This window comes from Paraburkholderia unamae (assembly GCF_003268775.1).
GTDB lineage: Bacteria > Pseudomonadota > Gammaproteobacteria > Burkholderiales > Burkholderiaceae > Paraburkholderia > Paraburkholderia unamae.
In genome coordinates this window covers 284426-397228 of record NZ_QLSU01000005.1, presented here as the reverse complement: position 1 = coordinate 397228, position 112803 = coordinate 284426, and the positions used below count along the sequence as shown (strand labels likewise).

General features: G+C 66.1%; 99 protein-coding genes and 5 tRNA genes (2 of these 104 only partly in view). 52 read left to right on the top strand and 52 right to left on the bottom strand.

Annotated elements, in window-relative coordinates:
• Positions 1-321, bottom strand: partial view of a UbiD family decarboxylase gene (locus C7401_RS11300; RefSeq protein WP_112171440.1) — the start only. The gene continues 1272 nt to the left of window position 1, outside the view; the window shows 321 of its 1593 coding nt (coding positions 1-321); its start codon is at positions 319-321; the stop codon falls past the left edge of the window.
• A gap of 632 nt (positions 322-953) precedes the next feature.
• Between C7401_RS11300 and C7401_RS11295 the strand changes: the two genes are divergently transcribed.
• Entirely contained in the window at positions 954-2156 is a 1203-nt protein-coding gene (locus C7401_RS11295) for a transglycosylase SLT domain-containing protein (protein WP_112171439.1), read from the top strand.
• Between the two features lie 119 nt (positions 2157-2275).
• On the opposite strand, the gene C7401_RS11290 is transcribed toward C7401_RS11295, so the two are convergent.
• The 4 genes from C7401_RS11290 to ribBA all read right to left on the bottom strand — a co-directional run bounded on the left by C7401_RS11290 (position 2276) and on the right by ribBA (position 5732).
• Positions 2276-3472, bottom strand: a complete 1197-nt coding sequence (locus tag C7401_RS11290; protein WP_112171438.1) for a pyridoxal phosphate-dependent aminotransferase — start codon at positions 3470-3472, stop codon at positions 2276-2278.
• Positions 3473-3561: 89 nt separating this feature from the next.
• Positions 3562-3996: a transcription antitermination factor NusB gene (gene nusB / locus C7401_RS11285; protein WP_028205233.1), complete on the bottom strand. Its 435-nt coding sequence runs from the start codon at positions 3994-3996 to the stop codon at positions 3562-3564.
• Positions 3993-4508 carry a 6,7-dimethyl-8-ribityllumazine synthase gene (ribH, locus tag C7401_RS11280; protein WP_112171437.1) on the bottom strand — a complete coding sequence of 172 codons (516 nt, stop codon included), beginning with the start codon at positions 4506-4508 and terminating at the stop codon, positions 3993-3995. The genes nusB and ribH overlap by 4 nt, the downstream gene beginning before the upstream one ends.
• A gap of 57 nt (positions 4509-4565) precedes the next feature.
• Positions 4566-5732 (bottom strand): bifunctional 3,4-dihydroxy-2-butanone-4-phosphate synthase/GTP cyclohydrolase II, encoded by a 1167-nt coding sequence (gene ribBA, locus C7401_RS11275; RefSeq protein ID WP_112171436.1) that lies wholly within the window; start codon positions 5730-5732, stop codon positions 4566-4568.
• A 223-nt stretch (positions 5733-5955) separates the two neighbouring features.
• Here ribBA and C7401_RS11270 point away from each other — a divergent pair, with 223 nt between their 5' ends.
• Together C7401_RS11270 and C7401_RS11265 are read left to right on the top strand one after the other, a co-directional pair.
• Complete coding sequence (locus tag C7401_RS11270) at positions 5956-6237, top strand: type II toxin-antitoxin system RelE/ParE family toxin (protein ID WP_112171435.1); 282 nt, start codon at positions 5956-5958, stop codon at positions 6235-6237.
• Positions 6238-6248: 11 nt separating this feature from the next.
• On the top strand, positions 6249-6554 hold the full coding sequence (locus C7401_RS11265; protein ID WP_112171434.1) for a HigA family addiction module antitoxin: 306 nt from the start codon (positions 6249-6251) through the stop codon (positions 6552-6554).
• A 29-nt stretch (positions 6555-6583) separates the two neighbouring features.
• Here C7401_RS11265 and C7401_RS11260 read toward each other — a convergent pair whose 3' ends face one another.
• The 5 genes from C7401_RS11260 to C7401_RS11240 form a co-directional block, all read right to left on the bottom strand.
• Entirely contained in the window at positions 6584-8413 is a 1830-nt protein-coding gene (locus C7401_RS11260) for an ABC transporter ATP-binding protein (protein ID WP_112171433.1), read from the bottom strand.
• 430 nt (positions 8414-8843) lie between these two features.
• Complete coding sequence (locus tag C7401_RS11255) at positions 8844-9482, bottom strand: riboflavin synthase (protein ID WP_112171432.1); 639 nt, start codon at positions 9480-9482, stop codon at positions 8844-8846.
• Between the two features lie 36 nt (positions 9483-9518).
• The gene (gene ribD, locus C7401_RS11250; RefSeq protein ID WP_112171431.1) at positions 9519-10637 is read right to left on the bottom strand and encodes a bifunctional diaminohydroxyphosphoribosylaminopyrimidine deaminase/5-amino-6-(5-phosphoribosylamino)uracil reductase RibD; all 1119 of its coding nucleotides are present in this window, start codon (positions 10635-10637) and stop codon (positions 9519-9521) included.
• A 72-nt stretch (positions 10638-10709) separates the two neighbouring features.
• On the bottom strand, positions 10710-12014 hold the full coding sequence (gene hemL / locus C7401_RS11245; RefSeq protein WP_112171430.1) for a glutamate-1-semialdehyde 2,1-aminomutase: 1305 nt from the start codon (positions 12012-12014) through the stop codon (positions 10710-10712).
• Between the two features lie 219 nt (positions 12015-12233).
• Positions 12234-12830, bottom strand: coding sequence for a hypothetical protein (locus tag C7401_RS11240; protein ID WP_258396984.1), 597 nt, complete (start codon positions 12828-12830; stop codon positions 12234-12236).
• 293 nt (positions 12831-13123) lie between these two features.
• Here C7401_RS11240 and C7401_RS11235 point away from each other — a divergent pair, with 293 nt between their 5' ends.
• The gene (locus C7401_RS11235) at positions 13124-14356 is read left to right on the top strand and encodes a Bcr/CflA family multidrug efflux MFS transporter (protein ID WP_112171429.1); all 1233 of its coding nucleotides are present in this window, start codon (positions 13124-13126) and stop codon (positions 14354-14356) included.
• Positions 14357-14457: 101 nt separating this feature from the next.
• Here C7401_RS11235 and C7401_RS11230 read toward each other — a convergent pair whose 3' ends face one another.
• From C7401_RS11230 to zwf, 3 genes are all read right to left on the bottom strand, one after another.
• Positions 14458-16374, bottom strand: a complete 1917-nt coding sequence (locus C7401_RS11230; RefSeq protein WP_112171428.1) for a bifunctional transcriptional regulator/glucokinase — start codon at positions 16372-16374, stop codon at positions 14458-14460.
• Positions 16355-17056, bottom strand: a complete 702-nt coding sequence (gene pgl / locus C7401_RS11225) for a 6-phosphogluconolactonase (protein ID WP_112171427.1) — start codon at positions 17054-17056, stop codon at positions 16355-16357. Before pgl ends, C7401_RS11230 begins: the two co-directional genes overlap by 20 nt.
• Positions 17057-17149: 93 nt before the next feature.
• Positions 17150-18619, bottom strand: coding sequence for a glucose-6-phosphate dehydrogenase (gene zwf, locus C7401_RS11220; RefSeq protein ID WP_112171426.1), 1470 nt, complete (start codon positions 18617-18619; stop codon positions 17150-17152).
• A gap of 576 nt (positions 18620-19195) precedes the next feature.
• Between zwf and C7401_RS11215 the strand changes: the two genes are divergently transcribed.
• The 4 genes from C7401_RS11215 (at position 19196) to C7401_RS11200 (ending at position 23506) form a co-directional block, all read left to right on the top strand.
• On the top strand, positions 19196-20443 hold the full coding sequence (locus C7401_RS11215) for an ABC transporter substrate-binding protein (RefSeq protein WP_112171425.1): 1248 nt from the start codon (positions 19196-19198) through the stop codon (positions 20441-20443).
• Between the two features lie 124 nt (positions 20444-20567).
• On the top strand, positions 20568-21509 hold the full coding sequence (locus C7401_RS11210) for a carbohydrate ABC transporter permease (RefSeq protein WP_112171424.1): 942 nt from the start codon (positions 20568-20570) through the stop codon (positions 21507-21509).
• A complete protein-coding gene (locus tag C7401_RS11205; RefSeq protein WP_181565545.1) occupies positions 21499-22356 on the top strand; it encodes a carbohydrate ABC transporter permease in 858 nt (285 codons plus the stop codon). The genes C7401_RS11210 and C7401_RS11205 overlap by 11 nt, the downstream gene beginning before the upstream one ends.
• A gap of 31 nt (positions 22357-22387) precedes the next feature.
• A complete protein-coding gene (locus C7401_RS11200) occupies positions 22388-23506 on the top strand; it encodes an ABC transporter ATP-binding protein (RefSeq protein ID WP_112171422.1) in 1119 nt (372 codons plus the stop codon).
• Between the two features lie 98 nt (positions 23507-23604).
• Here C7401_RS11200 and C7401_RS11195 read toward each other — a convergent pair whose 3' ends face one another.
• A complete protein-coding gene (locus tag C7401_RS11195) occupies positions 23605-24372 on the bottom strand; it encodes a Smr/MutS family protein (RefSeq protein WP_112171421.1) in 768 nt (255 codons plus the stop codon).
• 187 nt (positions 24373-24559) lie between these two features.
• Positions 24560-25555 carry a thioredoxin-disulfide reductase gene (gene trxB / locus C7401_RS11190; RefSeq protein ID WP_112171420.1) on the bottom strand — a complete coding sequence of 332 codons (996 nt, stop codon included), beginning with the start codon at positions 25553-25555 and terminating at the stop codon, positions 24560-24562.
• 450 nt (positions 25556-26005) lie between these two features.
• On the opposite strand from trxB, the gene C7401_RS11185 reads away from it, so the two are divergent.
• Positions 26006-28324 carry a DNA translocase FtsK gene (locus C7401_RS11185; protein WP_112171419.1) on the top strand — a complete coding sequence of 773 codons (2319 nt, stop codon included), beginning with the start codon at positions 26006-26008 and terminating at the stop codon, positions 28322-28324.
• A 78-nt stretch (positions 28325-28402) separates the two neighbouring features.
• Positions 28403-29110 (top strand): outer membrane lipoprotein chaperone LolA, encoded by a 708-nt coding sequence (gene lolA, locus C7401_RS11180; protein WP_112171418.1) that lies wholly within the window; start codon positions 28403-28405, stop codon positions 29108-29110.
• Positions 29111-29198: 88 nt separating this feature from the next.
• Here lolA and C7401_RS11175 read toward each other — a convergent pair whose 3' ends face one another.
• Complete coding sequence (locus tag C7401_RS11175; RefSeq protein WP_112171417.1) at positions 29199-30269, bottom strand: MBL fold metallo-hydrolase; 1071 nt, start codon at positions 30267-30269, stop codon at positions 29199-29201.
• Positions 30270-30566: 297 nt separating this feature from the next.
• On the opposite strand from C7401_RS11175, the gene C7401_RS11170 reads away from it, so the two are divergent.
• From C7401_RS11170 to bioB, 10 genes are all read left to right on the top strand, one after another.
• Positions 30567-30995 (top strand): MerR family transcriptional regulator, encoded by a 429-nt coding sequence (locus tag C7401_RS11170; RefSeq protein ID WP_112171416.1) that lies wholly within the window; start codon positions 30567-30569, stop codon positions 30993-30995.
• A gap of 29 nt (positions 30996-31024) precedes the next feature.
• Positions 31025-32827 carry a bifunctional isocitrate dehydrogenase kinase/phosphatase gene (gene aceK, locus C7401_RS11165; protein ID WP_112171490.1) on the top strand — a complete coding sequence of 601 codons (1803 nt, stop codon included), beginning with the start codon at positions 31025-31027 and terminating at the stop codon, positions 32825-32827.
• Positions 32828-32871: 44 nt separating this feature from the next.
• Positions 32872-34068 (top strand): acetyl-CoA C-acetyltransferase, encoded by a 1197-nt coding sequence (locus C7401_RS11160; protein ID WP_112171415.1) that lies wholly within the window; start codon positions 32872-32874, stop codon positions 34066-34068.
• 90 nt (positions 34069-34158) lie between these two features.
• Complete coding sequence (locus C7401_RS11155; RefSeq protein ID WP_112171414.1) at positions 34159-34836, top strand: SDR family oxidoreductase; 678 nt, start codon at positions 34159-34161, stop codon at positions 34834-34836.
• Between the two features lie 133 nt (positions 34837-34969).
• Entirely contained in the window at positions 34970-35422 is a 453-nt protein-coding gene (locus C7401_RS11150) for a YchJ family protein (protein ID WP_112171413.1), read from the top strand.
• 532 nt (positions 35423-35954) lie between these two features.
• Positions 35955-37352: a dienelactone hydrolase family protein gene (locus tag C7401_RS11145; protein ID WP_112171412.1), complete on the top strand. Its 1398-nt coding sequence runs from the start codon at positions 35955-35957 to the stop codon at positions 37350-37352.
• 440 nt (positions 37353-37792) lie between these two features.
• Positions 37793-39172 (top strand): adenosylmethionine--8-amino-7-oxononanoate transaminase, encoded by a 1380-nt coding sequence (bioA, locus tag C7401_RS11140; RefSeq protein WP_112171411.1) that lies wholly within the window; start codon positions 37793-37795, stop codon positions 39170-39172.
• Between the two features lies 1 nt (position 39173).
• Positions 39174-40391 carry an 8-amino-7-oxononanoate synthase gene (gene bioF, locus C7401_RS11135; RefSeq protein WP_112171410.1) on the top strand — a complete coding sequence of 406 codons (1218 nt, stop codon included), beginning with the start codon at positions 39174-39176 and terminating at the stop codon, positions 40389-40391.
• Complete coding sequence (gene bioD, locus C7401_RS11130) at positions 40388-41101, top strand: dethiobiotin synthase (protein WP_112171409.1); 714 nt, start codon at positions 40388-40390, stop codon at positions 41099-41101. Before bioF ends, bioD begins: the two co-directional genes overlap by 4 nt.
• 61 nt (positions 41102-41162) lie before the next feature.
• A complete protein-coding gene (gene bioB / locus C7401_RS11125; protein WP_112171408.1) occupies positions 41163-42263 on the top strand; it encodes a biotin synthase BioB in 1101 nt (366 codons plus the stop codon).
• A 76-nt stretch (positions 42264-42339) separates the two neighbouring features.
• Here the strand turns inward: bioB and cytX are convergent, their stop codons facing one another.
• The gene (cytX, locus tag C7401_RS11120; protein ID WP_112171407.1) at positions 42340-43656 is read right to left on the bottom strand and encodes a putative hydroxymethylpyrimidine transporter CytX; all 1317 of its coding nucleotides are present in this window, start codon (positions 43654-43656) and stop codon (positions 42340-42342) included.
• Between the two features lie 204 nt (positions 43657-43860).
• On the opposite strand from cytX, the gene C7401_RS11115 reads away from it, so the two are divergent.
• The 3 genes from C7401_RS11115 to C7401_RS11105 all read left to right on the top strand — a co-directional run bounded on the left by C7401_RS11115 (position 43861) and on the right by C7401_RS11105 (position 46819).
• On the top strand, positions 43861-45192 hold the full coding sequence (locus C7401_RS11115; RefSeq protein WP_112171489.1) for a replication-associated recombination protein A: 1332 nt from the start codon (positions 43861-43863) through the stop codon (positions 45190-45192).
• 97 nt (positions 45193-45289) lie between these two features.
• Positions 45290-46582 (top strand): serine--tRNA ligase, encoded by a 1293-nt coding sequence (serS, locus tag C7401_RS11110; protein WP_112171406.1) that lies wholly within the window; start codon positions 45290-45292, stop codon positions 46580-46582.
• Between the two features lie 146 nt (positions 46583-46728).
• Positions 46729-46819, top strand: a tRNA-Ser gene (locus tag C7401_RS11105).
• Positions 46820-46915: 96 nt separating this feature from the next.
• On the opposite strand, the gene C7401_RS11100 is transcribed toward C7401_RS11105, so the two are convergent.
• Complete coding sequence (locus tag C7401_RS11100) at positions 46916-47707, bottom strand: glycosyltransferase family 2 protein (protein ID WP_112171405.1); 792 nt, start codon at positions 47705-47707, stop codon at positions 46916-46918.
• A 217-nt stretch (positions 47708-47924) separates the two neighbouring features.
• On the opposite strand from C7401_RS11100, the gene map reads away from it, so the two are divergent.
• From map to C7401_RS11070, 6 genes are all read left to right on the top strand, one after another.
• The gene (gene map / locus C7401_RS11095; protein ID WP_112171404.1) at positions 47925-48710 is read left to right on the top strand and encodes a type I methionyl aminopeptidase; all 786 of its coding nucleotides are present in this window, start codon (positions 47925-47927) and stop codon (positions 48708-48710) included.
• A gap of 142 nt (positions 48711-48852) precedes the next feature.
• Positions 48853-49389, top strand: a complete 537-nt coding sequence (locus tag C7401_RS11090; protein WP_112171403.1) for a GNAT family N-acetyltransferase — start codon at positions 48853-48855, stop codon at positions 49387-49389.
• A 259-nt stretch (positions 49390-49648) separates the two neighbouring features.
• On the top strand, positions 49649-50503 hold the full coding sequence (minC, locus tag C7401_RS11085) for a septum site-determining protein MinC (RefSeq protein ID WP_112171402.1): 855 nt from the start codon (positions 49649-49651) through the stop codon (positions 50501-50503).
• A gap of 101 nt (positions 50504-50604) precedes the next feature.
• Entirely contained in the window at positions 50605-51420 is an 816-nt protein-coding gene (gene minD, locus C7401_RS11080) for a septum site-determining protein MinD (protein ID WP_112171401.1), read from the top strand.
• Positions 51421-51434: 14 nt separating this feature from the next.
• Positions 51435-51689, top strand: a complete 255-nt coding sequence (minE, locus tag C7401_RS11075) for a cell division topological specificity factor MinE (protein WP_027795398.1) — start codon at positions 51435-51437, stop codon at positions 51687-51689.
• A gap of 257 nt (positions 51690-51946) precedes the next feature.
• A complete protein-coding gene (locus tag C7401_RS11070) occupies positions 51947-52264 on the top strand; it encodes a YXWGXW repeat-containing protein (RefSeq protein WP_112171488.1) in 318 nt (105 codons plus the stop codon).
• Between the two features lie 184 nt (positions 52265-52448).
• Here C7401_RS11070 and C7401_RS11065 read toward each other — a convergent pair whose 3' ends face one another.
• On the bottom strand, positions 52449-53846 hold the full coding sequence (locus C7401_RS11065) for a chloride channel protein (RefSeq protein ID WP_372460461.1): 1398 nt from the start codon (positions 53844-53846) through the stop codon (positions 52449-52451).
• A gap of 296 nt (positions 53847-54142) precedes the next feature.
• Between C7401_RS11065 and C7401_RS45530 the strand changes: the two genes are divergently transcribed.
• On the top strand, positions 54143-54268 hold the full coding sequence (locus tag C7401_RS45530; RefSeq protein WP_256094537.1) for a hypothetical protein: 126 nt from the start codon (positions 54143-54145) through the stop codon (positions 54266-54268).
• A 99-nt stretch (positions 54269-54367) separates the two neighbouring features.
• Here the strand turns inward: C7401_RS45530 and C7401_RS11060 are convergent, their stop codons facing one another.
• The 6 genes from C7401_RS11060 to C7401_RS11035 form a co-directional block, all read right to left on the bottom strand.
• Positions 54368-54547 (bottom strand): hypothetical protein, encoded by a 180-nt coding sequence (locus C7401_RS11060; RefSeq protein ID WP_112171487.1) that lies wholly within the window; start codon positions 54545-54547, stop codon positions 54368-54370.
• A 157-nt stretch (positions 54548-54704) separates the two neighbouring features.
• A complete protein-coding gene (locus C7401_RS11055) occupies positions 54705-56021 on the bottom strand; it encodes an MFS transporter (RefSeq protein WP_112171399.1) in 1317 nt (438 codons plus the stop codon).
• 431 nt (positions 56022-56452) lie between these two features.
• Entirely contained in the window at positions 56453-56974 is a 522-nt protein-coding gene (locus C7401_RS11050) for an energy transducer TonB family protein (protein ID WP_112171486.1), read from the bottom strand.
• Positions 56975-57085: 111 nt separating this feature from the next.
• Positions 57086-57298, bottom strand: coding sequence for a hypothetical protein (locus tag C7401_RS11045; RefSeq protein WP_112171398.1), 213 nt, complete (start codon positions 57296-57298; stop codon positions 57086-57088).
• 130 nt (positions 57299-57428) lie between these two features.
• Entirely contained in the window at positions 57429-57824 is a 396-nt protein-coding gene (locus tag C7401_RS11040; RefSeq protein WP_112171397.1) for a GtrA family protein, read from the bottom strand.
• A gap of 1 nt (position 57825) precedes the next feature.
• Positions 57826-58818: a glycosyltransferase gene (locus C7401_RS11035; protein ID WP_112171396.1), complete on the bottom strand. Its 993-nt coding sequence runs from the start codon at positions 58816-58818 to the stop codon at positions 57826-57828.
• A 431-nt stretch (positions 58819-59249) separates the two neighbouring features.
• Between C7401_RS11035 and C7401_RS11030 the strand changes: the two genes are divergently transcribed.
• From C7401_RS11030 to C7401_RS11015, 4 genes are read left to right on the top strand one after another with little or no spacing between them, the layout of a single operon-like run.
• Positions 59250-59651, top strand: coding sequence for a hypothetical protein (locus C7401_RS11030; protein ID WP_146757902.1), 402 nt, complete (start codon positions 59250-59252; stop codon positions 59649-59651).
• A gap of 46 nt (positions 59652-59697) precedes the next feature.
• A complete protein-coding gene (locus C7401_RS11025; RefSeq protein WP_146757901.1) occupies positions 59698-59925 on the top strand; it encodes a hypothetical protein in 228 nt (75 codons plus the stop codon).
• Between the two features lie 41 nt (positions 59926-59966).
• Positions 59967-60953, top strand: coding sequence for a PoNi-like cognate immunity protein (locus tag C7401_RS11020; protein WP_112171393.1), 987 nt, complete (start codon positions 59967-59969; stop codon positions 60951-60953).
• Between the two features lie 4 nt (positions 60954-60957).
• Positions 60958-61590 carry a hypothetical protein gene (locus tag C7401_RS11015; protein WP_146757900.1) on the top strand — a complete coding sequence of 211 codons (633 nt, stop codon included), beginning with the start codon at positions 60958-60960 and terminating at the stop codon, positions 61588-61590.
• A gap of 97 nt (positions 61591-61687) precedes the next feature.
• Here C7401_RS11015 and C7401_RS11010 read toward each other — a convergent pair.
• The 4 genes from C7401_RS11010 to rph all read right to left on the bottom strand — a co-directional run bounded on the left by C7401_RS11010 (position 61688) and on the right by rph (position 64461).
• Positions 61688-61777, bottom strand: a tRNA-Ser gene (locus tag C7401_RS11010).
• A 65-nt stretch (positions 61778-61842) separates the two neighbouring features.
• A complete protein-coding gene (hemW, locus tag C7401_RS11005) occupies positions 61843-63012 on the bottom strand; it encodes a radical SAM family heme chaperone HemW (RefSeq protein WP_220092813.1) in 1170 nt (389 codons plus the stop codon).
• Positions 63013-63056: 44 nt separating this feature from the next.
• A complete protein-coding gene (gene rdgB / locus C7401_RS11000) occupies positions 63057-63728 on the bottom strand; it encodes an RdgB/HAM1 family non-canonical purine NTP pyrophosphatase (RefSeq protein WP_112171390.1) in 672 nt (223 codons plus the stop codon).
• Positions 63721-64461, bottom strand: a complete 741-nt coding sequence (rph, locus tag C7401_RS10995; RefSeq protein WP_112171389.1) for a ribonuclease PH — start codon at positions 64459-64461, stop codon at positions 63721-63723. Before rph ends, rdgB begins: the two co-directional genes overlap by 8 nt.
• A 312-nt stretch (positions 64462-64773) precedes the next feature.
• Between rph and C7401_RS10990 the strand changes: the two genes are divergently transcribed.
• From C7401_RS10990 to C7401_RS10970, 5 genes are all read left to right on the top strand, one after another.
• On the top strand, positions 64774-65712 hold the full coding sequence (locus tag C7401_RS10990) for a YicC family protein (protein WP_112171388.1): 939 nt from the start codon (positions 64774-64776) through the stop codon (positions 65710-65712).
• Positions 65713-65726: 14 nt separating this feature from the next.
• A complete protein-coding gene (gmk, locus tag C7401_RS10985) occupies positions 65727-66440 on the top strand; it encodes a guanylate kinase (RefSeq protein WP_112171485.1) in 714 nt (237 codons plus the stop codon).
• Positions 66441-66480: 40 nt separating this feature from the next.
• On the top strand, positions 66481-66684 hold the full coding sequence (gene rpoZ / locus C7401_RS10980) for a DNA-directed RNA polymerase subunit omega (RefSeq protein ID WP_027817423.1): 204 nt from the start codon (positions 66481-66483) through the stop codon (positions 66682-66684).
• 114 nt (positions 66685-66798) lie between these two features.
• A complete protein-coding gene (locus C7401_RS10975) occupies positions 66799-69165 on the top strand; it encodes a RelA/SpoT family protein (protein ID WP_112171387.1) in 2367 nt (788 codons plus the stop codon).
• 197 nt (positions 69166-69362) lie between these two features.
• Entirely contained in the window at positions 69363-69842 is a 480-nt protein-coding gene (locus C7401_RS10970) for a phage protein NinX family protein (RefSeq protein WP_112171386.1), read from the top strand.
• Positions 69843-69935: 93 nt separating this feature from the next.
• Here the strand turns inward: C7401_RS10970 and C7401_RS10965 are convergent.
• Both C7401_RS10965 and C7401_RS10960 read right to left on the bottom strand, forming a co-directional pair.
• A tRNA-Arg gene (locus C7401_RS10965) sits at positions 69936-70012 on the bottom strand.
• 82 nt (positions 70013-70094) lie between these two features.
• Positions 70095-70171, bottom strand: a tRNA-Arg gene (locus C7401_RS10960).
• A gap of 161 nt (positions 70172-70332) precedes the next feature.
• Between C7401_RS10960 and greB the strand changes: the two genes are divergently transcribed.
• Positions 70333-70896: a transcription elongation factor GreB gene (gene greB, locus C7401_RS10955; protein ID WP_112171385.1), complete on the top strand. Its 564-nt coding sequence runs from the start codon at positions 70333-70335 to the stop codon at positions 70894-70896.
• An 82-nt stretch (positions 70897-70978) separates the two neighbouring features.
• Here greB and C7401_RS10950 read toward each other — a convergent pair whose 3' ends face one another.
• On the bottom strand, positions 70979-72148 hold the full coding sequence (locus C7401_RS10950; RefSeq protein ID WP_112171384.1) for a porin: 1170 nt from the start codon (positions 72146-72148) through the stop codon (positions 70979-70981).
• Between the two features lie 567 nt (positions 72149-72715).
• Positions 72716-72916 (bottom strand): hypothetical protein, encoded by a 201-nt coding sequence (locus tag C7401_RS46085; RefSeq protein ID WP_112171484.1) that lies wholly within the window; start codon positions 72914-72916, stop codon positions 72716-72718.
• A 414-nt stretch (positions 72917-73330) separates the two neighbouring features.
• Between C7401_RS46085 and C7401_RS10940 the strand changes: the two genes are divergently transcribed.
• A complete protein-coding gene (locus C7401_RS10940) occupies positions 73331-73534 on the top strand; it encodes a cold-shock protein (protein ID WP_028205165.1) in 204 nt (67 codons plus the stop codon).
• A gap of 150 nt (positions 73535-73684) precedes the next feature.
• Here the strand turns inward: C7401_RS10940 and C7401_RS45525 are convergent, their stop codons facing one another.
• Positions 73685-73813 (bottom strand): hypothetical protein, encoded by a 129-nt coding sequence (locus C7401_RS45525; protein ID WP_258396979.1) that lies wholly within the window; start codon positions 73811-73813, stop codon positions 73685-73687.
• Between C7401_RS45525 and C7401_RS10935 the strand changes: the two genes are divergently transcribed.
• Positions 73812-74978 (top strand): exonuclease domain-containing protein, encoded by a 1167-nt coding sequence (locus C7401_RS10935; RefSeq protein WP_112171483.1) that lies wholly within the window; start codon positions 73812-73814, stop codon positions 74976-74978. The genes C7401_RS45525 and C7401_RS10935 overlap by 2 nt on opposite strands.
• 23 nt (positions 74979-75001) lie before the next feature.
• Here C7401_RS10935 and C7401_RS10930 read toward each other — a convergent pair whose 3' ends face one another.
• The 3 genes from C7401_RS10930 to C7401_RS10925 form a co-directional block, all read right to left on the bottom strand.
• Positions 75002-75592 carry a chorismate mutase gene (locus C7401_RS10930; protein ID WP_112171383.1) on the bottom strand — a complete coding sequence of 197 codons (591 nt, stop codon included), beginning with the start codon at positions 75590-75592 and terminating at the stop codon, positions 75002-75004.
• Between the two features lie 260 nt (positions 75593-75852).
• Entirely contained in the window at positions 75853-76002 is a 150-nt protein-coding gene (locus tag C7401_RS44925) for a hypothetical protein (protein WP_027795377.1), read from the bottom strand.
• 539 nt (positions 76003-76541) lie between these two features.
• Positions 76542-77690 (bottom strand): aldo/keto reductase, encoded by a 1149-nt coding sequence (locus tag C7401_RS10925; protein WP_112171382.1) that lies wholly within the window; start codon positions 77688-77690, stop codon positions 76542-76544.
• A 117-nt stretch (positions 77691-77807) separates the two neighbouring features.
• Between C7401_RS10925 and C7401_RS10920 the strand changes: the two genes are divergently transcribed.
• Positions 77808-78752, top strand: a complete 945-nt coding sequence (locus tag C7401_RS10920; protein ID WP_112171381.1) for a LysR family transcriptional regulator — start codon at positions 77808-77810, stop codon at positions 78750-78752.
• 150 nt (positions 78753-78902) lie between these two features.
• Positions 78903-80744, top strand: coding sequence for a tetratricopeptide repeat-containing glycosyltransferase family protein (locus C7401_RS10915; RefSeq protein WP_112171482.1), 1842 nt, complete (start codon positions 78903-78905; stop codon positions 80742-80744).
• Between the two features lie 68 nt (positions 80745-80812).
• Here the strand turns inward: C7401_RS10915 and C7401_RS10910 are convergent.
• The 3 genes from C7401_RS10910 to pepN form a co-directional block, all read right to left on the bottom strand.
• Positions 80813-80888 (bottom strand) — tRNA-Thr (locus C7401_RS10910).
• A gap of 67 nt (positions 80889-80955) precedes the next feature.
• Positions 80956-81972: a class 1 fructose-bisphosphatase gene (locus C7401_RS10905; protein ID WP_112171380.1), complete on the bottom strand. Its 1017-nt coding sequence runs from the start codon at positions 81970-81972 to the stop codon at positions 80956-80958.
• Positions 81973-82236: 264 nt separating this feature from the next.
• Positions 82237-84936, bottom strand: coding sequence for an aminopeptidase N (pepN, locus tag C7401_RS10900; protein WP_112171379.1), 2700 nt, complete (start codon positions 84934-84936; stop codon positions 82237-82239).
• 354 nt (positions 84937-85290) lie between these two features.
• Here pepN and C7401_RS10895 point away from each other — a divergent pair, with 354 nt between their 5' ends.
• On the top strand, positions 85291-86001 hold the full coding sequence (locus tag C7401_RS10895) for a DUF4136 domain-containing protein (RefSeq protein ID WP_112171378.1): 711 nt from the start codon (positions 85291-85293) through the stop codon (positions 85999-86001).
• Between the two features lie 55 nt (positions 86002-86056).
• On the opposite strand, the gene guaD is transcribed toward C7401_RS10895, so the two are convergent.
• The 7 genes from guaD to C7401_RS10855 all read right to left on the bottom strand — a co-directional run bounded on the left by guaD (position 86057) and on the right by C7401_RS10855 (position 96225).
• The gene (gene guaD, locus C7401_RS10890) at positions 86057-87364 is read right to left on the bottom strand and encodes a guanine deaminase (protein WP_112171377.1); all 1308 of its coding nucleotides are present in this window, start codon (positions 87362-87364) and stop codon (positions 86057-86059) included.
• A gap of 205 nt (positions 87365-87569) precedes the next feature.
• Positions 87570-88640, bottom strand: a complete 1071-nt coding sequence (locus tag C7401_RS10885; protein WP_112171376.1) for an adenosine deaminase — start codon at positions 88638-88640, stop codon at positions 87570-87572.
• 40 nt (positions 88641-88680) lie between these two features.
• The gene (gene xdhC / locus C7401_RS10880) at positions 88681-89766 is read right to left on the bottom strand and encodes a xanthine dehydrogenase accessory protein XdhC (RefSeq protein WP_112171375.1); all 1086 of its coding nucleotides are present in this window, start codon (positions 89764-89766) and stop codon (positions 88681-88683) included.
• An 80-nt stretch (positions 89767-89846) separates the two neighbouring features.
• Positions 89847-92240, bottom strand: a complete 2394-nt coding sequence (xdhB, locus tag C7401_RS10875) for a xanthine dehydrogenase molybdopterin binding subunit (protein ID WP_112171481.1) — start codon at positions 92238-92240, stop codon at positions 89847-89849.
• Between the two features lie 23 nt (positions 92241-92263).
• Positions 92264-93817, bottom strand: coding sequence for a xanthine dehydrogenase small subunit (gene xdhA, locus C7401_RS10870; protein WP_112171374.1), 1554 nt, complete (start codon positions 93815-93817; stop codon positions 92264-92266).
• Positions 93818-94168: 351 nt separating this feature from the next.
• Positions 94169-94699, bottom strand: coding sequence for a disulfide bond formation protein B (locus tag C7401_RS10860; RefSeq protein WP_112171372.1), 531 nt, complete (start codon positions 94697-94699; stop codon positions 94169-94171).
• 140 nt (positions 94700-94839) lie between these two features.
• Positions 94840-96225 (bottom strand): amidase, encoded by a 1386-nt coding sequence (locus tag C7401_RS10855; protein ID WP_112171371.1) that lies wholly within the window; start codon positions 96223-96225, stop codon positions 94840-94842.
• 214 nt (positions 96226-96439) lie between these two features.
• On the opposite strand from C7401_RS10855, the gene C7401_RS10850 reads away from it, so the two are divergent.
• From C7401_RS10850 to C7401_RS10835, 3 genes are all read left to right on the top strand, one after another.
• The gene (locus C7401_RS10850; RefSeq protein ID WP_112171370.1) at positions 96440-98197 is read left to right on the top strand and encodes a cation:proton antiporter; all 1758 of its coding nucleotides are present in this window, start codon (positions 96440-96442) and stop codon (positions 98195-98197) included.
• A 150-nt stretch (positions 98198-98347) separates the two neighbouring features.
• On the top strand, positions 98348-99742 hold the full coding sequence (locus tag C7401_RS10840; RefSeq protein WP_112171368.1) for a gamma-glutamyl-gamma-aminobutyrate hydrolase family protein: 1395 nt from the start codon (positions 98348-98350) through the stop codon (positions 99740-99742).
• A gap of 237 nt (positions 99743-99979) precedes the next feature.
• Positions 99980-100738, top strand: coding sequence for a DUF2968 domain-containing protein (locus tag C7401_RS10835; protein WP_112171367.1), 759 nt, complete (start codon positions 99980-99982; stop codon positions 100736-100738).
• Positions 100739-100859: 121 nt separating this feature from the next.
• Here C7401_RS10835 and C7401_RS10830 read toward each other — a convergent pair whose 3' ends face one another.
• Both C7401_RS10830 and C7401_RS10825 read right to left on the bottom strand, forming a co-directional pair.
• Entirely contained in the window at positions 100860-102002 is a 1143-nt protein-coding gene (locus C7401_RS10830; RefSeq protein WP_112171366.1) for a hypothetical protein, read from the bottom strand.
• A 215-nt stretch (positions 102003-102217) separates the two neighbouring features.
• Positions 102218-102748, bottom strand: a complete 531-nt coding sequence (locus tag C7401_RS10825) for a GNAT family N-acetyltransferase (RefSeq protein ID WP_112171365.1) — start codon at positions 102746-102748, stop codon at positions 102218-102220.
• Positions 102749-103104: 356 nt separating this feature from the next.
• Between C7401_RS10825 and C7401_RS10820 the strand changes: the two genes are divergently transcribed.
• Positions 103105-104400, top strand: a complete 1296-nt coding sequence (locus tag C7401_RS10820; protein ID WP_112171364.1) for an MFS transporter — start codon at positions 103105-103107, stop codon at positions 104398-104400.
• A 178-nt stretch (positions 104401-104578) separates the two neighbouring features.
• Here the strand turns inward: C7401_RS10820 and C7401_RS10815 are convergent, their stop codons facing one another.
• On the bottom strand, positions 104579-106540 hold the full coding sequence (locus C7401_RS10815; protein ID WP_112171363.1) for a tetratricopeptide repeat protein: 1962 nt from the start codon (positions 106538-106540) through the stop codon (positions 104579-104581).
• Between the two features lie 164 nt (positions 106541-106704).
• Between C7401_RS10815 and C7401_RS10810 the strand changes: the two genes are divergently transcribed.
• The 3 genes from C7401_RS10810 to C7401_RS10800 all read left to right on the top strand — a co-directional run bounded on the left by C7401_RS10810 (position 106705) and on the right by C7401_RS10800 (position 110071).
• On the top strand, positions 106705-107025 hold the full coding sequence (locus C7401_RS10810) for an ArsR/SmtB family transcription factor (RefSeq protein ID WP_224045438.1): 321 nt from the start codon (positions 106705-106707) through the stop codon (positions 107023-107025).
• The gene (locus C7401_RS10805; RefSeq protein WP_112171362.1) at positions 107022-108266 is read left to right on the top strand and encodes a cation diffusion facilitator family transporter; all 1245 of its coding nucleotides are present in this window, start codon (positions 107022-107024) and stop codon (positions 108264-108266) included. The genes C7401_RS10810 and C7401_RS10805 overlap by 4 nt, the downstream gene beginning before the upstream one ends.
• A 119-nt stretch (positions 108267-108385) precedes the next feature.
• Complete coding sequence (locus tag C7401_RS10800; protein WP_112171361.1) at positions 108386-110071, top strand: FAD-dependent monooxygenase; 1686 nt, start codon at positions 108386-108388, stop codon at positions 110069-110071.
• Positions 110072-110120: 49 nt separating this feature from the next.
• On the opposite strand, the gene C7401_RS10795 is transcribed toward C7401_RS10800, so the two are convergent.
• Together C7401_RS10795 and fdhF are read right to left on the bottom strand one after the other, a co-directional pair.
• A complete protein-coding gene (locus C7401_RS10795) occupies positions 110121-110360 on the bottom strand; it encodes a formate dehydrogenase subunit delta (protein WP_112171360.1) in 240 nt (79 codons plus the stop codon).
• A gap of 4 nt (positions 110361-110364) precedes the next feature.
• A protein-coding gene (gene fdhF, locus C7401_RS10790; RefSeq protein WP_112171359.1) for a formate dehydrogenase subunit alpha crosses the window boundary here: on the bottom strand, positions 110365-112803 show its 3' portion. Its footprint extends 498 nt past the window's final position; only the last 2439 of its 2937 coding nucleotides appear in the window; its start codon lies beyond the right edge, outside the window — the gene reads right to left on this strand; its stop codon occupies positions 110365-110367.

The window sequence follows — 112803 nt, the reverse complement described above, 5'->3', positions numbered from 1 at the left end:
CTTCAGCGCCGAGAGCAGGCGCCCCACGTCGCGCAGCGACTCCAGCGCGGCGCTATCGTCACCCTTGCCGCCGTCGTCGCTGCCGGGCGCGTCGATGCCCATGCCGAGCGCGACGCGCCGCGGCGTGCCGAACAGATTGCCGAGCACCGGGAACGCATGCGTCGAGCGGTTCTCAAAGAGTAGGGCCGGACCGCCCGCGCGCAGGACGCGGTCGCACAGTTCGGTCATTTCCAGCACGGGGGAGACGGCTTGCGGGACGCGGCGCAATTCGCCGAGCGTCTCCAGGCGACCAACGAAGTCGCGCAGGTCTTTGTATTTCATCGGGAGCCAGTCGTGGGCAACTCGGTGGACAACTCGGTAGCCTGCCCGCGTGGCCAACTTGAGGGCCGCATCGGGCGGCTGCGGGATCCGCGGCCGGCGCGAAAAGCCGGACGAAACGCGGTGTAACGATTGTCGATTTTACCTGTGTTGGCTGGCACACGCTGGCGGCTAATCCGCATAACCGCCGCAGACGTACTTGGCGCGCGGTTTCCAACGGAATGAACACCGTTCATCATTACAATTAGTTATAGTTTTGACATTCTATAGTATTGACGATCTATAAAACGCTGATAGAATCCGTCCACACTGGTTGCAGGGCTTGCAATTTTTAGCCACTTCCCGGTCCTTCAGACGCAACGCGTCGCCGTATAGCCGAATCCCTGCACGGCTTGTTCACGGTCTAGATTGGCTGTTCTCGCCAGCGCCTCTTTGCGCTGGCTGTTCGCGTGAGAACTCCGTGTGCGCACATCGCGTGCCTGGTCATACCAAAGGAGTTCCACACACGGCGTACTTGCCGTTTTCCCGACACCGCTGCCGCACCAGCCAGGGCGCGCGGTGTCTTGATCCTGCGATTGGCCGTCAGCCTCGCGCCGACCCCACCGCCGGATCATGCAACATGGGGAGATCTGTAGATGAATACCTGGTTATCGTGGTGGCGCGCCGACGAGCGTGTAGCTCTTGGCCTACGTGCGCTGCTGCGCCGTGGCACCCGCCTGAGTCATCACCTGTTTAGTATTGTTGGTGGTTGTGCCGTTCTGCTCGCGCTGGCCCTTTGGCTGTTGCCCACGTGGCGCGGCACGCTGGCCGCGCGCCTGATGCCGTTCGTCTCGGCGGCCGTTCAGGCCGGTCCGGCGCGTCTGCTGCAAGGCAACCCGCTGCCTTCGTTCACGCCTCCGGGCGTGACGACCAACGACGACAACGCCGACGGCGCGACGCTGCCTACAGCGCTCGTGCCCGAAGCGGGCAACGCCGGCGTTTCGCCGGCCGGCTCCAACGGCACCGTCGCCAAGGTCGCGACCTCGGTTTCGAACGGCGGCATCGCCACGCTCGACGCGGTCACGCTCAATGGCCTCGACCCGCGCACGCTACCGAGCGTCGGCTCGCTCGCCCGCATGATCCCGCCGCAACGCATCACCCCCGACGCCCGCGACGACCGCGTGCTCGTCTCGGCGCGCGAACAAGCGCTCGTCGCCACCTATCTGGCGCGCCGCTACCGCGTGGCGCAGGAACCCGTTGGCGAACTCGTGAAGGCGGCGTTCGACACTGGCCGCGAAGTGGGTCTCGATCCGCTGCTGCTGCTTGCCGTGATGGCGATCGAATCGGGCTTCAACCCGTATGCCGAGAGCGGTGTGGGGGCGCAGGGCCTGATGCAGGTCATGTCGAAGGTCCATTCCGACAAGTTCCGGTACTTCGGCGGCCAGAGCGCGGCGCTCGATCCGCTCGCCAATATCAAGGTCGGCGCACTGGTGCTGAAGGATTGCATCGCGCGTGGCGGTTCGCTGCCCGGCGGCCTGCGCCTCTATGTCGGTTCGACCTCGCCGGACGACGGCGGCTACGGCGCCAAGGTGATGGCCGAGCGCGGACGTCTGCGCGACGTGGCCCGCGGCCGCAACGTGCCGATCAACGCGCCGCAGGCGCCCGTCACCTCGACGGCCAGCACGTCCGCGCCGCAGAAGGTTGCAAGCATCAACGGCGACAAGCGCGTGCATGTGACGCTTGACGGCGCGCATGCGCTGGAAGACAAGGCGTCCGCTGCGAAGGGTGCGTCCGACCAGGACGACGCCAGCACGAGCACGACGGCCCAGAAGCACGGCTCGTCCGAGCTCGGCGCGTGATTGATGTGACGCGGTGATGTGATGCGTTGACGTGATGCACGCGTAGCGGCAAGCCCGCACGCAACAAAAAAGGCACCCTCGGGTGCCTTTTTCTTTGTCTGTTGCTCGGCCCGCGGCGATCAGCAGCGGCCGAAGAACGTATGCAGCCGGGTGACCGCTTCCTCCAGACGCTCGTACGCCGTCGCATACGACAGCCGCACGTATTGGCGCGGCGCGGCCACGCCGAAGTCCATGCCCGGCACCATCACCGTGCCCGCGTCGTGCAGCATCGCGCGGGTGAGCGCGTCGCTGTCGCCGGCGGCGGGGTGCGCGACGTTCGAGCAGTCGGCGTAGACATAGAACGCGCCGTCGGGCATCACGGGCACCGTGAAGCCGAGCGATTCGAGCGCGGGCGCAATGAAGTCGCGGCGGCGCTTGAATTCGAGGCGGCGCGCTTCGTAGATCTTCAGCGTGTCCGGCTCGAAGCACGCGAGCGCGGCGTGCTGGGCGAGCGCCGAAGCGCAGATGAACAGGTTCTGCGCGAGCTTCTCGAACGCGCCGACGAGCGAAGGCGGCACCACGAGCCAACCCAGACGCCAGCCGGTCATGTTGAAGTACTTCGAGAAACTGTTGACGGTCACCACGTCGTCACCGAACGAGAGCGCGGAGACGGGCGGCGCGTCGTACGACAGCCCCTGGTAGATTTCGTCCACGATCGTGAAGCCGCCGCGCGAGCGCACGCTCTGCACGATGCGCTTGAGTTCGTCGGGTTCGATCGAGGTGCCGGTGGGGTTCGACGGCGAGGCGAGCAGCACGCCGCGCGTGCGCGCCGTCCACAGGCGCTCGACATCGGCGGCGGTGAGCTGGAAGCGCGCCTCCGGGCCGCTCGGCACGAGCACCGGCTTGCCCTCCGCGGCGGCCACGAAGTGCCGGTTGCACGGGTAGCAGGGGTCGGGCATCAGCACTTCGTCGTCACGGTCGACAAGCGCCGTGCACGCGAGCAGGAGCGCCGCCGAGGCGCCCGCCGTCACGACGATGCGCGCCGGATCGACCGTGAGGCCGTACGCGTGCTGGTAGTGCGCGGCGATCGCTTCACGCAGCGCGTGAATGCCCAGCGCGCTCGTGTATTGCGTGACGCCGCTGCGCAGCGCGGCGGCCGCGGCCTCGACCACGGGCTCGGGCGCCGTGAAGTCCGGCTCGCCGATGCCCATGTGGATGATGTCGCGTCCGGCGCGCTCGAGCCTGGCGGCTTCCTTCGCCAGTTCCATGACGTAGAACGGCTGAATCTCGTCGACGCGCGCGGCAAGCCGCAGCAGCGGTTCGGCAACGGTGTTCATGCGGGTGTTTCCAGTACAGGCAGATCACGCGGCGCGCGGGGCGGGGCGCTGTGCTTCAGGGCGCCCGGTTGCCCCGGCGGCTCGCGCTATTACGACTTGCGGGCGTTTTGAGCTTCGGTGGCGCGCAGTTGCGCCGCGAGCTTGTCGAGCACGCCGTTCACATACTTGTAGCCATCCGAGCCGCCGAAGGTCTTCGTGAGCTCGACCGCTTCGTTGATCACGACGCGATACGGAATGTCGACGTGATGCTTGAACTCGTAGGTCGCGACGAGCAGCACCGCGCGTTCGACGGGCGAAAGCTGCTCGATCGGACGGTCGAGGCACGGCGTGATGGAGGCGGACAGTTCGTCCGACTCGCGAATGACGCCGTGCAGGATCGCGTCCAGATGCTCGTGATCGGCCTTGTCGTAGCCCTGCGAACCGCGCAGTTGCGCGTCGATCTCGCCGGCGGGCACACCCGACAGCAGCCACTGATACAACCCCTGCGTGGCCAGTTCGCGGGAGCGGCGGCGCGCGCTCTTCATTGCTGTTCCTCTTCGTCTTCCTCGTCTTCTTCATCGTCGTCGCCGCCGTCGAGCTGCTCCAACGCCACCGTCAGGTTCGCCATTTCCACGGCGACGCGCGCGGCGTCACGACCCTTTTCGGTCATGCGCGCCACGGCCTGTTCGTCGTTCTCGGTGGTGAGCACGGCGTTCGCGATAGGCACGTTGAAGTCGAGCGAGACACGCGAGATGCCCGAGCCGCTTTCGTTCGAGACGAGTTCGAAGTGATACGTCTCGCCGCGCACGACCGCGCCGAGCGCGATCAGGGCGTCGAACTGGCCGCTTTCGGCGAGCTTTTGCAGCGCGAGCGGGATTTCGAGCGCGCCCGGCACGGTGACGAGCAGCACGTCTTCGCCCGTCACGCCGAGGCGTTCGAGTTCTTCGATGCAGGCGTCGGCAAGGCCGTTGCAGACGGGTTCGTTAAAGCGCGACTGGACGATGCCGATGCGCAGTCCGTCGCCGTCGAGGTTCGGTTGGTATTGTCCGATTTCCATGTGGTGTCCGTAAGTTCGGTTGAGCGTGGTGACGCGTAAAAGGGGCGCGATGCGACTTCAGCCGCGCGACGACGTATGGTCAGCGGTTTCGGGCGCGCAGGGCGCTTGCGTGTCGCCGCCTGGCATCGGCACGAAGCCCGTGACTTCCAGGCCGTAGCCCGACATGCTGCCAAGACGGCGCGGCTTCGAGAGCACCTGCATGCGGCCCACGCCGAGTTCGCGCAGGATCTGCGCGCCGATGCCGTAGGTCTTGAAGTCCACGGGCCGGCGGGCGAGCGCCTCCGCGCGCTCTTTCTGGTCGAACGCCTTGAAGACGTCGATCAGGTGTTCCTTGGGTTCGCCGCAGTTGAGCATGACGATCACGCCCACGTCGCGCGAAGCGATCTCGCGCATGGCGGCGTCGAGCGTCCACGAGTGCGTGGACGAGCCCGTTTCGAGCAGGTCGAGCACCGAGAGCGGCTCGTGCACGCGCACGGGCGTGTCCTCGCCGGGCTTGGGCGTGCCGCGCACGAGCGCGATGTGCGGCGTGCGCGTGGGGTGGTCGACGTACATGACCGCGCGGAACGGGCCGTGCGCGGTATGCATGGTGCGCTCGGCCACGCGCTCGACGATCGACTCGGTGCGGCTGCGGTAGTGGATCAGGTCGGCGATGGTGCCGATCTTCAGGCCGTGCTCCTTGCCGAACTCGATGAGGTCGGGCAGGCGCGCCATCGTGCCGTCGTCCTTGATGACTTCGCAGATCACCGCGGCCGGCGTGAGGCCCGCGAGCGCCGTGAAGTCGCAGCCCGCTTCGGTATGGCCCGCGCGCACGAGCACGCCGCCTGGCTGCGCCATGATCGGGAACACGTGGCCCGGCTGCACGATGTGCTCGGCGCGCGCGTCGTGCGCGACGGCGGCCTGGATCGTGCGGGCGCGGTCGGCGGCGGAAATGCCGGTCGTCACGCCTTCCGCGGCTTCGATGCTGACCGTGAACGCGGTGCCGTACTGCGTGCCGTTGCGGTAAGTCATGAGCGGCAGGTTGAGCAGCTTGCAGCGCTCCTGGGTGAGCGTGAGGCAGATCAGGCCGCGGCCGTACTTCGCCATGAAGTTGATGGCTTCGGGCGTGACGAATTCCGCTGCAATGACGAGGTCGCCCTCGTTTTCCCGGTCTTCTTCGTCGACGAGGATGACCATCTTGCCGGCTTTGAGTTCGGCGATGATCTCAGGGGTGGAGGCGAGCGTCATGTTGGGATTCTGGCTGGAAAGCGCACATTTTACGCCACGCGGGCGGGCGCGTCGCCCAGAACGCGGGAGCGCGCAATGCCTTTTGATCGGTGGGCCTGTCTACCGGTGCGCCGGCGCGGCGGCGCGCGGTTGCCCGTGTTGGCCGAACGGCTGACTGGTGCGTGAATCGCACATATTCCACACTGGTAACGCTTGACGTTAATAACGTGAGACGTTACTATCCATGACGATTACTTCCTTTGCCTGCCGCGAGACTGCGGCGCTCTTTGCGGGGCGGCGCATTGCCCGCTTCATCGCCATTGAAACGGTCGCAATGCGCAAGCTTCAGCAGATCCATGCCGCCGCTACGCTCGCGTTCCTGAGGGCGCCGCCGGGCAACCGGCTGGAGAGCCTCAGCGGGGAGCTGGACGGCTGGTACAGCATCCGCATCAATGCGCAGTGGCGCATCTGCTTTCATTTCGCGGGCGACGAGGCATCGGACGTACGCATCGTGGACTATCACTGAGGAGCAAAATCATGGCACGTGAAGTACCGCTTGCCACACCGGGCGAGATCCTGAACGAAGAGTGGCTCAAGCCGATGGGCGTCAGCCAGTACGCGCTTGCCAAGGCCATTGGCGTGCCGCCTCGCCGTATCAACGAGATCGTGCTCGGCAAGCGCGCCATCACGGCGGATACGGCCGTGCGCCTCGCGGTTTATTTCGGCACCGACGCACGCAGCTGGATGGCGCTCCAGACGCATTACGACACCGAGATCGCGAACGAGGCGCTTGCCGAAGTGCTCGCGCGCATCAAGCCTCACCCGCGCGCCGTTCCCGCCTGAGCCTGCCTCGGGCGGGAGGGCGCGGCGGTTCAGCGCAGAATCACGTCGTCGGCGAGCCCCTTCGTCAACTCCAGCGCCTGGCGCTCGAACAGGCGCCGGTAGAGTCCGGCCTCGCGCCGCACGAGCGCGTCGTGCGTGCCTTCCTCCACCACGCGCCCGCGCTCCAGCACGAGCAACCGGTCGAGCGCGCGCACGGTGGAGAGCCGGTGCGCGATCACGACGGTCGTGCGGCCTTCCATCAGCCGCTCCATGGCCTGCTGGATCAGCACTTCGCTTTCGCTGTCGAGGCTCGAGGTCGCTTCGTCGAAGATCAGGATCGGCGCGTTCGCGAGGAACGCGCGCGCAATCGCCACGCGCTGGCGCTCGCCACCCGAGAGCTTCACGCCGCGCTCGCCAACCAGTGTGTCGTAGCCGTGCGGCAGCGCCGCGATGAAGTCGTGCGCGCTCGCGAGCTTCGCCGCGCGCTCGATTTCGGCATGCGTGGCGCCGGGCCGCGCGTAGGCGATGTTCTCCGCGAGCGAGCGGTGAAACAGCACGGGCTCCTGCTGCACGATGGCGATCTGCGAGCGCAGCGACGCCTGCTGCACGCGCGCGATGTCCTGGCCGTCAATCGTGATGCGGCCGTCCGAAATGTCGTACAGGCGCTGGATCAGCTTGACCAGCGTGGTCTTGCCGGACCCCGAGTGCCCGACGAGGCCCACGCGCTCGCCAGGCGCGATGCGCAGCGAGAGGTTTTCGTACAGTGCTCGATCTTGCGCGCCATAGCGGAACGTCATGTTCTCGAAACGGATGTCGCCCTGATCGATCACGATGGGCGGCGCGCCGGGCCGGTCGTCGATGCCGAGCGGCTCGGCGTCGAGCGTCACGAGTTCTTCCATGTCGTTGACGGAGCGTTGCAGGTTGCGCACGTGCATACCCACGTCGCGCAAATAGCCCTTGAGCAGGAAGAACAGCGTCAGCGCGAACGTGATGTCGCCCACGCTCGCAAGACCGCGTGCCCACAGCAGCAGCGCCGCGCCGAGGATGGCGGCCTGCATGCCCACGAGCAGCGCGCCCTGCACGCCGCCGTTGAGCGTGCCGCGCTGCCACGTGCGCCGTGTGCGGCTGTTCCACTTCGAGACGACGCGCGCAAGCCGCGCTTCCTCGCGCGCTTCCGCGCCGAAGGCCTTGACCACGGCGTTGCACGAGATGGCGTCGGCCAGCGCGCCGCCCATCTTCGTATCCCACTGGTTCGCGAGCCGCGCCGAGGGGGCGACGTAGAACAGCGAGAGCGAGACCGTGATGGCGAGATACAGCGCCGAGCCGACTCCGACCACGAGACCCATGACGTGCCACTGGAGCGCGAGCAGCAGCGTCGAGCCGACCAGCATCACGAGCGAGGGAAAGAGGGCGACGAGCAGCGTGTCGTTGAGCAGGTCGAGTGCCCACATGCCGCGCGTGACCTTGCGCACCGTCGAGCCCGCGAAGCTGTTGGCGTGCCAGTCGGTCGAGAAGCGCTGCACGCGGTGAAACGCCTGCGTGGCGATGTCGCTCATCATGCGCAGCGTGAGCACGATGATGTTGCGATACGCCGCCTGGCGCATGATCGTGCCCCCAAGCCCGAGCGCCGTGAGCGCCCAGAACGCGACGACGGCCGCGTGCCATGCGCTGCCGCTGGCGGCTGCGCCGTCGCGGGTGAGGGCGTCGACGAGCTGGCCCGCGTAATGCGGCGTGAGCACGTCGGCGAGCGCGCCGAGCAACGAGGCGAGCGCCACGGCCGTGACGCGTACCGGCTGGCGCGACCAGTGCCGGAAAGTGAAGCCGAGGACCTTGCGGAACGTTTGTCCGCCCGAGTCGGGTTTTTTGTTTGGCTCTGTCATGGACAGCGTGCTCCGGGCGCGACGCCCGAAGACTCTCCTGAATGAAGCGTTAAATGTTGAGGCCGAAAACGGAATTCGCGCGCCCGGGCAACCATTGCCGGACGGCTCGACCTCGAAAAACGCGGGAACAAACGCGGGAACTACAGAACGGCGACGGCGCGGCGCTGGAAAACAAGCCGCGCGGGACGCGCTATGGCTGTGCCGGAAGCGGGAGGGTTGCGTAGTGACACGCAACATGCAACATCACCCGGACCATCGGCATGGCGGCGCTCATGTCAATTGTTGCCAACTGTGCCTCCTTGTGCGATGCGGGTGAGGGGAACGCGGCGCGCCGTGTGGCGTTCGCGTGGGGAAAGGCTAGATTCTAGCAGCGCCCCGGCGCGCGTGCTTGCGCACGCACGGGGCTTGCCTTGCGCTGGCTCAGCGGCTTTTAGTCTTGCGCGGCCTGATTGGCTGCTTTCTCGGCGGAGAGCATGCGCTCCACGTAGCGCGCGATCAGATCGATCTCCAGATTCACCTTCGTGCCCGCCTGAAGATGCTTGAGCGTGGTGACTTCCACCGTGTGCGGAATCAGGTTGATCGAGAATTCGCAGCCGTCGGTGCGGTCATCCACCGAATTGACGGTCAGGCTCACGCCGTTCACCGTCACCGAGCCCTTGTAGGCAAGATAGCGGCCGATCTCGACGGGCGCGAGAATGCGCAGCTCGTGCGACTCGCCCACGGGCGCGAAGCGCGTGACCGTGCCGAGGCCGTCCACGTGGCCCGAAACGATGTGGCCGCCGAGGCGGTCGTGCGCGCGCAGCGCCTTTTCGAGGTTCACCTCGCCCGTTGCCGCAAGGCCCACGGTGCGGTTCAGGCTTTCGCGCGAAACGTCGACGTCGAAGCTCGTCGCCGACTTCTCGATGACGGTCATGCACGCGCCCTGGATCGCGATGCTGTCGCCGAGCTGCACGTCGTCGAGGCCGAGACCGCCCGCGTTGACGGTGAGGCGCACGCCGGCGTCGGCTTGCGTGCCGAGCGGCTTGATCGATTCGATGCGGCCCACTGCCGCGACGATTCCGGTAAACATCGTGCTGTTCCTTGTGTTCAGGTGCATCCGTGAGTGTCAGGCGTCTTGCGTCGTGACAACGCGCGCGAGGATGCGCAGGTCGTTGCCGAGACGATCGACGGAATGAAAAGCGAGGCGCGTGCGCCCTTCGAGCGTCGTGGGCGCGGCGATGTCGATCATGCCGAGCGCGTTCGTGCCGAGCAGCGAAGGCGCCACGTACACGAGCAGCTCATCGACGCAGCCTTCGCGCAGCAGCGACCCGTTGAGCTTGTAGCCGGCTTCCACGTGCAGCTCGTTCACGCCGCGCGCGGCCAGTTCGCCGAGCATGGCGGGCAGGTCGACCTTGCCGTGCTCGTTGCCGAGCGCGACGATCTCCGCGCCGCGCGCGCGCAGCGCTTCGGCGCGTTCTTCGTTGGCGGCGTCGAGCGCCGCGCAGAATACCAGCGTGGGCGCGCCCACGAAGATCTGCGCGAGCGGCGAGGCGTCGAGGCGGCTGTCGATCAGCACGCGCCTCGGCTGGCGCGGCGTGTCCACCGCGCGCACGGTCATGCGCGGGTCGTCCTCCTTCACCGTGCCGATGCCCGTGAGGATGGCCGAGGCGCGCGCGCGCCAGGCATGGCCGTCAGCGCGCGCGGCTTCCCCCGTGATCCACTGGCTTTCGCCCGAGGGCAGGCCCGTGCGGCCGTCGAGCGACGCCGCCACTTTCATGCGCACCCACGGGCGCTTGCGGGTCATGCGCGAAACGAAGCCGATATTGAGCTCGCGCGCCTCATGGGCGAGCAGCCCGCAGCGCACGTCGATGCCCGCGTCGCGCAGGATCGACAGCCCGCGCCCCGAGACGAGCGGATTCGGATCTTCCATGGCCGCGATCACGCGCGCGACTTTCGCGTCGATCAGTGCGTTCGCGCAAGGCGGCGTGCGGCCGAAGTGGCTGCACGGCTCGAGCGTCACATAGGCGGTCGCGCCGCGCAGATCGTGGCCGCGCGCGCGGGCGTCCTTCATCGCCTGGATTTCGGCGTGATCCTGGCCGGCCGGCTGCGTGAAGCCTTCGCCGATCACCACGCCGTCCTTCACCAGCACGCAGCCCACGCGCGGGTTCGGGTCCGTGGTGTAAAGGCCGCGCTGCGCGAGGGCGAGCGCACGCTCCATGTGAACGAAATCGGATTGCGAAAACATCGTTGAGCTTTCTCTTCGGCGGCGTTCGGGGTGGTGCGGGCGAGGCGGGGCGCGCCTCGCGTGCGCGGGTGTTTATTGACCGGCGGCGAAGGCGCGGCGTGCCGCGGCGATCGTCTCGTCGATGATCGCGTCGTCGTGCGTGCTCGACACGAAGCCGGCCTCGTAAGCCGAGGGCGCGAAATACACGCCCGCGTCCAGCATCTGATGGAAGAAGCGGTTGAAGTGCGCGATGTCGCTCTTCGTGACTTCGGCGAAGCTGCCCGGCACCTTGTCGGCGAAATAGAGGCCGAACATGCCGCCCACCGAATCGGCGACGAACGGCACCTTGGCTTCGCGCGCGGCTTCCGAGAGACCCTGGGCGAGACGCGCGGTTTTGGCCGTGAGCTGCTCGTAGAAGCCGGGCGCCTGGATCAGTTGCAGCGTCTTGAGGCCCGCCGCCACCGCGATCGGGTTGCCCGAGAGCGTGCCCGCCTGGTAGACGGTGCCGTTGGGCGCGAGGTGATCCATGATGTCGCGACGGCCGCCGAACGCCGCCGCCGGCATGCCGCCGCCGATCACTTTGCCCAGACACACGAGGTCGGCCTCGACGCCGTAGAGCGCCTGCGCGCCGCGCAGGCCCACGCGGAAGCCGCACATCACTTCGTCGAAAATCAGCACGCTGCCGTGCTTCGCGGTGAGGCTGCGCAATGCGCCGATGAACTCGGGCGTGGCCTTCACGAGATTCATGTTGCCCGCGACCGGCTCGACGATCACGGCGGCGATCTCGTCGCCGAACGCCTTGAACGCTTCTTCGAGCGCCGCGACGTTGTTGTATTCGAGCACCGTGGTGTGCTTGGCGATGTCCACCGGCACGCCCGCCGAAGTCGGGTTGCCGAACGTGAGCAGGCCCGAGCCGGCCTTCACGAGCAGGCTGTCGGCGTGGCCGTGGTAGCAGCCTTCGAACTTCACGATGCGGTCGCGCTTCGTGTAGCCGCGCGCGAGACGCAGCGCGCTCATGGTCGCTTCGGTGCCGCTCGACACCATGCGCACCTGCTCCATCGACGGCACGATCTTGCAGATTTCCTCGGCGATCTCGATCTCGGCCTCGGTCGGCGCGCCAAACGAGAAGCCATTGGCGAGCACGCGCTGCACGGCTTCGAGCACGTCCGGATGCACGTGGCCGACGATCATCGGGCCCCACGAGCCGATGTAGTCGATGTAGCGCTTGCCTTCGGCGTCCCAGAAGTACGGCCCTTGCGCGCGCTCGATGAAACGCGGCGTGCCGCCGACCGAGCGGAACGCGCGCACGGGCGAATTCACGCCGCCCGGAATGGTGCGCTGGGCGCGCTCGAAGAGGGCTTCGTTGCGGTTCTGCGTGCTGGACTGGGTGTTGGACATGAGTGCTGGACCTGCGAAAGTGGTGTGGCGGGTGCCGGGCGCGGCGCTTGACGGACGTGGCCGGCGGGCGGACCCATGCGGCGCCGCAAGGGCGCGGGCGATGGGGCTATTCTCTCGAAATTGTACCGGAGTCGCGCGGATCGGGCCGGGGGGCCAGGACCGGCCCAGCCGGGCTGAAACGCGCCGAGGCGCGTCGAGCCCGCGTCACGCGGCAGGGCGTCAACGCGCCGGTGAGCGACGCCTCGTGGTTCCCGGCGCGGGATGCGGCTTCGTGTCGCGCGCGGCCCCCGTAGCCGGATCGTCCGCCGCCGGTGGTGGCGCCGCCAGTTGCGCTTCGTGCAGCGCCTGCATGGCCGCGAGCGCCGGCGCGGGCATCGGCCGCCGGCCGGTCAATTCCGCCCAGCGCTTTTCGAGCGCGCCTTCCGCAATGGGCTTGATGACGGTGCCCGAACTCTGCGCGTCCCAGGTTTGCACCGAAAACGGATGAACCCGCAAGTCGTCGCGCGCGATCACGACTTGCTCGCCCGCGTCGGCAAGCCAGTCATAGACGAAGTCGATGCACAGCCGGTAGCCGCGCTTGTACGCGGCGTCGGGCACCTCATAGGGCGCGCGCGTGACATAGCCCGAGCCGAACAGGCCGCGCGGCTCGGCGGCCACCCGGTGCAGGAACACGCGATCGCCCGGCAGGATGCCGCGCGCGAAGCCGCAGCCCCACGTATCCGCGACGGCTTCCCCCGCGCGCACGCGCCGTGCGAACTCAGGCAACTCGGGCCAGGGCCACTTCTTGGGGCTCCAGATCAGCAGGAAGGCGGTCATGTCGGCGGGGTGCGGGTGGACGAAAGCGGGCAGCTTAGCGCAAAGCGCAGGAAAAGCCGCATGCGGGGCGGCGCAAGGCGGCCGATGGGCCTCAGGTACAATGCGGCGGCAGCGTTAGCGCTTTTTTCGCCGCTTTCTTGCCGCCTTCTTGCCTCTTTTCGCCTGCCCGATGCTGCCAGTTCGTCGCCAGTTCGCGGCCAGGGCGCAGAGGTGGCCCAGAGCACCGGCGCAGGAAAGCGGTCCATGACATTGAGATCGCGCCAACCGCGCGCGTTCCGCCGCCATCCACATCCATGTCCCATTCTCCGCGCCGCCGGCCCGATGGCCGGCTGATCCTGTTGCTCGGCGCACTGGCCGCCTGCGGCCCGCTCGCCACCGACATGTACCTGCCGAGCCTGCCGGCCATCGCGCAGTCGTTCGGCGTGAGCGCCGCCGCGGCCGCCTCGACGCTCACGAGCTTCATGGCCGGCTTCTCGATCGGCATGCTGCTCTACGGGCCCGTTTCCGACGCTTACGGGCGTCGCCCCGTGCTGCTCGGCGGCATCGCGCTCTTCACGGTGGCGAGCATCGCCTGCTGGTTCTCGTTCTCGGTGGGCGAACTCGTGATCGTGCGGTTTCTCCAGGCGCTCGGCGCGGGCGCGGCCTCGGTGCTCGCGCGGGCCATCGCGCGCGACGCGCACGAGCCGTCCGACGCCGCCAAAGTGTTGTCGATGGTCGCCATCGTCACGTCGATCGGGCCACTGCTCGCGCCGCTCATCGGCGGCCAGTTGCTGCTGATCGGCGGCTGGCGCGTGGTGTTCGTCGCGCTCACGTTGTTCGGCCTCGCGTGCGCCGTGGCCGCTTATCTGCGCGTGCCCGAGACCTGGCCGGCCGAAAAGCGCGAAAGCGCGGCCGTGCTGCGCTCGTTCGCGGCGTATGGCCGCCTGCTGCGCGACCCGCTCGTCTGGGGGCACATGCTCTGCGGCGGCATGGCGTTTGCCGCGATGTTCACCTATATCTCGGCCACGCCCTTCGTCTATATCGAGTATTTCCACGTTTCGCCGCAGCACTACGGGCTTTTCTTCGGCGTGAACGTGTTCGGCATCATGCTCGGCAATTTCCTCAACACGCGTTTCATCGGGCGCCAGGGCACCTTGCGCATGATTTCGTTTGCGTCGGCCGTCAGCGTCGTCGCGTCGTTCTTCGTCGCGCTCATGTGCGTGACGGGGTGGGGCGGTCTGTGGTCGATCGTGACGGGTCTTTTCTTCGTGGTGAGCGTGGTGGGGCTGCTCGGCGCGAACTGCGCGACCGATCTTATGTACCGCTATCCGAAGAACGCGGGTGCGGCGGCGGCCGTGTTCGGCGCGACGCAGCTTGGCCTCGGCGCGTTTGCGAGCGCTGTGGTGGGATGGTTCCCCGGCGTCTCGCCGTTCGGCATGGGCGTGACGATTGGCGTGTGCGGCGCGCTCACGTGGGTTGGGCGTGCGCTCGTGGTGAAGTGGCACGGCACGCCTGCGCCGGGCGCCACGCAAGCCGCAACGCCGTGAGCCGAACCAGTCGCTAAAGAAAAATGGGATGCCGAGGCATCCCATTTTTTTTGTCGCTCATTGTTCGTCGCTCACCACGCCGAATGAGCCGGCTTTCGCCTTCAGTCGCGCGCCGTGGATGACGCCCCGTGGCTCAGCCAGTCGAGCACGGCCGATGCGTCGTCGTCGGCATGCTCGCGCGCCTTGGCGACGGCGTTGCCCAGATCGGCGTCGGGCGAAGCGCGGCGAATCGCGACGCCCACCGCGAGGATGTCGATCATCAGCAGGTGCAGGATGCGCGAGATCATCGAAAGCTGCGACTCGCGCATCTCGATGTGATCGGTTTCGAGCGCCACGGTCGCGCGCTTGGCGAGCGGCGTGTTGCTCGACGTAATCGCGATCACCTTCGCGCCCGCCTGCATGGCGACGTCGAGCACGCGCAGCAGTTCCGGCGCGCGGCCCGATTTCGACACGGCCACGATCACGTCGCCCTTGCCGAGCAGCGCGGCGGAGGCGGCCTGCATGTACAGGTCGCCGTAGGCGATCGTCGGGATGCCGAAGCGAAAGAACTTGTAGTGCGCGTCCTGCGCGACGATGTGCGAGTTGCCGAGGCCATAGAACTCGATGCGGCGCGCGCCGTTGAGCAGCGTGATCGCATTCTCCACATGCTCGAAGTTCAGGTGCTCGCGCAGTTGCAGGATGGCCGACACGGTGTTGTCGAGCACCTTCGCGCCGAAGTCGGTGGCCGTGTCGCCCAGATGCACCTGGCTGTGGCTCACCGGAATCGTGCCCGTCAAGCCCGTGGCGAGCTTGAGCTTGAAGTCCGAGAGACCCTGGCAGCCGAGCGAGCGGCAGAAGCGGATGACCGTGGGCTGGCTCACGTCGGCCTTGCGCGCGATGTCGACGATCGGGTCGTTGATGATCGAGCGTGGATGGTTGAGCGCGAGGTCGGCCACGCGGCGCTCGGCGGGCGTGAGCGCGTCGCGCATCTGGCGGATGCGCTCGAACACGGCCGACGATCCACCGCCCGCGCGATTCGACAACTGCTCCTGGAGAATCGCGGAGACGCCGAGGAACGCCGGATACTCGGCCGTGATGACATAGGTCGGCACGTTGGCGAGATAGGTGTCGAAGCGGCCCTTCGCCTCGAAGCGCTGGCGAAACGACGAGCGCGTGAACAGTTCGCCCAGACGCGGCACGACGCCGCCACCGATATAGATGCCGCCGAGCGAGCCGAGCGTCATCGCGATGTTGCCCGCGAAGCTGCCGAGAATGCCGCAGAAGCATTCGACGGTTTCGATCGCGAGCGGCTCGCCCTCATGCGCGCGCTTGACGACTTCCGCCGTGTCGAGCGTCGCGGGCAGCTTCTTCTTGTCGCGCGCCGCGAGCGCGCGATAGATGACTTCGAGGCCGGGCCCGGCGCACACGCGCTCGAACGACACATGCGGCCACTTCTTGCGCGCGAACTGCAAGACGAGGTCTTCGCGTTCGTCCTGCGGCGAGAAGCTGGCGTGGCCGCCTTCGCTGCCGAGCGCGATCCAGCGGTCGTCGGCGGGAATGAGGCCCGAGACGCCGAGACCCGTGCCCGGCCCGAGCAGGCCGATCACGCTGTTCTGGCGGCGCTGGCCGCCGCCCACCTGCACGCGCTGCGCATCGGTCAGGCCGGGCAGCGCCATGGCGAGCGCGGTGAAGTCGTTCACGACCAGCAGCGTGTCGAAGCCGAGCGCGCGGCGCGTGGCCTCGATCGAGAAGGTCCAGTCGTGATTGGTCATGCGCACCTGGTCGCCGTCGACCGGATTCGCAATGGCGATCGCCGCATGATTCACGCGGCCGATCTTCGTGTCCTTCAGGTATTGCTGGATCACCTCTGCCACGCCCGGATACTGCGCGCACGGATACACGCGCACCTGGCCGATGTCGCCAGGCGAGGTTTCCAGCGCGAAGCGCGCGTTGGTTCCGCCGATGTCGGCGAGCAGCCTCGGTCCGTCGGCGTGCTGGCCCGCCCCAGGGGCGTTTTTATTAGGCGCACCAGTAGACATCGAGTCTCACTCCCTTGTCGTTCGCCAGCTTCGAGATGGCGTTGTTTTGTTCGGCCGCGGCGGCCTGTTGCAGCACTTCGAGCTTGCTTTGCCCGGCGATCAGCAGGAACAGGCGATCGACCTGGCGCAGCGCCTGCATCGACCACGAAACGCGCGCGTGGGGCGCCGCCTGCGGATGCACGGCCACGAACGGGCGCGCTGTCGTGATGGCCTCGTGCCATTCGGGCGCGTCGGCGAAGATCGAGGCCGTGTGGCCGTCCTCGCCCATGCCGAGCACGGCGACGTTCGGCAGCCTGCGCGCCGGGTCGGCGTTGAGCGCGGCCACGTGCGCGTCGAGATCCTGCGCGACATCCACGAGCGGCAGGAAGCGCGCGTTGGCCGCTTCGTGCGTGAGCAGCGTTTCGCGTGCGAGGCGCGCGTTGCTCGCGGCATCGGTGCCCGGCACCCAGCGGTCGTCGACCAGCGTGACGTCGATGTGCGCCCAGTCGAAGCGGTGCGTCGACAGGTTTTCGAGGAAGGGGCGCGGGCTCGTGCCGCCGGAGACGGCGAGCGTTGCACGGCGCGCCGCAGCACCGGGCGCGGCTTGCTGAGCGGCGAGCGACGCATGTAACGCGTCGCCCACGGCTCGCGCCAGCGCGTCGGATTGGACGCGCGGGTCGTCGAATACGTGAAGCTCGATCACTTCTCCTCCATGCTGCTTTCTTGTAGGTCTGCGGTGTAGTTCATCGGTCCGTTCCGGCGTCGCGCAAGCGCTGCGCGCCGCCTTGCAATCACATCAATTCTCTTCTTCGAGCCAGCAGGTGCCGTGCTGCGCGAGCATCGCGCTCGACGCCGCCGGTCCCCACGTGCCCGCCGCGTACGGCTTGGGCGCGCGCGGCGAGGCGGCCCATTCGTTCAGGATCGGCTCGACCCATTTCCATGCCGCTTCCTGCTCGTCGCGGCGCACGAACAGCGCGAGGCGCCCGTTGATCACGTCGAGCAAGAGACGCTGATACGCCTCCATCTGCCCTTCGCGGAAGAACTGGTCGAACGCGAGGTCCAGATGCACGCTCGCGAGATTCATGCCTTCGCCAGGCTGCTTCGCGAGGCAGTAAAGGCGGATGTTCTCGTTCGGCTGCAAGCGGATCACCAGGCGGTTCGCGCCCGGTCGCAGCGCCGGCGCGCCAAGCGCCGAATGCGGCACCGGGCGGAAGTTCACGACGATCTCCGCCACGCGGTCGGCAAGGCGCTTGCCGGTGCGCAGGAAGAACGGCACGCCCGCCCAGCGCCAGTTCTCGATCTCCACCTTGAGCGCCACGAAGGTCTCGGTGTGGCTGTCGGGCTTCACGCCGTGCTCGGTCGCGTAGGCCGGCACCGACTGCCCGCGGATCACGCCCGCATGGTACTGCCCGCGCACCGCGACCTTGCTGATGTCGAGCGGGTTGATCGGCTTGAGCGCGCGCAGCACACGAAGCTTTTCATCGCGCACCGAATCCGAGTCCATCGAATGCGGCGGTTCCATGGCGACGATCGAGAGGAGCTGCAACAGGTGATTCTGCACCATGTCGCGCAGCGCGCCAGTGTTGTCATAAAAATCTCCGCGCGCTTCCACGCCCAGTTCTTCGGCAATCGTGATCTGGATGCTTTCCACCCACTCGCGGCGCCACAGCGGCTCGAAGAGCGCGTTGCCAAAGCGCAGCGCGAGCAGGTTCTGCACCGGCTCCTTGCCGAGGTAGTGGTCGATCCGGTAGATCTGGCCTTCGGTGAAGATTTCGCCCACGGCGTCGTTGATCGCGTTGGACGACTTGAGGTCGTAGCCGAGCGGCTTTTCCAGCACGATGCGCGAGTTCTCATTCAGACCCACGGCCGCGAGCGCGCGGCAGATCGGCACGAACAGCGACGGGCCCGTGGCCAGATAGAACACACGGATGCCGGGCAGCGACGCGATGCCGTCGCGCAGGTGCGTGAAGTCCTCGGCGCGCGAGAGGTCGAGCTTCACATAAGCGATGCGTTCGAGAAAGCTTGCCCATGCGCTCGCGTCGAGACCGCCGTTCTTCGCGACGTGCGGCTTGACGTGTTCGTCGACCCACTGGATATAGGCCGCGCGATCTTCCTCGTGGCGCGCGACGCCCACGATCTTGCCCGACTCCGCGAGCATGCCTGAACGGTGTGCTTCATACAGCGCGGGGAGAATCTTGCGCATCGACAGGTCGCCGGTGGCGCCGAAGAGCACGAACGTGAAACCTGAATCGGTCGGGTTTTGCATGAGTCTCCGTCACTGTCCTGGGTGGCCGCAGCAGGGTACATCGGGTGCCCGCAGATGTGGGCATTCAGGCGGCCGTAGTCCGATAAAATTTTTTTTGACACTGAATTGTAGTTTAACTACAATCCAAATCAAGAGGTAACGTTCATTCGATGAAAAAAGCGTGCGGCGCAGCCACCAAGGCGGTCTTGCGCGGTTTCCCGAGCGGACGGAATGCCCCCATGTTAACGGAGAACAATGCGGGACCCTGTCCGGCTCGACACTGTGCCGGGCGACCGGTTCTCCGCGTGCTGCGGGGCGTCAAGGCCGTATGACGCAAGCGGCGCCTCGGCCGGCCTGACGGCTGGTGAAAATCAAAAGAGGAGACAGTCAGTTGCATCCCGAACCACTCATCTCTTGAGCGTCCTGCGGCCGGTAACCGGCACGCGGCCCTCGCGCATCCAACGAAAAGTACGCGCGTGTGGCACTCCGGCGCCCGTCCGTCCAGTGTTTTGCCTGTTTTGCCTGTGTAACCAACCACCGCACCCTGGCGATCAGGGGCCAATCGTTTTTTGTTCAGGTGTCTGGAGGAGATAAGCAATGAAATTCCGAGCGATCATGGGCGCCCTGTGCGCCGCAGGTCTGATGGGCGGCGTCGCCACGGCGCAAGCGGCCGAGTCTCTCGAGGTGCTGCACTGGTGGACGTCGGGCGGCGAGTCGAAGGCCGTCGGCGTGCTCAAGGACGACATGCAGAAGCAGGGCTACGTGTGGAAGGACTTTGCGGTCGCCGGTGGCGCGGGCGCGGCGGCCATGACCGCACTGAAGACCCAGGTGATCTCGGGCAACGCGCCGACGGCCGCCCAGATCAAGGGTCCGCTGATCCAGGAGTGGGCGGAGCAGGGCGTGCTGGTGCCGATCGACCCCGCCGCAACCGACTGGAAGGCCAACCTCCCGCCGCAGATCGACAAGATCATGCAGGCCGACGGCCACTACGTCGGCGCGCCGTTCTCGGTGCACCGCGTGAACTGGGTGTGGATCAACAAGGCAGCGCTCGACAAGGTGGGCGGCAAGCCGCCGACCACGTGGCCGGAATTCTTTGCGCTGGCTGACAAGCTCAAGGCTGCCGGCATCCAGCCGGTCGCCGCAGGCGGCCAGCCGTGGCAAGACCTGACGCTGTGGGAAGACGTGGTCCTCTCGCAAGGCGCGGACTTCTACAAGAAGGCGCTCGTCGACCTCGACCAGAAGACCCTCACGTCGCAGCAGATGGTCGGCGTGTTCGACACGGTCCGCAAGATCGAGTCGTACATGGATAACGGCCGCACGGGCCGCGACTGGAACCTCGCCACGGCCATGGTCATCAACGGCAAGGCCGGCATGCAGTTCATGGGCGACTGGGCCAAGGGCGAATTCGCGAACGCGAACAAGCAGCCGAACACGGATTACATCTGCGCGCCGGTGCCCGGCACGGCGAAGGCCTACACTTTTAACGTCGACTCGTTCGTGTTCTTCCAGCAGAAGGGCCAAAAGACGGCAACGCCTGGCCAGATCGCGCTGGCGAAGACGATCATGAGCCCGGCGTTCCAGGAGCAGTTCAGCCTGTACAAGGGTTCGATCCCGGTGCGTCTGGGCGTGGACATGAGCAAGTTCGACGAGTGCGGCAAGAAGTCGTACGCGGATGAGCAGGCCGCGATCAAGGCCGGCGGCTATGTGCCGTCGCTCGCGCACGGCATGGCTCAGGCCGATGCCACGGCGGGCGCCATCACCGACGTCGTGACGAAGTTCATGAACTCGAACCAGGATTCGAAGAGCGCGGTGGAAGCGCTCGCGAAGGCTGCGAAGACGAAGTAAGTCGGGCAGGTTGGTGAGGTAAGACGGGGTGCGCCACACGTGGCGCACCCCGGGCATGACGGTTCACCCTCTGAACCCCATCATCGTGCGAAAGCTGTTTTCGCACCGTTCCAGGAGTTGCGCAGTGACTGCTTCTCTTAGCGGCAACGGCAAGGCGGCCACGCCTGCTACCCGCCGCGCGTCGCCGATGGCGGCGCTCGCAGACCGCTGGATCCCGAAGCTGGTGCTTTCGCCCAGCATTCTGATCAGCCTTATATTCGTCTACGGTTTCATACTGATTACCGGGTATTTGTCGCTTTCGACTTCGCGACTGATGCCTCGTTATGATTTCGCGGGCCTCGAACGTTATCGCGAGCTGTTCGCGAACGACGTCTGGTGGACCTCGGCGCAGAACCTCGGCTGGTTCGGCATCCCGTTCATCGCGATCTGCGTCGCGCTCGGCCTGTTCCTCGCGATCCTGCTCGACCAGCAGATTCGTCAGGAAGGCGCGCTGCGCGCGGTGTTCCTCTATCCGATGGCGCTTTCATACATCGTCACGGGCACGGCCTGGCAGTGGATTTTCAATCCTGACCTCGGCATTCAGCAGGTGATGCACAGCCTCGGCTGGACGAGCTTCCAGCTCGACTGGCTGAACAATCCGGACCGCGCCATTTTCTGTATCGTGGTCGCGGCCGTCTGGCAGTCCACGGGCTTTTGCATGGCGCTGTTCCTCGCAGGCTTGCGCGGCGTGGATAGCGAGATCTTCAAGGCCGCCCAGGTGGACGGCGCGACGCTGCCCACGATCTATCGCAAGATCGTGATTCCCAGCATGCGTCCGGTGTTCTTCTCCGTGCTGCTGATCCTGTGCCACATCACGATCAAGACGTTCGACCTGGTTGTCGCGCTCACGGCGGGCGGCCCGGGTACGTCGTCGTCGCTGCCGGCCATCTTCATGTACACGTTTTCGTTCAACCGCGGGCAGCTCGGTGTCGGCGCAGCGTCGTCGATGATGATGCTCGCCACTGTCGTGGCCGTGCTCGTGCCGCTCATGTATCTGGAATCGAGGAGCACGCGCAATGCAGCCTAAGATGACTGTGAGCCGCGTGGTCATTTACGCGGCGCTGATCCTGTTCGCGTTGTACTTCCTGTTCCCGCTCTACGTGATGCTGTCGACGTCGTTCAAGTCGCTCGACCAGATTCACTCGGGCACCATGCTCTCGCTGCCCACGAGCCCGACCTTCGCGCCGTGGATCAAGGCGTGGAGCGAAGCGTGTACCGGCGTGCGCTGTGACGGCATGCAGCCGTTCTTCATGAACTCGGTGAAGATGGTGATTCCGGCCGTGCTGATCTCGTCGATCATCGGCGCGTTCAACGGCTACGTGCTCACGCACTGGCGCTTTCGCGGCGCGGATGCGCTCTTCACGATGCTGCTGGTGGGCTGCTTCATTCCGTTCCAGGCCATCCTGCTGCCGATGGCGCGTCTCGAAGGCTTCTTTGGCCTGTCGAACACGATCGGCGGTCTGGTGCTGGTGCACGTCGTGTATGGCATCGCGTTCACCACGATGTTCTTCCGCAACTTCTACGTGAGCGTGCCCGCCGAACTCGTGAAGGCCGCGCGCATCGACGGCGCCGGTTTCTTCATGATCTTCACGCGCATCATGATGCCGATCTCGCTGCCCATCTTCATGGTGTGCCTGATCTGGCAATTCACGCAGATCTGGAATGACTTCCTGTTCGGTATCGTGTTCTCGGGCGTCGATTCGATGCCGATCACGGTGGCGCTGAACAATCTCGTGAACACGTCCACGGGCGTGAAGGAATACAACGTCGACATGGCCGGCGCGATCATCGCCGCGCTGCCCACGCTGCTCGTCTACGTGATCGCCGGCCGCTACTTCGTGCGCGGTCTCACGGCGGGCGCGGTGAAGGGCTAAGAAGCTCTATTCGATTAAAAGGATTCATAGCATGGCAAGCCTTTCCATTCGCGACGTCTACAAGACCTACCCGAACGGGGTGCCGGTCCTCAAGGGCGTGAACATCGACATCGAAGACGGCCAGTTCCTGATTCTGGTCGGCGGCTCGGGCTGCGGCAAGTCGACGCTGCTCAACATGATCGCGGGTCTCGAAACCGTGACCAAGGGCGAGATCATGATGGACGGCAAGGTGGTGAACAACCTCTCGCCGAAGGATCGCGATATCGCGATGGTGTTCCAGTCGTACGCGCTCTATCCGTCGATGACGGTGCGCGAGAACATCTCGTTCGGTCTGAACATCCGCAAGGTGCCGAAGGCCGAGCAGGCGCAGATCGTCGACCGCGTGTCGAGCATGTTGCAGATCCAGCATCTGCTCGACCGCAAGCCCGGCCAGCTCTCGGGCGGCCAGCGCCAGCGCGTGGCGATGGGCCGCGCGCTCGCCCGCGACCCGATCATGTTCCTGTTCGACGAGCCGCTCTCGAATCTCGACGCCAAGCTGCGTATCGAGATGCGCTCGGAAATCAAGCTGCTGCATCAGCGCGTGGGCAAGACGATCGTCTACGTGACGCACGACCAGATCGAGGCGATGACGCTCGGCGACCGCATCGCGGTGATGAAGGACGGCATCGTGCAGCAGTTCGGCGCGCCGCAGGACATCTACGATTCGCCGTCGAACCTGTTCGTCGCGGGCTTCATCGGCGCGCCGCCGATGAACTTCATCGAAGGCAAGCTGGTGGAGCAGGGCTCGGGCATCGGCATCGAGCTCGACACGGGCGTGGCGCGCAACGTGCTGAACCTGCCGTTCGAGGCGAACAAGGTGCGCGGCCACATTGGCCAGAACGTGGTGCTGGGCCTGCGCCCCGAGCGCATCACCGACGCGCGCAGCTCGCACGACGGCCACGGCCACGAACTGCAACGTCACTCGGTGAAGGTCGACGTGATCGAGCCTACCGGCCCGGACACGCTCGTGTTCGCGCAGGTCAACGGCAAGCGCATCGTGAGCCGCGTGCACCCGGGCGCGAATCCGCAGCCGCTCAACAACATGGAGCTGCTGTTCGACGTGTCGAAGGCCGTGCTGTTCGACCCGAAGTCGGAAGCGCGCATCGCCTGAGTTTCGCGCAAGCGAGTCGCGAAAAAAACCCGTTGACTGCGAGAGCAGCAACGGGTTTTTTCATATCGATACGGCGAATAGGGCGAATACGGCGGCGCTCAGGGCGCGTGATGCTGCCCGTGTCCCACCGTGTGCGGCTGCAACAGCACGAGCACCGCGCCCGCGCCGCCGTCGTGCGGGCGCGCCTGGCAGAACGCGATGACTTCTTCCTTCTGCACGAGCCACGCGCGCACCTTGCCCTTGAGCACGGGCTCCTTGCCCGCCGAGCCGAGCCCCTTGCCGTGGATCACGCGCACGCAGCGCAGCCCGCGCTTGCCGGCCTCGCGGATGAACGTCTGCAACGCCTCGCGCGCTTCTTCGCGGCGCATGCCGTGCAGGTCGAGCTGCGCCTGCACGATCCACGTGCCGCGCCGCAGCTTCTTCACGACCTCCTCGCTGATGCCGGGGCGGTGGTAGTAGAGCGAGTCGTCGGTGTCGAGGTACGCCTCGGGGTCGAATTCGTCCGAGATCGCTTCGTGCAAGACGGCCTGCTCGTCGAGACGCGTTTGCAGCGGCAGCGGCACGGGCGCTTCGCGGCGCGGTTGCGCGCGCGGCGGCTGCTTGAGCGGCGCGATCTGGCCGATCTCGCGGCGAAAGAGGTCGCTGTCGGCGGCGGCTTCCACGCGCGCCGCCTGGGCGACCGCGCGTTCGCGCTCGCGCTGGCGGGTCTGCACCTTCAGCGCGTCGCGCAGGCTGCCGAGACCGGCGAAGCCCGTCGTCTTGCCGGTGTGGGTCTCGTCCGCCGCCGCAGCGGGGGCGGGCGCCGGAGCAGGGCGCGCGGGAGTGGGGCGCTTGGGCTCGCCCGGGTGGGGCACGTTCTTGGGCATGGCGAAGGACGCTGGTAAATCGGTCGTTTGCGTGGGCGGCTACAGGCTTGGCACGCTCGGCACGCGCGGTGGAGCGCGCCGCGGCAAAAGAAAAGGGCCGCCGGCTGGCTCGCCGCGGCCCTCGCTGCCGGTGCGCCGCCGGGTTTCAATCCGCTATTTTAGCGGCGTGACGCCCGGCTCGCTGCGCTTAGCGATCGGCTTCGGCGCTCATCACGTGCGCCTGGCCGAGTTCGTTGACGGTCTCGAGATAGCGCTGCGCGTCGAGCGCGGCCATGCAGCCCGTGCCCGCGCTGGTGATGGCCTGGCGATACACGTGGTCCTGCACGTCGCCGGCCGCGAACACGCCCGGCACGCTCGTGCCGGTGGCGTTGCCGCTCAGGCCGCCGTTCGTGATGATGTAGCCATTTTTCATCTCGAGCTGGCCTTCGAAGATGTCCGTGTTCGGCTTGTGGCCGATCGCGACGAACAGGCCCTGCAAATCGAGGTCGGTGGTTTCGCCGGTCTTCGCGTTCTTGATGCGCAGGCCGTTGACGCCGCCTTCGTTGCCCTTCACTTCGTCGAGCACGTGATCCCACTTGATCTCGACCACGCCTTCCTTTTCCTTCTCCAGCAGGCGGTCGATCAGGATCGGCTCGGCGCGGAACTTGTCGCGGCGGTGAATGACCGTGACCTTCTTCGCGATGCCGGAGAGGTACAGCGCCTCTTCAACGGCCGTGTTGCCGCCGCCGACCACGGCGACATGCTGGTTGCGGTAGAAGAAGCCGTCGCAGGTCGCGCAGGCCGAAACGCCGCGTCCCATGTACAGCTCTTCGCTCGGCAGGCCGAGATATTGCGCCGACGCGCCCGTTGCGATGATGAGCGAGTCGCAGGTGTACTCGCCCGAGTCGCCGATCAGGCGGATCGGCTTTTCGTCCAGCTTGGCCGTGTGGATGTGATCGAACACGATTTCCGTGTTGAAGCGCTCGGCGTGCTCCAGGAAACGCTGCATCAGTTCGGGGCCTTGCACGCCGTTCGGGTCTGCGGGCCAGTTCTCGACGTCGGTCGTGGTCATGAGCTGGCCGCCCTGGGCGAGACCCGTGACGAGCAGCGGCGACAGGTTCGCGCGCGCCGCGTAGACGGCAGCCGTGTAGCCGGCGGGGCCGGAACCGAGAATCAGGACTTTGGCGTGTTTGGTTGCAGACATGATCGAATTCCGTAGAAAGGCGCTGCGTGGCGCGATATATCGGCCGCCCAGCATTGCGGCGGGGCTCACGCAGGTAGTTGGGCATCAGCGCGCAATTATAAAGGCGGGGGGAGTTCGCCGCTTGTCGATCCGAAGTTAGCGCTTCAGCGCTTACTTCGGTCCCATGCTGCGCGGCAGCCGATGAAGCTTCCTCATCGCGGCGATAGCCGCGCTCTTGCGGCGGCCCGGCGCCCGGCGCACCGGCGCATACGGCACAGCCGGACGCGGCGTGGCGTCGCGCCCCCGGCGTTGTCAGTTACCGTCATTTACAGCGAGGGGCCGCCGGGGCCGAAACAACCTGTTTACAATAGCCCGGATCGGACGACGGCGGCCGCGCCCGTCTGCCCGGGGTTTTCGGGCATACGCAAGGACTGGCGGACCGCAAACGCATCAAGAATCAGCCCAGGATCAATGGCAAAAGCTCCCTTTTCCGCGCAGGCGCAGGCATTGCCTCACCGCATGTCGCGCCTTTTCACCGAAATCCGCTGGATTTTGCAGGTCGCGCTCGGCGTGTTCCTGCTCATGGCGCTCATCAGCTACAGCCGCCATGACCCGAGCTGGACCCACGCCGCTCAGGTCGACCATATCTCGAACTGGGCGGGGCGCGTCGGCGCGCGCGTCTCGGACATCCTGCTGCTGCTGTTCGGCCTCTCCGCGTACTGGTGGATCGTGCTGCTCGGGCGCCTCATTTCGGCGAACTACCAACGCATCACGCGCCACGAGGCGATTGCCGACGATGACGACGACAAGCCGCGCGACATCAGCTGGCTTGCCGAAGGCCTGTCGTTCGTGCTTGTCATGCTTTCGAGCTGCGGCATCGAAGCGCTGCGCATGTGGTCGCTCAAGGTGCAACTGCCCCAGGCGCCCGGCGGCGTGGTGGGCGGCGCCGTCGCGCGCGGCGTCTCGCATGCGCTCGGCTTCACGGGCGGCACGCTCGCGCTGTTGATCGCGCTGGCGATCGGCCTCTCGCTGTACTTCCGTTTTTCGTGGCTCTCGGTGTCCGAGCGGGTGGGCGAATCCATCATCAACGCCGTGACGATGGCCCGGCTGCGCCGCGAGGCGGGCCGCGACCGCAAGCTCGGCGAAGCGGCGGCCGTGAAGCGCGAAGGCAAGGTCGAGCGCGGCCGCGTGAAGATCGAGGAGCACGAGCCGGTTACGATCGTGCCGCCCGTGGTCACGCCGCAGCGCTCCGAGCGCGTGGAAAAGGAACGCCAGGTGCCGCTTTTCAAGGACCTGCCGGGGGACTCCACGCTGCCCGCGATCTCGCTGCTCGATGCGCCGCCGGTCGCGCAGGAAACCATCTCCGACGACACGCTCGAATTCACCTCGCGCCTGATCGAGAAGAAGCTCAAGGACTTCGGCGTGGACGTGGCCGTGGTGGCCGCGTACCCGGGCCCGGTCGTCACGCGCTACGAAATCGAGCCCGCGACCGGCGTGAAGGGCAGCCAGATCGTGAATCTCGCCAAGGATCTCGCGCGCTCGCTCTCGCTCGTCTCGATTCGCGTGGTGGAAACGATTCCGGGCAAGAATTTCATGGCGCTGGAACTGCCGAACCAGCGCCGCCAGACCGTGCGCCTTTCGGAAATCCTCGGCTCGGCGGTTTATGCCGACGCGCCTTCGGCGCTCACCATGGGCCTTGGCAAGGACATCGGCGGCAAGCCGGTGTGCGCCGATCTCGCGAAGATGCCCCACCTGCTCGTGGCCGGCACGACCGGCTCGGGCAAGTCGGTGGGCATCAACGCGATGATCCTCTCGCTGCTGTACAAGGCGAGCGCCGAGCAGGTCCGCATGATCCTGATCGACCCGAAGATGCTCGAAATGAGCGTCTACGAAGGCATTCCGCATTTGCTCTGTCCGGTCGTGACCGACATGCGCCAGGCCGGCAACGCGCTGAACTGGACCGTGGCCGAGATGGAGCGGCGCTACAAGCTCATGAGCAAGCTGGGCGTGCGCAATCTCGCGGGCTACAACAACAAGATCGAAGAGGCGAACAAGCGCGAGGAGAAGATTCCGAACCCGTTCAGCCTCACGCCGGACGATCCGGAACCGTGCCAGAAGCTGCCGCATATCGTGGTGGTGATCGACGAACTCGCCGACCTCATGATGGTGGTCGGCAAGAAGGTCGAAGAGCTGATCGCGCGTATCGCGCAGAAGGCGCGCGCGGCGGGTATCCACCTGATTCTCGCTACGCAGCGCCCCTCGGTGGACGTGATTACCGGCCTCATCAAGGCTAACGTGCCGACGCGTATCGCGTTCCAGGTGTCCTCGAAGATCGACTCGCGCACGATTCTCGACCAGATGGGCGCCGAGTCGCTGCTCGGCATGGGCGACATGCTCTATCTGCCGCCCGGCACGGGCATGCCCGTGCGCGTGCACGGCGCGTACGTCGCCGACGACGAAGTCCACCGCGTGGTCGACAAGCTCAAGGAGCAGGGCGAGCCGAACTATATCGAGGGCATTCTCGAAGGCGGCGTAGGGGGCGAAGGCGACGAGGGCTCGGCTGCGGGAACCAGTGGCACCGGCGACGAGTCCGACCCGTTATACGATCAGGCCGTCGAAGTGGTGATCAAGAATCGCCGCGCGTCGATTTCGCTCGTGCAGCGGCACCTGCGCATCGGCTACAACCGCGCGGCGCGGCTGCTGGAACAAATGGAGCAGTCGGGGCTCGTCTCGGCGATGTCGTCGAGCGGCAACCGCGAGATCCTCACGCCCAACCGCGACGCCGAATAAGCCACGCCGGGCACGCCGCTTTGCGTGCCTGCGCGGCTTCCCCGCCTGCCAAAGATATTTCCTCCTGGAGAACGATAGATGCAGTATCCCGCTGGACAACCGACCCGCTTTGCGCGCACGGCGCGCCGCGCGCTTTTCGCCGTGCTCGGCGCGTCGGTCCTGATGGTCTCGCAGGCGTATGCGAGCGGCACCGATCAACTCAAGCAGTTCGTTTCCCAGGTGCACGCCGCGCGCGGCAATTTCGTGCAGCGCGAGCTGAAGGCGCCCTCGAACGCAAAGAACGCGAGCGACGCCATCGCCACCGCAACGCTGAACGCCAAGACGTCGAGCGGCACGTTCGTGTTTTCACGGCCCGGCAAGTTCATCTGGTCGTACGAGAAGCCGTATCAGCAACTGCTGCAATCGGACGGCGACAATCTCTACGTCTACGACAAGGACCTGAACCAGGTCACCGAGCGCAAGCTCGGCGGCGCGCTCGGCGCGAGCCCGGCGGCGATCCTGTTCGGCAGCAACGATCTGGAGAAGAACTTCACGCTGTCCGACGCGGGCGTGAAGAACGGCATCGACTGGCTGGAGCTGATTCCGAAGTCGAACGACACGCAGTTCAAGAGCGTGGGCATCGGCTTTCGCGACGGCAACCTCGAGGCGATGGAACTGCACGACGTGTTCGGCAACGTGACGCTGCTCACGTTCTCCAACATCGAGAAGAATCCGTCGCTGCCGGCTTCCGCCTTCAAGTTCGTGCGGCCGAAGGGCGCCGATCTGATCACGGGCGGCTCGAACTAAACCGGCTGCGCGCCTCGCTGGAAACAAAAAACGGGCGGTCCCACACGGGCCGCCCGTTTTTCGTTGCGCGTGCCTTCCGAGTGCGGCCTCAGGCCGAGAACCGCACCACGCCGTCCGCGCCGGTCGCGCGCTTGACCTTGCCCGCGAGCCAGAGCAGATGCAGGTGCGCGAGCGCCTCGCCCATCGCGAAGGTCATCTGGTGGATGTCGAGCTCGCGCTTGAACATGATCGGGACGATGTCGGCGGCGCTTTGCGGCGTGCGCTCGCAAGCCTCGACGACTTCGGCGAGACGCGCGTCGTGGTGCGCGCGCAGTTGCGCGATGCGCGTGCGCACGCCGCGGAACGGCTTGCCGTGCGAGGGCAGCACGAGCGTGTTCTCGGGCAGCGTCTCGTAGCGGCCGAGCGATTCGAGGTACAGGCCGAGCGGATTGCCTTCCGGCTCCATGTCGAACACCGAGACGTTGGTCGAGATGCGCGGCAGCACCATGTCGCCGGAGATCAGCACGCCGGTTTCTTCGCAGAACAGCGCGCAATGCTCGGGCGAATGCCCGTAGCCCGTGATGACGCGCCAGTCGCGCCCGCCAATGGCCACCGTGTCCGCTTCGCGCAGGCGGCGGTACTGGCCGGGCAGCGCCGGCACGAGGTTGCCGTAGTAGCCGCGGCGGTTGCGCAACTGGTCGAGCGAGGCCTCGTCAGCCAGGCCGTGGCGGGCGAAGTGGCGCGCTGCGCCTTCGCCGCCCGCGTTCGAGCCGTCGCCGGCGGCCATCACGCGCGCCTGCATGTATTCGCCGAGCGTGGCCCACAGCCGGACGTCCCAGCGCTTTTTGTCGCCGCCCGCGCAAATCCAGTGCGCGAGGCCGATATGGTCCGGGTGGCAGTGCGTGACGATCACGCGCAGCACCGGCAGGCCTTCGAGCTGGTGGTCGAACACCGCTTCCCAGCGGGCCTTGATGGTGTCGTTGGTGATGCCGCAGTCCACCACGGTCCAGCCTTGCTGGCCGTCGATTTCGTCGCGCAGCAGCCAGAGGTTGATGTGGTCGAGCGCGAACGGCAGCGGCATGCGCAGCCATTTCACGCCGGGCGCGACGTCGAAGGCGAGGCCGGGCTCCGGCAGGGTGTCGGCGTAGGGATAGTCGAGCTGGTGTTCGAGGGCGTTCATTGGGGGTGTCTTCTCCTGACTCTGATCCCGTGCAGGGATGTTGTTATCGGGCGCGATCGGGGGGCACATCGGCGCTGTCGGGCGCCATCGGCCGCAACCGCCGGCCGCAACCGCCGCCGCGCCGTTCCATTGTCGCTGCATTGCGGCATTTTTGCAGGGAACGCTTACCAATGTGATGTCTCCGGGTTTTCCCGCGCCGGTTGCGCAACCGCGTAGTTGACGATAACGTAAACGTCGATTCTATCGCCCTACGCGCCGCTTTGCTGAGCGCGCCGGGCCAGCCGCACTTCGCCCACCATGACGACCCAGTACACGATTACCGAACTCGCCCGGGAATTTGACGTGACGCCGCGCGCGATCCGCTTCTACGAGGACCAGGGCCTGCTTGCGCCGAGCCGTGAAGGCGCGGGCGGTCTCAAGCGCGTATTTTCGGGGCGCGATCGCACGCGGCTGAAGCTGACGCTGCGCGGCAAACGCCTCGGCTTCACGCTCTCCGAAATCCGCACGCTGCTCGATCTCTACGAATCGCCCACCGACACGCTGCCGCAGCTTCAGGCCTTCCTCGACACGGTCGTGCATCACCGCGACATACTCGAGCGCCAGCGCGCCGACCTCGACGCGACGCTCGAAGACCTCGCGCAGTACGAGGCGCAGGCGCGCGCGCTGCTCGACAAGAACGCGGCGCGCGAGCGCGAAGCGCACGCGCACGCCGGCGCGAAAACCTGAGGCTCGCGCGCCGCACGGTCATGGCCGCCATGAAACATTTCCCGAAACTGCTTTCCTCGCAGATCGGCTTCGATGTCGCGCAGACCATGCTCGACGGTTTCAACCGCCACTACCGCAACTTTTGCGAGGCGGCGGTGCGGGCGAGGGCGTTCTTCGAGGCGGCCGACTGGCACGCCTTGCAGCGGCTCGCGCGCGAGCGCATTGCCTCCTATGACGATCGCGTGAAGGAGTGTGTGTGCGCGCTCGAAGACGAGTACGACGCCGAGAGCATCGACGACGAAGTGTGGCAGCAGATCAAGCTGCACTACATCGGCCTGCTCACGGCCCACCGGCAGCCCGAATGCGCGGAGACGTTCTTCAACTCCGTGTGCTGCAAGATCCTGCATCGCTCGTACTTCAACAACGATTTCATCTTCGTGCGGCCCGCGATCTCGACGGAATACATCGAGAACGACGAGCCTGCCGCGAAGCCGACGTACCGCGCTTACTATCCGGGTAAGGACGGGCTCGCGGCGACGCTTGCGCGCATCGTCACGAATTTCCAGCTGGAAACGCCGTTCGAGGACCTCGGGCGCGACGTGGACTGCATCATGCAAACGATGCTCGAGACCTTCGGCGTGATCGAGCCGAAGCCGAACTTCCAGATTCACGTGCTTTCGTCGCTGTTCTTTCGCCATCAGGGCGCGTATATCGTCGGGCGCATCATCAACGGCGATCTGCTCGCGCCGCTCGTCGTGCCGATCCGTCATGTGGAGGGCGGCAAGCTCGCGCTCGATACGGTGCTGCTGCGCACGGAGCCACTGCTCGTTCTGTTCAGCTTCTCGCACTCCTATTTCCTCGTGGACATGGAGGTGCCGTCGGCCTACGTGGCGTTTCTGCGCACCGTCATGCCGCGCAAGGCGAAGGGCGAGATCTATACGTCGCTTGGCTTGCAGAAGCAGGGCAAGAACCTGTTTTATCGCGACCTGCTGCACCACCTCTCGCATTCGAGCGACCTGTTCATCGCCGCGCCGGGCATCCGCGGCATGGTGATGATCGTGTTCACGCTGCCTTCGTTCCCCTACGTGTTCAAGGTCATCAAGGACAGCTTCCCCGCGCCGAAGGAGACCACGCGCGAGCAGGTCGAGGCGAAGTACCGGCTCGTCAAGCGTCACGACCGCCTGGGCAGGCTTGCCGACACGCTCGAATATTCGAGTGTGGCGCTGCCTGTCGCGCGGCTCGACGACGCGCTCGTGCGCGAACTGGAAACGCTCGCGCCTTCGATGATCGAATACGAGGGCGAGAACCTCGTGATCCGCCATGTGTACATCGAGCGGCGCATGGTGCCGCTCAACCTCTATTTGCAGAATGGCAGCGACGCGGAGGTCGAACACGGCATCCGCGAATACGGCAATGCGGTGAAAGACCTGCTGCGCGCGAACATTTTTCCGGGCGACATGCTCTACAAGAATTTCGGCGTGACGCGCAACGGCCGCGTGGTGTTCTACGACTACGACGAGATCGAATACCTCACCGACTGCAACGTGCGCGCCGTGCCGCCCGCGCGTAATGAGGAAGACGAACTATCGGGCGAGCCGTGGTACGCGGTCGGCCCGCACGACATCTTCCCGGAAACCTACGGCACCTTTTTGCTTGGCGACCCGCGTGTGCAGCGCGCGTTTCTCGCGCATCACGCGGACTTCTTCGAGCCCGCGCTCTGGCAGGAAAGCCGCGCGCGGCTCATGGCGGGCGAGGTGCCGGACTGCTTTCCCTATGACACATCGATACGCTTTAGCGTGCGCTACCCGGAACGCTTCGCGCGCGACGACGCGCCTGCGGTGCGCGTGGCGTGAGCGAAGCCAACACGTTTGACCCGGATTCATCAAGGAGCAGAAACATGAGTGAGACGCAAAAGCAGGACGCCATCGTGATCGTTTCGGCGGCGCGCACGCCGATGGCCGGTTTTCAGGGCGACTTCGCGTCGCTCACCGCGCCGCAGCTCGGCGCGGCGGCGATCGCGGCGGCCGTGGAGCGCGCGGGCCTGAAGCCAGAGCAGGTCGACGAGGTGGTGATGGGCTGCGTGCTGCCCGCGGGGCAGGGCCAGGCGCCCGCGCGCCAGGCGGCGCTCGGCGCGGGCCTGCCGCTCGCCGCGGGCGCGACGACGGTGAACAAGATGTGCGGCTCGGGCATGCGCGCGGCGATGTTCGCGCACGACATGCTGCTGGCGGGCTCGGCCGATGTGATCGTGGCGGGCGGCATGGAGAGCATGTCGAACGCGCCGTACCTGCTGCCGAAGGCGCGCGCGGGCATGCGCATGGGCCACGGCCAGGTGCTCGACCACATGTTCCTCGACGGCCTCGAAGACGCCTACGACAAGGGCCGCCTCATGGGCACGTTCGCGGAAGAATGCGCGGGCGAGTTCGACTTTTCGCGTGAGCGCCAGGATGCGTTCGCCATCGAGTCGCTCAAGCGCGCGAAGCGCGCCAACGAAGACGGCTCGTTCGCCTGGGAAATCGCGCCGGTGAAGGTGGCCTCGCGCGCGGGCGAGACGACCATCGAGCGCGACGAGCAACCTTTCAAGGCGAACCTCGACAAGATCCCGACGCTCAAGCCCGCGTTCAGCAAGACCGGCACGGTGACGGCCGCGAACTCGTCGTCGATTTCGGACGGCGCGGCGGCGCTCGTGATGATGCGCGAATCGACCGCGAAGCAGCTCGGCCTCACGCCGCTCGCGCGCGTGACGGGGCACGCCACCTTCGCGCAACAACCGTCGAAGTTCACGACGGCGCCCGTGGGCGCGATCAACAAGCTGTTCGGGAAGACCGGCTGGAAGGCGAGCGACGTCGATCTCTACGAGATCAACGAAGCGTTTGCCGTGGTCACGATGGCCGCGATGAAGGCGCATGACCTGCCGCACGAAAAGGTCAACGTGAACGGCGGCGCGTGCGCGCTCGGCCACCCGATCGGCGCCTCGGGCGCGCGCATTCTCGTGACGCTGATCGGCGCGCTGCGCACGCGCGGTCTGAAGCGCGGCGTGGCGACGCTGTGCATCGGCGGCGGCGAAGCCACGGCGATGGGCGTCGAACTGCTGTAGGCTAGTGCCGGATCCGGCGCGCCGCGTTTTCAACGGCAAAGAAGTGGTGCGCCGCAACGGCTTCACGGCAGATACGGGAAAGGTGGCGAGATGAAAACAGCGTTGATCGTAGGGGCGTCGCGGGGCCTGGGTCTCGAGTTCGCTCGGCAGTATGCGAAGGCCGGCTGGCGCGTGCTGGCCACGGCGCGCGGGCCCGAAGCCCTCGAGGCCTTGCGCGAAATCGGCGCGCAGACCTTCCAGCTCGACATCGCGCGGCCCGAGGACATTGCGGCGTTCGGCTTGAAGCTCGACAGCGAGCGGCTCGACGTGGCGCTCATCGTCTCCGGCGTCTATGGCCCGCGTACCGAAGGTGTCGAGACCATCACGGCCGAGGACTTCGAATACGTGATGAACACCAACGTGCGCGGTCCGATGCAACTGATCCCGGTCCTGCTGCCGCTCGTGGACGACACTCACGGCGTGCTTGCCGTGCTGTCGAGCCGCATGGGCAGCATTGCCGAGACCACGGGCACGACGGGCTGGCTCTATCGCGCGAGCAAGGCCGCGCTCAACGACGTACTCAAGATCACCTCGCTGCAAACGCGCCGCGCCACCTGCGTCGCGCTGCATCCGGGCTGGGTGCGCACCGACATGGGCGGCGCGCATGCGGCGATCGACCCGGCGGCGAGCGTCGCGGGCATGCGCGAGGTGGTGGCCGAGGCGGCCGCGGCGCGCGATGTCTTCAACGGCCGCTTCTTCCAGTACGACGGCACCGAGCTCGACTGGTAAAGCGCCGTGCGCCTGCGCTACGCTTGCGGCCTCGCGTAGCGGGGCGATGGCGTCCCGCACGCCATGCGTTGCCGCCACGCGCTTGCAGGAGCCGCGCAAGCCCCGCGCGGCCCGCGAACGGAGCCCTGAACCGATGATCGCTGAAATCCCGCGCGCCGCCCGGCCCGCCGACTGTCCTTGCGGCGGTGCCGCGCCCAATCAGAAACCGGGCGCCAAGGCGCCGCGCTACGCACAATGCTGTGGCCGCTTCATCGACGAAGCGGCCGTGCCCGCCACCGCGCTGGAACTGATGCGCTCGCGCTACACGGCGTACGTTCTGGGCGTCGATCCCTATTTACGCGCGACGTGGGCACCCGAAACCTGCCCGGCCGATCTGGATGTCGATCCCGCCGCCGAAGGCGCGCCGCGCTGGCTCGGTCTCGCCATCAAGCGCCACGAGCAGCGCGACGACACGCACGCCATCGTCGAATTCGTCGCGCGCTACAAAACCGGCGGCCGTGCCTACCGGCTGCACGAAACGAGCCGCTTCACGCGCGGCGACGACGGCTGCTGGCGCTATGTCGATGGCGATGTTTCATCTGACTGATGGAGCGCCTGCCGCTGCCATAGCGTCAGTAGTAACGCCTTTGCAAACAAGCACTTACTGAACGAATCCGGCGAGTGTTGCCCGTGCGCGACGCTCGCAATCCACGTCTTTTTTATTTTTCGCGCCCCCCGCGCTCAAGCCCAAAGCCGCGCACACGCCGCTCCAGCGGGCTTGCGTGCCGTTGGCACGCCTTATGCCGGGTTACCCCTCAATTGCACAACAATTATTTGTCGTGCGAGTATGTAATCACGGTGTCCGATTCGATACGTAAGCGCATAGTGAAAACGTGATTTTGCGTGTGCTTCTATCGATTGCAAACGGGTGCTGGCGGCGGGTCTGATCGAAGATAGCACTGCGCCGCGCAGGTATTCCGGTCGGTTTACTCCCCCGTAACGGGTCACACAAGCGCACCTGGCTTCCCGGCCAGGCGCCACGGTGTTTCGTTGTGCCCGGAAAGGGCGCTGCGGTCGGGTTGGGCCGGGTCGGACGGAAGTCGGGTTCACAGCAGGTTTTTTGCAGGTGGGTGTCGCGTATGGCGTTCAGAAAGCTCCTTACCGGGTGGGTTGTAGCCGGCACAGCGTGTCTGCTTTCGGTCGCGCACGCTGCGTCGCTTTCCGAACCGGCAAGTGCGCCTGTGAACTCGCAGCACGCGGCCAGCGCCGCGTCGACGCACGCCGCCGACGCTTCCCGCTCGAACCTCTCGGGCGGTCCCCTCGGTAACGCCAACGTGCCGCGTCTCGCGCTCGACGACGCCTATCTGCCCGCCGTGCACTCGGACATGAACGAGCAGGTGATCCGCGTGCCCGTGGACGCCGCCGGCGACGTCACGCTCGAAACCACGATTTATCGCCCGGACGGCCCCGGCCCCTTCCCGATGGTGATCTTCAACCACGGCAAGATTCCCGGCGACCCGCGCCTTCAGGCGCGCAGCGACCCGCTTTCTTTCGCGCGCGAATTCGTGAGCCGCGGCTACGTGGTCGTCGCGCCGAACCGTCAGGGTTTCGCGGATTCGGGCGGCTCGTACCAGCAGGACGGTTGCAACGTCGCGGGCAACGGGCTCGGCCAGGCGGCCGATGTCGCCGCGACCATCGCCTACATGTCGAAGCAGCCGTATGTCGACGCCAACCAGATTGTGGTGGCGGGCACGTCGCACGGCGGCCTCGCCACCATGGCCTACGGCACCGAGGCCGCGAAGGGCGTGCGCGCCCTCATCAACTTCTCGGGCGGACTGCGCCAGGACGCCTGCACGGGCTGGCAGAACAACCTGACCCAGGCGTTCGGCGACTACGGCGGCAAGGCGCGCGTGGCCTCGCTCTGGCTCTACGGCGACAACGACTCGGTCTGGTCGCCCGATCTCGTCACGAAGATGTTCGCCGCGTACCGCGATGCGCAAACGGGTGAGAATCACCCTGCCGCGCTCGCGAAGCTCGTGGACTTCGGCTCGTACAAGAACGACGCGCATCGCCTCGTGGGCGACCGCGACGGCGTGAAGATCTGGTGGCCCACGGTCGAGGCGTTCCTCGCCAGCCAGGGCCTGCCCACGGCGGTTCAGTACCGCGTGGCGGCGCCGGTCGCGCCGCATGGCACCGGTTACGCGCAGATCGACTCGGTGGGCGCGGTGCCCTTCGTCGATCAGGCGGGCCGCGACGGCTATCGCAACTTCCTCAAGCAGTATCCGAGCCGCGCGTTCGCGGTGTCGGACTCCGGCGCGTGGTCGTGGGCCGAGGGCGGCGACAACCCGATGGCCGTGGCCATCGCGAACTGCGAGAAGCACAGCGCCGATCCGTGCCGCCTCTACGCCGTGAACAACGCGGTGGTCTGGAACAATGGCGGCACGCAGACCGCCCAGAACGGCGACGACGACAACGCGCACGCCACGGCGGACAACGGCAACGCCGACGTTGGCGGCCACTCGCTCGCGAGCCGATAAGACCCGTTTCCCGTTTCCTCACCTGTTTCAGCAAAACGGCCCGATATCGGGCCGTTTTGCTTTTCATTGCCGCCCGCCGTTCTGCGCCGGTTTGAGCGTCTGCCGACGTGCCTGCCCGAGCGCCTGCCTGAGCGTCCGCGTGGCGCCTGGTCGTCGTGCTTCTCACTTGTCTCCTGTATGCCGAGCGTCGCCAAAAATGGCGTGCGCGCGGCCACTCGTTCTGCATTTTCACACCGCGCCGCAGATTTTTTTGCATAAGGCGGGTTCACTTTGCCGTCGTCATCTCCGCGCATTTCGGGTCTTTGTTTTCGATTGGCTCCGAGCTGCCATGAAATGCGCCAAACGTCGCTCCGGCGTGGCTTTGCGGGCGATTTTCGGGGTAGTGCATTGCGGCAGCGAACAGGCTAATCTCGGTCCCGCTGTCGTATCGGGAGTCGTACTTGAATTCGCAATCGAACCTTGCCCGCGAGGAGCGCGCCGCGCACGCCGCGACCGATTGGGTCGCGCGCAGCCTGCGCGCCGTGTGGCATCCCTGCACCCAGATGAAGCACCACGAGCGTTTGTCGCTCGTGGCGGTCGCGCGCGGCGACGGGCCGTGGCTTCATGACCGCGAGGATCGCCGTTATCTGGACGCGATCAGTTCGTGGTGGGTGAACCTCTTCGGCCACGCCAATCCTTCGATCAATGCCGCGCTCAAGGCGCAGCTCGACACGCTGGAGCACGTGATGCTCGCGGGCTGCACGCACGAGCCCGCGGTGGAGCTTGCCGAGCGTCTTTCGGCGCTGACGGGTGGCGTGCTCGGCCATGCGTTTTTCGCGTCCGATGGCGCATCGGCCGTTGAAATCGCGCTGAAGATGAGCTTTCATTCGTGGCGCAATCGTGGCGAGAACGACAAGCGCGAATTCGTCTGTCTTGCCAACAGCTATCACGGCGAGACCATCGGCGCGCTCGGCGTGACCGACGTGAAGCTGTTCCGCGACGCCTACGATCCGCTGCTGCACCACGCGCATGTGGTCGCGTCGCCCGACGCACGCGCGGCGCAGTCCGGCGAAACGGCGGCGGATGTCGCGGGCCGTGCGCTCGCCGATGTCGAGCGCCTTTTCCTCGAGCGCGAAGGCCGCATCGCCGCGCTGATCGTCGAGCCGCTCGTGCAGTGCGCGGCCGGCATGGCCATGCACGATCCCGCGTATCTCAAGGGCCTGCGCGCGCTGTGCGACCGCCACCGCGTGCACTTGATCGCCGATGAAATCGCCGTGGGCTGCGGGCGCACCGGCACGTTCTTCGCCTGCGAGCAGGCGGGCGTGTGGCCCGATCTGCTCACGCTTTCGAAGGGGATTAGCGGCGGCTATCTGCCGCTTTCGATCGTGCTCTCGCGCGACGCCATCTACGAATCGTTCTACGACGACGATACGACGCGCGGCTTTTTGCATTCGCATTCGTACACGGGCAATCCGCTCGCGTGCCGAGCGGCGCTCGCCACGCTCGATCTGTTCGAGCGCGACGACGTGCTCGCTGCGAACACGCGCAAGTCGGCGCAACTGCGTGCGCTGTTCGAGCCGTTCGCGGCGCACCCGCTCGTGCACAACCTGCGCCAGTGCGGCACGATTCTCGCGTTCGATGTCGCGCTCGCGGACCCGCAGCGCGCGGCCACGTTTTCACGCCGCTTCTTCGAAAACGCGTTGCAGCGCGAACTGCTGCTGCGCCCGATTGGCACGACGGTCTACGTCATGCCGCCTTATATTCTGGACAACGAAACACAGGCGTTCCTCGCAACCCGCACGCGCGAGACGTTCGACGCCACCGTCGCGGAGGACCTCTGATATGACATTGCTCCACACCCTCGAACAAGGCCTGCGCGAGATCGACGCGCGCGGCCTGCGCCGCCGCCGCCGCACCGCCGACACGCCTTGCAGCGCCCATATGCAGGTGGACGGCCGCGCGACCATCGGCTTCGCGAGTAACGACTATCTCGGTCTCGCCGCGCATCCGCAACTGGCCGCGGCCATTGCCGAAGGCGCCCAGCGCTACGGTGCGGGCAGCGGCGGCTCGCATCTGCTGGGCGGCCACTCGCGCGCGCACGCGCAGCTCGAAGACGATCTCGCGGCGTTCGCGGGCACCTTTATCGACGCGCCGCGCGCGCTGTACTTCAGCACCGGCTACATGGCGAATCTCGCCGTGCTCACGGCGCTCGCGGGCCGCGGCACGACGATCTTCTCCGACGCGCTCAACCACGCTTCGCTGATCGACGGCGCGAGGCTCTCGCGCGCCGAGATCGCGATCTATCCGCACGCCGACATGGCGGCGCTCGCCGCGATGCTCGAAGCCTCGGATGCCAGCGCGAAAGTGATCGTGAGCGACACCGTGTTCAGCATGGACGGCGATGTCGCGCCGCTCGCGCGCCTCGTCGAGCTGGCGGAACAGCATGGCGCATGGCTCGTGGTGGACGACGCGCACGGCTTCGGCGTGCTCGGCCCGCAAGGTCGCGGCGCGCTGGCGCAAGCCGCGCTGCGCTCGGAGCATCTCGTGATGGTCGGCACGCTCGGCAAGGCGGCGGGCGTGTCGGGCGCGTTCGTCTGCGCGCACGGCACCGTGATCGAATGGCTCGTGCAGCGCGCGCGGCCGTATATCTTCACGACGGCTTCGTCGCCGGCGGTGGCGCACGCGGTGTCCGCGAGCCTGCGTCTGATCGAAGGCGAGGAGGGCGATGCACGGCGCGCGCATCTGAAGCATCTCATCGCTCGCACGCGCTCGCTGCTCAACGATACTTGCTGGCAGCCGGTGGATTCACATACGGCCGTGCAGCCGCTCGTGATCGGCGCCAACGAGGCGACACTCGCTCTCCAGGCCACGCTCGAACGCGACGGCCTCTGGGTTCCCGCGATCCGGCCGCCGACCGTGCCCGAGGGCACCTCGCGCCTGCGCATTTCGCTCTCGGCCGCGCATTCGGATGCGGATCTCGACCGCCTGAACGCTTCGCTGCAACGCGCGAGCCTTGATGCGCTCAAGGCACGCACAAACGCGCGGGAGCTTGCGGTATGACGGTTTCGCTGTTCGTCACCGGCACCGATACCGAGATCGGCAAGACCTTTGTGAGCGCGGCCTTGTTGCGCGGCCTCACGCATGCGGGGCTGCGCGCCACGGCGCTCAAGCCCATCGCCGCGGGCGCGTACGAGCGTGACGGCGTCTGGCACAACGAGGACGCCGATCAACTCGACGCCGCCGCGAGCGTGCTGTTGCCGCCGGAGATGCGCACGCCCTTTCTGCTAAAGGAGCCCGCCGCGCCGCATATCGCCGCGGCACTGGAAGGCGTGACGCTCGACATGGCGCGCATCGTCAGCGCTCACGCGCAGGCGTGCGAGCGCGCGGACGCGGTTGTCGTGGAAGGCGTGGGCGGGTTTCGCGTGCCGCTCACGGCGACCGAAGACACCGCCGATCTCGCCGTCGCGCTCGGCTTGCCCGTGGTGCTCGTGGTGGGCATGCGGCTTGGCTGCATCAGCCACGCGCTGCTCACCGCCGAGGCGATCGCCGCGCGCGGCTTGACGCTCGCGGGCTGGGTCGCGAACCGCATCGATCCGGCCATGACGTTCCCCGAGGAAAACATCGACGCGTTGCGCGAGCGCCTCGCCGCCCAGTACGGCGCGCCGCTCATCGGCGTCGTGCCGCACATGCGCGGCGCGAGCGCCGACGATGCGGCAGGACACCTGAACATCGACACGTTGCTCGCACGCCTGCGCGTGCGCGCCGCTTAATGTACGCGCTTAGTGTACGAATGGCACTGAGCGCCCAGTCATAAAGAAGGACCACGACACCATGACGCAAACCCACATCGACCTCACCGCGCTCAAGCAAACCGCGCCGAGCGCGCAAGCCGCAGCAGAAGCGAACGCACGCTGGCGCGTCGCCGACGTCGCCGCGCTCTACGAGCTGCCGTTCAACGATCTGATGTTCCGCGCGCAACAGGTGCATCGCGAGCATTTCGACGCGAACGCGGTGCAGCTTTCCACGCTGCTCTCGATCAAGACCGGCGGCTGCGAGGAAGACTGCGCGTACTGCCCGCAGTCGTCGCATCACGACACGGAACTGGAGGCTGGCAAGCTGATGGAAGTCGGCGCCGTGCTGGACGCGGCGCGCGCGGCCAAGGCCAACGGCGCGACGCGCTTTTGCATGGGCGCGGCATGGCGCAATCCGAAGGATCGCCACCTCGAGCCGATCAAGGACATGATTCGCGGCGTGAAAGCGATGGGTCTGGAGACCTGCGTGACGCTTGGCATGCTCGAAGACCACCAGGCGAAGGCGCTCGCTGAAGCCGGCCTCGACTACTACAACCACAACCTCGACACGTCGCCCGAGTTCTACGGCAAGATCATTTCGACGCGCACCTACGACGACCGCCTCGAGACGCTCGAGCGCGTGCGCGACGCGGGCATCAACGTGTGCTGCGGCGGCATCGTCGGCATGGGCGAATCGCGCCGCGAGCGCGCGGGCCTGATCGCGCAGTTGGCGAACATGGAGCCGTACCCGGAGTCGGTGCCCATCAACAATCTCGTGCAGGTGAGCGGCACGCCGCTCGAAGGCACCGAGCCGATCGACCCGTTCGAGTTCGTGCGCACGATCGCGGTGGCCCGCATCACGATGCCCAAGGCGATGGTGCGCCTCTCGGCCGGCCGCGAGCAGATGGACGACGCGCTTCAGGCGTTGTGCTTCATGGCGGGCGCGAACTCGATTTTCTACGGCGACCAGTTGCTCACCACGAGCAATCCGCAGGCGGAAGCCGACCGCAAGCTGTTGCAGCGTCTGGGCATCAGCGCGCAGGCCGCGCAGCATCTGCCTGCCGATGACCACGCGCATCACGCGCATCACGAGCATCACGAGCATCACGCGCATCATGGCGGCTGCGGCCATTGCGAGTGACGCCTGACACGTCGCCAGAAAGAAAAAACGCCACGATTCGTGGCGTTTTTTTATGGCGCAATCGAAGTCCAGCGCCTCAGGCGTAAGCCGCGCGCCGACGACCCGTGAGCACGAGATAGCACAGCGCGCCGACCACGAGCGCGGGCAGCGTCGCGCCGAGATTCGGCAGCCACTGGTTGAGCGCATGATACGCGCCGATGCCGAGCGCCCATGCGATGAACGCGCTCACGTGCCAGCCGCCCGAATAGCCATACGCGCCGTTCAGATCGGCCAGCGCCTGCGCGTCGATGCGGCGGCGGCGCACGATGAAGTGATCGGCGAGCACGACGCCGAAGAGCGGCGCGAACACCGAGCCGATGAAAAGCAGGAAGTTCTCGTACTTCGCCATCGGCACGATCAGACCGATCAGCGTGCACAGCGCGCCGAACGCGGCCGAGAGCCAGGGGACGCTCGCACGCGTCCAGAACGTGCCGGTCGAAACGGCGGCCGAGTGGATATCGGCGAAGGCGTTGTCGATTTCGTCGATCAGCACGAGCAGCAGCGCGAGGCCACCGCCGGCCTGGGCGAGCGCCGTGGTGAGCAGCGCGTCGCCGCCGCCTGCCGCGAGGACGTAAATCGCGCCGAGCGCATAGAACCACAGGTTCGCGATACCGTAGCCGAACAGCGTGCCACGGAAGGTTTCGCCCGCTTTGCGGCCGAAGCGCGTGTAGTCGGCGATGAGCGGCAGCCACGAGAGCGGCATGGCCACCACGAGGTCGATGGCGCTGCCAAACGGCATTTCGCCCGTGCCGGGGCGGCGCATCAGCGCGCCAAGATCGTGCTTCACGAGCAGGCTCCACGTGAGCCAGGCCGCGCCTGCGAGCAGCAGCCAGATGCCCCACGTGCGCAGGAAGCGCCGCACGAACGAGAGCGGGCCGCTGATGGCAAGCAGTGTCGCCAGAAGGCCGAAGATCACGGTCCAGACGAGCGGCATCGACAGATTGAAGGCTTGTTTGGCGAGCGCGTCGGCGGAGTCGCGCATCACGATGATCTCGAACGAGCCCCAGCCCACGAGCTGCACCATGTTGATGACGGCCGGAACCGACGCGCCGCGAATGCCGAGCGTGGGGCGCAGCGACGACATGGCCGCGAGTCCCGTGTCCGTGCCGATCACGCCCGCGAGCGCGAGCAGCACGACGCCGATCACGCTGCCGAGCGCGATGGCCGTGAGCGCGTGCGGCAGCGAGAGGCCGGGCACGAGCAGCGCGCCCGCCTGCGCGACCAGCAGGCCGATGCCGAGCGAGAACCACAGCGCGAAGGCGTCGCCGGTGCGGAACTGGCGGCGCGCGTCGGGCACGGGCACGTTCGGCGCGTAGGTGGAGCCGGCATCGCCGGCGTGCGAATCTTGAGTCATGTGGAACGCTTCCCTGGGTTTTGTCTGTTTTATCCGGTTCCGTCAGCCTGAGCGATGGAGCCCGCGTCTCGCGCCGCGGCGCACGCTGTCATAATGCACGACTGCATCCGGTGCGGCAGGCTGCTTTGCGGCGACGGGACTGTGTCCCCGAATTCGCCGCAAGCGCTTGGCCTGCCGGAAAGCCGTCATTATCGCGAAAACGTCATGTTTGAAGAAACCCGTGCCAACGTCCCCCTCGCCGAACGGCTGCGCCCGCGCTCCATCGACGAGGTCATCGGCCAGAAGCATCTGCTCGGGCCCAACAAGCCGCTGCGCGTCGCGTTCGAGTCGGGCGAAGCGCATTCGATGATTCTCTGGGGCCCGCCGGGCGTGGGCAAGACCACGCTCGCGCGCCTCATGGCCGACGCGTTCCACGCCGAATTCATCGCGCTCTCGGCGGTGCTCTCGGGCGTGAAGGATATCCGCGAGGCCGTGGAGCAGGCGCAACTGCATCGCGCGCGCGGGCACCAGACGCTCGTGTTCGTCGACGAAGTCCATCGCTTCAACAAGAGCCAGCAGGACGCCTTCCTGCCGCACGTGGAGTCGGGCCTCTTCGTGTTCATCGGCGCGACCACGGAGAATCCGTCGTTCGAGGTGAACAGCGCATTGCTCTCTCGCGCGGCGGTGTACGTGCTCAAGAGCCTCGACGAGGAGGAGCAGGGCGAACTGCTGGCCCGCGCGAGCGCGGAACTGGGCGGCCTCACGTTCACGGACGAAGCGAAGAAGGCGCTGATCGGTTCCGCCGACGGCGACGGCCGCAAGCTCCTGAACAACCTCGAAATCGTCGCGCGCGCGGCCGCACAGCAGAAGAAGACCGAGATCGACGGCGAACTGCTCGGCAGCGCGCTCGCCGAAAACCTGCGGCGCTTCGACAAGGGCGGCGACGCGTTCTACGACCAGATCAGCGCGCTGCACAAGTCGGTGCGCGGCAGCAACCCGGACGGCGCGCTCTACTGGTTCTGCCGCATGCTCGACGGCGGCGCCGACCCGCGTTATCTCGCGCGGCGCATCGTGCGCATGGCGTGGGAGGACATCGGTCTGGCCGACCCGCGCGCCGGGCGCATCACGCTCGACGCCGCCGAGACCTACGAGCGCCTGGGGTCGCCCGAAGGCGAACTCGCGCTCGCGCAGGCCGTGATCTATCTCGCCGTGGCCCCCAAATCGAACGCGGGCTACAACGCCTATAACGAGGCGCGGCGCTTCGTGAGCAAGGACCAGTCGCGCGCGGTGCCCATCCATCTGCGCAACGCGCCCACCAAGCTCATGAAGGAACTGGGCTACGGCCACGAATACCGCTACGCGCACGACGAACCCGACGCGTATGCGGCCGGCGAAACGTATTTGCCCGACGGCATGCGCGAGCCGCGCTGGTATCAGCCCACGCCGCGCGGACTCGAAGGCAAGATCGGCGAAAAGCTCGCGCGTCTGGCCGACCTCGACGCGCGGTGGCGCGAAGACCACCGGGAAGAAATCCGCGAGAGAAAGCGCAAGGGCTGAATCGACGTAAATCACGGTGACGCCCGTCACGCCGGGATGCCCCGGCCGGTGCGCTAAAATCGTCCCTTCACACAACGAAACTGCGTCTCACAATCCCATGCTCGACATCCAGCTGCTGCGCAAAGACCTCGACGGCGTCGCGAAGCGCCTCGCCGACCGCGGCTATACCCTCGACGTCGCGGCTTTTTCCGCGCTCGAAGCGGAACGCCGCGCCATCCAGACCCGCACCGAAGAGCTCCAGGCGCGCCGCAACAGCCTGTCGAAGCAGATCGGCGCGATGAAAGGCCGCGGTGAGGACACCTCGGCGGTCATGGCCGAAGTGGGCGGTATCGGCGACGAGATGAAGACGTCGGCCGCCAAGCTCGACGAAATCCAGTCGAAGCTCTCCGACCTGCTGCTCGGCGTGCCGAACCTGCCGCACGAAAGCGTGCCGGCCGGCAAGGACGAAAGCGACAACGTCGAAGTGCGCCGCTGGGGCACGCCGCGCGCGTTCGACTTCGAGGTGAAGGACCACGTGGACGTCGGCACGCCGCTCGGTCTGGACTTCGAGACGGGCGCGAAGCTGTCGGGCGCGCGCTTCACGATGCTGCGCGGCCAGATCGCGCGCCTGCACCGTGCGCTCGCGCAGTTCATGATCAACACGCATACGCTCGAGCACGGCTACACGGAAACCTACACGCCCTACATCGTCAACCCGGAAATCCTCTACGGCACGGGCCAGTTGCCCAAGTTCGCCGACGACATGTTCCGCGTGGAGAAGGGCGGCGGCGAGAACACGGTTACGCAGTACCTGATTTCGACCTCGGAAATCTCGCTCACGAACACGGTGCGCGAGAGCATCGTGGAAGGCAGCGCGCTGCCGATCAAGCTCACGGCGCATTCCCCGTGCTTCCGCTCGGAGGCCGGCTCGTACGGCCGCGACACGCGCGGCATGATCCGTCAGCACCAGTTCGACAAGGTCGAAATGGTGCAGATCGTTGCCCCGGAAACGTCGTATGACGCGCTGGAGCAGATGGTCGTCCACGCGGAAACCATCCTCCAGAAGCTCGGCCTGCCGTACCGCGTCATCACGCTGTGCACGGGCGACATGGGCTTCTCGGCCACCAAGACGTACGACCTCGAAGTGTGGCTGCCCGCGCAGAACACCTACCGGGAAATTTCGAGCTGCTCGAATACGGAAGCGTTCCAGGCGCGCCGCATGCAGGCACGCTATCGCAACGCGCAAGGCAAGCCGGAGCTCGTGCATACGCTCAATGGTTCGGGTCTCGCGGTGGGCCGTACGCTCGTGGCCGTGCTCGAGAACTACCAGGAAGCGGACGGCTCGGTCACGGTGCCGGAAGTGCTGCGGCCGTACATGGGCGGCGTGGCGCGTCTCGAAGCGGGCGCCTGAAACAGCGCTGCACGGCGCGGAACATGTGATGCGCTTGCCCTCGAAATTTTTTAAAAAAGGGCTTGCGTAACGCAAAATATGTTCTATAATCTCCGCTTCTCTGGTCGCCGACCAAGACCGGAGAAGCAGTAAAAATGCAGTAGCCCGGAGAGGTGGCAGAGTGGTCGAATGTACCTGACTCGAAATCAGGCGTACGGTTTCCCCGTACCGTGGGTTCGAATCCCACCCTCTCCGCCAAATTCAGAAAACCCCCGCATGCTTAACCGCTGCGGGGGTTTTTGCTTTTCGGCGCTCCGGCACGGCTCGCATGCCGCAGCGCACGTTCACTTGCCCTCACTTGCGCATGTGTCCGCGCATTTCCAGCGCGCGCAGGTACGTGCCCGAGATCGACGATCCGCCGTGATGCACGATCTTCTCGTCGACGAGCGCCCACACCGACTTGCCCGCCGCGCGCACGCGCCGGCAGAACGACAGATCCTCCGACAGATACACGCCCTTTTCACCGACCGTGTCGAAGAACGCGTAGAACTTGCCGTCCGGCAGATAGCCTGCGTACTGGGCCGGCGGGCGGTAGAGCTCGGTGTGCGGCAGGATGGCCTCCAGCGCGTCGCGGCGCACGAGGAAAATGCCCGTGCCGATGTGGCTCACTTCCGCCCAGCCGCCGGATACGACGCTGCCGCCCGCTTCATTGGCCAGAATCGCCGTGTTGTAGTCCACCGTTTTCTCCTGCCATTCGCGCAGCGTGAGCCCCACGTCGGCGCTCGTGATCTGCTTTTCCCGGTCGAAATAACGGTACGGGCAGGCGACGCCCGCCACGGGCTTGTCGCCGGCGATGAGGCGCTCGATCGCTTCGCGCGAGAAGTCCATGTCCGTGTCGAGAAAGAGGAGATGCGTGAACTCAGGATGGCTCAAGAAATAATTCGCGAAAAAATTGCGCGCGCGGATGATGTGCGACGAGGCCGTATGAATGTACTCGTAGCGGATGCCGCGCTCCTTGAGCGTTTCCATCAGCCGCGCGAGCGCCATGGCGAAGTCGAAGTGCACCGAGTTGTCGTACGTGGGTAGCGCAATCAGGAGGTTGAGCGCCGCATTCGTTGCGGCGGCGGAGGGATTACTTGAGGTCATGATCGGATTGGCAGCTTGCGATGTAAGATATTTCCCATTCTTGACGGCGGCTTGTGCTCGAACAATCGGAGATATCTGAAAATTCCGCGCGCAGCGGCGGAGGACTGCCGCGCCGCCAAAGCCACGGCGCTGGTACAAGGCGGCACAGCCGGTACAATCGCACCTTTGAATTTGCGGCGAAGCGCTCGCGCGCCGCCGCGCCCACCTCGGTCCACCGATGCCTATCACCTACAAGTCTGCCGACGATCTCGCCCGCCTGCGCATTTCGGGCCGGCTCGCCGCCGACGTGCTCGCGATGATCGGCGAGCACGTGAAGCCTGGCGTCTCCACCGACGACCTCGACGCCATCTGCAACGATTTCATCGTCAACACGCTCAAGGCCGTGCCGGCCAATGTCGGCTACCTCGGCTTTCCGAAGACGATCTGCACCTCGGTCAACTCGGTGGTCTGCCACGGCATTCCGAACCGCAACGAGGTGCTCAAGGACGGCGACATCATCAATATCGACGTGGCCGTCATCAAGGACGGCTATTTCGGCGACACCAGCCGCATGTACTGCGTCGGCACGCCGAGCACGGTGGGCCGTCAGCTGATCGACACGACCTACGAGGCGATGCTGGCCGGCATTCGCGAGGTGAAGCCGGGCGCGACGCTCGGCGACGTGGGGCACGCCATCCAGAAGCGTGCCCAGGCCGATGGTTTCTCGATCGTGCGCGAGTATTGCGGCCACGGCATCGGCAAGGTGTATCACGAGGAGCCGCAGGTGCTGCACTACGGCCAGCCGGGGCAGGGCGTGCGCCTGAAGCCGGGCATGGTGTTTACGATCGAGCCGATGGTCAACGCGGGCCGCGCGGGCACCACGGTGCAGCGCGACGGCTGGACGGTGGTCACCAAGGACCGTTCGCTTTCCGCGCAGTGGGAACACATGGTTGCCGTGACCGACGAGGGCTACGAACTGCTGACCCCCTGGCCGGACGGCACGGGCGCCTACGAGGCCCCGTGAGCGCGGTTGTGCGGGTTCCCGGGCCGTCTGTCAAGGCTGTTGCGCGCGGCGTCGCGCGCGCGTTTTTGTCAAATAAGGATTTGACTCTCAAGCCAGTTCGGTTAAAGCTACGCGTTAGCGCTTTATTGGGGTTTACGACTGCATGAGTCCGTCACTGACCGTTCGCCGTATCGCCGCCGATCAGGGTGCCGTGCTCCGCGAGCTTCGAACAGCTTCGCTGCGCGACGCGCCTTATGCATTCGGCGACACGCTCGAAGACGCGCTATCCGCCGATGCCGCTGTCTTCGACGCAGCGGCGGCCCGGCATGCGGTCTCGCACACCGGTACGTCGTTCATTCTTTATACCGAGGGCCATCCTGCCGGCCTGATCGGCGCGAGCTTCGAAAACGCGCCGGCGCGGCGCGCGTTCGTCTCGGCGCTGTGGGTCGCGCCCGCCGTGCGTCATCTGAGCGGCGGCGAGCTGCTGCTCAACAGCGCGATCGACTGGCTCGTGAGCGAGGGCGCCACGCAGGCCTACGCGTGGATCACCGACACGAACACCACGGCCATGCGCTTCTATGAGCGCCTCGGTTTCGTGGCCACCGGCGATCACGCGCGCAGCCAGCAGCAGCCCGAGCAGTGGGAAACGCTGCTCATGCGCAGCCTCGGCGAGCCTACGAAATCCGCGACCTCCGCGTGAAAGAGGGCCGCGCGCCTGCGCGTGCGGCGTCGTCCTTCATCGCTCGCCACGAGCGGTGTCCCATGCAGTGCCCAATCGAAAAGATTTGCGCTTGCGCACGGCGTCGTTGTGCGCGGTTTTGCGTCATTTGAAGGCGCCGCGCGTTGCGCGCCTTTTTTCATGCATTTTTGTTTGCGCAATTCTGGCGGAATGCACCGTTAAAAATGATGGCCGTGCGCGTCGACGCCTGTAAAATACGCAAAATTTTTAGCCGAACGCCATGTCGCCCAGGAAATCGCCATACTTTGAACTGAAGAGCGGTTCAGTCGATACGCTTCTGTTCGTGGTCAAGACAACCGAGCTCGATGCCATGCGCGCCGAGCTCACGCGGCGCTTCGAGGCGACGCCCGAATTCTTCGCTAACGACACCGTCGCGATCGACCTGCGGCGTCTCGCCGACGGCGAGCAGGTGGCCTTGGGCGAGATCGCGCGCCTGCTGGAAAGCGTGCGCATGCGCCCCGTGGGCGTGGTCGCGCAGCCCGCGCAGCATGGCTGGGCCGCAGCGGCGGGCCTGCCGTTTCTCGAAGCGCGCGATCGCCGCGGCGCAAACGCGAAGTCGTCTGCGGACGAAGCGGCGGCAGTGAGCGAGGCACACAGTGCCGCGAACGCGCCGGCAGCCGAGCCGGCTGCACCGCAGGCCGCCGCGCAGCCCGAACTCTTTTCCACCGATACCGACGCCGCTGCCGCCGCCGAAATCACGGCGACGCTGGAAGCGGCCGAGTCGCGCGGCGCGCGCACGGAACCCACGCTCGTGGTCGACCGTCCGCTGCGCTCGGGCCAGCGCATCTACGCGAAGGGCGACGTGGTCGTGCTCGGCCTCGTTTCCAACGGCGCGGAAGTGATCGCCGAGGGCAACATCCACATTTACGCGCCGTTGCGCGGCCGTGCGCTCGCGGGCGTGCACGGCAACCACGACGCACGCATTTTCTGCACGAGCCTCGAGGCGGAACTGATTTCGATTGCGGGCATCTACCGTACGACTGAAGTGCCACTCGCCGAGGACGTGCGGGGCAAGCCGGCGCAAATCCGGCTCGAGGAAGAAAAGCTGTTGATCGAACCGTTGAGGCTCACCTGAGTCGCTGCCCGGGCGTCGGAGCGGCGCCCATGCAATCCGTGAGTGCCAGAGCAGCGCGCGATGAGACCAAACTGAGAAACTGACGAACGCAAGGTAAGGGAATGGCAAAAATCATTGTGGTGACTTCGGGCAAGGGTGGTGTCGGCAAGACGACCACGAGCGCGAGTTTCGCATCGGGCCTCGCGTTGCGCGGCCACAAGACCGCGGTCATCGACTTCGACGTGGGCCTGCGCAATCTCGACCTCATCATGGGTTGCGAGCGCCGCGTCGTGTATGACCTGATCAACGTGATCCAGGGCGAGGCGAACCTCAATCAGGCGCTCATCAAGGACAAGAAGTGCGAGAACCTCTTCATCCTGCCCGCTTCGCAAACGCGCGATAAAGACGCGCTCACGAAGGAAGGCGTGGAGAAGGTGATCGAGGATCTGCGCAAGATGGACTTCGAGTACATCGTGTGCGACTCGCCCGCGGGCATCGAGTCGGGCGCGCTGCTCGCGATGCACTTCGCCGACGAAGCGCTCATCGTGACGAACCCGGAAGTGTCTTCGGTGCGCGACTCGGACCGCATTCTCGGCATGCTGTCGTCCAAGACCAAGCGTGCGATCGAAGGCAAGGATCCGATCAAGGAGCACCTGCTCATTACGCGCTACAACCCCAAGCGCGTGAGCGAAGGCGAAATGCTCTCGCTGTCGGATATCTCGGAAATCTTGCGCATCGAGCTGATCGGCGTGATTCCGGAATCGGAAGCGGTGCTGCACGCATCGAACCAGGGCCTGCCCGCGGTCCATCTCGACGGCACCGATGTTGCCGAGTCGTACAAGGACGTGGTCTCGCGCTTTCTCGGCGAAGACAAGACGCTTCGATTCACCGATTACCAGAAGCCGGGCCTGCTCCAGCGCCTCTTCGGTAGCAAGTAAGGGAGGCGTACGTCATGTCGTTTCTTTCGTTCTTTCTCGGCGAGAAGAAGAAGTCCGCCTCGGTAGCGAAGGAACGCCTGCAGCTCATCATTGCTCACGAGCGAGCAGGCGGCCATCCGCCCGCAGACTATCTGCCGGCCCTGCAACGCGAACTCGTCGCGGTTATCTCGAAATACGTGAAGATTTCCGACGAAGATATTCGCGTGAGCCTCGAACGTCAGGATGATCTCGAAGTGCTCGAGGTCAAGATCGAGATTCCGCAGGCCTGAGTGTCAACGCGCGCGGCCAGGGTGTCGCGCGCGCCGTCTCGCGGCTCGCGCGAGACGCTGCTTCCCTGTGCGTTTTTTTCCTCGCTTCCCTGCGTTTTCTTGCCATAAGCGCTGCGCCTTGCCGTGGCCGTCGCCTTACCGAAATATTCCGTTTCACTTCACCCTTCGCCGTTACACCGCCGCTGTCAGCGCAACGGCGGGCTTGCGCATTGATCCGGTAACGCCAATCCAGGCGTCCAACATCAAGGGTGATCAACATGAACAACTCCATTCGCCTTCTCATCGCCAGGGCCGCCATCGTTGCCGCCGGTACGTGCGCGGTCGCGGCGCCCGCGTTCGCTGAGATCATCGTCGTCGAGCCGAGCGCGGCGCCCCCGGTCGAGCGCGTGGAAGTCGTGCCCGCGCCGCGCGTGGGCTACGTGTGGGACAAGGGCCACTGGCGCTGGGATCACGGCCAGTACGTGTGGGCCGCGGGCCACTGGCAGGCCGAGCGCGTGGGCTACCACTGGGTGGCCGGCCACTGGATCGCTCACGGCCCGAACTGGCACTGGGTCGAAGGCCACTGGGCCGCTTGATGCGCGCGCCGACGAACGTGTTCGAAGCGCCATCGAGGAGAACATCATGAGCAGGAAACTGCTGGCGGTCGCGGCGCTCGCGATCATCCTGGGCGGTTGCATCGTCGTGCCCGCGCGGCCCATGTATTACCGGCCCGCGCCCGTCGTCATCTACTGACGCGAGCGTGCCTACGCCCGGCGCGCGTCAGCGGCGCGATTCGTCCGCTGCCGCGCCGTCGGGCGCGTTGTGTTCGAGCGCCGCGGGCACGTCGTCGGCGCCGGTTTCTGGCGTCGCGGGCGCAACGCTCGCGGGCGCCGGCGCGAGATAGCGCAGCGACAACGTTTCATACAGCGGCGGTGCGAAGAGGCGCGAAATGCGGCTCGAAAGGAGCGCCGTCGCCATCAGCGAGATCACGAGCGCGTGGCCGTTGATCATCTCCATCACGATCACGAACGACGTGATGGGCGATTGCGTGACCGCCGCGAGATAGCCGACCATCGCGAGCGCAATGAGCATCGGCAACTGCATGCTGCCGAACACCTCGTGCAGCAGATTGCCGAAGCCCGCGCCGATCGACAGCGAAGGCGCGAAGATGCCGCCCGGAATGCCGGGCAGGTAAGACCCGACCATCGACGCCATCTTCAGGAACGGATACGCAAGCGAGAGGTGCTCGCGCCCGTCGAGCAGCCCGCGCGCCTCGGCATAGCCGCTGCCGAAGGTCGTGCCGCCCGATACGAGGCCGATGAGCGCGATGGCGAAGCCGCAGAGCGCGGCGAACGCGACAGGCCGCTCGGCGTGCAGCTTGCGCAGCGGCGCGGGGATCCAGCGCGCGGTGTTGATGAGCAGCCAGCCGAACACGCCGCCCGCGATGCCGGTGACGATCGCTGTGAGCACCACGGCCGCCGCGAGCAGGTCGGGGAAGTGCGCGCCCACCTCGATCGTGCCGAAATACGTGTAGTTGCCGTTGATCCCGAGCGCGATCACGCCCGCGATGATGATTGCCGTGATCACCACGCCGCTTGCGCGCGCCTCGAAGGTGCGCGTGAGTTCTTCGATGGCGAACACGATGCCGGCAAGCGGCGTGTTGAACGCGGCGGACAAACCGGCAGCGGCGCCCGCGAGCACGAGCTTGTGCTCGATGAGCGCGTTCGAGCGCGGATAGAGGCGGCGCATGTTGAACATCAGCGCGGCGCCCACCTGCACGGTCGGACCTTCACGGCCGATGGTGAAGCCGCCGAGTATGGCGAGGAACGACACGGCGATCTTGCCCACGAGCAGACGCAGCGTGAGCAGGCGCTCGCCCGATTCGCCGGGTTTGGCGTGTAGCGTGGCAATGACCTGTGGAATGCCGCTGCCTTCCGCGCCGCGAAAGAACGTGCGCGTGAGCCATACCGCAACGGCGGCTACGGCGGGCGTGATGATGAGCGGCAGCCAGACGTGCTGCTTTTGCACGTGCAGGAACGCTTCGTAGCCCCAGTCGATCAGCTTCGCGTAGAACACGGCCACGACGCCGACGGCGATCGCGCCGAGCCAGAACACGCCGTATTGCCGCCAGAGGCGTCGAGCACGCCGCACGACGAGCGAAGAGAGGTTCGGGTTCATCAAGCGCATGGCCTCTTTTGAGCCGTAAAACCCCGATTATAGCGATGCACCTCGCGCACCTCTTTGCCACTGCGGCCGGCGCTCGCGCATTACACGGTTGTTAAAAGTGTCGCCGTTGCCTGGCGCATGCGGCGTAGAAAGCGCGCCGGAGCGCGTGTTTCGCGCGGCGTGTTACACGGGGCACACCGCTGCTTACAAATTGCAACGCCTCAACGGTTCGCCGTCGTGTTCAATCGAAACCGTCCAGCCCGACATCGAATGGCCGGACACAGACATTGACTTGAAGGGAGAACAACGTGAAACGACTGACGCTTACCCTCATCGCCGGCGCCTTGCTTGCGGCCTCGCTGGGCGGCTGCGTCGTGGTGCCGGCCGGCGGCTACTACGGCGGCGGATATCACCATGGCTATTACTATCGTTGATGGCCGGGGACCGCGAGATGCTTCCCTGACGAATGGCGCGTCCCTCGCGTGAGTGTCGCGCGAGCGGGCGGCTCGACCGCCATCCGGCGATCTGCCGATTCAGGCAAGCAGCATTTCGATCGCGACGACCGCGGCGATGGCCGCCGCGTTCGCCGCCAGAGCTTCGAGCAACACGGCACGCCAGCTTGCGGTGCGCAGGCGAAACGCCAGCAGGAGCGAAATGCCCAGGGCGAGGGCGATGATCAGAACAAGGTCGGCGTTGCTCAGATGCAGGTTCATCTTCGGCTCCCCCGGGAGGTCACTCCCCGCCTGTTGATTCGAGTATAGGCACGCATCGCGCATGCCTGAAGCAATCAAAAAAGCGCGCATGAAAAAAAGCGGCATCCGCCAGGCGGATGCCGCTTTTTTGCTGTTGCGGGGAATGCGTCGGGCGAACTCAGCTCAGCGACGTGTGGCGCGTTTCGCGCATGCACAGGACACCGAACAGGCTCACGCAGGCCGCGATCGACACATACGCGCCGACCCACGACAGACCGCCTCGCGCGGCCAGCACCTGCGCGATATACGGCGCGACCGAAGCGCCGAGAATGCCGCCCAGGTTGTACGCCACGCCCGCGCCCGTGTAGCGCACGCTGGTGGGGAACAGCTCGGGCAGCAGCGCGCCCATCGGCGCGAAGGTGGCGCCCATCAGGAACAACTGGATCACGAGGAAGAGCAGCACGAGCGGCGTCGCGCCGCTGCCGAGCAGCGGTTGCATCGTGAAGCCCGAGAGAATCGCCAGAATGCAGCCGACGATCAGCACCGGCTTGCGGCCGAAGCGGTCGGACAGCCAGGCCGAGATCGGCGTGGCGATGCCCATGAACACCACCGCAATGCACAGCATGCCGAGGAAGGTCGGGCGCGGGATATGCAGCGCCGTCACGCCGTGCGAGAGCGAGAACACCGTGGCGTTGTAAAAGAGCGTGTAGCACACGACCATGGCGAGCGCGCCGAGCAGCGTGGGCACCCAGTGCTTCGAGAGCAGCGTGGCGACCGGCACCTTGACGCGCTCCTCGCGCTCGACAGCGGCCTTGAAGGCGGGCGTTTCGGCGATCTTCAGGCGCACGTAGAGGCCGAGCGCGACGAGCACCGCCGAGACGATGAACGGCACGCGCCAGCCCCAGTCGCGGAACTGCTGGTCGGAGAGCGTGGAGGCGAGCCCGAAGAACAGACCGTTCGAGGCGAGGAAGCCGACCGACGGCCCGAGCTGCGGGAACATGCCGAACCAGCCGCGCTTGCCTTGCGGCGCGTACTCGGTCGCGAGCAGCGCCGCGCCGCCCCATTCGCCGCCAAGGCCGATGCCCTGGCCGAAGCGCAGGATGCACAGCAGGATCGGCGCAAGGCTGCCTATCGCGTCATAGCCGGGCAGGAAGCCGATCAGCGTGGTGGACACGCCCATCACGAGGAGCGACGCCACCAGCGTCGATTTACGGCCGATACGGTCGCCGAAATGGCCGAAGATGAACGAGCCGATCGGGCGCGCGACGAACGCAATGCCGAACGTGACGAACGCCGAGAGCGCCTGCGCCGTGGCCGACCCATGCGGGAAGAACACGGGGCCGATCACGAGCGCGGCGGCCGTTGCGTACACGTAGAAGTCGTAGAACTCGATCGCGGTGCCGATGAAGCTCGCGAAGATCACGCGCGCGGTGCTTTGCTGCTTGCCCGCTTGCGTCTCATCGGCGCGCGCGGGCGAAATGGGGGAGGTGGACATCCAGGGGTCTCCAGTCGTTGTGATGCGCGCTGGCGCCTCGGTTTCGCGATTTCACGCTTGTCACGAGGCGACGCGGGCGTCTTTGTTCAGGCTCGAAGCCTGGGGCGGGGCGCGCGGTTGGCGGAGGACGCAAAGCATGCGTCCGTCAGCCGGCGACGCCTCGCGCCAGTATGCATCGCGCGACGCGGGCTGCGTGCGCGACGTCGGGACCGGGCCGGGCCCGCGCCGATAGGCGCAAGTGGGCAAGGAGCACGGTCGCGGCCTCGCGCGGCCGCGCGGATGGCGCGTGGCGAGAGGCATGGCCGGCGGGCGCCGGCATGGGATAGCGAAAAATTATAACGATCGTGCGTACCGGCCAGCAAGGCGCGCGAAAGAGCGGCGAAAGGCGCGGGCGCAACGATTACCGCTGGCGTCGCACAGCGGACCCGGTGTCACTGGAAATTCTGCGCCTGCGGCGAGGCGAGTGTGCGCAACTGGAACTTGCCGTTGTCGTTGAAGAGCCAGTCCTCGAACATTTCGAGCTGCCCGGCGGAATTGAGCAGGCGCCCGGGCGGCGCGGGCAAGGGCGCGGAGCGGCGCAGGGTGGCGAGCGCCGTGGTTTCGGCGTCGTCGTCGCCGTTGGTCCGGTAAACCGACGACTTCACGATCTGGCCATTGCGATCGACGGTGAACGAGACGACCACGAGCGAGCGCAGCATGGCTTGCGGTGTGCCGTGCAGGACATAGGACGGGTTGCGCTCGACGATGTGTTTCGCGACGGCCGTGCGGTAGTCGTCGAGTGTGGCGCTGTTGATCGCCGCGGGTGGAATGAGGAGGAGCGGCTTGGGCGGCGGTGTGATGGTGCAGGCGCTGAAGCCGCCGAGGAAACCGAGCAGCAAAATCAGGCCAAGGCGCCGTGCCAGGGCGGCGCGAGATGCGGACGGACCGCAGGACAGGCGGGCGCGGATGAGCATGTCGATCAGGCTCGGATGCGAAACCTGAATCGAGCTTAGTTCATACGCCGGCAGACGCAATCAGCAGTGTCCCGCGTCCGTCAGGATGACCGCGCGGTGACGCGTGAAGCCTTATTCGACGGGGAATTGCGCGCAGGGATCGGTGACGACCGTGGCGCATGCATACGAGTATTCGCCGCTCTTCAGGAACAGCTCCTTGCCGACCTGGAAGTTCTCGCGCAGATTGGGCGAGCTTTCCCATGCGATGTAGCTGGAGCACATCACGGCGAACAGGACGACGAGCGAAAACGCGAACTTCTCAAGCAGTTGGTATTGGTGCGGCATGGTGACTAATCCCCTCAATGCGTAGGATTTTACCGCATGATTAGGGTTTTCACCTAGATATTTGACAGCGGGCGCGTGATGTGCGCCGCCGCGCTATTCAAGGTGTGACCCTTAAATGGCGCGGGCATGGCTATCGTTGGGGCCGATGCCGGAACACCCACCAGCGGGCCGACGCGAAATTGACGCCCAGGCCCGCCACCGAACCCGCCGCGACGCCCAGGAAGGGCACGAAGCCCGCGCGCGGCAGCAGCAGCACCACGGCGCAATAGGCGGCGTAATTCACGCAGCCGCCCGCCGACATGGCGGCGAGATAGCGCCACCACTCGTGCCATACCGAGCCGGATCGATGGGTGACGAACGTAAAACGCCGATTGATCTGCCACGTCACCCAGACCGCGGCCAGAAACGAGGCGGCCCGCCCGACGAAATAGCCGGAGCCAAGCCGCAGGGCAAGCCATAGCACGCCCGCATCGACGACGAAACCAACCGTGCCCGCCACGGCAAAACGCAGCACCTGGGTTCGCATGTCAGTGTCGATCCCGAGTGGGTTTGGGGGCGGGATGCAGCAGGTAGGCGAACCGCTTCGCCTCCGCGCGGCCGCGCGTCACGGTGTCGAGCACGATGCCGCAGGTGAGCAGGATTGCGCCGAACAGCATGAGCGCGGCGCACAGCAGCGCCGTTGGCAACCGGGGAACGAGACCCGTGCGCAGGTACTCGTCGATCACGGGCACGGCGAGGACGATCGACAGCAGCGCGCACACGAAGAAGCCCAGCGAGAAGAACAGCAGCGGCTTCTCCGCCTTGAAGAGCCGCACGATCATGAGCAGGATGCGCAGACCGTCTTGCCACGTGTTCAGCTTGCTTTCCGACCCTTCCGGCCGCGCGCCGTACAGCGTCGCGACTTCGGCCACCGGCATGCGCAGCTCCAGCGCATGGACCGTGAGCTCCGTCTCGATCTCGAAGCCGGCCGCATGTGCGGGAAACGACTTGACGAAGCGCCGCGAGAAGGCGCGGTAGCCGGACAGCATGTCGGTGAAGGTGCGGCCGAACAGCGTTGCCACGCACTGCGTGAGCAGCCGGTTGCCGAAGCGGTGGCCGGGACGGTACGCCGCGCGTTCGTCGCTGACGCGGGTGCCGACCACCATGTCGAGCGCGCCCGAGACCAGCGCGTCGACGAGTTGCGGCGCCGCTTTCGCGTCATAGGTGCCGTCGCCGTCCACCATCACATAGACGTCGGCCTCGACGTCCGCGAACATGCGGCGGATCACGTTGCCCTTGCCCTGGTCGGACACGGCGCGCACCACGGCGCCGGCTTCGCGCGCAATGCCCGCTGTGCCGTCCGACGAGTTGTTGTCGAATACATAGACCGTTGCCGATGGCAGGGCATGCTGGAAGTCACGCACGACGTCGGCGATCGTCGCCGCCTCGTTGTAGCAAGGCACGAGCACCGCGATGCGCTGTGTGCCCGGCGGTTGTGATGTGGGAGGCTGCAAGCCACGCAGCCCTGATGAGCGGTCCATGTGCAATCTGTTGTGTTCTTTGGATCGCGCAATTATAGAGCGGCGATGTGGGCGGCCCGTTTGCGGATTCGTTGCTCGCGGTTTTGCGCGATGAAGCGCGGCGCCACGGCGTGATGAGCAGGTAATGCGGGGGGACTGGCTGGTACGGGCATTGTTACGGCTGGTGATGTTACCCCGATGGCCACGCCCAATGCTCACTGCATCAACTGCGCGCCTGCCCAGATAGCGCAAGGTGTGCTCTCACCGCGCGTGCTACGTATACCCGGCTCAAATCGACACGGAGGAGGGCAGCGCATGGGCACAGGTGTGCTGGCATGGCCGGGGGCGAGATGTCATATCACGGACTGACGGTCGCGCTCAATTGTGGCGCGTGGAGTTGCGAACTTGTCCCAGCGGCGGAATATCGTAGCCCGACTGGTGTCCGGCTTCGCTTGATCACGGGTGACGAACAAAAGGCGCTTGAAAATGACAGGCGTACCTTCGCGCGTTACTTCCGACCCGGATACGATTTCCGGCGAACCATTGCTACGGACATTGACGCGATTCGCTCATTCGTGCGCGACCATCTGAATGTCGCGCACTGGAACCAGCCGACCGATAACGCGGGCATTGAGCGCTTCCTGAAGCACGCCGTCGCGGACGGGAGGCTCGTGCCGGTCATTGATCGTGTCGTGCGCTTCGATCTGGACTTCGAATCGTGGCCCAACGGTGGCGAGAGCGTACCGCTACGACTCGCAAAACCGTTCGCGGGCAACGGGCAGACCGGCATGCACTTCCCGGCACTGGACGGTGACGAAGCGGTCATTTCATTTAGAGATGCGGACCCTGACTGAGACGAAGTTTCGGACGGGCGGCGACTTCAGCCCGAGCCAGTTGCCCATGACCAAGAGTTCGGACAAGCAGATGAGTGACGGATGGATTCGCCCACGGATAGGCAGAGCCGTTGGAGACGACGCAACAGCCGATATGATCAAAGACGAAGGCTATGAAGCTTGGCTAATGGTCGTTGACGAGAATGGCAAGGTCACAAGCATTACCAGGCTTGATGAGAAGGGTAACGCATTGCTGGATGCGACTGGAAAGCCAGTCACAGTGCCTGTGAATTGAATGGCTTGGTCCGATGGCCATACGAAGGGACAGTTAAGAAAATGAATGAACCATTTGACAAGATCAGGCGTGAGCCTTTGCTTCCCGAACACCATTACCGCGAGAAACTTGAGTACAAGGAGAAGCGGCTGGAGAAGCTTGAACAAATGCTTGAGGCTCCAGAAAAATCCCCTGGACATAAGCGCGGTCTATCATGGGATAGAGGCACTATTTCGTTAGAAATTCTGGTTGCCCGCTACTCGGCTGGTGAGGCGGTGGCTTTACTCAAGCCTGATTTCGCTCGATGCCTGGCATTGTTCAAGTCGCACTTTGCGTTGTATCCAGATTACGGGCGGCTACGCCTCTGGGAGCGAGACGCATACCAGTACGTGTTGTGGCTGCTGTCGCTGGCGGTGCTGCTCGGGATGAAGGAGTGGGTGCCGGTCATCGCGACATGGATCAGCACCGATCCCGAGGACGGCCAGGACGTGCTGGTAAGTCGGCTGTTTGGCCGCTTGGGCGTCTCCCTGCCGGGTGAATCGCTGATCCACGCGAAGCCCTACGCTGACCTGCTGAGCGCGACCGAGACGCACGGCGAAGCGCAACAGCGGGCAATGGCCGACTACCTGAAGCGCTGGTACGGCGGCATGAAGGATTGCTACTGGTACGACGGGCACAAAAACCTTGGCGTGTTCTTCTTCGGCTATTGGGCTTTCGAGGCCGGGCTGGTGACGCTGCTCTGGAACATCGACGACAGCAGCTACCGCGACGCGCGCTTCTATCCGAAGGACCTCGTGGACTTCGGACGTGAACTGATACTGGCCCCGCAGCGCGAAATGCAGAAGCCTCATATTTCGCGCAGGACCGGCGAGCGCTGCCCGTATAGCGGGCGCTGGGGTGTGCTCGAATCGCCGGGCGCATTTGTCCAGGAACGCATGTTCAAGGTGGGCGACGAGTTCCCCGAGGGCATTGGCCGAGACCGTCAGGAAGGCCCGGTGACGTGGATCGTGATGGGGCGAGAGGACGGCGGCCCGACCCGCGAAGAGTGAAGGCATGATGCACGACCGTCAATTCCGGCACCCGGACGCGGTGCCGTTTTTCATATCGCCGCCAGCCTGGGTTCTCGTCCACGAGGACGCGAATGGAAAACTGCGCGTCGCGACAGAGAGCTACGACGAGGGCCGCGCGGTCCTCTGCTTTCTGTCGCCACTGGACGCAATGATTGAGGCCGCACGCTTCGCGCATCTCGGACAGACGTATCGTGTCACCCCTGCTGCGCGGCTGGATGGTGGCCACTTTCGTGATGCGGACGGGCGCGGGCTGGTTGCGTGCATTCACGCCGGATGGCCGACGCAGGACGGGCGTATCCTGCTGCGCCCAGGTGGTGCGTTGGGGCGACATGGCACGACACTACACATCTGGGCCAACGATCCGCCCTGGTTCGAGGTCGATCCGGAGACCCTGGCGATGCTCGACGGGCTGCACGAGCAGGCGGGCTTGTTTGCCTGGCGCGAAACGCATCACGCGATCGGCGGATGGGACGCGGTGCGTCTGAGCGAGGCGGCGAGCCTGGCACTTCGCACAATGGCGGGTGCGGTCGTTGCCGACCCGACTACCTGCGACGGCATTGCACTGTTTGATCCGGAGTTCGGGCAGTGGCACTGTGTCGGCCGTCTTGAGGTTTGAGCGGTACGGACTTCGACGCCGATCTGGGTTATTTTGTGGGTCGAAAAAGCGGAATCCCCGTAAGTTATTGATTATGCGGGACTTTTTTGTTCACTTTTGGCGGAGGCGGTGAGATTCGAACTCACGGAAGGGTTACCCCTTCGCCGGTTTTCAAGACCGGTGCATTCAACCACTCTGCCACACCTCCGGAGCCGCGCATTGTAACCCGAAACGCGAGCGCGGCGGCACTCGCCCAGACGATCCGCGTCGACCTCAGTGCGGGTCCTTGAGGAACAGCGCCTGCAAATCGTTGAGGAAGCGCTGCCCGAGCTCCGTCGGCGCGATCTTTTCGTAGTCGCGCGTGATGAGCCCGCGCCGCTCGGCCTCCTGCAACGCCGGTTCGATCGTCGTGATGGGCAGGCCGGTGCGCTCGATGAAGCGATGTACGGGAAACCCTTCCACGAGACGCAGCGCGTTGAGCATGAACTCGAACGGCAAGTCGCGTGCGTTCACTTCGTGCTCTTCCTGGACCGGCGTGCCCGCGCGCGCCTGCTCGATGAAGGTCGCCGGGTGCTTGTAGCGCGCCTGGCGCACGATGCGGTTCGGAAACGAAAGCTTCGTATGCGCGCCCGCGCCGATCCCCAGATAGTCGCCGAAGCGCCAGTAATTGAGGTTGTGCTTGCATTGCCGGTCCGGCTGCGCATAAGCCGACACCTCGTAGCGCCCGTATCCCGCGGCTGTGGTGCGCTCGTGAATCCAGTCCTGCATGTCGGCAGACTGGTCGTCGTCGGGCAGGGCGGGCGGGAACTTCGCGAACAACGTGTTCGGTTCGAGCGTGAGGTGATAGAGCGACAGATGCGGCGGCTTGAACGAGAGCGCCGTCTCGATATCGGCCTGGCATTCGTCGAGCGTTTGCTGCGGCAGCGCGAACATCAGGTCGAGATTGAAGTTGTCGAAGGTGCTCGCCGCGACTTCGACGGCATGGCGCGCCTGCGCCGCGTCGTGAATGCGTCCGAGCGCTTTCAGATGCGCTTCGTTGAAGCTCTGGATGCCCACTGAAAGCCGGTTCACGCCGCTCGCGCGAAACTGCGCGAACTTCGCGGCCTCGAACGTGCCGGGATTCGCTTCGAGCGTGATTTCGGCGTCGGCGTCGAGGGGCAGGAGCGCGCGCACATCGGAGAGCAGGCGATCGAGCCCCGCCGCCGAAAGCAGGCTGGGTGTGCCGCCGCCGATGAACACCGTATGTACCTGGCGGCCCCAGACGAGCGGCAGCGCCTGTTCGAGATCGGCGCGCAGCGCGTCGAGGTAATCGTCTTCAGGGAAACGCTCGCCTTTCCACTCGTGCGAGTTGAAATCGCAGTACGGGCACTTGCGCACGCACCACGGGAAATGCACGTAGAGCGCGAGCGGTGGCAGCGAAGTGAGGCGAATGCTGCCTGGCATCGTGAACGACTTCACGACTTCGATGCCGATGCGATGCTGCTGGCTCACGCTTCCTCCTGGAGCCGCGCGAGCAGTTGGCGCAGGGCGATCGCGCGATGGCTCGACGCGTTCTTGAGCGCCGGATCGAGTTCGGCGGCCGTCGCTTCCAGCTCGGGAACGTAGAAGTAAGGGTCGTAGCCGAAGCCGTTGTCGCCGCGCGGCGCGTCGAGCACGACGCCGTGCCAGCGGCCTTCGGCGATGAGCGGCTCGGGGTCGTCGGCGTGACGCACGAGCGCGAGCACGCAGTAGTAGTAGCCGCGGCGATCGGCGTGATCTTTCAGGTTGGCGACGAGTAGCGCGTTGTTCGCCGCATCGCTCTTTTCTCCGCCCGCAAGCTGCGCGTAGCGCGCCGAATACACGCCCGGCGCGCCGCGCAGCGCGCGCACGCACAGGCCCGAATCGTCGGCGATCGCGGGCAGTCCCGTGAGCTTCGATGCATGGCGCGCCTTGGCGAGCGCGTTTTCCACGAAGGTGGGATGCGGCTCCTCGGCTTCGGGCACGTTCAGCGCGCCTTGCGGCACGAGTTCGATGCCCGCTGCGCCGAGCAGCGCCGCGAACTCTCGCAGCTTGCCGGCGTTGTTCGAGGCGAGCACGACGCGCGAAAGCGCGTCAGCCGCCGTTTTAGCCTGTGCATCCGCCTGTGAATCCGGTTGTGAAGCCGGCCGCAAATCAGCCATGCGTGATCTCCAGCGCCGCTTTCTGCTTCTCGACCAGCGAGCGGATGCCGCTTTGCGCGAGATCGAGCAGCGCGTTCAGTTCGTCGCGCGAAAAGGGCGCGCCTTCCGCCGTGCCCTGGACTTCGACCATGCCGCCCGAGCCCGTCATCACGACGTTCATGTCCGTGTCGCACTGCGAGTCTTCGGCATAGTCGAGGTCGAGCACCGGCACGCCTTCGTACACGCCCACCGAAATCGCCGCCACGTAGTCGGTGATCGGCGAACGTTCGATGCGGCCCGTGGCGAGCAGCTTCGAGACGGCGTCGTGGGCCGCCACGAACGCGCCCGTGATGCTGGCGGTGCGCGTGCCGCCGTCCGCCTGCAACACGTCGCAGTCGAGGTTGATGGTGCGCGCGCCGAGCGCTTCGAGGTCGAACACCGCGCGCATGGCGCGGCCGATCAGGCGCTGGATTTCCTGGGTGCGGCCCGTTTGCTTGCCGCGCGCGGCTTCGCGGTCGCTGCGCGTGTGCGTGGCGCGCGGCAGCATGCCGTATTCGGCGGTGAGCCAGCCCTGGCCCTTGTCGCGCAGGAACGGCGGCACGCTTTCGGACACGCTCGCGGTGCACAACACCTTGGTGTCGCCGAATTCCACGAGGACCGAGCCTTCGGCGTACTTCGTGTAATGGCGGGTGATGCGGACTTCGCGAAGCTGGTCGGCGGCGCGGCCGGAGGGGCGCTGGATGGATTGGGTCATCGTGGGGCGTGCGCGAGGCAAAAGAGGGTAGGGGAAAGCGTAATTTTACCGCCTTCGTGTGTCTCGCGACGGGCGCCGCCCGATGGCCACAGGGCGGGCGCGCGAAGGCGGCGGCGATGCCGCCGCGCCGGGGCGCGCTTGCGGGCTCGCGCTCGCGGGGACGCGGCTCCAAAAATGGGATAATACGGTTTCTCCGCCCCGCGCTATCGTCCGTTCATTGACCGTTCGCGACTACACGCCGGGCGCCTCGATTCCTCCGCCATGGCACGCGCGCCCGCCGCACGACGCCACGGCTTTTTCGCGAGACGAACCATGATTTACAGCATGACCGGCTATGCCAGCGCTACGCGCGAGCTTGCAGCGGCATCGGGCACGGGCGGCGCCAGTGTCTCCGTCGAATTGCGCACGGTGAATTCGCGCTTTCTCGACCTGAACTTCCGCATGCCCGAAGACGTGCGCGTGTGCGAGCCCACGCTGCGCGAGATGCTGATGACGAAGCTCTCCCGCGGCAAGGTCGACATTCGCATCAACATCCAGCGCAGCGAGCAGGGCGCCAACGCAGGCGCGCTCAACCGCGACGCGCTCGACCAGCTCGCCTCGCTCGAGCGGGCCGTGCTCGATGCGTTCCCCGAGTCGGGCCGTCTGCGCACGGGCGAGATCCTGCGCTGGCCAGGCGTGCTGGCGGAAAGCGGCGTGGCGGCCGAGGTGCTGCGCGACGCCGTGCTCGGCTGCGGCAAGCAGGCCATTGCCGACCTGATCGAAGTGCGCGGTCGCGAAGGTGCGCAACTCGCCAACATGCTGCTCGCCAATGTCACCGAAATGGAGACCATCGTCGCGCGCATCACGCCGCTCGTGCCGGAGCTCATCGCCAAGCACCAGCAGAAGATCGTCGAGCGCTTGCAGGAAGCGCTCGGCATCGCGGCGCCGGACAGCAACGGCAACGGCGGCAGCATCGGCAACATCTCGCGCGAGGAAATCGCTGAGCGCATTCGCCAGGAAGTGACGATGTACGGCATTCGCATCGACATCGCCGAAGAACTCTCGCGCCTCACCGCGCACCTCAATGAAACGCGTCACGTGATCGAGAAGGGCGGCCGTGTCGGCAAGCGTCTCGACTTCATGATGCAGGAGCTCAACCGCGAAGCGAACACGCTTGGCTCGAAGGCGGCGGCGAAGGAACTTGCCGATGCCTCGATGACGCTCAAGCTGCTCATCGAGCAGATGCGCGAGCAGGTCCAGAATCTCGAATGAAGGAAGCAACGAACATGACCGACCACACCAGCGCGCCGCACGTGGACGCCAAGCAGGACAAAAAGCGCAATCCGTACGCGGGCAACTACCCCGGCAACCTCTTCATGGTGGTGGCGCCTTCGGGTGCGGGCAAGTCGACGCTCGTGAACGCGCTGCTCGCGGAAGACAGCGCGATCCGCCTGTCGGTTTCGTACACGACGCGCGCGCCGCGTTCGAAGGAGCGCGACGGCGAGCACTATCACTTCACGACCGTCGACGACTTCCTCACGCGCCACGCAACGGGCGAGTTTCTCGAGAGCGCGGAAGTGCACGGCAACTACTATGCGACTTCGCGCGTGTGGATCGAAGACCAGATGAAAATCGGCCATGACGTCCTGCTCGAAATCGACTGGCAGGGCGCGCAGCAAGTGAAGAAGCAGTTCCGCAATGCCGTGGAAATCTTCATCCTGCCGCCGTCGCTCGAAGCGCTTGCCGACCGCCTGAAAAAGCGCGGCGAAGACGAGCCGAACGTCATCACGCGACGCTTGCTTGCAGCCGGTAGCGAGATCGCGCATGCGAGCGAATCGGAGTACGTCGTGATCAACGAGAACTTCGATCGTGCGTTGCAGGAGCTGCGCAATATCGTGAGCGCCACGCGCCTGCGCTTCGCTTCGCAATACGCACGGCATACCGAGCTCTTCGTGCAGCTCGGTATCCACCACCCGCAGCCCGGCGCATCGGGCACATAAGGTAGAATAAGAACCTGCTGAGAATGAGAAGGAACCCGACATGGCCCGCATCACCGTCGAAGATTGTCTGAAACAGATTCCGAACCGCTTCGAACTGGCGCTCGCCGCGACGTATCGCGCACGCCAGCTCGCACAAGGTCACACGCCCAAGATCGAAAGCCGCGACAAGCCTACCGTCGTCGCGCTGCGCGAGATCGCGTCTGGCCAGGTCGGCCTCGAAATGCTGAAGAAGGTGCCCGTCTGAAGTTCTCGGACTAAGGGCGCGTTCACACGCATTCCGTTAGCTACGTAGTTCGTACCACGCGCAGTTGCATCGACCCGCTTAATCGTCAACGCCAAACCTGATACGGAGGGGAACATGAGCATCACGCCCTCGCCGGCCACCGAGGTGGACCAGGAAGCCGAGACTGCGAGCCCTGCGCGCAATTACATCGACGCGGTCCTCGAACAGTCGTTTCGCCATCTGTTCGGACCGACCGCGACGCCGGAGCAGCCCCGTAAGCACGGGGTCGTCTCCATCGCCAATCTGACCGCCGCGCTCTCCGGTTACCTCACTCCCGAGGAAATCAAGGAGGTCAAGGCGGCGTTCCACTTCAGCGATGAAGCCCACCTCGGGCAATATCGCCAGAGCGGCGAACCCTATATCACCCATCCCGTCGCCGTCGCGGAAATCTGCGCCGGCTGGAAGCTCGACGCGCAGTCCATCATGGCCGCGCTCCTGCACGACGTGATGGAAGACCAGGGCGTGACCAAGGCGGAACTCGCCGAGCGCTTCGGCGCGAAGGTCGCGGAACTGGTTGACGGCCTGTCGAAACTCGACAAGATGGAGTTTCGCAACCGCGAGGAAGCGCAGGCGGAGAACTTCCGCAAGATGCTCCTCGCGATGGCGCGCGACGTGCGCGTGATTCTCGTGAAGCTCTCCGACCGGCTGCACAACATGCGCACGCTCGGCGCGGTGCCGCCCGAGAAGCGCCGCCGCGTGGCGCGCGAGACCATCGACATCTACGCGCCCATCGCGCACCGTCTTGGCCTGAACAACACCTATCGCGAGCTGCAAGACCTGAGCTTCGCGAACTTCAATCCGAATCGCTACGCCACGCTCGAAAAGGCAGTGAAGGCCGCGCGCGGCAATCGCCGCGAGGTGGTGAGCAAGATTCTCGAAGCGGTGCAGCGCGCCATTGCCGACGCGAAGCTCGACGCCGAAGTCACCGGCCGCGAGAAAACCATCTTCAGCATCTACAAGAAGATGCGCGACAAGCAATTGTCGTTCTCGCAGGTGCTCGACGTGTACGGCTTCCGCGTGGTCGTGGAGTCGGCGCTGGAGTGCTACACCTGCATCGGCGCGCTCCATGCGCTTTACAAGCCGGTGCCGGGCAAGTTCAAGGACTACATCGCCATTCCCAAGGTGAACGGCTATCAGTCCCTGCACACCACGCTCGTGGGCCCGTTTGGCGCGCCGATCGAATTCCAGGTGCGCACGCGCAAGATGCACGAGATCGCCGAAGCCGGCGTGGCCGCGCATTGGCTCTACAAGAACGGCGGCGCCGATCTGAACGACGTGCAAAAGCGCGCGCACCAGTGGCTCAAGTCGCTGCTCGATATCCAGAGCGAAGTGGGCGACTCGAGCGAGTTCCTTGAACACGTCAAGATCGACCTGTTCCCGGACGCCGTGTACGTCTTCACGCCGAAGTCGAAGATCATGGCGCTGCCGCGCGGCGCCACGGCGCTCGACTTCGCGTATTCGATCCACAGCGACCTGGGCAACCAGTGCGTGGCTGTGAAGATCAACAACGAGTTGCTGCCGCTGCGCACCGAATTGAAGAGCGGTGACATCGTCGAGGTGATCACTGCGCCGTATTCCAAGCCGAATCCGGCGTGGCTCGGCTTCGTGCGCACCGGCAAGGCGCGCTCGGCGATCCGGCACTATCTCAAGACCATGCGTCTCACGGAGTCGGTGCAGCTGGGCGAGCGGCTCGTCGATCAGGCGCTCAAGGGCTATGGCTACCAGCTTTCGGAAGTCACGCCGGAAGTGTGGGAAAAGCTGGTTCAGTGGACCGGCAACAAGAACCGCCAGGAAATTTTCGCCGACATCGGTTTGGGTCGGCGCGTGGCCGCGGTCATGGCCAAGCGCATCGAAGTGCTGATGAGCGGCCAGGACGCCGACGACGCGGAGCATCATCATCCGCCGCGCGACCCGAACGCGCCTCCCGCGCCGCCGGTTGTCATCACGGGCACCGAAGGCATGTCCGTGCAGCTTTCGGCCTGCTGCCGCCCGATTCCCGGCGACGCCATCATGGGCTACATCGGCATCGGTCTCGGCATGGCGATCCATACCACCGACTGCCGCGTCGCGCAGCGCATCCACCGGCGCGATCCGGGCCGCTGGATCGACGTGGCCTGGGCGCCGCAGCCGGGACGTTTGTTCGACGTCGCGGTGAAGGTGCTCGTGAAAAACACCAAGGGCGTGTTCGCGCGCGTGGCGGCCGACATCACGTCGGCGGACGCCAACATCGTGCACATCGCTATGGACGACGATCTCGCGCAGGAGTCGAACATGCTGCGCTTTGTGATCCAGGTGAGCGACCGCGTGCACCTCGCGAACGTCATGCGCCGCGTGCGCACGAATCCGGACGTAATGCGCATTGCGCGCGAGCGTTCGAGCGACGACGGCCATCATCGCCACGACGGCGGCATGCGCATCGACCGCGAGCGCGCGGATTATTGATCGGGCGGGTGGCCCGCGGCGCGCACGCGCCGCCCCGCCATGTATCGCCATGCGCTACGCCCGTGACGCGAAACACCGCCACACCGCGTCTGTCGCGGTAATCTAGCGTTATCTCATCGGCCGCACGTTTGCGGCAGCCTGGCCGCGTTTGGCGGCCACGGCGTGATCTTCCTTCGACCCGAAACGAGGGACCTGCAATGAAAGTAGCTGAACTGACCGGACTCGCGCTCGATTACTGGGTGGCGCGCAGTCTGCCGGATTTCGTCCGCGAGATCTATTTCACCGACAGTGGCGAGACGGTCGCCGTGCGCGGCAACGACAGGGGCCGTCCGTGGGACGGGCGCTTCGTGCCCACCGATTCGTGGGAGGCGGCGGGTGTCGTGCTCGATCGCGCGGTGCGTGTCGAACTGCGCGAAGGCGACCCGGCGCAATGCGTCGCGCAATTCGAGGGCGGGCGCGATGGAGTGGAAGCCCACGGCGCAACGACGCGCGAGGCGCTGCTCAGAGCGTTCGTGGCGAATTGTTTTGGCGAAACGGTGGGAGAGATGCTGCGCCAGCCCCAGACGCTGATCGGTGCGGGCATGGAGCCGATATCGGAGCCGAGCGCCGTAGGCGACGTCGAAGACTTGCCGCGACCCGACGCGCAGATCGGCGATATCGGGACGGCGCCGCGCTAGCGATTCGCGAACCGGGAGAAGCAAGCAGGCAGCAGCCGATTTTGCCGCTGAAAAGACAAAGGGCCTTTCCGATTGGAAAGGCCCTTTGAATGGTGGCGCGGCTGGCAGGATTCGAACCCACGACCCCTTGGTTCGTAGCCAAGTACTCTATCCAACTGAGCTACAGCCGCACGCTAAAGCGGTACAACCTACAACATATACTGCCTGAAACTTTTGCCGCCGAAAAGCAAAACGGCAAAAGCATCGAATAAGTGGCGCGGCTGGCAGGATTCGAACCCACGACCCCTTGGTTCGTAGCCAAGTACTCTATCCAACTGAGCTACAGCCGCACGCAGAAGTGAGATTATAGCAGGGGTTTGAAAAAAGGGAAGACCCTTATCGCGATTTGTCTTGAGAAGCGCTTCGTGTAACCTGTTTGTCGTAGTAGGGTAGTAGGCGTCAGCGTTCCGGGCGCCCGCACTGGCACGCACCAACACCGCAGCAAACCATCATGAACAAGGCCTTTGTCAAAGAATCGACCGACAACGACGACGACGATCTCGAAGCCGGTTACCCTGCGATTCCCGCCGGCACGAAGAACTACATGACGCCCGCCGGCTATGAGCGCATGCGCAACGAGCTGCTGCACCTGATCGACGAGGAGCGCCCCGAGGTGGTCAAGCTCGTCTCGTGGGCCGCTTCGAACGGCGACCGCTCGGAGAACGGCGACTATATCTACGGCAAGCGGCGGCTGCGCGAGATCGACCGGCGCATTCGCTTCCTCACGAAGCGCCTCGATCTGGCCGAGGTCGTCGACAGCAGCCGGCAAGAGAACGTGGACCAGGTGTTTTTCGGCGCGACCGTCGAATACGGCACCGAGGACGGCGAGGCGCATACGGTCACGATCGTCGGCGTCGACGAGGTCGATCTCGATGTCGGCCACGTGAGCTGGGTTTCGCCTGTCGCACGCGCCCTCCTGAAGGCGAAGATCGGCGATCAGGTGACGCTGTACACGCCGGTCGGGCCGGAGACGATCGACGTGCTCGACGTGCGCTATCCGGCGCCGCCCGCCTGAGTTGCGGCGCCAATGAAAAAAGGCACCCGAGGGTGCCTTTTTTTAGCTGCAACGCTGGCCACAGGGGCCAGCAGCGTGCGGCTTAGAAGCGGTGACGCATACCAACCGTCACAGCGACCTGGTCTTGACGGGTCGATGCCGAACCGAGACCGTTCAGGTAAGCGCCGATGTTCTCCGGGTTCGACGACACGTGTTGCCAGTCGCCTTGCAGGTAGACGTCGGTGCGCTTCGACAGTGCGTAGTCCGACTGGAGTGCAACCGTGTTGTAGTTCGGGTTCACGCCGCCGCCGATGTTTGCACGGGTGTACGTGTACGCGCCAGCCAGGCTCAGGGCCGGGGTCAGAGCGTAACGGACGTTACCTTCAAAGTTCTGGAAGCGTGCGCTGTTGGCGTTGAAGCCAATGCCGCCCGTCGTTGCCGTGCCCGTACCCGATTGCGTACCCGAGATGCCGCCGCCTGCTGCGTCGCTCAGGTTCGTCTGCGTGTACACGAAGCCAGCCGTTGCCGGGCCGAACGTGTAGTTGATGCCACCACCGAACGTGCGCTGACGGCCTGCCAGGAACGTCCACTCACCCGTTTGCGCGCCTGCCGACGCCGACGAGAACACTGCTGCGTTGTTCATGTCGTTGTTCAGTTGCAGGTAGCCGGCTGCGACGTTCAGGCCGCCCCAGCTATACGATGCGCCGAAGCTGTATGCACGGTTGTTTGCGAATTCGGTGCTGTTCGAGAACGAGTACGTGCCGCCGAACTTGAAGCCGGCGTAGTTGATGCTCGTGTACTTGACCGTGTTGTTGAAACGAACCGAGTTGTTCAGGTTGTCGTTATCGAACGGGTGGGCAGCGATCGTGCCGCCGTATTGCGTGCCGGTGTTCGACAGCGGTGCGACGTAGTCGACCACGGAGTCGTACTGACGACCGAGGGTGACCGCGCCGTACTGGTCGCTTGCGAGACCGACGAAAGCCTGACGGCCGAACATACGGCCCGACTGGCCCGACGTGCCGTTCATGATGTTGAAGCCGTTTTCCAACGTGAAGATGGCCTTCAGACCGCCACCGAGGTCTTCAGAACCGCGCAGGCCCCAACGGCTGCCGTTGACCGTGCCGCTCGTTGCCTTCCAGAGGCTGTGGCCGCCGGAGTTGTTTGCGTAGGTGATGCCGGCGTCGATCAGGCCGTACAGCGTAACGCTGCTTTGCGCGTGCGCAGCCGTTGCAAAAACGCCCGTCAGGGCAGCGACCATGAGAGTCTTTTTCATCTTTGTAAACTCCGAGAACAGAGGTGGGTTTCGTTGAACCCGTTTGGGAAACCGTCCACGCGAAGCGCAGCGAGAGGCAAAGTTCGCGTGGTACGAATTAATCCGTCAAGTCGGTTTCCAGACAGCCAGAGTGTAGAGAGGGTGTTCGAAAAGGGGGTATTCCGATTTGCGCAATAAAGTATTGCGATATCGGAAATGATTAAGCCGCTGCCCTTAAGCCCTGCTGGTAAAGGCTTCGAGCGGGTTTCGCGAAATTGAGAGGGGGGTGTCAACCGCACGGGCGTTGTGCGATCGCTACAACAATTGATTGCGCAAAACGGCTTAAATGACCCGTTCTGATTATTGCGATCAGCGTAACAGATGATTGTCTGTCGTAAGCTTAATGGTCAGACGAGAGTGCGGCTATACTGCAATTGCTGCTTTCCGAAGCAGACTTTTTCGTTGACGAAAAAGATCTCCAAACCTTTGTCGGCGCGGCCTTCCAGCCGCGCTTTTTTTTGCCCGCGTTTTTCACTCGCGGTTCACCGCCGTCTTGCCCGCCGCCGCCTGAAAGCCTGCCCGAAAGCCTTATCGGGCGCCAGTCTGCGGGGGTTCCGGCTGTAGGCTCCAGTCTTCCATTACGTAGTGCCGTGCGTCCATAGGGGAACACAGCAGGTTGTGCCAATGGTCCCCGTGCCACGCGCCATAGGTCTCGGCTTCTTCAGCCGTCGACGCCATTGCATCGGTTTGCACGAGCCAATGGATCCATCTCCGCAGAGTCGTCAGCATGATGACCTCCGATGCCTCTAACAATATGAATCTTGAATTGAATGTATTACTCGAACAACCGGTAGAAACACTTACGTTTGACACGAATTGTTACACTTCGGGAAAAACTTCCCGGTAGATGTGACGTGAAGAAGATAATCGGGTAAAAATGACGCATTCCGATATTCATTCACATGGCATACGATTTTCTGAAGATTTTTTGATGCGTACCGCTTTTATCTTCGAATCGGGAATGCTGTTATAAAAAATTCGCTTGACTGCCGATTGGCGTTCCCCGTATAACGGCAATGCTGATTTTCGTTCCGCTTCAATTCCAATAAGTGGAATTCACCTGATGCGGAACAGCGGGAATTGGCTGGTATACGGCGCGAGGGTGAATGCCCGCGTCATTAAAATCTCGAGGGAAACTGAAACATGGAAACCGGTATCGTCAAATGGTTCAATGATGCGAAGGGCTTTGGCTTTATCACGTCTGACGCCGGCGGCGACGATCTGTTCGCGCACTTCTCGGAAATCCGCGCCGACGGCTTCAAGTCGCTGAAGGAGAACCAGCGTGTCTCGTTCGACGTCAAGGTGGGTCCGAAGGGCAAGCAGGCCGCGAACATCCAGCCGCTGTAATGACAGCGTGCGGGCGCTCGCCGCGCGAGCGCTCAAGTCGTACAGAGCCCCGGACAAATCCGGGGCTTTTTTATTTTTGGCATATTGATATTCGCGTGATAATAATGGCCGCATTTTTTTGGCCGCCTGGTTAATCGGGAAAACCCTGGATTAGCCGGATTTGCCGATTCGGGCTTCGAAAAATCGGCAAACGGGATTCATCTTGCCGACGCCGTCGCCGCGCGGCGTCCAAACGGTGCATACTTGGGCCGTTTTCCAATTTCCCTGCTGTTTCATCATGCTTGAATCCTCCTTGAACGCCGCACAGACTGCCGGCGATCTTCCCCTCGTTTTTGTCGATCTCGAGACAACAGGAGGCTCGGTCGGCGAGCACCGGATCACTGAAGTTGGCGTGGTCGAAGTGGCGCAAGGGCAGGTGACGCGATGGAGTACGCTCGTCGATCCCGGCCAGTCGATTCCGCCCTTTATCCAGCAACTCACGGGTATCACGGACAAGATGGTGCGCGGCGCCCCGAGCTTTGCCGATATCGCCGCCGGGCTCTACGAGCGGTTGGCCGGCAAGCTGTTCATCGCGCATAACGCGGCCTTCGATCGCGGCTTCTTGCGCGCGGAGTTCGAGCGTGCCGGTTATTCCTTCAATCCGGACGTGCTCTGCACGGTGCGCCTGTCGCGGGCGCTTTTTCCGGGCGAGAAGCGCCACGGCCTCGATGCGCTGGTCGAGCGCCACGCGCTCGTGCCGTCGGACCGCCACCGCGCGCTCGCCGACGCCGATCTGCTCTGGCAGTTCTGGCAGCGGTTGCCGGCACTCGTGCCCGAGGACGCGCTGGCGGCGCAAATCGAGCGCACGACGCGCCGTCACGTGCTGGCCGGCGACATTACCGATGAACTCATCGAGACGGCTCCGGCCGGGCACGGCGTTTATGCGTTCTATGGCGAGAATGACGTGCCGCTCTACGTCGGGCGCAGCGTGCGGGTGCGCCAGCGCGTGCGCTCGCACCTCTCGGGCGACCGTCGGTCGTCGCGCGAACAACGCATGGCGCAGCAGGTGCGGCGCGTGGAGTGGCGCGCGACGGGTGGCGAGCTGGGCGCGCTCCTCGCCGAGGCGCAATGGATCGCGATGCTCAAGCCGTCATTCAACCGCTTGCCGCGTGTGTCGAAGCGAGACCCCGCCGATCTCGGCGCGGCGCCCTGGCCGTTCGGCGGCGCCGTGCTCGTGCAGGAGCAGGACAACGCGAACGGCGCCGACGTCTTTCATTTGATCGATCGATGGTGCTATGTGGGCGCTTTCGCCAGTTCGGCCGAAGCGGCGCTGCTTGCGGATCCGGCGGTCGAACGCGCGTTCGAGCTCTCGACCTGGCGCATCCTGCAAAGCCGCTTCGAGCGCGGCTTGAGCGTGCAGGTGCTGCAACCTTCCGAAGCGGCCGGGCTGACGAGCCCGGCCTGACCCGCGAAGCGGGCGGGTGGCATTCAGGCGACACCACCTACGCCACCCGACTCGCAAACATGTCCCAGTGCCTGAGTCATGGCGTTCGCGCGCGTGGAGTCGTAGCGCGTGAGTTCCTTCCAGCTCGCCACCGACCGTGCGACGCGCGCCGGACAATCCGGCGCCTGACGCATCGGCTGCACGCGAGCGAGCGCGCCGATCAACCGCGCGGTGAGCTGGTCGAGTTGCGGCCGGGTGGCGGTGGCGAGATCCGGCGCCGGGTCGCTCGGCGCCTGCGAGGTGCGCCACGTGTCGAACAGCGACTTTTGCACCTGCGTGCTTGCATCGATCTGATCGCGGAAGAAGGTACGCGCAAACGCGGGGTCGACGCCGGCCGCCGCGGCGCGCTTCTGGACATCGGCGAGCAGGGCGTCTTCGCGGGGCGTATCGGTGATCGGCTTGTGGTGTTGCCACTTCCAGTGCGCGACCGGTTCGGCGAGCGCGAGGCGCTGCGAAACGAGTGCGACGAGGTTGGTGAGCGCGGTGTCGTCGCCATCGGCATGGGCGGACGTGAACGGTAGGGCGAAAAGCATCGCGGCGGCGCAACGCGCGCTCGTACGGATGAAAAAAGACATGGAGTGGGAAGAGGCCGGCAGGGAAAAGCGAAGCATAGCCGGTTATGCTGTGCCTGCGGTCGGCAGCGACGCAGTCGTTTCGAGCGACCGCAGAGAAGCGCGCACGCAATCAAGCGTGCCAATCAAACGCATCAACTAATCAGACAGGCATCGCGAGCACAACGTCGCGCGCAGAATTAACGCGCGCAAGCCCGCATTGCGCCTGTCAGCAGTGCGCATGCTGATACGCACACGCCTTTGCGCCGCGTGTGCGTTCCCCGTCACTTCTGTTCGTGTGCCTTGCGTTGCTCGTCAAGAAATGCCCGCACGTGAGCGGGCAATTCATCGCCGAGAAACTCGACGGCCACCGGTTCCGGATCCGGGCTGAAAACTTGGTCCGGGGTCGGAATCCTTGGCGGTTTGGCGTCCATGATCATTCTCCTGTGTAAGCCGATTATCCGGCTCGGCACTTCAATTGCGCTAGCCCCGCTTGCGGTAACAGTGCTTTTCCGGCGCGCGTGTTGCTTTATTCGGACAGCGATACAAATGATTAACGGCGCGGGAATATAATTGTCGAGATGTTCTTCGTCATGCACCATGCCGCATGAATCGCCATGTCGCGCATTCGGCATGCCACGGCTGCTGCCCCGCACAATCCCTCAGTCGCTCGCCCCGCAACCGCTGAGCCACGCGCTCGCAGGCGTCATGTCGCGCTCGCGTGACGCTGTGCCGCACGCTCGCTGCGAGCTTGCCTGCATGGCGCGACAGCGCCACCCATCTACAACGGTTGATTATGCGATCGCGTTGACGTCGAAACGTTAATAAGAATTAAAACTATGTAAGCGTCCGTTTCTCTCCAATCGGCGGATTAATACTTTCGCTCGCCAGCATTGGCCTGTGATTTAACGATCGTGCGTGCATAAATCGCCACGCGCAAAGACGTGGCGTCCTGGCAAACGCCGTAAATTCGTTACGATTGCGTGGCCGGCGGCGCGGGCACGCGTTGCACATGGGCATGATTGGCGGGCGTCGCGCGCACATCGACCTGGCCGTGAATGCGCGCCTGATGACCGTCAGCGAACATGTAGTACGGAAACGGATGGGCGGGTTCGGAGGCCGCGTCGAGGCGCGCAACCAGTTCCGGCGCGAGCGCGAATTCGAGCGCGCCGAGCGATTGCTCCAGTTGCGAGGCCTGGGTTGCGCCGACGATGATGCTCGCGACGCCTCGTTTCTGATACAGCCAGTTCAGGGCGACTTGCGCCATCGGCCGGTTGGCCTCGTGGGCGACGCGCTCCAACTCTGCGACGATCGCGAAGTTGCGCGGCGAAAGCTTGTCGAAGCCAGGCGGCGGCTTGGCGCCCACCGTTTGCAGACGGCCCTCGCCGGACACACCCGCAAGACCCGAAGCGTTGTGAGCGCCATCAGCGCTAGTTTGCGAGGGCCGGTATTTGCCCGACAGCACGCCCATGCCGAGTGGACTCCACGGCACGAGGCCCATGCCGAGTTGGGTCGCGAGATCCGCAAACTCGTGTTCCGCGTTGCGCTCGATCAGCGAGTATTCGAGCTGCATGGCCGCGACCGGTTCGAAGCCGCGCCAGTCGGCGAGCGTCTGCGCGCGGCCCGCGTACCAGGCCGGAACGTCGGAAAGGCCCACGTAGCGGATCTTGCCCGCGCGCACCGCGTCGTCCATGGCGCGCATGACTTCGTCGACGGGCGTCATGCGATCCCACGTGTGCAGGTAATAGAGATCGATGTAGTCGGTGCCGAGGCGCTTGAGCGAACCCTCCAGCGCGCGCAGCAGATTCTTGCGATGGTTGCCGCCTGCATTCGGATTGCCCGATTTCGCGTTGTAGGAGTATTTGGTCGCGATGACGAGCCGCTCGCGCAAACCACGCGCCGCCGCGAAGCGGCCGACCCACGATTCGCTTGTGCCCTCGGTGTAAAGGTCGGCGGTGTCGATGAAGTTGCCGCCCGCATCGACGTAAAGATCGAAGAGTCGCCGTGCGGTGGCTTCGTCGGCGCCCCAGCCCCATTCGGTGCCGAACGTCATCGTGCCGAGAGCAATGGGGCTCACGCGCAGCCCGGAACGGCCCAGCAGGGTATAGCGATCGAGTTTCATGGCGGGTTCCTCAAGGAAGGAGCAGTAAAGACGAGGCCATCTTGCGCTTTTCCTTTTTGTGGAAAAATCGGGTTCACTTGAAATGACTGTGAAGCGGTACTTCACAATGGAGACGCCATGGATCCGATTACGAGCGCCAGCCCTGCGGCCCAGAGCCTCGCGGGCCGCCTGCCCGCGCTGCTGGCGGTCGCCGCCGTCGCGCGGCATGGCAGTTTTACGCGGGCCGCCGCCGCCGCGGGCTTCTCGACTTCGGCGCTCTCGCAAACCGTGCGCGCACTCGAAGCGCAACTCGGCGTGAGGCTCTTCAATCGCACGACACGCCGCGTCGCGCTCACCGAAGCGGGCGCGCTGTTCCTCGCGCGCGTGCAGCCCGCGCTCGCCCAGATCGAGGAGGCGTTCGACGCGCTCGATGCTTCGCGCGACCAGGCAGCCGGCACGCTGCGCATCAACTTGCCGCGCGTGGCGAGCGAGCTGCTCGTGCTGCCGCATCTCGCGGAGTTCATGGAGCGCCACCCACAGATCAAACTCGAGCTCGCGCTCGACGACGGTTTCGCCGATCTGGTGGGCGAGGGTTTCGACGCGGGCATCCGGCTGGGCGAATCGGTCGCGCCCGGCATGGTCGCGATGCCGATCGGCGGCCCGATCCGTATCGCGGTGGTGGGTGCGCCGGATTACTTCAGACGTCATGCCCGGCCCGAGACTCCCGACGATCTGGCCGCGCACGATTGCCTGCATTACCGTTTCGCGACGGGCGGCGTCTACCGCTGGGAGTTTGCGCAGCCCGACGACCCGCAGCGCGTATTCGACGTGCTCACCACAGGGCGTTTCGTGACCAACGACCTGCGCACGATGGTGCGGGCCGCGGAGCAGGGCGTGGGCCTGCTGCACGTGATCGAGGACTACGTGCGGGCGCCGCTCGAGCGCGGCAGTCTCGTGCCGGTGCTGGAGGCGTGGTGCCCGTCGTTTCCGGGCTTCTATTTGTATACGGCGGGACGCGCGCAGCTACCGCCCAAGCTGCGCGTGTTCATCGACTTCTTGCGGGCCAAACGCACGAGCGCTTGAAATCGCGCAGCCGTTTTCAGACATGTCTGATTCGGTAGCGTGCCGATCTTATTTATCTTTAAAAAGTACAGACGCGGAGGCCGCCCGGGCCCGAGCGCACCGCCCAGATCGAACCCGACCCGCGCGCCACCGATGCGGCGGGAATTCACGATGAGCCACCCCGTCACCGCATCGGCCGAGACATCGGCCGACACTACGGCCGACACTTCGGCCACACACGCCCGCGCGAGCGAACCGCTTGCGCTCGCAGACCTGCACTTCCAGGCCGGGCGAACGTGCGAGGCGTTGCTCGCCTATCAGGATGTGCTCACGCGAGAGCCGCGCCACGCGCACGCGTTGCACCGCGTGGCGCTCTCTTATTTTCGCGACGGGCAACGCGACCTTGCGCGCGACTACCTGGAGCGCGCCATCAACGTGTCGCCCGAGCGCGCCGAACTATGGGAGCATCGCGGTTTGCTGGCCGCGCTGGAGAAAGCCCACGTCGTGGCCGAAGCGTTATACCGCCGCGCGATCGCGCTCAGCGGCGGGACGGCCAGCGAGCATCGCAACCTGGCCGATGTGCTGAAGCTCGCGGGGCGCCGGGCCGAGGCGCGCATGCATTACGAGAAGGCGCTCGAATTCGATCCCACGTTGCATGACGCCATGCGGCGTCTTGCAGCGCTTTGCCTCGAGGACGAACGCTTCGAAGAAGCTGTGGTCTGGTCTCGCCGCGCGTACGAGTCAGGCGCTTCCCGTCTTGCCGATGGTCTCGATTTGCTGAAGGCGCTCGCTGGTCTCGGACATGCCTCCGGGTTGAACGCGCAGATCACGCAAATGCGCGCGGCCTTCGCGCGGGACGGCGCGGCGCTCGAAAGCCTCGCCTTGCGGCTCAACGAAATCCATCGCTTCGACGCAGCATACGAGGTGGCGCTTCAGGGGCTCGCCGTCGACGCCACGCGCGGCAAGCTGCACCATTACGCGAGCTACGCCTTGAACATGCTCGGCGAGCATGCGCGCATGCGGCACCACGCCGACGAGGCGGCGCGCCTCTTGCCCGACGACGAGCCCGTGCAGTTCAACGCGGCCGTCGCGATGTTGCGCGACGGCGACTTCGAGCGCGGCTGGCGGCATTACCACTGGCACGAGCGTCTGGCGTGCAACAGCACGCTGGTGCGTCCCGGTTTCGCGGAGTGGTCGGGCGAACCGGTGAGCGGGCGGCGCTTCTTGCTTGTAGGCGAGCAGGGGTTGGGCGACCAGCTTCAGTCCTTGCGCTACGCCGCGTGGCTGGAGCGCCAGGGCGCGACGGTCGACGTCTGGGTGGACAAGGCGATTGCCGACGTGGCGGCCCGCGCGCACGGCGTGCACCGGGTCTGGACCACGCTGCCGCCTGGTGCCTACGACTTCTGGAGCCGCATGTTTCGGCTTCCTGAGCATATGAAGCTGACGCTGGACAGGCTGCCGCTGGCGATGCCTTATCTCGGGGCGCCGCTCGACCTCATCGAGCGCTGGCGCGCGCGGCTCGCTGGCGGGGAGCCGCGTGGCGCGCGCAGGCTGCGCGTGGGCCTCGTCTGGGCGGGCAACCCCGATTACGAATTCGACCGCTACCGATCGCTCGCGTTACGCACCATGCAGCCCGTGCTTGAGCGGGGCGGGGTGTCGTGGTTCTCGCTGCAAAAGGGCGCTGCGCAAAGCGAACTGGAGGCATTGCCTGCCGGCATCGACATTGCGCCGCTCGGGCGGGAAATATCGAGCTTCATGGACACGCTCGCCATCGTCCAGTCGCTCGACCTCGTGATTACCGTCGATACATCGGTCGCGCATCTCGCGGGTGCGGTGGGCGTGCCGGTGTGGATCTTGCTGCCGACCTGCACCGACTGGCGCTGGATGACGAAGCGAACCGATAGCCCGTGGTATCCCTCGGCGCGGCTTTTCAGGCAGCGCGAACTCGGGCGTTGGGATGAGGTGATCGAGGAGATGGGGGCGGCGCTCGATGCGTTGCCGCCAAAGGCGTGACGCAGTGGCCTCAGGGCGCGCTGAAAAGCAAAAAGCCCAGTCCGAAGACTGGGCTTTTGCTTGAATCCTGGTGCCGGAAAGAGGAATCGAACCCCCGACCTTCGCATTACGAATGCGCTGCTCTACCGTCTGAGCTATTCCGGCGCTGCATCAGAGAAGAAAGATTATAGGAAAGAGCCTCAGACTATGCAAGCCCTTTCTTCATCTTTTTTTATTTTTTCGCTTCGTGGTGATAGCGGGTCACACGCTCGACCTCGTTCTTCGAGCCGAGGAACACGGCAACGCGCTCGTGCAGGCTCTTCGGCTGGATGTCGAGGATGCGTTGTTCGCCATTGGTCGCCACGCCGCCCGCCTGTTCGACGATGAACGACATCGGGTTCGCTTCGTACATCAGACGCAGCTTGCCCGGCTTCGACGGGTCACGCTTGTCGGCCGGATACATGAAGATGCCGCCGCGGTTCAGGATACGGTGCACGTCGGCGACCATCGAGGCGATCCAGCGCATGTTGAAGTTGTCGCCGCGCGGGCCGTCCTTACCCTCGTTCAACTCGCCAACGTACTTCTGCACCGGCTCATACCAGTGGCGCGCGTTCGACGCATTGATCGCGTATTCGCGCGTGTCTTCCGGAATGCGCATGTTGCTTTGCGTGAGCACCCACGAGCCCAGTTCGCGGTCGAGCGTGAAGCAGTTCACGCCGTTGCCGGTCGTGAGCACGAGCACCGTTTGCGGGCCGTACACCGCGTAGCCGGCGGCGACCTGCTGCGTGCCGGGCTGGAGGAACGATTCTTCGGTGGCCTGCTTGCCGTCCGGGCAGCGCAGCACCGAGAAGATCGTGCCGATCGACACGTTCACGTCGATGTTCGACGAGCCGTCGAGCGGGTCGAACACGAGCAGGTATTCGCCCTTCGGGTAGTTGGCCGGGATCGGGAAGAACGTTTCCATTTCCTCCGAGGCCATCGCGGCGAGATTGCCGCCCCATTCGTTGGCGTCGAGCAGAATTTCGTTCGAGAGGATGTCGAGATTCTTCTGCACTTCGCCCTGGACGTTCTCGCTGCCGGCCGTGCCGAGGGCGTCGCCGAGCGCGCCCTTGCTGACGTTGAAGCTGATCGCCTTGCACGCGCGTGCGACGACTTCGATCAACAGGCGCAGGTCGGCGGGCAGGTTGCTGTGCTGGCGCTGCTGCTCGATCAGGTACTTGGTGAGGGTGGTGCGACGTTGCAAAGCCATTGCAGTACTCCGGATGCGCTTAGGGATGTCGCAATTCTACCCGCTCGACTGTGACCGGCCGCCGCGCAGCCGCGCAAAATAAAGCGCCGGAGCGTGCGCGGGCTTGACCGTGCGCGCTTTCGCGCGTCGGCCGGCCTGCTCGTGCCGCCAAAAATAATCACGAAAAAAAAGCGTAAAAAAACCGGCGCGAAGGCCGGTTGCCGGGTTGCCGGGTGATCGCGCGGCGGCTTGAACCTGCACAAGCGCGCCGCGCCTATTGTCTGATCAAGCCAGCGCTTTCTCGACGATCTCGCGCACGTCGCGCGATTTCGCCTCGGCGGCCACACGCTCCAGCGCCGCGCGCATTGCTTCGCGCAGCGCGGGCGTGAAGCGGCGCCACAGTTCGAGATTGCGGGCGAGGCGCGCCGCGACTTGCGGGTTGAGCGCGTCGAGCGCGATCACCTGGTCCGCCCAGAACGCGTAGCCCGAGCCGTCGGCGGCGTGGAACTGCGCGGGGTTCGCGGCGCAGAAGCTGAAGATCAGCGAGCGGGCGCGGTTCGGGTTCTTGATGTTGAACGCGGGGTGAACCATGAGCGCGCGCACGGTTTCGATGGTCGGGCGTTGCGCCGTGCCGCGCTGCGTGGCCTGGAGCGCAAACCACTTGTCGATGACGAGCGGCTCCTTTTCGAAGCGCACATAGAAGTCTTCGAGCGCCTTGCGCGCGACGTCGCCGCCGCTCGCCGCCTGGGCGTTCAGCAGCGCGGAAAGCGCCGCCGAGCGGTCGGTCATGTTGTTCGCCGCATCGTACTGCGCCGTCGCGAGACGCACGGCTTCGGCGGAATCGTCGAGTTCCGAGAGATACGAGAGCGCGAGATTCTTCAGCCCGCGATGACCGGCCGCCTCGGGCGTCGGCTCGTATGCGCCCGGCGTGACATTGCGCTCGTAGGCCGCAAGCCATTCGGCCTTGAGTGCCGTGGCCAGTTGCTTGCGCACGAACTGACGCGCCGTGTGCACGGCGGCAGGATCGGATTGGGCCATTTGCTCGGCGAGATACGTTTCCGAAGGCAGCATGAGCGCAAGCTCGCGGAACGACGGCGAGAGCAATTCGTCGGTCAGCACGCGGTGGAAGGCATCGACGAGTGCGACGTTGATTTCGAGCGGCTGGCCGGCGGCGGCGCGGCTGGCGAGCGCAAGCAGTTCACGCGTGGCGAGGCGCTGGCCCGCTTCCCAGCGGTTGAACGCGTCGCTGTCGTGCGCGAGCAGGAACGCGAGTTCGTCGTTGCCGTAGTCGTAGTCGACGATGACGGGCGCCGAGAAGTTGCGCAGCAGCGAGGGCAGGGGCTTGGCCGGCACGTCGGCGAACGTGAAGGTCTGCTGCGTTTCGGTGAGTTCGAGCACGCGCGTCGTGCCGTGCGCGGCGGCTTCGCCTTCGAGACGCAGCGGCAGGTCCGCGCCGCCCGCGCCGATCAGGCCGATCGCAAACGGAATGTGCAGCGGGCCCTTTTGCGTTTCGCGCGCGGCGGGCGAGCCGTTGGCGTAGCCCTGCGTGAGCGTCACGCTGTAGCAGCGCGTGCCTTCGTCGTAGCTCGTCGTCACGGCGACGCGCGGCGTGCCCGCCTGGCTGTACCAGCGCTCGAATTGCGCGAGGTCGCGGCCGTTGGCGTCGGCCATCGCGTGGCGGAAGTCGTCGCAGGTCACGGCCTGGCCGTCGTGGCGCTGGAAGTACAGGTCCATGCCTTTACGGAAGCCGTCGCGGCCGAGCAGCGTTTGATACATCCGCACGACTTCCGCGCCTTTTTCGTAGACGGTCATCGTGTAGAAGTTGTTGATCTCCACGTAGCTTTCCGGGCGCACCGGGTGCGCCATCGGGCCCGCGTCTTCGGCGAACTGCATCTGGCGCAGCACGCGCACGTCCTCGATGCGCTTGGTGGCGCGCGCCGCTTCGTTCTCGTCGCCGCCCGACATCGCCGCCGAGAACTCCTGGTCGCGGAACACCGTGAGGCCTTCCTTCAGGCTCAGCTGGAACCAGTCGCGGCAGGTCACGCGGTTGCCGGTCCAGTTGTGGAAGTACTCGTGGCCAACCACGGCTTCGATGTTCGCGAAGTCGACGTCGGTGGCCGTTTCCGGATTCGCGAGCACGTACTTCGTGTTGAAGATGTTGAGCCCCTTGTTCTCCATCGCGCCCATGTTGAAGTCGCTCACGGCGACGATCATGAAGCGGTCGAGGTCGAGTTCGAGGCCAAAGCGCTGTTCGTCCCAGTGGATCGAGTGGACGAGCGAGTCCATCGCATGGCGCGTCTTGTCGAGATCGTGCGGCTCGACCCACACCTGGAGCAGCTTTTCCTTGCCGGAGCCGCTCTGGATGCGCTCTTCCAGCGCCACCAGCTTGCCCGCCACGAGCGCGAACAGATAGCTCGGCTTGCGGAACGGGTCTTCCCATTTCGCATAGTGGCGGCCATCGGGCAGGTCGCCCTCGGCGATCAGGTTGCCGTTCGAGAGCAGCACCGGGTAGGCGAGCTTGTCGGCGCGCAGCGTGACCGTGTAGGTCGCCATCACGTCCGGGCGGTCGAGGAACCAGGTGATGCGGCGAAAGCCTTCGGCCTCGCACTGCGTGAAGAAGTTGCCGCTCGACACGTACAGGCCCGAAAGCGTGGTGTTGGCGGCGGGGTCGCACGCACCGGTGAGCGTGAGCTCGAAGGCGTCGGGCACGTTTTCGACCGTGAGGCCGTGCTCGTGCGCGCGCACGTTCGCGTAGGGCTTGCCGTCGATGGCCGCGCCGATGAATTCGAGCTGTTCGCCCATCAGTTCGAGATGCGCGGCGCCGGCGGCTTGCGCGGCCGCCGGATTGCGGCGCACGCGCAGCGTGCTCTTGACGACGGTGCGCTCGGGCGCGAGGTCGAATTCGAGGTCGACGGTATCGATCAGAAAAGCGGGCGGCGCGTAGTCTTCGCGGCGGATCACGGTGGGCGTGGCGGTATCGGACATGGTCTGGATAGGGGGCGCGTCAGATCGGGGTGGATCGGAGTGGCCGGCTGCCCGGGTCAGGAGAGCGCGGCGGATCGCCCCATTGTACAAAGGCTCGGGCCGCTTTGTCCGTCTGCGCCCGCGCGCTCTCGCGCGGCCCTGTGGCCCCCGAACTTTCGCGCGGCGGCGCGAGTCAGTATGATCGGGCTTCCGCGCCGGGCAATGGCCTCGCCCGGCGGACACATAATCAGGCGCGACCGGGCGACATGCGTACAAGACATGCGCACGGAATAAGCGCTGCGGCTGGATCGTATCGGAGAGAGCGGCCCCACAACTGCACTTTTCCAACCGAGGCAACACTGCTACGAGAAGACCATGATGCACGATCGATGGACCCGCCGCGCCCTCCTGATGCTGGCGGCGCTCGCCCTCACGCTTTCCGGCTGCACGACCTACGTGACGAGCCAGGTGACCGCTTTCTCCGCATGGGACGGCGGCAGCGACGCCACGCGCACCTTTGCGTTCAAACGCAGTCCCGAACAGAGCCAGAGCATCGAGCAGAGCACTTACGAGCAGTTCGTCGCCAACGGGCTCGCCATGCATGCGTTTCGCCTCGTGGCCGAGCCGCAGGCGCGCTATCTCGTGGGGCTCGCCTACGGCAGCCGCACGGACACGGTGACGGTTGCGCAGCCCGTGTTCTACAACCCCTGGCCGGGCCCGTACTGGGGGCCGTGGAATCCGTGGGGCGCGTGGGGACCGTATCAGCCCGCGTACGTGAACCAGACCTACCCGGTGTACTCGCATGCGCTCGGCATTCGCATCAGCGACAGGGCGAGCGGCAAGGAGGTCTATAACGTGACGGCGCGCACCTCGGGCGACGATCCGTCGCTCGTGCGCGTGATGCCTTTCCTCGTGCAGAGCGCGTTGGGGAATTTCCCGCTGGCCAACGGCACGGTGACCGAGGTCAAGATTCCGCTCGGCAAGAGCGGTGGCGCGGCGAACGAGACCGGTGCGCCGCCCGCGCAGGCCCCGGCGGGTGCGGGGCAGGCAAGCGCGGCGCCCACAGGAAGCGCGCCGGCGAAGTAGGCGCTCCTGGTCGCGCCTTCCACACAGGCGCGACCGGCCGGGCGGGCCGGTGCAGTCAGCGGCGCGCGCCGTCGCGGCTGTGCACGCGTTTGCCCGCGGCGTAGGTCTCGAACACGGTGCGGTCGTCGCCCAGCAGCGCGAGGGCGAACAACAACTCCTCCAGCGATTCGGCGCGCGCGGTGCGCCGCGCCAGCAACGGCGTGGCCTGCGCATCGAGCACGACGAAATCCGCTTCGCTGCCGGGCGCGAGCGTGCCGATCTTGCCGGCGAGATCGAGCGCCTGCGCCGCGCCCGCCGTCGCGAGCCAGAACATGCGCGTGGCCGTGAGGTGATGGCCGCCCATGCGCGCCACCTTGTGCGCTTCGTTCATCGTTTGCAGCATCGAGAACGAGGTGCCGCCGCCCACGTCGGTGGCGAGCGTCACGGGCATCGACGACGCGCCCGCCTTGTCGAAGTCGAACAGGCCACTGCCGAGGAACAGGTTCGAGGTCGGGCAGTGCGCGGCGACCGTGCCGGTGTCCGCCATGCGGCGGCGGTCTTCGTCGTCGAGCCAGATGCAGTGGCCGTACACGGCGCGGCGGCGCAACAGGCCGTAGTGATCGTAGACGTCGAGATAGCTGCGATGGCCCGGAAACAACTCCTTGACCCACTTCACCTCGTCCGGGTTTTCGGCCACGTGGCTCTGGATGAAGATGTCCGCATGCGCTTTCGCGAGCGCGCCGCACGCTTCGAGCTGCGCTTCGGTCGACGTGGGCGCAAAGCGCGGCGTGAGCGCGTACATCTGGCGCCCGCGGTTGTGCCAGCGGCCGATCAGCTCGGCGCTGTCGTCGTAGCCCGTTTGCGGCGTGTCGCGCAGGAACTCGGGGCAATGGCGGTCCATCAGCACCTTGCCCGCGACCATGCGCAGGTTCTTCGCCTCGCTCGCGGTGAAAAGCGCGTCGGCCGACTGCTTGTGCACGGTGCAGTAGACGAGCGCCGTGGTCGTGCCGCAGGCGAGCAGTTCGTCGACGAAAAAGCGCGCCGTATCCTGCGCCACCGCTTCGTTTTCGAAGCCGCGCTCGGTCGGGAACGTGTAGGTGTCCAGCCACGGCAGCAGACCTGGCGCGGGCGAGGCGATCATGTCCGTCTGCGGGTAGTGGATGTGCGTGTCGATGAAGCCCGGCACGATCAGCTTGTCGCGCAGGTCGTGGACCGTCGCGCCATCGCTCACACGCGACTTGAGCGCGGACCACGCGCCCGAGGCGACCACGTGGCCGTCTTCGACGATCACGACGCCGTCTTCGTCAAAGACAGCGGCGTCGGACGATTGCGCAGGGTCGCCGGTGAACGTCAACAGTTTTGCGCGGTAAGCCGATTGAGTCATGGGAACTTCGTCTCCGATAAATTCAGGTAGTCGTCCAGTGCATGCCCCGCATGGCGCGCGCCGCTCCTGAAAACGCAGCGCGCGAGGACCCACGGCCCGGCGCTCGCGCGCCGGGCCGGATTCGTGTGACAGCCCGGGCTGGGGCTTGCTGTGCGGACGAGTCCGCGTTTAGGTCGGCGCTTTACGTCACGCTGTCCGTGACGCTTTATGCCGTTGCGCGATTCCAGTTCGCGTCGAGTTTCGCGATCAGCGCGGCGCGTTCTTCGGGCGTCACGAACGAGGCCTCGAAGCCGTTGCGCAGGATCGTGTACACCTCGTCGCTGTCGAGCTTGAGTGCTTCGATGATCGCGCGGTAGTTCTCGTTGACGTAGCCGCCGAAGTACGCGGGGTCGTCGGAGTTGACGGTCACCGCCACGCCCTTGTCGAGCAGCGCCTTGAGCGTGTGTTGCGTCATGTCGTCGAACACGCACAGCTTGGTGTTCGAAAGCGGGCACACGGTGAGCGCCACGCGCGTATCGGCCAGACGCGTGACGAGCGCCGCGTCTTCGATGCTGCGCACGCCGTGATCGACGCGATCGACCTTGAGCAGATCGAGCGCCTCATAGATGTACGAGGGCGGGCCTTCTTCGCCCGCGTGCGCGACGAGCTTCAGGCCCATCGCACGCGCCTGCTCGAACACGCGCTCGAATTTCGAAGGCGGATGGCCGCGCTCGGACGAATCGAGGCCCACGCCGATGAGGCGCGCATAGCGCGCGAACAGCGGGCGCGCGGCTTCGAAGGTGGCGAGCGCATCGGCTTCGCTCAGGTGGCGCAGGAAGCACAGGATCAGCTTGCTCGTGAGGCCGCGCTTTTCGGCGTCGGCGAGCGCGCGATCGATGCCCGCGACCACCGTTTCGATCGCCACGCCACGCTCGGTGTGCGTTTGCGGGTCGAAGAAAATTTCGGTGTGCACGACGTTGTCCGCGAGCGCGCGCTCGCAGTACGCCATCGTCATGTCGTAGAAGTCCTGCTCCGTGAGCAGCACGCTCGCACCTGCGTAGTAGATGTCGAGGAACGATTGCAGGTCGGTGAATGCGTAGGCTGCGCGCAGCGCCTCGATCGAGTCGTAGGCGAGCGTCACGTTGTTGCGCTGGGCGAGTGCGAAGATCAGCTCGGGTTCGAGCGAGCCTTCGATGTGGATGTGCAACTCGGCCTTCGGCGCGTTGGCGGCCTTTTCGACGAGCGCGCTTGCGTTGGCAGCGGCGTTATCGGTGTTGGCGGTGGTCGTGATCGTCATGGTCGGTTCGATTCGCTTATGGGTTCATCAGTGTGTGACATCACGCGCGATGGGTTGCAGATTCGGATGCGGTTGAGCAGGCGCTCGCCAGCTTCGCGGCCTCGATCGCCTGGAGCAGTTGCGCGGCGGCCGAGACGGCGATCACTTCGGGCGACTTGTCGACGATGCCGTCCACGCCGAGCGGGCAGTTCATGCGCGCGATCTGCATGGGGTCGATGCCGCGCGCGGCGAGCCGGTGCTCGAACTGCTTGCGCTTCGTGTGCGAGCCGATCATGCCGAAGAACACGAAGTCGCCGCGGCGCAGGATGCGCTCGGCGAGATCGAGATCGCGCGAATGATCGTGCGTCATCACGATGAAGCTCGTGCCGGGCGGGGCCGTATCGACGGCTTCGTCGGGCGCGTCGTTGGCGTCGATCGCGACATTCGGCGCGTTGAGCAGCGCGAACGCCTCGGGCGTCGGAAACGCGGCGTCGCGCTCGTCGACCCACAGCACGCGGCAGGGCAGCGTGCCGAGCACGCGCACGAGCGCCGCGCCCACGTGCCCTGCGCCGAACAGCACCACGGGGAAGTCGTTCGGCGCGATGGTCTCGGTGAGAAGCGTCGTGCCGCCGGTTTCCCACAGGAGGCAATCCGGCGCCTGCGCGGCCGGTTCCGGCTCGCTGAGCATGACCGCATCGGTCGCGGCGGCCGCCGAGGTCGCCGCGGCATGGCCTTCCGGGCTCCCGTTGCGCGAGGAGCGGAATGATACGCTACGCACGGTCGATGCGCCCGTCGCGAGCCGGCGCGCGAGCGTGGCGATCCAGCCGAGGTCGGCCACGTCGAGGCGCTCGAATGCGAGCACCACGGCGCCGCCGCAGCACTGGCCGAGGCTCGGCCCGAGCGCGAGCCGCTCCAGACGCCGCGCATGCGGCGTGCGCATGCCGTCGCGCAGCACCTGGCGGGCGATCTCGATGGCCTTCCATTCGAGGTGGCCGCCGCCTATCGTGTGGCGGGCCGCTTCGCGCGTGACGATCATCTTCGTGCCGGCCTCGCGCGGCGCCGACCCTTCGATGCGCGCGACGGTGACCAGCACCGCGGCGTCGCCGTGCGCGAGCAGTTGCTGCAAATCGGAAAGCCAGGCTTGCATCTGGCGGTTCTCCCTACAGGGCGGCACGTTCTGGCAGGTGCCGCCGGTTAATCTGAATCACTGCGCGTGATCGCGCTCCTTCACGGTTGGAGTGCGGGGCGCTCCGGCGGTTCGCTCGCTTGCAGCGCCTTCAACGCATCGAGCGCGTCCAGAATCGCTTCGGGCGTTGCGGGCGCGCGCAGCGGCGCGGCCTCGCGCGCTTCGGGCACCGCCGCGCCCACGGCGTCGCGAATCGCGAGAAATACCGAGAACGGCAAAAGCAGGGGCGGTTCGCCCACGGCTTTCGAGCGAAACACGCTCGGTTCGACATTGTCGTTGCCGCCGTCGCGATAGAGCTGCACGTGAAATGCCTCCGGCGTGTCGCTCACGGCCGGAATCTTGTACGTGGAAGGTGCGTGCGTCATGAGCCGTCCGTCGCCGTTCCACCAGAGCTCCTCGGTCGTGAGCCAGCCCATGCCCTGAATAAAGCCGCCTTCCACCTGGCCGAGATCGATGGCCGGATTGATCGACTGGCCCGCATCGTGCAGCAAGTCGGCGCGTACGAGCTTCCATTCGCCCGTGAGCGTGTCGACGACCACCTCGGACACCGCCGCGCCATAGGCGAAGTAGTAGAACGGGTGGCCGGTGAGCGTGCGCGCGTCCCAGTGCACCTTGGGCGTGGCGTAAAAGCCGTCGGACCACAGTTGCACGCGCTTGAGATACGCGAGTTCGACGAATTCGCCAAACGCAATCGCGCTGCCGTTCGCGCGCACCTGGCCGTCTTCGAACCTCACGTCCTCCGGCGCGCCGCCGTACTGCGCGGCGGCGAACGCCGCGAGGCGCGCGCGGATCGCAAGCGCGGCGTCCTCCGCGGCCTTGCCGTTCAGGTCGCTGCCGGTGGAGGCCGCCGTCGCCGACGTGTTGGCCACTTTCGACGTATCGGCGGCGCTCACGCGCACGCGTGCGATCGGCAAACCGAGCGTGCCCGCCACGACCTGCGCGACCTTGGTGTTGAGCCCCTGGCCCATTTCGGTGCCGCCGTGATTCACGAGCACGGAGCCGTCGCGGTAGACGTGCACGAGCGCGCCCGCCTGGTTCAGATGCGGCACGTTGAACGAGATGCCGAACTTGACCGGCGTGAGCGCGATGCCGCGCTTGAGCACCGGGCTCGCACGGTTGTACGCGGCCAGGGCCGCGCGGCGCTCGCGATAGCGGCTCGACGCGAGCAACGCGTCGGTGAGCGGCGCGAGCACGTTGTCCTCCACGCGCTGGCCGTAGGGCGTGATGTCGCGCTCGCCGATGCCGTAGTAGTTCGCGCGCCGTACGTCGAGCGGATCGCGGCCTAGCGCCTTCGCGATCTCGTCGAGCATCACCTCCATCACGAGCGCGCCCTGCGGGCCGCCAAAGCCGCGAAACGCCGTGTTCGACTGCGTATTCGTCTTGCAGCAAAGCGCGACGATTTCGACGTCGGAAAGAAAGTAGGCGTTGTCGAAGTGGCAGACCGCGCGCGTCGCGACCGCGCCCGAGAGGTCGGCGGAATAGCCCGCGCGCAGCGCGATCTCGACGCGCGCGCCCACGAGGCGGCCGTCGTCGTCGTAGCCCGCTTCGTACGCATAGCGCGCGTCGTGGCGCTTGCCGGTGATCATGAAGTCGTCGTCGCGGTCGGCGCGCAGCTTCACGGGTCGTTGCAGCGTGTGCGCGGCGAGCGCCGCGACGCATGCGAACAGCGCCGACTGCGATTCCTTGCCGCCGAAACCGCCGCCCATGCGTCGGCATTCGCAGATCACGCGATGCGCGGGCCAGCCGAGCAGATGCGCGATGACCTGCTGCATTTCGCTCGGGTGCTGCGTCGAACTGTAGACGAGCATGCCCGTTTGTTCCTGCGGCAGCGCGTAAGCGACCTGGCCTTCGAGATAGAACTGCTCCTGGCCGCCCACGGTGAACGTGCCCGCCAGACGATGCGGCGCAGAGGCGATGCGCTCGTTCGGCGCGCCGCGCACGAGGCGTAGCGGCGGCAGCACGTAATGCTGGCGCTTGCGTGCTTCGTCGATGGTGAGCACCGGTTCCAGCGGCTCGTAGCGCACCACGTCTTCGCTGGCGGCGAGCGCAGCGGCGCGGCGCGCGAGTTCGTGGGTCGTCGCGACCACCGCGAACACGGGCTGCCCCAGGTATTGCACGACGTCGGTCGCGAGCACCGGATCGTCGTGGATCACCGGGCCGCAGTCGTTGGCGCCGGGAATGTCGGCGGCGCTCAGCACGGCCAGCACGCCCGGCGACGAGCGCACGCGTTCGAGATCGAGCGCGACGATGCGCGCGTGCGCATGGCGCGCGAGGCCGAGCGCCGCGTGCACCGTGCCGTGCAGTTCGGGGATGTCGTCGGTGTAGCGCGCCTCGCCGCTCACGTGCGCTTCGGCCGATTCATGCGGCAGCGGCGCGCCGAGCGCGCATTCGCGGGCAGGTTCGGTGCCTGGCGCACTGCCGTGCTCCGGGCGCATGACGAGCGGTTCGGCCTCGTAGTTCATGGCGTGCCTCCGGCGGCTGCCGCCGCGTCGTCGCCCTCGCCTTCGGCGAAGGCGAACGCGTTGACGTCGCACAGCGCGAGCGGCGCGTCGTCGCGCGTTTCGAGCCAGCAGCGCCACAGCAGGTTGCGCGCAACCTTCAGGCGATACGCGCTGCTCGCGCGCATGTCGGTGAGCGGCTGGTAGTCGGTGGCGAGCGCATCCATCGCGCGCTGCGCGCTGTGGTCGTCCCAGGGCACGCCGGTGAGCACGGCCTCGGCGTGCGCCGCGCGTTGCGGCACGGCCGCCATGCCGCCGTAGGCCACGCGCGCGCTGGCGATCGAGCCGTCGTCGCGCACGTCGAGCGCAAACGCCGCGCACACCGCCGAAATATCCTGGTCGTAGCGCTTCGAGACCTTGTACGTGCGAAAGCGCAGCGTCGGCGCGGGCCGCGGCACGCGGATCGCCACGACGAATTCGCCCGCTTCGAGCGCGTTCTTTTGATAGCCGGTGTAGAACGCCGCGAGCGACAGCGTGCGCACGCGCGCCGCGCGGCGCAGCACGAGCGTGGCGTCGAGCGCGAGCAGCGCGGGCATCGAGTCGCCGATCGGCGAGCCGTTCGCGACATTGCCCCCGAGCGTGCCCGCATTGCGGATCGGCAGCGAGGCAAAGCGCGCCCACAGTTCAGCGAGTTCGGGGTAGTCGGTGGCGAGCGCCGCATAGGCTTCTTCGAGCGGGACGGCCGCGCCGATCGATATCGTCTGCGCGTCGCGCCCGATCGTCCTGAGCTCCGCGACGTTGCCCGTATAGATGAGGTCGCCCAGATCGCGGAACTGCTTCGTGACCCACAGGCCGACGTCGGTGCTGCCCGCGAGCACGCGCGCCTCGGGGTGCGCGGCGCGCAGCGCGGCAAATGCGTCGAGCGTGCGCGGCGCGTAAAACGTGCTTTCGCCGGACGCGGCGCCACGCACATCCGGCCCGCGATATTCGAAGGTGCCGGGCCGTTGCAGCGCGCGCAGTTGCGACTCCACGCGCGCGCGGTCCAGCGCCACGCGCGGGTGACAGGTTTCGTCGAACATGCGCAGCGCGGCGTCGACGATCGGCCGGTAGCCGGTGCAACGGCACAGGTTGCCCGAGAGCGCCTGAGCGATTTCGTCGCGACCGGGTAGCCCCGCGCCCGCAGGCTGGTTCTCGTAGAGCGCCCACATCGACATTACGAAACCCGGCGTGCAAAAGCCGCACTGCGAGCCGTGGCAATCGACCATCGCCTGCTGGACGGGGTGCAGCGCGCCGTCAGGCTGACGCAGGTCTTCCACGGTGTAGAGCGCGCAGCCGTCCAGGGTGGGCAGGAACTGGATGCAGGCGTTGACCGCCTTGAGCGCGAGACGGCCTTCGTCATCGAGCTCGCCCACGACGACCGTGCACGCGCCGCAGTCGCCTTCGGCGCAGCCTTCCTTGGTGCCGCAGGCGCGCAGATCCTCGCGCAGGTGCTGAAGCACGGTGCGCGTGGGAGGCAGGTCGCGCACTTCGTGCACGGCGCCTCGGTGGAGGAAGCGGATGGTTTGCGTTGTCATGGTGAACCCGGGGACATTGCGGATCAGGCGCGCGTTACGAGAGGGGCGCGCCAAAGCCGGCCTCGCGCACGTAGATCGCCATCCAGTTCCGAAGATAGCACCGCTCGCGTCGCGAAAGTATTTCCCCCGCAAGATGTGGGTTATGTGATTTGGGTCATGACGCCGCGACGCGACGACGCACGGTTTAGCACGCCTTGATGCGGGAATTGTGCCGTGCGGGACGGGATCGTGCGCAGGTCGAGCGCGATTTGCGGGCGACGCGCAAAGCTGTCGCGCAGGCGGGGATGACGCGCCACCGCATGGCCGGGTGGCGGGCGGAGAAAGGGGCGCATGGCGCCCCCTGGGGACGATTTAGCGGCGGATGCCGGGCCAGGACACCTGGCGGCGCCGGTTGCGCCACAGGCTCGCGATCACGGCAAGGAACGCGATGACGAATGCGAGCAGCGACCACATGGGGATGGTGAGCCCCAGCGTGGGCGCGTACGTGGTTTCGCACAGACCCTGCACCTTGAACACGCCGGGCAGCCAGTGCGCGGGCGGCAATCCGTCGATGATGGGTTGCAGCGTGTCGAAGCCGCAACTGAAGCTCGGGAACGCCTGCACCCAGACGAGCCGCGCGGCCGCGATCGCGCCGCCGAGCGCCGACAGCGCGACGAGCGCTTCGAGCACGCGCACGCCGCTCCAGCTCGTCATGCGCGCACCGAGGAAGGCGAAAACCGCAATCAGGATGAGGAAGTAGCGCCCGAGGATGCACAGCGGGCAGGGGTCCTGGTGCTCGGCATACTGGAAGTAGAGTGCGCCGGCCAGCAGCGCGAGGCAGATTACGCCAAGGAGGACCAGGAGGCGGCGCTCGCGGCGCAACAGCGCGTTATCGTCGTTCATGTGGCTCGTTCGTTCGGGTTGTCTTGGCGCAGCGCGAGAGTCGCTGCGACGGCGTGACGGGATTCTAGCGCGAAGGTTGCGCGCGGCGCGGACGTGTCCTTGCTCGCGCGCAGGGGTTGACTGCGCTGCATGGACGCGGGTCAGCGCAGCGGCGCGAGCACTGCCTCGACGCCGCGGCCGATGGCGAGCAGCGCGTCGTCGTGGCCGGGCGCGGCGGCGAGCATCAACCCGACCGGCGCCGCGCCATAGTGGTGGCACGGCAACGAGAGTGCGCAGCTATCGAGAAAGTTGAACGCGCTCGGGTTGCGCAGCACGAGCGCGTTGGTGCGTGCGAAGACCTCGTCGTCGGCGGCGAGCGGTGCGGCGGGCGGTGGCGCGATCGGCACGGTCGGTGCGATCACGGCGTCGAAGCGCGACCAGAGCGTGGCCTGCGCTTCTTCCATCATGGCCGCGCGCGCGGCGACGAGATCCAGATAATCGGCGGCCGTGGCGCTCTCGCCCCTCAGGATGCGCACCAGCACGCGCGGGTCGTACTGGTCGCGATGCTTCGCAATCCACTCGCGATGCCACGCATAGGCCTCCATCGGCGAGAAGCCGATGCGGTTGATCTCGCCAAGGCGCTCGAAGGCGGCGAAGCGGACTTCGCTCACGATCGCGCCGGCCGCGTCCAGATGCTTGAGCGCCGTATCGATCGTTTCCGCGACTTCGGGGTCCACGCCGTCGGTCACATAATTGGTGAGCACGCCAAGGCGCACGCCTTCCAGGTGGCGCGCGGCCGGCACATTCGGCGCGAGCCCCGCGAGCAGGCGGTCCACGAGCGCGCAGCACGCCACCGTGTTGCCGATCGGGCCAAACGAGTCGAGCGTGGGCGAGAGCGGCACGCCGCCCGTTTTCGGAATGCGGGCGGCAGTGGGTTTGAAGCCCGTCAGGCCGCAGAACGCGGCGGGAATGCGAATGGAGCCGCCCGTGTCGGTGCCGAGTGCGACGGCGGCCATGCCGTCCGCGACCGAGGCTGCCGCGCCCGAGGACGAGCCGCCCGCCACCCGCGCGTCGCCTGCCACGCCGCGGTGCCAGGGCGAGAGCGGTGTGCCGTAGTGCGGATTCAGCCCGAGCCCCGAGAACGCGAATTCGCTCATGTTCGTGCGCCCGACCAGCACCGCGCCCGCATGGCGCAGCCGCGCGACGGCGGCGGCGTCCTCCTTGGCGGGCGCCGCATTCGCGAGCGCCGTGGAGCCCGCGCGCGTGACTTCGCCCGCCACGTCGAACAGATCCTTCACCGAGACGGGAATGCCCGCGAGCGGTGACAGCACGGTGCCGGACGCGCGCAGCCGGTCGTGCGCGTCGGCGGCGGCGCGCACGCGTTCGGCGTCGACGTGCGTGAACACGGTCGCGCCCTGGCCGGCCGGGTCGGCAATGCGCTCGAGCGCGGTTTCGGCGAGCGCGCGGCTCGTCGTGCGGCCCGCGGCGAGATCGGCGGCAAGCTGGGCGAGGGGAGGGAACGGGGCGAAAGCGGGAGCGGTGGTCATGGCGGCGGAAGACTCGGTCAATGCGCGGCGGCGCGCTGCGCGAAGGTCGGCGGAGCAGAACGGGCGGGCCGCCGGCGCAAGGCGCCGAGGGCGGACGGCGCCTGCAAGGGTCGCATCATTGTAGGTCGGCTTTTTTCCTTGCGGGCGATTTGGCTCGCGCCACGCATCAGGTAACATGCGGAGATTCGATAGCTATTTGTAAGGATAGACCTTCATGCATCAGGGAATCGGCTTCATTCAGGATCTGGCAGTCGTGATGGCGCTCGCGGGCGTCGTCACCGTGCTGTTTCATCGCCTGAAGCAGCCGGTCGTGCTCGGCTATATCGCGGCGGGCGTGATCATCGGGCCGTACACGCCGCCGTTCCAGCTCATCCACGACGAGCAGACCATCCAGACGATGGGCGAACTGGGCGTGGTGTTCCTGATGTTCTCGCTCGGCCTCGAATTCAGTCTGCGCAAGCTGTTCCAGGTGGGCGCGACCGCCATCGTCGCGGCGCTCTCGGAAATCGTGCTGATGTTGTGGCTCGGCTACGAGATCGGCCGCGCGTTCGGCTGGGCCACCATGGATTCGCTGTTCCTCGGCGCGATCCTCGCCATCTCCTCGACGACCATCATCGTCAAGGCGCTCGCGGACCTCGGCGTGAAGCGCGAACCGTTCGCGCAGCTCGTGTTCGGCATCCTGATCGTCGAGGACATTCTCGGCATCGCGATGCTCGTGCTGCTGGGCGGCATTGCGCAAACGGGCGAGCTGTCGCCCGGCATCGCGCTCATCACGCTCGGCAAGCTGCTGCTGTTCATGCTGGTGTCGCTCCTCGCGGGCATCCTGATCGTGCCGCGCGTGCTCGGCTATATCGCGCGCGTGGGCAACGACGAGATGCTGCTCGTCTCGGTGCTGGGCTTTTGCTTCGGCTTCTGCCTGCTCGTCGTGAAGCTCGACTATTCGATCGCGCTCGGCGCGTTCCTGATCGGCGCGATCATGGCGGAGTCGCGCCATCTGCATCGCATCGAGCATCTGGTCGCGCCGTTGCGCGACGCGTTTTCCGCCATCTTCTTCGTGACGATCGGGCTCATGCTCAACCCGCTCGTGCTGGTCGATTACGCGTGGCCGATCGCCGTGATCTCGATTGCCGTGGTGCTCGGCAAGCTCGTCTCGTGCGGACTCGGCACCTTTCTCGCGGGCCGCGACGGCCGCACCGCGATGCGCGTGGGCATGACCGTCTCGCAGATCGGCGAGTTCTCGTTCATCATCGCCTCGCTCGGTCTCACGCTGAAGGTGACGAGCGGGTTCCTCTATCCGATCGCCGTGACGGTTTCGGCCATCACGACGCTCACCACGCCTTACCTGATTCGCATTGCCGATCCGCTCTCGCAGCGTCTTGCGCGCGCCATGCCGCCCGCCGTTTCGAACGTGTTCGGCATGTACAGCCAGTGGCTGCGCTGCCTCGTGCCGCGCTCCGAAGGCCCCACGATCTTTTCGCTCACGAAGCGCATCGTCGTGCAGATCGCTGTGAATCTCGCGCTCGTTTCGGCCATCTTCATCGGCGTGTCGTATGGCGCGCGCTATGCGGGGCCGTTGCTCGCGCACTGGATTGCCGACGAGCGCATTCAGCGCGTCGTGCTCTGGAGCGCCGCGCTCGTGCTCGCGATGCCGTTTCTCGTGGCCGTGTGGCGCAAGACGCAGTCGCTCGCGCTGCTGCTCGCCGAAGTGAGCGTGCAGCCGGAGAAGGCGGGGCGCTTCACGCGCGCGATCCGTCATGTGATTGCGGAGCTGGTGCCCGTGGTCTCGATGTTCGGGGTGTTCCTGCTCGTGGCTGCGCTCTCGGGCACGATCCTGCCGCCTACGGGCTTCCTCGTTGGCGTGCTGGTGTGCGCGGCGGCGCTCACCATGCTGCTGTGGCGCTGGTGCGTGAAGATTCACGCGTCGATGCAGATCGCGTTGCGCGAGACCTTCGACGAACGGCCGGATGCCTGAACGGACGGCGCGCGCCCCGTGCGCGCGCCGAAGCGGCCGCCGGTGTGACCGGATGTGAGCAATTGTGTGCGGGGGTGGCGGCCGCGTGCGGTGCGAAGGATAATCGAAGCCTGTTCATTCGTTCGCGCGCCGCGCGCCTGACCCCACGTCATGAGCGAAAACAAATCAGACCGCCCCGAGGTTCCTGACGGCGCAAGCCGTCCCGCCGATGCCGGTCCTGCCGGCACCCCCTCGTCGTCAACACCTCCGGCCGCCGGCTCGCCGGGCGCCTCCGGCGCTTCCTCTGCTTCTTCTTCCGCTTCGCCTCCACCTTCACCCCCTGGTTCGACCTCCGAGTCGACCTCCGGGGAGGCCGCGCAGCGCGCTTCGACCGACGCCCCCACCAGCGCGTCGACCGTCACGCCGAGCACGGGGGCGCCGGCGGCGGCCACGCCGGGCGAGTTGCCGGAGCACGCGCCGGCCGGCGCCGCGCCGCGCTTCCCGATCGGCGAAGCCAGCGGTGCCGGCGCCTCCGCGCCCGCGCCGACCGGGCAAACGGAGCCCGCGAGCGCGGCCGCGGCGGCTTCGACGCCGCCGCGCGCCGGGGCGGCGCCAGCCGGATTTGGCCAGGCGCCCGACTTCACGGCGCAGCATCCGCCGCCGCCCGGCGCCATTCCGCCCGAGCCGCCGCGTTACCTGCGCGCGAGCGATTCGGCGTGGGCCGTGTTCGGCCGCATCATCGCGGCGCGCGCTCGGCAACTGTTCGACCGGGCGGGGCAACGCATCACGCAGCGCACGCTGCGCATTGGCGTCTCCGCGCGCATCTTCCACCCGGAGCCGGGCGCGCAAGGCTTGCGCGGCAAGACGCTGCAATACCTGGAGGAGTCGATTGCACACTGGGTGATGTCGCGCGACGTCATCGTGTTCATGATTCCGACGGTCGGCCATCAGGGCATGCTGCATCCGAGCAATATCCGCTTGCGCGATTACGCGAAGCATCTCGACGGCCTGCTGTTGCAAGGCGGCGCCGACGTGTCGCCGCAGACCTACGCCGAGGTGTCGCCGCGCCCCGAGTGGCCGGGCGACCGCGTGCGCGACATGTACGAGCTCGAACTGCTGCATGAGTTCGTCGAATCGGGCAAGCCGGTGCTGGGCGTGTGCCGCGGCTGCCAGCTCATCAACGTGGCGTTCGGCGGCACGCTCTATCAGGACATCGCCAGCGACGTGCCGATGGCCGGCGTGCACGTGAGCGAACACTACGACCAGCATCGCCACGCGATCACCTTCCCGGAGGGCTCGACGTTCGCGAGCATGTTCCCTGGGCGGCGTGAAGCGATCGTCAACTCGATCCACCACCAGGCAGTCCGCAGTCTTGGACGCGACCTGACCGTCGAAGCCGTCTCGGCCGGTGACGGCCTCATCGAGGCGGTGCGCTACCGGCGCGCGCCGTTCGTGGTGGGCGTGCAGTGGCACCCCGAGTTCCATCGTGCGGGCGGCCCGGAGTTGCTCGACTGCACGCCGCTGCTCGATACCTTCCTGCGATCGGCGCGCGAAACGCGCTTCTAGTCGCAAACCCATCGTTGGTCCGGCCGCGCGCAGCCTGCGCGCGGCCCGCCACGGTTCGCTCCCTCGTCGCTGTCCTACGCAGCCTGGATCCTTTCCGTTCTGGTTCGGTGTCCTTCCTACATAGGAATCGTCCGAATCTTGTGCTTCTCCGGCTTATCCAAATTTAAACGTCGTTTTTGAGATTTTCTCGCGGCGATAATGAAGGGTTACTGAGAATCCCGAATGGAACAGGCAGGTATGAAGCATTCAATCGCGTTGCGTCGTGTGATGCTCAGCGCCGCGGCGCTCATGCTCTTGCAGCAGGGGGCAGCGGCCTGGGCGGGCATGCCGGACGATGCGGGCAGCATGGCCGCCGCGTCCGGCGCGGCAGACGAACGTGCGCCGCTGGCGGGCAGCCGTCCGTCGCTTGGCAGTCTCACGCCGCAACCGGCCGGCGCGCTGCTGCCTGCGGGCGAGCCCGACGAGCAGGCCAGTGCCGGCGCAGCCCAGGGCGATGTCGCCACCCTGATGCAGCTCATCCACGACTCGCAGCTCATCGAACTGCGCACGACCTATAACGCGAGCTACGGCGCAAGTCTCTTTTTCTACCCGTCGGAGATGACGTACTACGTCGTGCTGTTTCAGGACAAGCATTTCTGGCGCGTGATCCGTTCGCAGGACGAAGCACGTTCCGAGGCGATCTACGCCGACTTCGTCCGGCAGACCGCGCAGCTCGCCGACGTCGAAATCCGGCGCACGCAACTGGAGGCCCAGAAGGCGTTTATCGAACACGTGATCGCGTTGTCCGAGGAGCGCGCACGCCGCCTTCAGGCCGACCTTGCCATCGCGCGAACGCAACAGGCGCGCGTGGACGATTACCAGCGCCAGGTGCAGGGCGACGCAACCGCGCTCAATGCGCAGAAGGCCCAGGCCCAGGCGCAATTGCTCGATTTGCAGCGCCAGGTGGACGCATTGCAACGCGCGACGGAGGCGGGCTTGCCGGGCGCGAGACGCTAGGCGGCGGGGCGGCTTCGCCCCGCATTTCCCGCAGTGTTTTCCCCTTGCTGGCTACGCGCTCGACGCGCGGCGCACAAAAAAGCCCGGTACGAAGCCGGGCTTTTTCGTTACTGGCGGGGGCCTACTTCGCGAACCGGTCCGGCACCTCGGTCACGCGACGCTGCGAAACGTGGTTGACCCAGTCAGTGCTGTCGGCCGCCACGGTCGGGCGGTTCGACGCGCGCGGCGTTGCGTACGTGTTCGCGTACGTGAGGACGGAGGCGTATTCGTCGACGGGATTCGCGCTGGATTGCCGGGGCGAATAAACCTGCGCTTGCGAGTACGAGCCTCGCGAGCGTTGTGTCGTGACGGGCGAAGCTTCGCGATACGGGGCGAATTCGTGTGCGCCGTGACGCAGGCTCGTGCCGCGCCCGGCAACGCGTTGACCGGCGGCGCGTTTGAGCGCACGGTCGTTGCCGAGCTTTTCGCGTTGAACCAGCCTGGCGGGTGCCGCCGTTTTTGCTTGTGGCTGTACGCTGAAGTCGCGCTGTGCGCGTACCGCGGCGCTCGCTGGCGGCGCTTTGCGCTCGCTGGCGGTGATCGGCAACGCAATAGTCGACGCCGGCGCGATCGCGGTAGACGACGCGGTTTTGGGCGCGGGCGCGAGCGCGATAGGCGACGCGGTTTGGGGTGCAGGCGCGGTTGCGGGTTGGGTTGCGGCGGCCTGAGGCGCCGTGCCGCCCGCGACGGCGTGATCGTGTTCGGCGCGAGCGTCCGCCAGACGTTGCGCGGCGTCATGCCCCGCGCTCGCGTTGGCGTGCGAGTCCGCCTTGCTGGATGCGGTTTGCGTTCCGGAAGGCGTGTGACTCGCGACGATCCAGGCGAGCAACGCCGCACTCCCAATTGCGACGGCGCCACCAGTGAGCTTGCGGCGCTCGAAGGGCGGCGTGGCCTGACCGGTGGCGGCGGACGTACGCTGCGCGTGGCCGGCGCGCGTGGCCGTGGCGCGGGCGGGTTCGGGTGCGACCGGCGCGGCAACAGGCGCGGGCGGCATCGGAACGGGAATGCGAAGGTGGTCCCACCGGGCGGCTGCGCGAAAGGCTTCGACGCTCAGGCACACCGTACGCATGATGGCGGCGTAGAGCGCGCGCAGCTCGGTGCGCAAGCTGAAGTGTGGCGCGGTCAGCGCCCATTCCTTGCCGAACGAAGCCGGCAGGCGGGCAAGCGGACGAATATGCGGCAGCGCGAGCGTACCTTCGACCTGAACGAACGGAATGGTTGACATCGATTTCTCGCAGCCCCGGCGGTGGCGACGGCGCCGGGTGGCAATGTCATCAGCGGCGCACGCGGATGGGTCGCCTACGGCGCGCAGCATGAAAACAAACAGATGTCGCACATCATGGCGGTGCCCTTCCGGCCGTTCTATCGGAATTGTCTTAAAACGCTCCCAACCTTGCTGAGTACGGGGTGCGGCGGCCAGGCGCGCCGCCGCATGCGCCATTACATGGCGTCGAGGCGGTAGACGTAGCGCAGCGCCGTGATGTCGATGCCACCCATGTGGTCGGGCTCCGAACCGGAATAGGTCCAGCCCTGCCGTTCGTAGAACGCGATCGCGGGCGTGTTGCCGTCGAGCACGTACAGATAGAGCTGGGCTTCGCCCTGGGCGCGCGCCCAGTCCTGCGCCGCGCGCATGAGGCGCTTGCCCACACCAATGCCCTGATGCGCGGGCAGCGCGTGGAGATTGTCGAGCAGCACGCCCCAAGGCGAGCCCGGCTGGCGTTCGACGCAAACGAAGCCGACCGGCGTGCCCGTCGACAGCTCGGCGATCAGGACGAGGCGGCGCTCGCCGCCGGGCGCTTCCATGCGCGCGCGCCAGTAAGCGGCGCGCTCGGCGTCGACTTCGCGCTCGAGGAAAGCGCTGGGCAGCAGGGCGCGATAGGTGGCCTGCCAGCTTGCCGAGTGCATGGCGGCGAGCAATGGAGCATCGGCGACAGTGGCCGGGCGCAATGTCAAAGTGTGCGCTTGAGTCATGCGGACGGGTGACGTCTGGGCGTCTGAAACAGGGCGCGCGTCGGGGGCCGTGCGCCGGGCCCTACCGCGTCCTATTGTGCCCCATCCGGAAGCCATCGCGGCGCGTTTGCCCGAAAGGAAAGAAAATCGAATGCTTATTGAAGTGAAAATGAAAGAAATGAGCGAAGTTGGTGTTTTTTAGATGTATGTTTTAAGGAATTACCCCGATATCTGACTCCGGATCCACGCCGCATAATGAGTGCCCGACCGGGCATACCCGCGAATTGCCGCGCGATATCTACCTTCGTGCAAGTTATTGTTTTTCCCCGACCCGCGAGCCTCTACGGCCTCAAGGGGCGGTCTCCTCAGAGATTGTCATGTCCACCGCGTCCCACGCATCTCCCAGCGAATCCAAGGCCCGGACCGTTTTCCGCGTCGTCAGCGGCAACTTCCTGGAAATGTACGATTTCATGGTCTACGGCTATTACGCTTCGGCGATCGCCCGGACCTACTTCCCGAGCGACAATCCCTTCGCCTCGCTGATGCTTGCGTTGTCGGTGTTCGGCGCGGGCTTTCTGGTGCGCCCGCTCGGCGCCATCATCCTCGGCGCGTACATCGACCATCACGGCCGCCGCAAGGGCCTCATCCTCACGCTCGGCCTGATGGCGCTCGGCACGCTCACCGTGGCCGTGGTGCCGGGCTACGCCACGATCGGCATCGTCGCGCCGGCCATCGTGCTGCTGGGGCGCCTGTTGCAGGGCTTCTCGGCGGGCGTGGAGCTTGGCGGCGTCTCGGTGTATCTCTCGGAAATCGCGACCAAGGGCAACAAGGGCTTCTACGTTTCGTGGCAGTCGGGCAGCCAGCAGGTCGCCGTCGTGTTCGCGGCGCTGCTTGGCGTGCTGCTGCATCGCCTGCTGCCCGTCGAGCACATGACGAATTGGGGCTGGCGCGTGCCGTTCATCATCGGTTGCCTGATCGTGCCGTTCCTGTTCATGATTCGCCGCTCGCTCCAGGAAACCGAGGAGTTCGCCAAGCGCAAGCATCGTCCGTCGATCGGCGAAATCATGGCGTCGATGATGCAGAACTGGGGCGTCGTGATCGCGGGCATGGGCATGGTCATCATGACCACGGTTTCGTTCTACATGATCACCGCCTACACGCCGACCTTCGGCAAGGAAGTGCTCAAGATGAACGAGATCGACACGCTGATCGTGACCGTCTGCATCGGCTTGTCGAACCTGTTCTGGCTGCCGGTTTCGGGCGCCATTTCGGACCGTGTCGGCCGTCGCCCGGTGCTGATTGTCTTCACCGTGCTCACGATTCTCACCGCCTATCCGACCGTGCAGTGGCTCGTGGCCGAGCCGTCGTTCGGCCGCTTGCTCTCGGTCGAGCTGTGGCTCTCGTTCCTGTACGCCTGCTATAACGGCGCGATGGTCGTGGCGCTCACCGAAGTCATGCCTGTCGATGTGCGTACCGCCGGTTTCTCGCTTGCCTACAGCCTCGCGACGACGATCGGCGGCTTCACGCCCGCGATCTCGACGTACCTCATCCACGTGAGCGGCAACAAGGCGGCGCCGGGTGCGTGGATGGGCGTGGCGGGCGTATGCGGCCTGATCGCGACGCTCGTGCTCTATCGCACGCCGGAAGCGCGCAACCAGTACAAGGCGGCTTGATACGCGTGCTGAGATGCGCGGTGCGCCGTAACGGGCGCACCGGCTGTTTGATCGATTGCGCTTTCATGGCCGGATTGGTGGCCGGATCTGCGATCGAATTCGCAACGAAAGAAAAGACGGCGCGGGGCATTGCCGGCCGCGCCTCGTCTGTCAGCCTGAGCGCCTGATGTTCCGCCGCTCAGGCGTCGCGCAATTCCCGCGCGACTGTTTCCACGACTTCTGCCCATGCGTGCGGCCGCGGCTGGCGCACGAGGCGCGCGCGCGGGTACCAGGGGCTCGTGTCCGTGCCCGTGAACCAGCGCCAGTCCGCCGCGAACGGCAGCATGACCCAGAGCTTTGCGCCGAGCGCACCGGCGAGGTGGGCGATCGAGGTGTCGATCGAGACCACGCCGTCCAGCCGTTCGATGACGGCGGCGGTATCCGCGAAGTCCTGAAGCCTGGCGCCGATACGATGGATCGAGCGGGTACGCGCATGCGCGTCGAGCGCCGCGTGTTCCGCTGCGCTCAGGTCCGGCTGGAGCACGATCCAGTCGATGCCTTCGAGCGCGAAAAGCGGTTCTAGCGCGGCGAGCGCGATTGCGCGGTTTTCGTGTTTCTGGATGCGGCCCGACCACGCGAGGCCGATTTTGCGCCGCGCCTGGCCGCCCAGCGAGCCGCGCCACTTGCGCCGGTAGGCGGTGCTCGCCTCCAGGTAGGGGGAGCCCGCGGACAGCGTGTCGAGATGCGCGCCGAGCGCGAGCGGCAGCGAAAGAAGCGGGCAGTGCAGGTCGGCGGCGGGGCGCGGCGCACCCTGTTCGACGAGCGTGACGCGCCAGGCGGCGGCCGCGGGCGCGATGAGCGGCATGAGCGCGCGCTGCACTTCGAGCACGACGCGTGCGTTGTTGCCCTGCGCCTGAGCGATGAGCGGGACGAAGCGCACGAACTGGAGCGTGTCGCCGAAACCCTGCTCGGCTTCGACGAAAAGCGTGCGGCCGTCTAGCGGTTCGCCATGCCAGCGCGGCAGTGCGCCGGGCGCGAGGTTCGGCATTGCCTCGGCGGCCGGCGCGCCCGGTGCGGTCTGTGCGGTCTGTGCACGGGCCGGCGCGTAGCCGGCGCCACGCGGCGCGTTGGCGTGCGCCTCCTCGCGCGCGGCCGGATCGAGCCGCCATTCGTATTCGGGGAGCCCGCGCCGGAAGTCGCCGAGCGTGAGCCACGTGAGCGCCCGGTTGAGGTGAGCGGCGGCCAGATCGGGGCGCACGCGCAGCGCTTCGTCGAAGGCGCGCAGGGCGGCCGCATGACGGCCGAGCGCGTGGTGCGCCGTGCCGAGCGCGAGCCACGCGAGCGCGAATTTCGGATCGAAGCCAATGGCGCGCTCGTAGGGCCCGATCGCTTCGTCGTGACGGCCGAGCGCGGCGAGCGCATTGCCGAGGCCGAAGAGGGCCGGTACGAAGCGCGGCTGCATGGCGAGCGCCGCTTCGAACGAGGCAACGGCTTCGCGGTGGTGGCCGGTCGCGTCGAGCGTGTTCGCGAGATTGAAATGCGCGGCCACGAAGCGCGGCTGCACGCGCAGCGCCTTCTGGAACTGTTCGAGCGCGCTCGCGCTGTCACCCAGCGCGTTCAGCGACATGCCCAGGTTGTTGTGCGCACCGGCATGGCCGGGACGAATCTTGAGCGCGCGGCGAAACGAGTCGACGGCCTCGCCGTGACGGCCGAGCGCGTGCAGCGCGTTGCCGAGATTGTTGTGCGACGAGGCGTCGCCGGGTTGCAGGCGCACGGCGTGGCCGAACGCGTACATCGCGTCCTCATGGCGGCCGATCGCCGCGTAGGCGTTGCCGAGGTTGTAGTGCGCGAGCGGGAAGGCCGGGGCGAGCGTGAGCGCGTTGCGAAAGCGCTCGATCGCGCCGTCCAGCTCGCCGAGCGCCTTGAGCGCATTGCCGAGGTTCAGCTGGAGGGCGGCGTCGTCGGGACGCAGCGCGACCGCGCGGCGCACGAGATCCGCGGCTTCCGCGTGCTGGCCCTGCTGATGGCGCAGCACGCCGAGCAGATGCAGCGCATCGACGTGCACGGGATCGGCGGCGAGCGTCGCGCGGTAGCCGCGCTCGGCGTCGTCGAGCCGGCCGTCGCGATGTGCGGCGTACGCGCGGACAAAAACCTGTTCCATGACTGATGAAGCAAAACCTTCGGGACGCAAAGCGGGCATTTTCCCACACTCGCGCATGCGCTCCCGAAGTTGGTCTGGGTTTGAGTTGAGTTTGCGAGGAAGTTGACGAGGTTCCGTTGGGGAACTAACATGTGAACATCTGTTCATATGTGATGTTGAATTTTATGGCCCCGATTTCCGACGACGAGCGCGTGGTGCCGCTCGCCGACCTGTTCCGCCTGCTTGGCGACGCCACGCGGCTGCGCATCGTGCTCGCCTGCGTGCAGGAGCGGCTCGCCGTGGGCGCGATCGCCGATACGCTTGGCTACTCGCCGTCGCTCGTGAGCCATCATCTGCGGCTCTTGCGCGCGGCGCGCATTGTGCGCGCGGAACGTGAGGGCAAGCAGGTGTTCTACGCCGCCGCGGATGCGCACATCAGCGCGATGGTCGCGGGCATGCTGGAGCACGTGGCGGAGCCATCCACGCAGTGGCAGGAGGGCGTATGACCGGCGCCGATCGCGAGCGGGCCGACGCGTCGGGCGGCGCCGAAGAGCGCGAGGACGAGCACGCGCCCGTGTGGTTCGACGAGGCGGCCGCTCAGGCGCCGGAAGACGCGCAGGAGCTCGCCCGGGGGCAAACGGCTGCGCATGGGCATCGCCATGACGACGGGGCGCATGCCGGGCACGGCCACGATCATGCCCATCCTCATGCGGATGCCAGCGCGGATGCCAGCGCGCCCGAAGCCAATGGAGCGCACGAATCACACGAAGCGCACGACGCCCACGCGTCGCATGGGCACGCACACGGCCACCATCACCATCATCACGCGCCGGTCGCGGGTCACGGCCGCGCGTTCGCGATTGCCGTCGCGCTGAACGTCGTCATCGTCGTCGTGCAGACGGTGTATGGCGTGATCGCGCAGTCCACCGCGCTGCTCGCCGACGCGGGCCACAACCTCTCCGACGTGCTCGGCCTGCTGCTCGCCTGGGGCGCCGCCTGGCTCGCGACGCGCCGCCCGTCCGCGCAATTCACGTTCGGCTTCGGCAGTTCGTCGATTCTCGCCTCGCTCGCCAACGCGGCGTTGCTGCTCATCGCGTGCGGCGCGATTCTCGCGCAGGCGATCAGCCGCCTGTTGCATCCCGCGCCCGTGGCGGGCCTCGACGTGTTCGTCGTCGCGACCATCGGCATCGTGGTCAACGGCTTCTCGGCCTGGCTATTCGTACGTGGGCAAAAGGACGACCTCAACATTCGCGGCGCATTCCTGCACATGGCCGCCGACGCGGGCGTTTCGGCGGCCGTCGCGATCAGCGGGCTCGCGATTCTCGCGACGGGCAGGACCTGGATCGATCCGCTCATGTCGATCGTGGTCGTGCTCGTGATCGTGTACGGCACGTGGGGGCTGTTGCGCGAGTCGGTGCGGCTCGCGCTCGCGGCGGTCCCGGCGAACGTCGATATCGTGAGCGTGCGCGCTTTCCTCGCGCAGCAGGAGGGCGTCGTGGATGTGCACGACCTCCATGTGTGGGCGCTCTCGACCACGGGCTGCGCGCTCACGGCGCACCTCGTGATGCCGACGGGGCACCCCGGCGACGCCGCGCTCGATCGCATCGTCGAGACGCTCAACGCGCGCTTCGGCATGCGCCACGCGACGCTTCAGGTGGACCTCGGCACGAGCGAGCATCGCTGCGCGCTGGACATGCCAGGCGACCAGTCCAGCGCGAATCCGCACACCCATTCGCATAGCCACTGAAAGACGCTGAAAGCGCGGCAATTCGTCCCGCATGGCGGGCGCGAATTGATGCGCTGCCGCGCGACCGGCAGGGGCGCGGGCGATACACTACGTAACGTGTCGAGCGCATGGAGGTCTGCATGGCCGTGGCATCTTCTCTCGCCCCCGTGCTCATCGTGGGTGCGGGACCCACCGGGCTGGCCGCGGCGATGAGTCTCGCGCGCGCGCATATTCCGGTGCGGCTGATCGATCGCACGCCGCAGCCCGGCCGCCACTCGCGGGCGATCGGCATTCAGGCGCGCACGCTCGAACTGTTCGAGCAGCATCGCATCGTCGAGCCGTTTCTCGAACTCGGCCACCGGGCGCATGTCGCGAATCTGTATTCGAACGGCCAGCGCCGCGCGCGGCTCGATTTCGATCCGCTTTTCACGCGCTATCCGTATCTGATCTTCATCGACCAGACCGTCACCGAGCGCATTCTCACCGAACATCTCGCGACGCTCGGCGTGGAGATCGAGCGCGGCAGCGAGCTGCTCGAATACACGCAAGGCTCGGCGGGCGCGAGCGCGGAAGTGCGCCGGCCCGACGGGCGCATCGAGTCGTTGCGCTGCGCATACGTGATCGCCGCCGACGGCGCGCACAGCACCATTCGCCATCGCCTGGACATGAAGTTCGACGGCGAGACCATGGCGCAATCGTTCCTGCTCGCCGACCTGAGCGCGAGCACGCCCTGGCCCGACGACGAGTTCCACGTGTTCGCCTCGGGCGACGGTCTCGCCGCGCTCTTTCCGCTCGGCCACGGCCGCTACCGCCTGATCGCCGATCACAAGGCGATGCTGCCCGCGGCGCCCGACGGCGCGATTCCCGTGCCGACGCTGGAGGAGTGCCGCGAGATCATCATGCAGCGCATGCATCATCCGGTGTCGGTCTCGGACATGACGTGGGCGTCGTACTTCGGCGTGAACAGCCGCATGGTGCGGCAATTGCGCGTGGAGCGCACCTTCTTTGCCGGCGACGCCGCGCACGTGCACAGCCCGGCGGGCGCGCAGGGGATGAACACGGGTATTCAGGAGGCCTTCAATCTGGGCTGGAAGATCGCACGCGTGCATGCGCGCGGCGCGCCCGAGCGCCTGCTCGACACCTACCACGCCGAGCGCTATCCCATCGAGCGCCTTGTGCTCCAGCAAACGAGCTTCATGACTCAACTGGTCGAAGCCGATCACGGTCCGCTCAAGCTGTTGCGCGAGCGCGTGATGCCGGTGCTCGTGGCGCTCGGTCCATTGCGCGATGCGGCGCGCCAGGCGGTGAGCGAGCTGTCGATCCAGTACCGGCGCAGCCCGCTCACGCTCGAACGCGTGTTGGACGGCGGCCCGCGCGCGGGCGAACGCGCCCCGGACGCCTTCGTGCGTGTGGTGGACGGTCCGCTAGGCAAGGCGCCAGGCAAGGGGCGCATGTTCGATCTGCACGATCCGGCCTGCTTTTCGCTGTTCCTGCTGGTGGAGGACGATGCCGATGCCGCGCCGAAGCATGGCGCGGACGCGGCCGCCGCGCTCAACCGCTTTGTCGAAGCCGTCGAGCGCTTGTTTCCGCAGGCGCTGCGGGTCTGGTGGATCGCCGATCTCGCCAATGGCGAAACGCCGCTGGCAGGCGAGGGCGCGCCTTCGCTCAGCGAATCGTACGGGCGCACGCGGCCCGCGTTTTATCTGGTGCGGCCCGATGGTTATATCGGCGCGCGGGGGCGTCCCGTGTCGGACCTCAATGCGCTGCTGCGCCACTGCGAGACGTGGTACGCCGCAACGGGCTACGCGCCGGCGCCGCCGGGTTGAACCGGCCGGCGCTGGCGCGCGCGTGATGCAAGGGGGCGGCTCGCGCCGATCAGGCCGCTGCGGGTGCCAACGCCTCGCGATGTTTGGTGAGCGAAGCGAGCACGATTTCCGTGAAGCCCGCTTCCTCACCCTCGCCGTCGAGCGCCGCGAGCAGCGTGCGGCGCATGCGCGGCTCCCAGAACTTGCGGATGTGCTCCGCGATGCCCGTGAGCGCCTCCTCGCGATCGGGCAGCGAGTCGAAGAACATGCCGATCTGGTTCGCCATTTCGATCAAGTGGTCCGCTTTCATCGCCTTATTTCCCTGAAGTGGTAAGCGGTTCGCGCTTGCTCAGCAGTTCGAGCTGGGTCGTGTTGAAGCGCGAGTACTCGCGCTGCCATTCCGAGGGCTGCTGCACGTGGCTCACCTGCACGGCCGTCACCTTGTACTCGGGGCAGTTCGTGGCCCAGTCCGAGGCATCCGTGGTGATGACGTTCGCACCCGACTCGGGGAAATGGAACGTCGTGTAGACCACGCCCGGCTGCATGCGCGTGCTGACCTGCGCGCGCAGCACCGTGTGCCCGGCACGCGATTCGATCCCCACCCAGTCGCCGTCGCGAATGCCGCGGTCTTCGGCGTCCACCGGATGGATCTCCAGACGGTCCTCCTCGTGCCAGCGCGAGTTCTCGGTGCGGCGCGTTTGCGCGCCCACGTTGTACTGCGAGAGGATGCGGCCCGTCGTGAGCAGGAGCGGGAAGCGGCGCGTGACCTTCTCCGGCGAGGCGATGAACTTCGTGATGACGAACTTGCCCTTGCCGCGCACGAACTCGTCGATATGCATGATCGGCGTGCCCTCGGGTGCGGCCTCGTTGCACGGCCACTGGATGCTGCCCATCTCGTCGATCTTCTTGTACGAGACACCGTGGAACGTGGGCGTGAGGCGCGCGATCTCGTCCATGATCTGCGACGGATGCGTGTAGTCCATCTCGTAGCCGAGCGCGCGCGAGAGCAGGATCGTCGCTTCCCAGTCCGCGTAGCCGGCGATCGGCGGCATGACCTTGCGCACGCGCGAGATGCGGCGCTCGGCGTTGGTGAAGGTGCCGTCCTTTTCGAGGAACGACGAACCCGGCAGCAGCACATGCGCGTACTTCGCCGTTTCGTTCAGGAAGATGTCCTGCACGACGATGCATTCCATCGACGAAAGCGCGGCCGCCACGTGCTGCGTGTTCGGGTCGGACTGGACGATGTCTTCGCCCTGGCAATAAAGGCCCATGAAGGTGCCGTCGAGCGCCGCCTCGAACATGTTCGGAATGCGCAGGCCCGGCTCGCTTTGCAGCGCGACGTTCCATGCGTCCTCGAAGAGCGCGCGCGTCGTGCTGTCGCCCACGTGACGATAGCCCGGCAGTTCGTGCGGGAACGAGCCCATGTCGCACGAACCCTGCACGTTGTTCTGGCCGCGCAGCGGATTCACGCCCACGCCTTCGCGGCCGATGTTGCCCGTGGCCATCGCGAGGTTGGCGATGCCCATCACCATCGTCGAGCCTTGTGCGTGTTCCGTGACGCCGAGGCCGTAGTAGATCGCCGAGTTGCCTTGCTGCGCGTAGAGGCGCGCGGCGGCGCGAACCTGCTCGGCGGGCACGCCGGTCACTTCGGCCATCGCTTCCGGCGAGTTTTCCGGCAGCGAGACGAAATCGCGCCATTGCTCGAACGCGCGCGTTTCGCAGCGCTCGGCCACGAACGACTCATTGACGAGCCCTTCGGTGACGATCACGTGCGCGAGCGAGTTGACCATCGCGACGTTGGTGCCGGGGCGCAGTTGCAGGTGATGCTCGGCCTTCACGTGCGCGGTGTCGACGATGTCGATGCGGCGCGGATCGACGACGATCAGCTTCGCGCCCTCGCGCACGCGCCGCTTCAGGCGCGAGCCGAACACCGGGTGGCCGTCGGTCGGATTCGCGCCGATCACCATGATCACGTCCGAGTGATCGACGGAGGCGAAGGTCTGCGTGCCCGCCGATTCGCCGAGCGTCGTCTTCAGGCCGTAGCCCGTGGGCGAGTGGCACACGCGCGCGCAGGTGTCGACGTTGTTGTTGCCGAACGCGGCGCGCACCAGCTTCTGCACGAGGTACGTTTCCTCGTTCGTGCAGCGCGACGAGGTGATGCCGCCGATCGAATCGCGCCCATGCTTTGCCTGGATGCGGCGGAACTCGCTCGCGGCGTAGTTGATCGCTTCTTCCCAGCTCACTTCGCGCCACGGGTCGGTGATCTTCGCGCGGATCATCGGCTTCTTGATGCGGTCCTTGTGCGTGGCGTAGCCCCATGCGAAGCGGCCCTTCACGCAGGCGTGGCCCTCGTTGGCCTGGCCGTTCTTGTGCGGCACCATGCGCACGACTTCATTGCCCTTCATCTCGGCCTTGAACGAGCAACCCACGCCGCAATACGCGCAGGTCGTCACGACCGAGTGCTCGGCCTGGCCCAGCATCACGACGGTCTTTTCCTGCAACGTGGCGGTCGGGCAGGCGGCCACGCACGCGCCGCACGACACGCACTCGGAGTCCATGAACGCCTCGCTCGCGCCGGCCGCGACGCGCGATTCGAAACCGCGCCCGGCGATGGTCAGCGCGAAGGTGCCTTGCGTTTCTTCACACGCGCGCACGCACCGATTGCAGACGATGCACTTCGACGGGTCGTAGGTGAAGTACGGATTCGATTCGTCCTTCTTGTCCTTGAGGTGATTGGCGCCGTCAAAGCCGTA

Excerpts from the sequence above, each read along its gene's own strand:
- C7401_RS10850 (WP_112171370.1), top strand. The coding sequence starts at position 96,440 with ATGCATCAGGGAATCGGCTTCATTCAGGATCTGGCAGTCGTGATGGCG.
- C7401_RS11230 (WP_112171428.1), bottom strand. The coding sequence starts at position 16,374 with ATGTCTACTGGTGCGCCTAATAAAAACGCCCCTGGGGCGGGCCAGCAC.
- C7401_RS11115 (WP_112171489.1), top strand. The coding sequence starts at position 43,861 with ATGTTTGAAGAAACCCGTGCCAACGTCCCCCTCGCCGAACGGCTGCGC.
- minE (WP_027795398.1), top strand. The coding sequence starts at position 51,435 with ATGTCGTTTCTTTCGTTCTTTCTCGGCGAGAAGAAGAAGTCCGCCTCG.
- C7401_RS10825 (WP_112171365.1), bottom strand. The coding sequence starts at position 102,748 with ATGACTCAAGCGCACACTTTGACATTGCGCCCGGCCACTGTCGCCGAT.
- C7401_RS11155 (WP_112171414.1), top strand. The coding sequence starts at position 34,159 with ATGAAAACAGCGTTGATCGTAGGGGCGTCGCGGGGCCTGGGTCTCGAG.
- C7401_RS11160 (WP_112171415.1), top strand. The coding sequence starts at position 32,872 with ATGAGTGAGACGCAAAAGCAGGACGCCATCGTGATCGTTTCGGCGGCG.
- C7401_RS44925 (WP_027795377.1), bottom strand. The coding sequence starts at position 76,002 with ATGGACGCCAAACCGCCAAGGATTCCGACCCCGGACCAAGTTTTCAGC.
- ribD (WP_112171431.1), bottom strand. The coding sequence starts at position 10,637 with ATGTTTTCGCAATCCGATTTCGTTCACATGGAGCGTGCGCTCGCCCTC.
- C7401_RS10835 (WP_112171367.1), top strand. The coding sequence starts at position 99,980 with ATGAAGCATTCAATCGCGTTGCGTCGTGTGATGCTCAGCGCCGCGGCG.
- C7401_RS11055 (WP_112171399.1), bottom strand. The coding sequence starts at position 56,021 with ATGTCCACCTCCCCCATTTCGCCCGCGCGCGCCGATGAGACGCAAGCG.
- C7401_RS11040 (WP_112171397.1), bottom strand. The coding sequence starts at position 57,824 with ATGCGAACCCAGGTGCTGCGTTTTGCCGTGGCGGGCACGGTTGGTTTC.
- C7401_RS10970 (WP_112171386.1), top strand. The coding sequence starts at position 69,363 with ATGAAAGTAGCTGAACTGACCGGACTCGCGCTCGATTACTGGGTGGCG.
- C7401_RS10975 (WP_112171387.1), top strand. The coding sequence starts at position 66,799 with ATGAGCATCACGCCCTCGCCGGCCACCGAGGTGGACCAGGAAGCCGAG.
- C7401_RS10895 (WP_112171378.1), top strand. The coding sequence starts at position 85,291 with ATGATGCACGATCGATGGACCCGCCGCGCCCTCCTGATGCTGGCGGCG.
- aceK (WP_112171490.1), top strand. The coding sequence starts at position 31,025 with ATGAAACATTTCCCGAAACTGCTTTCCTCGCAGATCGGCTTCGATGTC.
- C7401_RS10855 (WP_112171371.1), bottom strand. The coding sequence starts at position 96,225 with ATGACCACCGCTCCCGCTTTCGCCCCGTTCCCTCCCCTCGCCCAGCTT.
- C7401_RS11240 (WP_258396984.1), bottom strand. The coding sequence starts at position 12,830 with ATGACCGCCTTCCTGCTGATCTGGAGCCCCAAGAAGTGGCCCTGGCCC.
- C7401_RS10885 (WP_112171376.1), bottom strand. The coding sequence starts at position 88,640 with ATGACGATCACGACCACCGCCAACACCGATAACGCCGCTGCCAACGCA.
- C7401_RS10815 (WP_112171363.1), bottom strand. The coding sequence starts at position 106,540 with ATGGAACAGGTTTTTGTCCGCGCGTACGCCGCACATCGCGACGGCCGG.
- C7401_RS11260 (WP_112171433.1), bottom strand. The coding sequence starts at position 8,413 with ATGACAGAGCCAAACAAAAAACCCGACTCGGGCGGACAAACGTTCCGC.
- C7401_RS10905 (WP_112171380.1), bottom strand. The coding sequence starts at position 81,972 with ATGGCTTTGCAACGTCGCACCACCCTCACCAAGTACCTGATCGAGCAG.
- hemW (WP_220092813.1), bottom strand. The coding sequence starts at position 63,012 with ATGCCAGGCAGCATTCGCCTCACTTCGCTGCCACCGCTCGCGCTCTAC.
- C7401_RS11170 (WP_112171416.1), top strand. The coding sequence starts at position 30,567 with ATGACGACCCAGTACACGATTACCGAACTCGCCCGGGAATTTGACGTG.
- C7401_RS11070 (WP_112171488.1), top strand. The coding sequence starts at position 51,947 with ATGAACAACTCCATTCGCCTTCTCATCGCCAGGGCCGCCATCGTTGCC.
- C7401_RS11195 (WP_112171421.1), bottom strand. The coding sequence starts at position 24,372 with ATGCCCAAGAACGTGCCCCACCCGGGCGAGCCCAAGCGCCCCACTCCC.
- C7401_RS10795 (WP_112171360.1), bottom strand. The coding sequence starts at position 110,360 with ATGAAAGCGGACCACTTGATCGAAATGGCGAACCAGATCGGCATGTTC.
- C7401_RS10840 (WP_112171368.1), top strand. The coding sequence starts at position 98,348 with ATGAGCGAAAACAAATCAGACCGCCCCGAGGTTCCTGACGGCGCAAGC.
- C7401_RS10950 (WP_112171384.1), bottom strand. The coding sequence starts at position 72,148 with ATGAAAAAGACTCTCATGGTCGCTGCCCTGACGGGCGTTTTTGCAACG.
- xdhC (WP_112171375.1), bottom strand. The coding sequence starts at position 89,766 with ATGCAAGCCTGGCTTTCCGATTTGCAGCAACTGCTCGCGCACGGCGAC.
- serS (WP_112171406.1), top strand. The coding sequence starts at position 45,290 with ATGCTCGACATCCAGCTGCTGCGCAAAGACCTCGACGGCGTCGCGAAG.
- ribBA (WP_112171436.1), bottom strand. The coding sequence starts at position 5,732 with ATGACGCTCGCCTCCACCCCTGAGATCATCGCCGAACTCAAAGCCGGC.
- C7401_RS10805 (WP_112171362.1), top strand. The coding sequence starts at position 107,022 with ATGACCGGCGCCGATCGCGAGCGGGCCGACGCGTCGGGCGGCGCCGAA.
- ribH (WP_112171437.1), bottom strand. The coding sequence starts at position 4,508 with ATGGAAATCGGACAATACCAACCGAACCTCGACGGCGACGGACTGCGC.
- C7401_RS10820 (WP_112171364.1), top strand. The coding sequence starts at position 103,105 with ATGTCCACCGCGTCCCACGCATCTCCCAGCGAATCCAAGGCCCGGACC.
- C7401_RS10940 (WP_028205165.1), top strand. The coding sequence starts at position 73,331 with ATGGAAACCGGTATCGTCAAATGGTTCAATGATGCGAAGGGCTTTGGC.
- C7401_RS11270 (WP_112171435.1), top strand. The coding sequence starts at position 5,956 with ATGACGATTACTTCCTTTGCCTGCCGCGAGACTGCGGCGCTCTTTGCG.
- C7401_RS11255 (WP_112171432.1), bottom strand. The coding sequence starts at position 9,482 with ATGTTTACCGGAATCGTCGCGGCAGTGGGCCGCATCGAATCGATCAAG.
- trxB (WP_112171420.1), bottom strand. The coding sequence starts at position 25,555 with ATGTCTGCAACCAAACACGCCAAAGTCCTGATTCTCGGTTCCGGCCCC.
- bioF (WP_112171410.1), top strand. The coding sequence starts at position 39,174 with ATGACATTGCTCCACACCCTCGAACAAGGCCTGCGCGAGATCGACGCG.
- map (WP_112171404.1), top strand. The coding sequence starts at position 47,925 with ATGCCTATCACCTACAAGTCTGCCGACGATCTCGCCCGCCTGCGCATT.
- C7401_RS11035 (WP_112171396.1), bottom strand. The coding sequence starts at position 58,818 with ATGGACCGCTCATCAGGGCTGCGTGGCTTGCAGCCTCCCACATCACAA.
- C7401_RS11150 (WP_112171413.1), top strand. The coding sequence starts at position 34,970 with ATGATCGCTGAAATCCCGCGCGCCGCCCGGCCCGCCGACTGTCCTTGC.
- C7401_RS11295 (WP_112171439.1), top strand. The coding sequence starts at position 954 with ATGAATACCTGGTTATCGTGGTGGCGCGCCGACGAGCGTGTAGCTCTT.
- rdgB (WP_112171390.1), bottom strand. The coding sequence starts at position 63,728 with ATGGCTGATTTGCGGCCGGCTTCACAACCGGATTCACAGGCGGATGCA.
- bioD (WP_112171409.1), top strand. The coding sequence starts at position 40,388 with ATGACGGTTTCGCTGTTCGTCACCGGCACCGATACCGAGATCGGCAAG.
- C7401_RS11025 (WP_146757901.1), top strand. The coding sequence starts at position 59,698 with ATGACCAAGAGTTCGGACAAGCAGATGAGTGACGGATGGATTCGCCCA.
- minC (WP_112171402.1), top strand. The coding sequence starts at position 49,649 with ATGTCGCCCAGGAAATCGCCATACTTTGAACTGAAGAGCGGTTCAGTC.
- C7401_RS11100 (WP_112171405.1), bottom strand. The coding sequence starts at position 47,707 with ATGACCTCAAGTAATCCCTCCGCCGCCGCAACGAATGCGGCGCTCAAC.
- xdhA (WP_112171374.1), bottom strand. The coding sequence starts at position 93,817 with ATGACAACGCAAACCATCCGCTTCCTCCACCGAGGCGCCGTGCACGAA.
- guaD (WP_112171377.1), bottom strand. The coding sequence starts at position 87,364 with ATGACTCAATCGGCTTACCGCGCAAAACTGTTGACGTTCACCGGCGAC.
- C7401_RS11290 (WP_112171438.1), bottom strand. The coding sequence starts at position 3,472 with ATGAACACCGTTGCCGAACCGCTGCTGCGGCTTGCCGCGCGCGTCGAC.
- C7401_RS10930 (WP_112171383.1), bottom strand. The coding sequence starts at position 75,592 with ATGTCTTTTTTCATCCGTACGAGCGCGCGTTGCGCCGCCGCGATGCTT.
- C7401_RS10925 (WP_112171382.1), bottom strand. The coding sequence starts at position 77,690 with ATGAAACTCGATCGCTATACCCTGCTGGGCCGTTCCGGGCTGCGCGTG.
- C7401_RS10990 (WP_112171388.1), top strand. The coding sequence starts at position 64,774 with ATGATTTACAGCATGACCGGCTATGCCAGCGCTACGCGCGAGCTTGCA.
- C7401_RS10915 (WP_112171482.1), top strand. The coding sequence starts at position 78,903 with ATGAGCCACCCCGTCACCGCATCGGCCGAGACATCGGCCGACACTACG.
- C7401_RS11045 (WP_112171398.1), bottom strand. The coding sequence starts at position 57,298 with ATGCCGCACCAATACCAACTGCTTGAGAAGTTCGCGTTTTCGCTCGTC.
- C7401_RS10920 (WP_112171381.1), top strand. The coding sequence starts at position 77,808 with ATGGATCCGATTACGAGCGCCAGCCCTGCGGCCCAGAGCCTCGCGGGC.
- C7401_RS11015 (WP_146757900.1), top strand. The coding sequence starts at position 60,958 with ATGATGCACGACCGTCAATTCCGGCACCCGGACGCGGTGCCGTTTTTC.
- C7401_RS10935 (WP_112171483.1), top strand. The coding sequence starts at position 73,812 with ATGCTTGAATCCTCCTTGAACGCCGCACAGACTGCCGGCGATCTTCCC.
- C7401_RS11185 (WP_112171419.1), top strand. The coding sequence starts at position 26,006 with ATGGCAAAAGCTCCCTTTTCCGCGCAGGCGCAGGCATTGCCTCACCGC.
- C7401_RS11265 (WP_112171434.1), top strand. The coding sequence starts at position 6,249 with ATGGCACGTGAAGTACCGCTTGCCACACCGGGCGAGATCCTGAACGAA.
- rph (WP_112171389.1), bottom strand. The coding sequence starts at position 64,461 with ATGACCCAATCCATCCAGCGCCCCTCCGGCCGCGCCGCCGACCAGCTT.
- C7401_RS11060 (WP_112171487.1), bottom strand. The coding sequence starts at position 54,547 with ATGAACCTGCATCTGAGCAACGCCGACCTTGTTCTGATCATCGCCCTC.
- cytX (WP_112171407.1), bottom strand. The coding sequence starts at position 43,656 with ATGACTCAAGATTCGCACGCCGGCGATGCCGGCTCCACCTACGCGCCG.
- bioB (WP_112171408.1), top strand. The coding sequence starts at position 41,163 with ATGACGCAAACCCACATCGACCTCACCGCGCTCAAGCAAACCGCGCCG.
- C7401_RS11065 (WP_372460461.1), bottom strand. The coding sequence starts at position 53,846 with ATGAACCCGAACCTCTCTTCGCTCGTCGTGCGGCGTGCTCGACGCCTC.
- gmk (WP_112171485.1), top strand. The coding sequence starts at position 65,727 with ATGACCGACCACACCAGCGCGCCGCACGTGGACGCCAAGCAGGACAAA.
- C7401_RS10860 (WP_112171372.1), bottom strand. The coding sequence starts at position 94,699 with ATGAACGACGATAACGCGCTGTTGCGCCGCGAGCGCCGCCTCCTGGTC.
- greB (WP_112171385.1), top strand. The coding sequence starts at position 70,333 with ATGAACAAGGCCTTTGTCAAAGAATCGACCGACAACGACGACGACGAT.
- xdhB (WP_112171481.1), bottom strand. The coding sequence starts at position 92,240 with ATGCGCCCGGAGCACGGCAGTGCGCCAGGCACCGAACCTGCCCGCGAA.
- C7401_RS45525 (WP_258396979.1), bottom strand. The coding sequence starts at position 73,813 with ATGATGAAACAGCAGGGAAATTGGAAAACGGCCCAAGTATGCACCGTT.
- C7401_RS11200 (WP_112171422.1), top strand. The coding sequence starts at position 22,388 with ATGGCAAGCCTTTCCATTCGCGACGTCTACAAGACCTACCCGAACGGG.
- C7401_RS10830 (WP_112171366.1), bottom strand. The coding sequence starts at position 102,002 with ATGTCAACCATTCCGTTCGTTCAGGTCGAAGGTACGCTCGCGCTGCCG.
- minD (WP_112171401.1), top strand. The coding sequence starts at position 50,605 with ATGGCAAAAATCATTGTGGTGACTTCGGGCAAGGGTGGTGTCGGCAAG.
- nusB (WP_028205233.1), bottom strand. The coding sequence starts at position 3,996 with ATGAAGAGCGCGCGCCGCCGCTCCCGCGAACTGGCCACGCAGGGGTTG.
- C7401_RS11235 (WP_112171429.1), top strand. The coding sequence starts at position 13,124 with ATGTCCCATTCTCCGCGCCGCCGGCCCGATGGCCGGCTGATCCTGTTG.
- C7401_RS11145 (WP_112171412.1), top strand. The coding sequence starts at position 35,955 with ATGGCGTTCAGAAAGCTCCTTACCGGGTGGGTTGTAGCCGGCACAGCG.
- hemL (WP_112171430.1), bottom strand. The coding sequence starts at position 12,014 with ATGTCCAACACCCAGTCCAGCACGCAGAACCGCAACGAAGCCCTCTTC.
- zwf (WP_112171426.1), bottom strand. The coding sequence starts at position 18,619 with ATGCAAAACCCGACCGATTCAGGTTTCACGTTCGTGCTCTTCGGCGCC.
- C7401_RS10810 (WP_224045438.1), top strand. The coding sequence starts at position 106,705 with ATGGCCCCGATTTCCGACGACGAGCGCGTGGTGCCGCTCGCCGACCTG.
- C7401_RS11205 (WP_181565545.1), top strand. The coding sequence starts at position 21,499 with ATGCAGCCTAAGATGACTGTGAGCCGCGTGGTCATTTACGCGGCGCTG.
- C7401_RS11215 (WP_112171425.1), top strand. The coding sequence starts at position 19,196 with ATGAAATTCCGAGCGATCATGGGCGCCCTGTGCGCCGCAGGTCTGATG.
- lolA (WP_112171418.1), top strand. The coding sequence starts at position 28,403 with ATGCAGTATCCCGCTGGACAACCGACCCGCTTTGCGCGCACGGCGCGC.
- C7401_RS11020 (WP_112171393.1), top strand. The coding sequence starts at position 59,967 with ATGAATGAACCATTTGACAAGATCAGGCGTGAGCCTTTGCTTCCCGAA.
- C7401_RS11090 (WP_112171403.1), top strand. The coding sequence starts at position 48,853 with ATGAGTCCGTCACTGACCGTTCGCCGTATCGCCGCCGATCAGGGTGCC.
- rpoZ (WP_027817423.1), top strand. The coding sequence starts at position 66,481 with ATGGCCCGCATCACCGTCGAAGATTGTCTGAAACAGATTCCGAACCGC.
- C7401_RS46085 (WP_112171484.1), bottom strand. The coding sequence starts at position 72,916 with ATGCTGACGACTCTGCGGAGATGGATCCATTGGCTCGTGCAAACCGAT.
- C7401_RS10800 (WP_112171361.1), top strand. The coding sequence starts at position 108,386 with ATGGCCGTGGCATCTTCTCTCGCCCCCGTGCTCATCGTGGGTGCGGGA.
- C7401_RS11175 (WP_112171417.1), bottom strand. The coding sequence starts at position 30,269 with ATGAACGCCCTCGAACACCAGCTCGACTATCCCTACGCCGACACCCTG.
- C7401_RS11050 (WP_112171486.1), bottom strand. The coding sequence starts at position 56,974 with ATGCTCATCCGCGCCCGCCTGTCCTGCGGTCCGTCCGCATCTCGCGCC.
- pepN (WP_112171379.1), bottom strand. The coding sequence starts at position 84,936 with ATGTCCGATACCGCCACGCCCACCGTGATCCGCCGCGAAGACTACGCG.